Genomic DNA, 110,139 nt, shown 5'->3' with positions numbered 1-110,139 from the left:
CGCCCTCGCAGGCCCGCGCCGCCGCGTGATGCTCGCCGTGGGCCGCATGCATCTTATGGATTTCGCGGAGCAGCCGCAGCACCATTACCTGCTCCGGCTCGTCGATCCGCCAGAGGCGCTGCCGCTGCCTGATTGCACCGTCGTGGTGGACCGCGGCCCATTTGCCCTCGACGGCGACATCGCCCTCATGCAGCAGCACGGCATCGAGCTTGTCGTCTCGAAGAATTCCGGCGGCGCGGGGGCCTATGCCAAGATCGAGGCGGCGCGCCGTCTCGGCCTGCCGGTCCTGATGATCGACCGGCCGCAGATGCCGCCCCGGCACGAGACACACGAGATCGCGCAGGTGATGGAGTGGTTGGCTCATGCGGGGACCGACCTCGGGGTGTAGACGATGGGCGCGCCCGCGCGCTCGATGATCCGCGTGGCAGAGTTGCCGACGATCACCATTGTCCGCATGTCCGCCATCTCGGGCGTGCACTGCGGAAGCGGCACCACGCGGATCTGTTCCTCTGGGGTCGAGACGGCACGGGCAAAGATCACCGGGCGCGCGTCGCCGCATGCCTCCCTGAGAACCTCCAGCGTGCGGGCGAACCCCTCGGGGCGGGCCTTCGAGCGCGGGTTGTAGAACGCCATGGCGAAATCCGCCTGGGCGGCGAGCTTCAGCCGGCGCTCGATCAGCGACCAGGGCTTGAGGTTGTCCGAAAGGTTGATGGTGCAGAAATCATGCCCGAGCGGAGCACCGGCCCGCGCCGCCGCCGCCAGCATCGCGGTGATGCCGGGCAGCACGCGGATATCCAGGTCACGCCAGGCGGTCGGTCCCGCCTCCACCGCCTCGAACACCGCCGAGGCCATGGCGAAGACACCCGGATCCCCCGATGAGACGACCACGACGCGCCGCCCTTGTGTTGCCAGCTCCAGCGCATGGCGCGAGCGGTCGAGTTCGACGCGGTTGTCGGACGGGTGCAGCGTCAGGCCGGGGCGGGGCGCAACGCGGGCGACATAGGGGATGTAGCCGATCACGTCGGTGGCCGCGGCCACCGCGGCGGTGACCTCGGGGGTGACGAGCGCCTCGGCGCCGGGCCCGAGCCCCGCGATGGTGATGCTGCCGCTCATGGCCTGCGCCCCTGTCCGTGCACGATGACGATGGAGAAATACGGGGTCACGCGGCCCTCGGCCTCGGCGAGGCGCTGCACCGTCTGGTTCGGCATGGCGGCGTATTCCACCAGCCAGGCGTCCTCGTAGCGGCCCGCGCGGCGCAGGGCGCGGCGCACCTTCTCGATATTGCGCCCGATCTTCATGATCACCAGCGCATCGGCGTTCCGCATCTGCTGGGCCAGCATCTCTTCGGGCAGCGTGCCCATCAGGGTGCTGAGAATGTCGTCGCCCCAGGTGATCGGCGCGCCGGTCGCCGCCCAGGCGGCGGACATGCCGGTGATCGCGGGCACGATCTCGAGCGGGACCAGCCCGGTCAGCCGGGTGTGGAGATGCATGAACGAGCCGTAGAAGAAGGGATCGCCCTCGGCGAGCACCAGCACGTCATGACCCGCGTCCGACAGCGCCTTGAGCCGCGCGGTGCACTCTGCATAGAACGCCGACAGGATCCCGTTGTAGCGCGGATCGTCCAGCGGGATCTCGGTGGTGACCGGATATTCCATGGCGATCTCGACGACGCCCTCGGGAAGCATCCCCTCGACGATGCGGCGCGCCTGACCCGCGCGGCCGGCCTTGCGGAAATAGGCGACGTGGCGCGCGCTGCGCAGCAGCCGGTCCGCCCGGACCGACATCAACTCGGGATCGCCGGGGCCGAGCCCCACGCCGCGGATGGTGCCGCGGACGGAGTTCGCCCGGGTACTGGCCAGGTCCTCCTGCAAGCTCATTCCGCCCGGCTCGCGATGGCGTTGATCGCCGCGACGGTGATCGCGCTGCCGCCGAGGCGGCCCTCGACGATGCAGCAGGGCACCGGCTGGTCGGCCCAGAGGGCATCCTTGCTTTCCCGCGCGCCGACAAAGCCGACGGGGCAGCCGATGATCGCCGCCGGGCGCGGCCAGGCGGGATCCTCGAGCATGTTCAGCAGATGGAACAGCGCGGTCGGCGCGTTGCCGATGGCCACCAGCGCGCCGTCCAGATGCGGCCGCCAGAGTTCCAGCGCCGCCGCCGAGCGGGTGTTGCCCATCTCCTGCGCCAACGCGGGCACGGAGGGATCATGCAGGGTGCAGATGACATCATTGTCCGCCGGCAGGCGCTTGCGGGTGACGCCTTCCGAGACCATGCGCGCATCGCAAAGGATCGGCGCGCCATTGGCCAGCGCGGCGCGGGCGACGCGGGCAAAGCCGTCCGAAAAGCGCACATGACGTTCCAGCCCGACCATGCCCGCGGCATGGATCATGCGTACGGCGATCGGCTCTTCATCCGCGTTAAAATGGCCAAGATCGGCCTCGGCGCGGATTGTCGCGAAGCTCTCGGTGTAGATGGCGGCGCCATCCTTCTGGTAATCGTAGGGCATTCAGGCGCTCCGGATGGCGTCGGGAATGTGCGACGGGTCAAGGCCCGTCAGGCTCGGCGGGTCCCAGGGCGCGCCGCCCCGGACAAGATCGAAACGGCCGTCCCGCCCCACCAGCGTGAGGTCTGCACGGCGCGGATGGGCGCAGCCCTTGGCGCAGCCCGACACATGCAGGCTGCCCCCGGCATCGGTGTCGGCACTGGCGCGCCGCGCAAGCGTGCGGGCAAGCGACCGGGTCTCGACGCTGGCGGCTGGGCAGAAGGGGGCGCCGGGGCAGGCCGAGGCACGCATCTCGGGCGCGCCCGGGGCGCTGACAAAGCCGGGGTGCAACGCGGCCTCGGGCTGCGGGCAGAGAATGCGCAGCATCCGGCCCGGCAGGGGGCGCAGCGCCGAGGCACCGCTTTGCGCGACGAGGCCGCGCAGCGCCTCCGGCTCAAGTGCGCCGAAGGGCACGCCAAGCACCGCGCCAAGCTCGGGATCGATGCCCGGCTCCGGCCAGCCTTGCGCGCGCGGGGCGGCTCGCTGCCACATCTCGGGAAGCATGGCCTTTGCGACATGGCGCGCCATGCGCCCGTTGTCGCGACCTCCGGTGCCGACGAACCAGTCCGCAAGCTCGATGATCGCGGGGATCGCCCCGGCCTCGGAGACGGGCCGCCCGAGGGCCACACCGTCGGCGCGCAGCAGCAGCGCGCCGTTCTCGGCCAGTTCCAGCCGGAAGTCGCCGATCGCCTCGCCAAGCCAGGCCCGGGCACCGGTGTCGATCACGTAGCCCATCTTTTCGGGCAGGTTGGGAAGCCGCGGCAGCGCCTCGAGCAACCCGGTGCAAAGACGGTCCGTGAGATCGCCCGGGGACCGGTCCGGGGCGACAAGCATGTTGCGCCGCGCCTCGAACGATGGATCGAGGTCGAGCAGGCCCAGCCCTTCCAGCGCGGCAAGAAGCGCGAGGTGATCCTCCTGCGCGATGCCCCGCAGTTGCAGGTTGGCGCGCGATGTCAGCTCGATCAGCCCGTTGCCGAACCGCTCGGCAAGATCGCACAGCCCAAGAACCTGCGCCCGGTTCAGCTCGCCGCGAAAGGGGCGGACCCGGACGACGAGCCCGTCCCCGGACAGCATCGGGCGGTGGGCCCCCGGACACCATCCCTTGACCACGCTCATGCCATCACCCGCGCATTGCGCCGCGACATCCAGAGCCCCGCGGCCTGCAGCGCCGCAAAGCGGTCCAGCATCGCCGCATGGGCGCCGGGGTTCGTCTCGCGCAGGAAGGCGTCGGTTTCGGGATCGCCAAGCGTTTCTTCATGGAAGAGATCGAAGAGCTTCGGAGACACCACTCCGGCAAGCTGCGCAAAGGCGGCCATATGCTCGAGCGTCGCCGCGATCTCGGCGGCGCCCCGAAAGCCGTGGGCGCGCATCGAGGCGATCCATGCGGGGTTCGCGGCGCGGGCATGCACGGTGCGGGCGATTTCCTCGGGCAGCGCACGGGCGCGGGGCCGTGCCGGATCGGTCCCATCCAGATGCCACAGCCGCGCTTCGCCCCCCGTTACCGTCTGCGCGGCGGCAAATCCGGCTTCGTGCGCGGCGTAATCGGCCGCCATCAAGAGGTCGGTTTCGGGCAGGTCCTGAAGGTGCACGAAGGCATCCGCCGCTGCGACCTGCGCACGCAGCGCCTCGGGGTCGTGCCGAGCGGTCTCGCCGTCGAGCGCCCAGGACGACCCGGCAAGCCAGGCCTGTCCGGCGGCATGGCGGTCCTGCTCCGAAAGGTTCCCCATCCCGAGCCCGTAGCGCCCCGGCTCCGGCCCGAAGACCCGCGCGCCGGCATCGCTGCCGGCATAGGGGTTCCAGTCCGGGGCCTCGTCACGTTGCGACAGCGCGCGCACCGCTTGCGAGAACAGTGCCGTGAGCGGCGCGAACACGTCGCGAAAGAGGCCGGAGACCCGCAGCGTCACGTCGATGCGCGGACGGTCGAGCTCTGCCACGGGCAGGATCTCGAAGCCGCTCACCCGGCCCGAGCCTTCGTCCCAGCGCGGACGCACGCCGAGAAGATGCAGCGCCATGGCGAATTCCTCGCCTGCCGTGCGCATCGTGGCCGAGCCCCAGAGATCGACCACCAGCCCGTGCGGCCAGTCGCCCTCGTCCTGCAGGTGGCGGCGTACCAACTCTCCGGCCAGCGCCACGCCCTGCGCATGGGCGGCACGGGTCGGAACGGCGCGGGGGTCGGTGGTGAAGAGGTTGCGCCCGGTGGGCAGCACATCGCTGCGCCCACGGTAGGGCGAGCCTGACGGCCCCGCCGCGATCCGCCGCCCGTCGAGCGCGGCAAGCAGCGCATCGCGCTCCTGCTCCGCGCAGGCACCGCTGCGGCCCCACACATGCAATCCTTCGGGAAAGCGGCTGTCCTTGATATCACAGACGAAGCGGTCGATGCGGGTGATCGCCTCGGCGCCGCAGACCTCGCCCAGCCCCAGATCGGCCCCGAGACCCCGCGCCTGCGCCTCGGCCCGGATGTCCTGCATGAGCCTGTCGCGGCGGCGCGGGTCGAGGCCGTCGGCGGTGGAAAACTCGTCCAGCAGCGCCTCCAGCGGGCCGAGCCTGTCGGGCGTTCCGGTCTCGCGCAGGGGCGGCGGCAGATGCCCGAGGGTCAGCGCCCCGATGCGCCGCTTGGCCTGTGCCGCCTCGCCGGGATCGTTGACGATGAACGGGTAGAGCACCGGCAGCGCGCCGGTCAGTACCTCGGGCCAGCAGTCATCCGAAAGGGCGACCGACTTGCCCGGCAGCCATTCCAGCGTGCCATGGGCGCCGATGTGGACCAGCGCGTCTGCCTCTTCGCGCAGCCAGAGGTAAAGCGCGACATAGGCGTGGCAGGGCAGGCGCGAGAGATCGTGGTACTCCTCCGCACGCCGTGCCGGGGTGCCGCGCTCCGGTTGCAGCAGCACCAGCGCCTTGCCAAGGCGCAGTCCGGTGATGTGGAAGGCGCCGTCGCGGCAGAGAGCATCCTCTTCCGGCGCCCCCCAGGCCTCGGCCAGACCCGCGCGCAACTGCGGCGACAGGGCCTCCAGCGCAGCGCGGTAGCGCTCCAGCGGCAGGCGGATCTCCTCGGCCTGCAGGCCGGCCTCGAGCGCGGCAAAGGGCGGCACGTCATGGCCGGCGTCGCGCAGGTCCGACAGGATCGCCTCGGCGGAGGCGAGCGCGTCGAGCCCCACCGCATGGCCAAGGTTCCAGTCCTTGCCGGGATAGGTCGAGAGCATCAGCGCCACCCGGCGTTCCGCGGGCGCCTGTCCCGCGAGCGCCATCCAGCCGCCGACTCGCGCCACCAGCGCAGCAATGCGCGCGGGTTCGGGGCAATGCCGCGTCAGCGCATGTTGCAGCGCCGGGTCGCGCCGGCCCGCCTGCTTGAACGAGATCACCCCGCCCATCAGCCGCCCATCGACCTCGGGCAACACCACGTGCATCGCGAGGTCGGCAGGCGAAAGACCGCGCTCCGCCCCTGCCCACGCCTCGCGCGACGAGGTCGCCATCACCGCCTGGAACACCGGTACGCCCGCCGCGTCCAGCACCGGCGCGGACTCGCCCGAGGCGGCGGAAAATGCGGTGAGATTGACGATGACATCGGGCGCGGCCTCCCGGATCGCCTCCGCCAGCGGCCCGGCACTCGCCCCCTTCAGCGATGGGGCATAAAGCCCGGTCACCTCTGCCCCCTCTGCACGAAAGGCGCTGAACAGAGCTTCCACAGGGGCCACGTCGGCGGACACGATGTAGGAGCGGTAGAACACCACCAGCACCCGTCGCCCTTTCATCTTTCCAGAAATACGCCGGGGAGCGCGAGGGGCAGCGCCTCTCGCCGCCGAAGGCGACATCGCGCCACACTCCGGCGTCCAGAACCCGACCACCGGCAGCGCCTTCGATCCCGGCACCGGCGCGGCGTAAAGCCCCGAGGCCAGCGCCATCTGCGCCAGCGCCGCCTGCGCGGCCACGGCGCCGCCGGTGTCGCACAGCTCCGCCAGCCGGCGCAGGGTCGAGATCGGCAGGGTCGAGACCGAATCCAGCCGCGCATCTTCCCGCCCATCGGCGGGCAGCACCGCCAGCGCGATGCCGCGCGCCCGGGCCAGCGCCTGCACCTGCCGCAGCCCGTAGTCCCAGTAGGGCATCCCACCGATCAGCCGCACGAGGATGCCCTTCGCCCCCGCCAGCGTCCGCTCGACATAGGTGTCGACCGACAGCGGGTGCCGCAGCGCCGACAGGTTCGCAAGCCGCAGCGAGGGCAGGCCGCCGGCCGCCCGGTGCCAGCCTTCCGCAAAGGCCCCCAGATCGCTGTCCGAAAAGGACAGAACCACCAGATCCGCCGGATCCTGCGCGAGGTCGGTCGGAACCGCGCTGTCCTCGAGCCCGTGGCTTTCGCGGAAGACGACGTGCATCGGCTCAGCCCGCCGTCGCGGGGGCCAGTGCCGCGCGCAGCGCCGCGGCGTCGAGCCGGTCATGCTCGGCGATGATCACCAGCTGACCGTTGCGCGCCTCGTCCGTGCCCCACATGCGGTCGTACTGGTGACGCACCCGCGCGCCCACCGCCTGCACCAGCAGCCGCATCGGCTTGCCCGAGACGGCGGCGTAGCCCTTGATCCGCAGGATGTCGTGCTCACGCGCCAGACGTTCCAGCCGCGCGGCCAGACCCGCCGCGTCCGGCACCTCGGCCAGCGACAGCACGATGCTCTCGAAATCGTCGTGGTCATGCTCGGGGGCGCCATCGTGGTGGCTGGGACGCGCGTCGAGGTCAGCCTCGGCGGCGGCCCCGAGCCCGAGGATCACCCGTGCATCCACCACGCCCTCCGCGACCTCGACCACCGGCAGCGGGCGGGGGGCTTCCGCTGCGACGATCTCGCGCGCCCTGGCGACGCCTTCCGGCCCGGCGAGGTCGGGCTTGGTGAGCAGCACGATGTCGGCGCAGGAGAGCTGGTCCTCGAATACCTCGGACAGCGGCGTTTCGTGGTCGATGCTGTCATCGGCGGCGCGCTGCGCATCCACCGCCGCCACGTCGGGCGCAAACCGGCCCGCCGCCACCGCCTCGGCATCCGCAAGGGCGATCACGCCGTCGACCGTGATCTTCGCGCGGATGTCCGGCCAGTCGAAGGCCTTGAGCAGCGGTTTCGGCAGCGCCAGGCCCGAGGTCTCGATCAGGATGTGATCGGGGCGCGGATCAAGCGCCATCAGTGCCTCGATGGTGGGAATGAAATCATCGGCCACGGTGCAGCAGATGCAGCCGTTGGCCAGTTCGACGATGTTCTCGGCGGGGCAGTCGGGGATCGCGCAGCCGCGCAGGATCTCGCCGTCGACACCGACATCACCGAACTCGTTCACCACCACTGCAAGCCGCCGCCCCTCGGGCTTGCGCATCAGATGGGAAATCAGCGTGGTCTTTCCCGAGCCGAGAAAGCCGGTGATCACGGTGACGGGAAGCTTGGACAGATCGCTCATGGATCAGGACTCCTTGGGGCGGAGGGGAGGGATGCGCGCAAGGCAATTGCGCTTGAAATGCTCGGGGCGCTCGCGCCACGGGATCACCCCGTCGGGCGCGGCGTGATATTGCGCGGCGCCGGCGACGATCATCGCGGCATGCTCGGTCTCGTCGACGTTGGAAAAGACATAGGTCCATTTCGCATCGCCCCCGCGCAGCGCGACGGTGCAGGATTGCGAACAGTTCTGCAGGCATTCGACCGGGGTCACCCGCAGCCCCTCGGGCCTGTCCTGAGCCGCGATGGCATCGAACAGCACGCGGCCCGGACGCCGCGCGTCTTCTGGCGGCGCACCCTTGCGGCGGCAGGTCACGCAGACCAGCAGCTCGGTCTCGGTCGTAAGCAGGTCTTTCATTCTCGCGGCCCCATCGGCTTGGCAAACGGGGGCACAGGCGGAAACGCGCACGAGAACAGGCAGCCGGGCGCACTCCGACACCGGCACACCCCGTCCGGTCGGTCATCATTCGGGCTGGCAGGTCTCCCGGCTCACGGCATCCCGGGCACATGGCCCTGCGGTGCTCCACCTTCCCGGCCCTTGGGCCAGTGGCATCGAAGCACCTTCTCCGTTCACGGTCGCGGGGGCGGCTGTCTTGACCCGAAATGCCGACAGGCATCGCAGGCTGACCATTCCCTTTTCACCTGTTTACACAGGCACCAACACCGGGCCACATGGCGCGAAATTCAAAGACAGGTCAAGCCCGGAGATTGCAATGACAGACGAGACCGCCGCCCGCCACAACGAAAAGATGAAGAAGATCAAGGTGGTGCGCGATCGCATGATGGAAGGCAAGACCGGAGAGAAGGGGCTCATCCTCGTGCATACCGGCAACGGCAAGGGCAAGTCCTCGTCGGGTTTCGGGATGATCCTGCGCTGCATCGGGCACGGGATGCCCTGCGCCGTGGTGCAGTTCATCAAGGGCACCTGGATCACCGGCGAGGCCGAGATGATCCGTTCGCGGTTCTCTGAGGAATGCCGGTTCTTCGTCTCCGGCGAGGGCTTCACCTGGGAGACGCAGGACCGCGACCGCGACATCGCCGCCGCCCGCAGGGGCTGGGAGATTGCAAAGGAGCAGATCCTTGATCCCGAGATCCGCTTCGTGCTGCTCGACGAGATCAACATCGCGCTGCGCTACGATTATCTCGATATCGACGAGGTGGTCGATTTCCTTCTGACCTCGAAGCCCGAGATGACCCATGTCTGTCTCACCGGGCGCAATGCCAAACCCGAGCTGATCGAGGCGGCGGACCTCGTGACCGAGATGAGCCTGATCAAGCACCCGTTCCGCGACGGCATCAAGGCGCAGCAGGGTGTCGAGTTCTGAATGCCGGCCCTGATGATCAAGGGCACCCGATCCTACGTCGGTAAGTCGATGCAGGTGTCGGGGGATCGCCAACTCATTTTGCATTGACCTCGAAAGTGCCGCCTGGCTTCGGTCATGCGGTTATTTCGTGAGCGTAGCTCGGCTTTGTTGCGCAAAGAGGCTGAAGACTGCACTTCCCCTTTCCCCGGACGCACTTATCCCATGGGCTCGGTGACAGGTATTCCGAGCGCAGTGTAGCCATTCAACACGGCGGCGCGGACTTGGAGTTCTGCGACCTGGCGATCGAAGTCGCGCGCCATGAGGCTCTGCCCCAAGAGCTTCACGCAGTGCATCTTCGTCTCGGCGCGGCTTCGGCGGTGGTATCCGCTCCACTTTCGCCAAATGGCGCGGCCGAGGTATTTCGATGCGCGCAGTGCCTCGTTCCTGGCAATGGCGCCGGCGGTCGAAGGCTTCCACGGCTTGGCGTTTTTGCGCGGCGGAATGACGGCGTGTGCGCCTCGATCTGCGACCGCGTTGTGGCACTTGCGCGTGTCGTATGCTCCGTCCGCGGTGACTGACGCGACTTCCTCATCTGCCGGGATCTGATCCAGCAACTCGGGCAGCATCGGCGCATCCACTGCCCGGCAGGCGCATCCGCAGGATGCTGCCGAGAGGGGCCGACCCTACTCCCTGTGACCTCGATGGCCCGAATTTCCAGCGTCTGTTCATCGACGCCTATGTGAATCTTGCGCCACAGGCGGCGTTTCGCGCCACCATGCTTGCGGGCGTGCCATTCGCCTTCGCCTTCCGCCTTGATGCCGGTGCTGTCGATCAGCAGGTTCAGCGGCCCCTCGGAGCCGCGGTAGGGAACGGTCACCACCAAGGCCTTCTGGCGCCGGCTCAACGTGCTGAAATCCGGCACCGCCCAGTCGAGGCCGACCAGGCGCAGGAGGCTTTCAACGAAACCGGTCGTCTGCCGGAGCGCCATGCCGAAGAGGACCTTCATCGTCAGGCACGTCTGGATCGCGGCGTCGCTATATAGCCGCTGCCGGCCTTGCTTGCCTGTGGGCCGCGGCACCCAGACCATGTCCGGATCGAACCAGATCGTCAGGGAGCCACGCTGCTTCAGCGCTTCGTTGTAGGCCGGCCAGTTCTTGGTCTTGTAGTTCGGCGGGAGAGGTCTGCTCATGGCGCCCCAGCTACCACTCTGGATTCACGAGATGAATCCTACATCCGCCTTTGCGCAACAAAGCCGTATCACCGGACAAGTCTATGCCGTGCATGGCGGTCGGAGGGTGCGGCTGAGCCTGCCCTGACACGTCGGCCCGAGGCCGTTCTCCTCAGACCCTTGTCCGCTCGTGCAGAGCGCATCCCTGATCATGCGGTTGTCTGCACCGTCGATTGAGGCTACCAGCAAAATGTTATGTGATAACATAACGAATCGTAGGGATCGTCGATCCCCGGTAATGACAGGAGACACTCATGCAACAGGCATTCGCCAAGCACGTCAGCATCCTCGCCGCCGGCGCACTGTTCGCCCTTTCCGCGCAGGCCTTCGCGGCAAGCGGCAGCGACGGCGCGACGGGCCACGATCACGAGCATTCCGAAGAACACGCCCACGATCACGGCGACGACGACATCTACAACGGCTACTTCGACGACGATCAGATCAAGGCTCGCGACCTCTCTGACTGGGAGGGCGACTGGCAATCCGTCTACCCGCTGCTGCAGGACGGCACCCTTGAGGAGGTCATGGCCCACAAGGCCGAGCACGGCGACATGACCGCGGCCGAATATACGGGCTACTACCTGACCGGCTATGCGACCGACGTGGACCGCATCCTGATCAAGGGCGATAGCGTCATCTTCTTCCGTGACGGAGAGCCGGTGCAGGGCCGCTACGAGGATGACGGCCACGAGGTGCTGACCTACGAGGCCGGCAACCGCGGCGTCCGCTACATCTTCGAGAAGGCGGGCGGCGATGCCGAGGCGCCGGGCTTCATCCAGTTCAGCGACCACGCGATCGCGCCCACCGACGCCGGGCACTTCCACCTCTACTGGGGCGACGACCGGGCGGCGCTGCTCGAGGAAGTGACCAACTGGCCGACCTACTATCCCGCCGAGCTGAGCGGCGAAGAGGTCGCCCAGGAGATGACGGCCCACTGATCCGACATTCGCGGGCGGCTCTGCGGGGCCGTCCGTGATCCACACTACCGGCACGAAGAGACACGGCATGCAATCAACGGACACCCGCATCCCTGTCACAGTCCTCTCTGGCTTTCTGGGCGCCAGACAAACGACGCTTCTCAACTGGGTGTTCAACAACCGCGAGGGCCGTCACGTTGCGGTCATCGTCAACGACATGTCCGAGGTGAACATCGACACGGACCTCCTCCGCGACGGCGGCGCCGAGCTGAGCCAGACCGAGGAAAAGCTGGTCGAGATGACCATCGGCTGCATTTTCTGCACTCTGCGCGACGACCTGCTGCCTGAGGTCCACCGTTCGCCGCCTATCGCCCGACGCGGCAAAACATATCAACTGCTGTCATCGACGCAGTCGAGCCCGGCTAATGGCGCGGATCACACAGCGCGGAAACGCATGCAGCAGCCTTCGTGACCGCACCCGCATCGGCGATCCGATGGCGGCCCATGACAGGTTTCCTCCGGAACTCCGCGCCTGTTTGGCCGAGGCGGCGCACCTTGGTCTCCCCGCGCGGCACGGCGCGCTTGGCAGCGCGCGCTGAGAGACTACGACGGGGACACCAAAGCGGCCGGCGAGAGGCTCAGCAGGATCGAGCGGGCGATGTTGGAAAGGGATGCGTCTAAGGTCTGGATCTGCGCTCCACGCTTTGACACGAACCCGCCGAGCCGAGAGGTGCATTCGCGCCGACCACGCCTGTCGTCCGGCGCAGCTGCAACCGACGGCACAGCCTGGATGCGGGGCCGCATGCCCACGGCACGCTTGCGCACCTGCCAGCCCTTAATCTGGAATATCCGCTGCACGGTGTTCTTGTTGAAGCCCAGGAGCCAGGCCACGGTCCGATAGCCAAAGGACGGCTCCTCCTCGATCCACTGCCCGGCAACACATGCGCAGCATGTGTGAGAGGGATCTTCCTGATCGGTTCAGAGAAGCGGGGATCGACCTTGGGAGCGGCTTTGACCGGCTTGTAGCAGACCGTGCGCCGGGGAATGCCGAACCACGTGCAGAGCTTGGCGATCGACACCGCCACGCCCTCCGCTAGGAGGCCCTGCCGGATGCGACGGATCAATTCCCGTCCTGCGCATCCAGCAGGGCCTGACGCTTTTTTCGGGCCCGTAGCTCCAGCATGGCCTCGCCATAGGCTTCCTGCAGGTCCCGGAGCTGCTTCCCGTATTGCTCCCGGATGTCGAGCGGGTTGGCGCGCAGCGAGTTCTCCATCCCCCGCTTGGCGTCTTCGACCCAGCCCTCGATCTCGGAGGGCGTCAGGTCAAAGGACCGGCTCGCCTCCGACTCGGTCGTCTTGCCCTGGATGATCTCGATCACCAGGGCCGTCTTCCTTTTCGCCGTCCAACGCTTGATGCCGTCGTGCATCGTCATACTCATTGCTACATTCTGCCTTGTAGCATGAGGAGGGTTTCACTGGGGCGATATACATACTCGAAGCGCCCTTTTTATATGGTATCGGTCTGACATGTCCGTACACGTTTACACCCGGCCAGCGTTATTCGGGCAAGACTGTGATCTGGGCCACAGTGGCAGTGGCTTTGGGGCGAAATAGCGCAGAGATTCCAATCTTGGCTTGGCATCACACCTAACATACCATGATAACGTCACTTCTTCTCTTCGGGAAAGGATGCTCCGGATTGACGGCGCCGAGCACGTGCCCCTGGTTTTTGAGATACGATCCGGCACGGCCTTGATGGCCAAGGCAACTGCCTCTGGCCGTTTGAATGGCGTCCCTCCAACAGGTCATGAGCCCACCCCAGAGCCCCGAGTCCGCAACGCCCTGTCGGCTGGCCGGCCATGCGGTGGACGGGCGCTCGCGCGGGTTTCTTCTGGCCCGAAAATATCCCCGCCGGAGGCCTCCCGAAGACCGGACCAGTGAAAGTCGCTGGGGGAGCGCGCCACACCCGCCCAAAAGAAAAGGCGCGCCGATGCGGCACGCCTTGTGATTTGCGCAAGCTGGCGTGGCTCAGACCACCACGGCAGCTCCGTTCGACGCGAGGCCAACGTTCTGCCGGAACGCCTCGAAGAGCTCGCGGCCGACGCCGTGGCCGTTGCCGCTGAGATCGGCCGTGACCGGCTCGCGCGTCTCGAAGTCCTCGGCCAGGCAGGTCAGCGTGCCGGCGACCGCGTCGACGCGAACCACGTCGCCGTCGCGCAGGCGGGCGAGGGGGCCGCCCTTGGCGGCCTCGGGCGAGACGTGGATCGCCGAGGGCACCTTGCCCGACGCGCCGGACATGCGTCCGTCGGTCACCAGCGCCACCTTGAGGCCACGGTCCTGCAGCACCGCCAGCGTCGGCGTCAGCGAGTGCAGCTCGGGCATGCCGTTGGCCGAGGGGCCCTGGAACCGCACCACGACGATCGTGTCCTCGGTGAATTCGCCGGCCTTGAAGGCCTCCTTGACCTCGGCCTGGTCCTGGAAGACCCGTGCCTTGGCCTCGATCACGTGGCGCGAGGGATCGACCGCCGAGGTCTTCATCATGCCGTGGCCGAGGTTGCCCTCGAGCTGCTTGAGCCCGCCGGTCTTCTGGAATGGGTCCGAGGCCGGGCGCAGGATCTTGTCGTTCTGGCTGTCGCGCGCCGCCGGCTGGTAGGTGACGGCGCCGTCCTTGAGCTTCGGTTCCTGCCGGTAGAGCGACAGCCCGTCGCCGGCGACGGTGTGCACGTCCTCGTGCAGCAGGCCTGCGTCGAGCAGCTCGCCGATGAGATACTGCAACCCGCCCGCCGCGTGGAAGTGGTTCACGTCGGCAAGCCCGTTGGGGTAGACCTTGGCCATCAGCGGCGTGACCGAGGAGATCGCCTCGAAATCCTCGAGTTCCAGCTCGATCCCGGCGGCGCGGGCCATGGCGGGCAGGTGCAGCACTAGGTTGGTCGAGCCGCCGGTGGCCATCAGCCCGACGATGCCGTTCACGAAGGCCTTGGCGTCGAGGATGTCGCACACCGGGCGGTAGTCATTGCCCAGCCTGGTGATCTCGAGCGCGCGCTTGGCGCCGGTCTCGGTCAGCGCGTCGCGCAGCGGCGTGTTGGGGTTCACGAAACTCGCACCCGGAAGGTGCAGGCCCATGATCTCCATCAGCATCTGGTTCGAGTTCGCGGTGCCGTAGAAGGTGCAGGTGCCCGGGCCGTGGTAGCTTTGCATCTCGGCCTTCATCAGCTCGTCACGGCCGATCTCGCCGGCGGCGAAGCGCTGGCGCACCTTGGACTTCTCGTCGTTGGGCAGGCCGCTGGTCATCGGACCGGCGGGCAGGAAGATGCCCGGAATGTAGCCGAAGGTGGCCGCGCCGATGACGAGGCCCGGCACGATCTTGTCGCAGACCCCGAGATAGACGGCGGCGTCGAAGGTGTTGTGCGAGAGCGAGACGCCGGTGGCCAGCGCGATCACGTCGCGCGAGAACAGCGACAGCTCCATGCCGACCTGGCCCTGGGTGACGCCGTCGCACATGGCCGGCACGCCGCCTGCCACCTGCGCGGTGCCGCCGGCGCTGCGCGCGGCGTCGCGGATGAGCTGCGGGAAGCGCTCGAACGGCTGATGCGCCGAGAGCATGTCGTTGTAGGCGGTGACGATGCCGAGGTTGGGCGCGCGGCCCTCGGCCAGCGCCGACTGGTCCTGACCCATTGCGGCATAGGCGTGGGCCTGGTTGCCGCAGGTCAGATGGGCGCGGCGCGGGCCCTCGTCGGCGGCGCGGCGCATCCGGTCGAGATAGGTGGCGCGGCGGCCTTCCGAGCGGGCCTCGATGGCTTCGGTCACGCGGGCGATGGTGGCGTCGAGCGGCATGGGCGTCTCCCTTTCCCTGGCCGTTCCGCCGGATGGCGGAACCTCGCTACGTCTCCGCATTTAATCCAGTTAGCGCTACCAGTAAAGCGCCTCGCACCCTGTGTCTTGCCGAGTGCCACGGGGACGCGTCGCGGACGGGACGAATCTGACCGCATCTGCTGCAATTCCAATCAACGCCGGACGCTTGCGTCGGTGCCGTTCTCGGGAACGCCAGAGCAGGGCGCTGGCAACTGCCAAGGGACGTGGCGGGCCCGCACTGGGCGACAGGACCTCGACGGCCTTGTTGCTGCGGCCCCCGGGCGCAGTCCTCCGTGACCGGACCACCGGCACCCGCAAGGGGCGGTCCATCCGGATCCGATTTCGACGCTTTCCCTCGCACCGGGGGCCGCGCTATAGGGGCGCCATGTGTGCCGCATCCCTGCCTGTCGTCCGACTGACGCCCAAAGCCAACGCCCGCGCCATCCGCCGGGGGTTCCCATGGATCTATGCCAACGAGCTGGTGCTCGATCGCCGCACGAAGGGGCTCGCCCCCGGCACGGTCGCGCTGCTCGAGGACAACGCCCGCAAGCCGGTCGGGCTGGTGGGCGTGACGCCCGCCTCGAAGATCGCCGGCCGGATGCTCGACCGCGACCCCGAGGCCGAGATCGGCCGCGACTGGCTCGCTGCAAGGCTCGGCAAGGCGCTGTCGCTGCGCGAGCGCGTGTTCGACACGCCCTACTACCGGCTGGTGCATGCCGAGGCCGACGGCTTTCCGGGGGTCATCATCGACCGCTTCGGCGACACCTGCGTGGTGCAGCCCAACGCCGCCTGGGCGGAGGCGCTGCTTCCCGAGCTGGCCGAGGCGCTGGCCGAGGTGACCGGGGTGACGACGATCCTCAAGAACGCGGGTTCGCGCGGACGCGCGCTCGAAGGGCTCGACGACGTGGACGCCGTGCTGCTGGGGGAGGCGCCCGACGCGCCGGTGCCGGTCGAAATGAACGGCGCGACCTACATGGCCGACCTCACCGGGGGGCAGAAGACCGGGTTGTTCTACGACCAGCGCCCGAACCACGGCTTCGCCGCGCGGCTGGCGCGCGGAGAGGCGGTGCTCGACGTCTTCAGCCACGTCGGCGGCTTCGCGCTCGCGGCGCTGGCGGGCGGTGCCGCTTCGGCGCTGGCGGTCGACGGTTCGGCCCCGGCGCTGGCACTGGCCGAGGAGGGCGCGCGCCGGATGGGCGCGGCCGAGCGCTTTTCGACGCGCCAGGGCGATGCCTTCGACACGCTGACCGCGTTGGGCGAAGAAGGCGCGCGCTTCGGGCTGGTGATCTGCGATCCGCCGGCCTTTGCCCCCGCGAAGCCGGCGCTCGAGGCCGGTCTGCGGGCCTACGAGAAGGTGGCGCGCCTGTCGGCGCCCCTGGTCGAGGAAGGGGGCTATCTCGTGCTCTGCTCGTGCAGCCACGCCGCCGACCTGTCGAGCTTCACCGGCGCCTGCCTGCGCGGCATCGGCCGGGCCGGGCGCCGGGCGCAGCTCGTCCACACCGGGTTTGCCGGCCCCGATCATCCGCTGCTGCCGCAGCTGGCGGAATCGGGCTACCTGAAGGCGCTGGTGTTCCGCTTGTGAAGGTGCTGCTCGACACCTGCGTGATGTATCCCACGGTGATGCGCGAGGTGCTGCTCGGGGTCGCCACCAAGGGGCTCTACGAGCCGCTCTGGTCGGCACGCATCCTCGAGGAATGGGCGCTGGCGGCGCGCAAGCTCGGACCGATGGGCGAGGCGCAGGCGCGCGGCGAGATCGCGCAGCTGCGGGCCGCCTGGCCCCGGGCCGAGGTGACATGGCGGCCGTCGCTGGAAAGCCGGCTGTGGCTGCCGGACCCCGCCGACCTGCACGTTCTCGCCGCCGCCATCGACGGCAGCGCCGACGTGATCGTCACCGAGAACGCCAAGGATTTCCCGCGCGGCATCCTCGCCGAGGAAGGCCTGAGCCGGGTCGACGCGGACGGCTTCCTGCGCGGGCTCTTCGAGGCGCAGCCGGGACCGGTGGCCGACGCCTGCGCCGCCGTCCTTGAGGAGGCCCGCAGGCTCTCGGGCGAGGATTGGACCATGCGCCGCCTGCTGAAGAAGGCGCGGCTGCCGCGGCTCGGCAAGGCACTGGAGGCGGCGGGCCGCGCCGGCGATTGACGGCGGAGCCGGGGGCGCTGCCCCCGTCGCCTGCGGCGACTCCCCCGGGATATTTCCGGCCAGAAGAAGCTGGCTTGCGGGCGCGGGGCGGGGCTGGTAGTCCGAAGGGCAAATCCGAGACATTTCATCGGGAAAGAAGAGGCAGCGTTCCCCCGTGACCACACCCCGGCTGGAGATCCGCAACCTTTTGCGCCGTTTCGAGGGCCGGGCCGTGGTCGACGACGTGTCGCTGTCGATCCAGCCGGGCCACGTGACCTGCCTGCTCGGGCCCTCGGGCTGCGGCAAGTCGACGACTCTGCGGATGATCGCCGGTGTCGACATGCAGGATGCGGGCGAGATCCACGTCGATGGCCAGCTCATCTGCGACACGGTCTTCCGGGTGCCGCCGGAGCGCCGCCAGATCGGCCTGATGTTCCAGGATTTCGCGCTGTTCCCGCATCTCTCGGTGGGCGAGAACGTGGCCTTCGGTCTCAAGGGCGCGAAGTCGGAAAAGCGGGCCCGGGCGGTCGAGCTGCTCGACCGGGTCGGGCTCGGGCATTTCATCGACGAGTATCCGCACCAGCTGTCGGGCGGCGAGCAGCAGCGGGTGGCGCTTGCCCGGGCGCTGGCGCCACGGCCCAAGATCATGCTGATGGACGAGCCGTTTTCCGGGCTCGACAACCGGCTGCGCGACGGCATCCGCGACGAGACGCTGGCGCTGCTCAAGGAAGAGGGCGCCTCGGTGCTGCTGGTGACGCATGAGCCCGAGGAGGCGATGCGCATGGCCGACGAGATCGCGCTGATGCGCGACGGTCACATCGTGCAGCGCGGCGCGCCCTACAACATCTACAACGCCCCGGCCGACAAGGCGGCGGTCGCCTTCTTCAGCGACATCAACGTGCTGCGCGGCACCGTGCGGGGCGCGCTGACCGAGACGCCCTTCGGTGTCTTCCTCGCGCCCGGCGTGCCGGATGGCGAAGAGGTGGACATCGTGTTCCGTCCGCAGCACGTGGGGATCGACTTCGACCGGGGCGGGCGCGGTCCGAACCCGACCGAGATGGCCGGCACCCCGGCGCGCGGTGTCGTCGAGCGGGCGCGCTTCATGGGGTCGGAAAGCCTCGTGGAATTCCGCATGGATTTCGACGGCGGCGTGCTGAAGGCGACGGTGCCGAACGTCTTCCTGCCGCGGCCCGGCACGCCGATGTGGCTCACGGTCCGCCGCGACCGCTGCTTCGTCTTCCCCGCCAGCGACTGAGCGCCGCGCCGTGGCCCGCAGCGTCATGGCGCCTCCGGGTCCTGTCAGGGGTGGCACCCGCCGCGCCCGCGCTATGTCGGGGGCAGGGGTTGATCCGATCCGCGCGATATGTTCGCAGGGCGGGCCAGGACCGACAGACACTCCGAAAGGAAGCGCATGACCGAGCTGACGATACGCCGGAACGTCGAACGCGATCTCGCGCCGCTGGCGCGGCTGCTCCATGAGCCCGAGGCGCTCACGCTGGTGAACCCCAACGCCAAGCAGCCCTTCGATCCGGCCGAGTGGCAGGAAAAGTGGCTGGGCGAGATGGACGACGAGTCCTTCTACCTCGTGGACGACGACGGCACCGAGGTCGGCTTTTTCGCGCTGCGGGTCGGCATCGGCCCCGAGGTGCGGCATCTCACCTACGTCTTCGTGGCCGAGGAGATGCGCGGCGGCACCGGCCACCTGATGGCCAGCTGGATCGAACAGGCGGCCCGGGATCTCGGCGCGCTGACCATCACGCTGAAATGCGAGACCGACAACGCACCCGCGATGCGCATCTACGAGGCCGCGGGCTACGAGGTGCTGAGCGAAAAGGGCGGCATGGCGACCATGCGGCGCGATCTAGACTGAGAGTGGGACCGGGACGGGCACCAAGCCGGGGCCGCGGGCTCAGCGCCCGCGCCGCGCCATGAAGGCGAGCCGCTCGAAGAGGTGCACGTCCTGCTCGTTCTTGAGCAGCGCGCCGTGCAGCTTCGGCAGCGCGCTCGCGCCCTCGCGCTTGAGATCCTCGGGGTCCATGTCCTCGGCCAGCAGCAGCTTGAGCCAGTCGAGCACCTCGGAGGTCGAGGGCTTCTTCTTCAGCCCCGGCTGCTCGCGCAGTTCGTAGAACTGCGTCAGCGCGGTGGTGAGCAGCGCCGGCTTGATGCCGGGATGGTGCACCTCGACGATGCGGCGCAGTGTGTCGTGGTCGGGAAACTTGATGTAGTGGAAGAAACACCGCCGCAGGAAGGCGTCGGGCAGCTCCTTCTCGTTGTTCGACGTGATGATGACGATGGGCCGCTGGCGCGCCCGCACCGTCTCGCCGGTCTCGTAGACGTGGAACTCCATCCGGTCGAGTTCCTGCAGCAGGTCGTTGGGAAACTCGATGTCGGCCTTGTCGACCTCGTCGATCAGCAGAACCACCTTCTCATCGGCGTCGAAGGCCTGCCAGAGCTTGCCCTTGCGGATGTAGTTGGCGACGTCATGCACCCGCTCATCGCCAAGCTGGCTGTCGCGCAGGCGGCTGACCGCGTCGTATTCGTAAAGGCCCTGCTGGGCGCGGGTGGTGGACTTGATGTTCCACTCGATCATCGGCAGCCCGAGCGACTGCGCCACCTGCCGGGCCAGCTCGGTCTTGCCGGTGCCGGGCTCGCCCTTGACCAGCAGGGGCCGTTCGAGGGTGATGGCGGCGTTGACCGCCATGGTCAGGTCGTCCGTGGCGACGTAGCTGTCGGTGCCGTCGAAGTGCATGGTGCCCCCTGTTGCAGTCCGCTTTGAGGGGTAATGAGCGCAGCCGGGCTTTGCAAGCGCCTGAGCCCCTGTGACGTGTTGCCGCCTCTCGGTGCTCGATATGGAGCCGATTGTCATATTTCGGGCGGTGCCAGCGACCGCACCCGCAGGCCGTGGTCCGGGCGACGTTCGCCCGGGCCGCGAAGTGATGAATTCGCGGGCAGTGCACAACGCGCGGTGGAGTTTTTGAGAAATGTCGTGTGTGTGCCAATTTGCACGCCGAAAATTGCGCATTGTCTTGCAGTTTTTTCATTGTCTTTCGCGCCCCTGGCGCCATTTGGTCTGCTTTTGCCGCTTTCAAGGGTCGAGCCCCTGATTGTGTAGTGACAACCTCTCGAGCTTGGGATAATCCCGGCGTCGCAAGGGGTGCCGGTAGCGTTCAGGGCCAGACTGGGCGGGGATCGGCCATTTTATGGGAGCAGAAATGAAGCCCGAAACCTTCCTTCCCGACGATTATCGTCCCGCCGAGGACGAGCCGTTCATGAACGAGCGTCAGCTCGAGTATTTCCGCCGCAAGTTGCTTGCATGGAAGAACGACCTTCTTGCCGAAAGCCGCGACACGATCGAGGCGCTGCAGGAAGCCACCCGCAACATCCCGGACGTCACCGACCGCGCGAGCGAGGAAACCGACCGCGCGCTCGAGCTGCGGACCCGGGACCGCCAGCGCAAGCTCGTGGCCAAGATCGACGCGGCCCTGCGCCGCATCGACGAGGGCGAATACGGCTACTGTGAGGTGACCGGCGAACCGATCTCGCTCAAGCGGCTCGATGCGCGTCCGATCGCGACCATGAGCCTCGAGGCGCAGGAGCGTCACGAGCGCCGCGAGAAGGTGCATCGCGACGACTGATACCGGCCCGCCCCGGTGTTCGTGAAACGGGCGCCGGGCGGCTTTCGGCAGCATGGATCATCAGCGAAGCGCCGGGGCGGCAAGCTCCGGCGCTTCGGTTTTCGGACCGCGCGGGGCGCCGTGAGCGATCCGGGCGAAGACAGGCGAACGAGGAACGGACATGAGCCTGACAGGCAGGCGGATCGTCGTCGCAGGGGGCGGCATCGGCGGGCTGGCGGCGGCACTGGCGCTACGCCAGCGGGGCGCCGAGGTGCGGGTGCTGGAGCAGGCCGAGGCGATCACCGAGGTCGGTGCCGGCATTCAGGTCAGCCCGAACGGCCTGCGCGTGATCGAGGCTCTGGGTCTCGTGCAGCCACTGGTCTCGCGCGCGAGCCGCGGCCGCGCGGTCGTGCTGCGCGACGGGCCGAGCGGAGCGCAGGTGCTGCGGCTCGACCTGGCGCGGCTGCCGGAGGGGCAGGGCTATCACTTCGTTCATCGCGCCGATCTCGTCGAGCTTCTTGCAACGGCAGCACGCGCTGCCGGGGTCGAGATCCGGCTCCTCCAGAAGGTAAGGGCGGTCACCCCCGGCCCCCGCCCCGAGATCACGCTCTGCAACGGCGACAGGCTCTGCGGAGAACTGATCGTCGGAGCGGACGGACTCCACTCCGCGCTTCGCCCTGCGCTGAACGCGACGACTGCGCCGGTCTTCACCGGTCAGGTGGCGTGGCGCGCCGTCGTGCCCAACGATTTCGGCCATCCCGCCGAGGCGCATGTGCACATGGGCCCCGGCCGCCACATGGTGAGCTACCCGCTGCGCGGGGGCGACTGTGTCAACATCGTCGCCGCCGAGGAACGGCGCTACTGGGTCGAGGAAAGCTGGTCGCACGAGGATGACCCGGACAATCTCCGCGCAGCCTTCGCCGGCTTCGGCGGCAAGGTGCCGGACATGTTGGCACGGGTGCGGCGCACGGGACTCTGGGGCCTCTTCCGGCATCCCGTCGCGCGCCAATGGCATGGCGAAGGTGTTGCGCTGCTCGGGGACGCGGCGCATCCCACTCTTCCGTTCATGGCACAGGGCGCCAACATGGCGCTCGAGGACGCGTGGACGCTTGCGCGCTGCCTCGACGAGCAGGCCGACCAGTCGGCGGCCCTCGAAGCCTACCAGCTGCGGCGACGCGACCGATGCGCCCGGATCGTGGCGGCCGCCAACGGCAACGCGTGGAAGTACCACCTGCGCAACCCGCTGATCCGCGGCGTCGCGCATTCCGGTCTGAAAATCGCAGGGCGTCTCGCACCGGACAGGATGCTGCACCAGTTCGACTGGATTTACGGCCACGACGTGACCGCGACTGCCTGACCAACGTCACGCGTCGCGCAAGCGCGCACCGACCTCGGTCAGGCGCGACGCCCCAGCTTCTTCTCTTTGAAAATACCCTCGGGGGTGAATGCGGCGCAGCCGCAGAGGGGGCAGAGCCCCCAACTGCCGCCAGAAATCACTCGACCGCATTCGTCCCGTAAAGCGGGACCGTCGAGATCGCGAGTTTCGCCGACCCGTCCGCAAGCTCGCGCGCGTGCACGAGGTAGATCAGCGTCTGGTTCGCCTCGTCGTAGATCCGCTTCACGCGCAGGCTCTTGAGAACGATCGAGCGCGAGGTGCGGAACACGTCCTCACCTTCCTCGCTGCGGTCGATGTCGCCCAAGGTAATGGGCCCGGTCTGGCGGCAGGCGATGGAGGCGTTCGAGGGGTCCTCGAACCAGTTGCCCTTGGACAGCCGGTCGATCAGCCCGCGGTCGAAATAGGCGAGGTGACAGGTCACGCCTTCGACCTCGGGGTCGGCAACGGCCTCGATGACGATGTCGTTGCCGGTCCAGTCCACGCCCACCTCGCCGACCTGTTCCGCGGTGGACATGAGGGGAGCCAAGCAGAGCAGGGCGGCGAGGTGGCGCGGTTTCATCGTGATAATCCTTGTCGGCCGGCTTTAGAAGACCACCCGACCATGATCGCCTGTGTCCGGCGTGTCACCCTTCAAATTGGCCTTGGCGATCTCGTAGAGGAAGCTTGCGCCGCCGTCACCGGACCAGACCTCGGCCTCATGGGGGGTGAACTTCACCAGCTGCACGGCGCTGTCGTCACGGCCGTCCTCGAACCAGGCGGAGGCGACGGCGCTCCAGATCTCGTCGAGCTTCTTGCTGTCGTTCACCTCGGTCAGCTTGCCGAAGACGTTGGCGTAAAGATGCGCCTTCGAATCGGCGACGTAGAAGGCCGCTTCGCCGCCGCTCTTCGAGGCCCGGTCGGCCGCCGAGCCGCGTGCGGTGATGAACCAGATCGCCTTTTCGTCCTTGTCGGCATAGGGCGACATCGGGACGGGCCGCTCGCTGTCCGCCGACAGCAGACCTGCGCGCACCGACTTGAGCTGGCTCCAGAATTCGTCCTTGAGATCCTTGGACATGACGTCCTCCTTTCCTTGCTTCACCGGTCCAACGCGGACCCGACGTCTGCGTTCCTTTTGCTTGACGCAGCCGTGATCCGGGGCATAGATATGAACAAGCGTTCAATAACCGCCGGAGGAGGGCGAGGGATGTTCAACGCGGTCATGACGTACGACCTTGGGGAGGATGTGAACGCGCTGCGCGAGATGGTGCATCGCTGGGCACAGGAGCGCGTGAAGCCGATCGCGGCCGAGGTGGACAGCTCCAACAGCTTCCCCAACGACCTCTGGACCGAGATGGGCGAACTGGGCCTGCTGGGCATCACGGTGCCCGAGGACTTCGGCGGCGCCGGCATGGGCTATCTCGCCCACGTCGTCGCGGTGGAAGAGATCGCGCGGGCCTCGGCCTCGGTGTCGCTGTCCTACGGCGCGCATTCGAACCTCTGCGTGAACCAGATCAAGCTGAACGGCTCCGAGGAGCAGAAGCGGAAATACCTGCCCGGTCTGGTGTCCGGAGAGCACGTCGGCGCGCTCGCGATGTCCGAGGCAGGCGCCGGGTCGGACGTGGTCGGCATGAAGCTCCGGGCCGAGAAGAAGAACGACCGCTTCGTTCTCAACGGCAACAAGTACTGGATCACCAACGGCCCCGACGCCGACACGCTGGTGGTCTATGCCAAGACCGACCCGGATGCGGGATCGAAGGGGATCACCGCCTTCCTGATCGAGAAGTCGATGACGGGCTTCTCGACCAGCCCGCATTTCGACAAGCTCGGGATGCGCGGTTCGAACACTGCCGAGCTGATCTTCGAGGATGTCGAGGTGCCCTTCGAGAACATCCTCGGCGAAGAGGGCAAGGGCGTGCGGGTGCTGATGTCGGGCCTCGACTACGAGCGCGTGGTGCTCGCGGGGATCGGCACCGGCATCATGGCCGCCTGCCTCGACGAGGTGATGCCCTATCTCGCCGAGCGTCAGCAGTTCGGCAAGCCGATTGGCAGCTTCCAGCTCATGCAGGGCAAGATCGCCGACATGTACACGGCGATGAACTCGGCCCGCGCCTATGTCTACGAGGTGGCCAAGGCCTGCGACCGCGGCGATGTCACGCGCCAGGACGCGGCGGCCTGCTGTCTCTACGCGTCGGAGCAGGCGATGGTGCAGGCGCATCAGGCGGTGCAGGCGATGGGCGGCGCGGGATTTCTTGCCGATGCACCGGTCGCGCGGCTCTTCCGCGATGCCAAGCTCATGGAGATCGGGGCCGGCACCTCGGAGATCCGCCGGATGCTCGTCGGGCGCGAGCTCATGGCGGCGATGGACTGAGCGATGCAGCTCGTCGGGCCATGCGCGCAGCCGGTTGTTGCTGCGCCAGACGCAAAAAGGGGGCACGCGACGGTGCCCCCCGACACGATCCGCTTTGCGGGCGGTTCAGAACTTCAGGATGTAGGACACGCCGAACACCCAGGGGTCGACCTCGACCGTGCCGATGTCCGAGCCGTTGAGGTCGACGTCGAGGTCGATGTCCATGTAGCGCGCATCGACCCGCAGGGCGCTGCGCTCGTTCAGGGCGTAGTCGACGCCGAGATGGCCGGCGAGCCCCCAGCTGTCCTTGACGTCGAGACCCGAGATCTGCTGGTCTTCGAGGTCGAGAACGGTGGTATAGTTCACCCCGATGCCGGCAAAGGGCGTCCAGGCGGTGCCGGTGGGCACGTGGTAGTTCAGCGTCACGGTGGGCGGCAGGTGCTTCACCTTGACCACGTCGCCGCCGTTCAGCGCGACCTGGTGGGTGAAGGGGGTCGCGGCCAGCACCTCGATACCGAAGTTGTCGGCGAAGAAATACTCGAAGGTCAGCGACAGCTGGGTATCGTTGTCGACATCGACATCGAACGCGCCGCTCGCGAGCGAGCCGTTGTCATCGGCGGGATTGACCGTCGCAATGCCGAAACCGAGGGTCATGTCTCCCTTCGACTGGGCCATGGCGCCGGTCGCGGTGAGGGCCACGAGGGCCACTGCGGAGAGGAGTGTCGTCTTGTTCATCTTGTTCCCTTTCCAGGTCGCGCGTGCCGCCATTTGGCGCGTCTGCCCCGGGTGCGGGTTGATCTGAATCAAGCCGTGGTTTCAGGCGGTTGTGGTGTTGCAGATGGATCATATGCGTAGTCCTGTGCGCATCTTTGAGCGACCCCGGGCCGGGGCGTGACCGGGCGTGTCGCGATGGTTCTGCCGCTCGTGGCGCTTGCGGCCCTGCTGGCGGTTCTGGCCCTGCGTAACGGCCGGGAGGCAGCGGAGCTGACGGAGACGGACGTGATCGCGCTCTATGCCGAGCGCTACGCCGACGAGGGCGGTGCGCGCGGCGATTGCGTCGGGCGGCCGGGCGAGGGGGCGGTCTGGGTCGTGGTGACCTGCGACGGTGCGCCCGGGCGCATACGCTACGAGGCAGACCGGCTCGGAGGGCTGGTCGCCCGCAAGGAGGAGAGAGGGCCCGAGACATGATGCTCGACATGACACCAACGGCGGCGCGGCGGATGCTGCGCGATGGCCGCGATCACGCGGCGCTGCGGGACGGGTTCCGCTGGCCGGTGCCCGCGCGGCTGAACATGGCGGAGCAGGCCTGCGACGCCTGGGCGGCTGAGTACCCCGACCGGCCCGCCATCCTGGACATGCGCAGCGGCACGCTCGAGGTGGTGACCTACGGCGCGCTGCAGGCGCTGTCGCGGCGGGTCGAGGCATGGCTGCGCGCGCAGGGCGTGACCCGGGGCGACAGGGTGGGCGTGCTGCTGTCGCAGTCGCCGCTCTGCGCGGCGTCGCATGTGGCGGCGTGGCGGATGGGCGCGATTTCGGTGCCGCTGTTCAAGCTCTTCAAGCACGACGCGCTGGCCTCGCGGCTCGGCGACAGCGGCGCGCGGGTGGTGGTGACCGACGCGGAGGGCGTCGAGATGCTTGCGCCCTTCGGGCTCGAGACCGTGACCGAGGCGGGGCTGCCCGCCGATGGGGCGGTCGAGGCCGCCGCCGACACCGGCCCCGAGGACCCTGCGGTGATCATCTACACCAGCGGAACGACCGGCACCCCCAAGGGCGCGCTGCACGGACACCGGGTGCTGACCGGCCACCTCCCGGGGGTCGAGATGAGCCACGACCTGCTCGGGCAGGAGGGCGACGTGCTCTGGACTCCGGCGGACTGGGCCTGGATCGGCGGCCTTTTCGACGTGCTGATGCCGGGGCTTGCGCTCGGCGTGCCGGTGGTGGCGGCGCGGATGCCGCGTTTCGATGTCGACAACTGCCTGAAGATCTGCCGGGATGCCTCTGTCCGAAATGTCTTTTTCCCGCCTACGGCGCTGCGGATGCTGAAGGCCGAGGGCGCCGGGCTGCCGGGGCTGCGCTCGGTCGCCTCGGGCGGCGAGCCGCTGGGCGCCGAGATGCTCGCCTGGGGCCGAGAAGCCTTTGGCGTCGAGATCAACGAGTTCTACGGCCAGACCGAGTGCAACATGGTCGCGAGCTCCTGCGCGGCGCTTTTCCCGGCGCGTCCTGGCTGTATCGGGAAACCCGCGCCGGGTTTCGAGGTCGCGGTGATCGACGCCGAGGGCCGCGAGACCGACGGAGAGGGCGACGTGGCGGTGCGCCGGGGCGCGGGCTCGATGCTGCTGGAATACTGGCAGCGCCCGGATGAGACCGCGGCGAAGTTCCGGGGCGACTGGCTGGTCACCGGCGACCGCGGCACCTGGGAGGACGGCTACCTGCGCTTCGTGGGTCGCGAGGATGACGTCATCACCTCGGCCGGCTACCGCATCGGCCCCGCCGAGATCGAGGACTGTCTGCTCACCCACCCGGGTGTCGCGACGGTGGGCGTGGTCGGCAAGCCCGACCCGCTGCGCACCGAGATCGTCAAGGCCTACGTGGTCCGCAAGACGGGCAGCGCAGCCTCTGCCGAGGAGCTTCAGAAATGGGTCAAGGAAAGGCTCGCAGGATATTCGTATCCAAGGGAAATCGCCTTCGTGGAGGCGCTGCCGATGACGGTGACCGGCAAGGTGATCCGCAAGGAGCTGAAGGCCCGCGCGGCGGCGGAATGCGAGGTCGCGACATGAGGGCCACCCCGACGGGCGCGGCGCCGCTGCCGCGCCCCCACAAGCAATCGAATACGACCGGGCGACCGGTGCGACCGGAGGTCATGCGATGAAGCTGCAGTCCCAGATCATTCCCGGCTCGGAGGATTTCGAGGCCAACCGCAGGGCGCACCAGGACGCGCTGAAGGTGGTGCGCGAAGCCGCCGAGGCCGCCGCCGCCGGTGGCGGTGCCAAGTCCCGCGACCGGCACCTGTCGCGGGGCAAGATGCTCCCGCGCGAACGGGTGGCGAACCTGCTCGATCCGGGCTCGCCGTTTCTCGAGATCGGCGCCACGGCAGCGCACGGCATGTATGACGGCGCCGCCCCCGCGGCGGGGGTCATCGCCGGCATCGGCCGGGTGCAGGGGCGCGAGGTCATGGTGGTGTGCAACGATGCCACCGTGAAGGGCGGCACCTACTACCCGATGAGCGTCAAGAAGCACCTGCGCGCGCAGGAGATCGCCGAGGAGAACGGCCTGCCCTGCGTCTACCTCGTGGACAGTGGCGGCGCCAACCTGCCCAACCAGGACGAGGTCTTTCCCGACCGCGACCACTTCGGCCGGATCTTCTACAACCAGGCGCGCATGAGCGCCAAGGGGATCGCCCAGATCGCCGTGGTGATGGGGTCGTGCACGGCGGGCGGCGCCTACGTGCCGGCGATGTCGGACGTGACCATCATCGTGAAGGAGCAGGGCACGATCTTCCTTGCCGGACCGCCGCTGGTGAAGGCGGCCACGGGCGAGGTGGTGAGCGCCGAGGATCTCGGCGGCGGCGACGTGCACACGCGGCTGTCTGGGGTGGCCGATTACCTTGCCGAGGACGACGCGCACGCGCTGGCGCTGGCGCGCCGCGCGGTGGGCTCGCTTGGACCGCTGGGCGGCAAGGCCTCGGGGCGCGAGACGCCCGAGGCGCCGGCCTACGACCCTGACGAGCTCTTCGGCGTGGTGCCTGCCGACCTGCGCACGCCCTATGACATTCGCGAGGTGATCGCGCGCGTGGTCGACGGCTCGCGTTTCGACGAGTTCAAGCCGCGCTACGGCGAGACGCTGGTCACCGGCTTTGCCCATGTCGACGGCTGGCCCGTGGGGATCGTCGCCAACAACGGCGTGCTGTTCTCGGAGGCCGCGCAGAAGGGCGCGCATTTCGTCGAGCTGTGCTCGCAGCGCAAGATCCCGCTGGTGTTCCTGCAGAATATCACCGGCTTCATGGTCGGCCGCAAGTACGAGAACGAGGGCATTGCCCGGCACGGCGCCAAGATGGTGACGGCGGTGGCGACGACCTCGGTGCCGAAGATCACCATGCTGGTCGGCGGCTCCTTCGGGGCCGGCAACTACGGCATGGCGGGGCGGGCCTACCAGCCGCGCTTCCTCTGGACCTGGCCGAACAGCCGGATCTCGGTCATGGGCGGCGAGCAGGCGGCGGGTGTGCTCGCGACCGTGAAGCGCGACGCCATCGAGCGGGGGGGCGACAGCTGGACCGAGGAAGAGGAGGCGGCCTTCAAGCGGCCGACCATCGAGATGTTCGAACGCCAGTCGCATCCGCTCTACGCCTCGGCGCGCCTCTGGGACGATGGCATCGTCGATCCGCGCAAGACCCGCGAGGTGCTGGCGCTGTCGCTGTCGGCGGCGCTGAACGCGCCTATCGAGGAGACCCGCTTTGGCGTGTTCCGGATGTGATCATGGCGTCGAGGCGGGGCGATGACCGCGGCGCTGCAGGCGGCGCTGGCCCGCTGGCCGGGGGCGCAGAGCTACCGGCCCGGGGATTCGGCCGAGCTCAACGCGGAGATCCTTGCGCTGATGCGGTCGGGGCGGAAGCGGGCGAGCTGCGAGGCCTGGGCGGTGTTCGACGAGGGCCAAGAGGCGCTGCCCGTGGTGGGGTGCGTGGACATCGTGCTCGACTGGGGCGGTGCGCCTGCGCTGGCGACGCGGACGCTCGAGGTGCTGCGGGTGCCGTTTGCGGAGATGACCAAGGAGATGGCGGCGGAGCAGGGCGAGTTCACCGATCTCGCCCACTGGCGGCGCGGCTACGAGGCGTATCTCACCCGCTCGGGGCGGTTCGCGCCGGACGTGGCGATGATGCTGGAGCGCTTCGAGGTGGTGGAGGATCTGGCGCGATGACGGATGTTGCATGGGGGCTGCTGCCCCCCGCGCGCCAGGGCGCGCTCGCCCCGGAGTTTTCCGGGCAAGATGAAGAGACTGGGACCGAGGAGGTCGGAGATGTTTGACACGGTGCTGATTGCCAACCGGGGCGAGATCGCCTGCCGGGTGACGGAGACGGCGCGGGCCATGGGACTGCGCTGCATCGCGGTCCATTCCGAGGCCGACGCGGGGGCGAAACATGTGGCGATGGCTGACGAGGCGGTCTGCATCGGGGGCGCGGCGCCCTCCGAGAGCTACCTGCGCGGCGACCGCATCATCGAGGCCGCGCTTGAGACCGGCGCAGGGGCGATCCACCCGGGCTACGGCTTCCTGTCGGAGAACCCCGATTTCGTCGAGGCGGTTGAGGCGGCGGGGCTGGTCTTCGTCGGTCCGCCGGCCTCCGCGATCCGGGCGATGGGGCTGAAGGACGCGGCCAAGCGGCTGATGGCGGAGGCCGGCGTTCCCGTGGTGCCGGGCTACCACGGCGACCGGCAGGAACCGGCGTTCCTTGCCGGCGAGGCCGAGGCCATCGGCTACCCGGTGCTGATCAAGGCGGTCGCCGGCGGCGGCGGCAAGGGGATGCGGCTGGTCGAGCGGCCGGAGGATTTCGCCGAGGCGCTGAAGAGCGCGCAGTCGGAGGCGCGCGGCGCCTTCGGCAACCCCGCAGTGCTCATCGAGAAATTCGTGCAGAAGCCGCGCCACATCGAGGTGCAGGTCTTTGGCGACGGCACCCGGGCGGTGCATCTCTTCGAGCGGGATTGCTCGTTGCAGCGGCGCCACCAGAAGGTGATCGAGGAGGCGCCCGCGCCGGGCATGACCGACGAGATGCGGCAGGCGATGGGGGCGGCGGCGGTGCGCGCGGCCGAGGCCATCGGCTACAGCGGCGCCGGCACGGTGGAGTTCATCGTCGACGGCAGCCGGGGACTGCGGCCGGACGGCTTCTGGTTCATGGAGATGAACACGCGGCTGCAGGTGGAGCATCCGGTGACCGAGGCGATCACCGGTGTCGACCTGGTGGAATGGCAGCTGCGGGTGGCGGCGGGCGAGCCGCTACCGGCGGCGCAGGCGGACCTGACGATCACCGGCCATGCCTTCGAGGCACGGCTCTATGCCGAGGACGTGCCGGCGGGTTTCCTGCCGGCGACGGGGCGGCTGGGGCATCTGGCCTTTCCGCCGGGGCTGCGCTCGGACAGCGGGGTGCGCGCCGGCGACGTGATCTCGCCGCATTACGACCCGATGATCGCGAAGCTGATCGTGCACGGGGCCACGCGCGAGATCGCGCTGCGCCGGCTTGCGCGCGGGCTCGAGGAGACGCAGGTGGCCGGCACGGTCACAAACCTCGCGTTTCTCGGCGCGCTGGCCCGGCACGACGGGTTCGCGGCCGGCGAGGTCGACACGGGGCTCATCGCCCGGGATCTCGACGCGCTGACCGAGGTGCCGGAGCTGCCCCCGCGCGCGGTGGCGCAGGCGGCGCTGGTGGCGGCGGGGCTCGTCGGGGAAGCCGGGGCGCAGACCGGCTTCGCCCTGTGGGCGCCGCTGTCCCGGACGTTGCTGCTCACCGAGGGCGACGACATCCATTCGGTGGTGTTGCGGGCAGACGGCCCGGATCGCGCGACGCTGGTCGTGGCCGGGACCGAAGTCGCGGCCGAGCGCATCGACGGCGCCTGGCGTTTCGACGGCCATCCGGCGGTGCCGATGGTGCAACAGGGGCGCGAGATCACGCTCTTCGGTCGGGTCGGGCGCAGCTTCCGCGTGACCGACCCGCTGGAGGGGGCCGCGGCCGCCGGCGCGGGCAGCGACGTGATCGAGGCGCCGATGCCGGGCAAGGTCGTCTCGGTGATGGCCGAGGCGGGGCAGGCCGTGAGCGCCGGCGACCGGCTCGCGGTGCTCGAGGCGATGAAGATGGAGCACACGCTCACCGCCGCTCGTGACGGCGTGGTCGCCGAGGTGCTGGTGCAGGCCGGGGCCCAGGTCGAGGCGGGGGCGCCGCTCATCCGGCTGGAAGAGGATGCAGGGGAGACGGCGGCATGATCCGGCTGCACCATGTGCCGGAGTCGCGCTCGATGCGGGTGCTCTGGCTGCTCCACGAACTGGACGTGCCATTCGAGCTGGTGCTGCGGCCTTTCGACAAGTCGCTGCGGTCACCGGACTACCTGAGCCTGTCACCGGCGGGTCGGGTGCCGGCGCTGGAGATCGAGGGCGAGCGGATGTTCGAGAGCCTCGCGATGATGGAGTATCTCTGCGAGTGCTACCCCGACGCCGGGTTGGGGCGCGCACCCGGGGCGCCGGACCGCATGGGCTGGCTGAGCTGGCTGCATTTCGCCGAGACCATCAGCCAGCATGCGGCGGCGCTGACGCAACAGCACATCATGCTGCGCGAGGATCACATGCGGTCGCCGATCATCATGCAACTCGAGGCGAAGCGGCTGGAGAAATGCTACGCGGCGCTCGAGGCGCGGCTTTCGGCCCCCGTGGAGCGGCGGGATTACGTGCTGACCTCGGGTTTCACGGCCTGTGACATCGCGCTGGGGCAGGCGGTCTACATGGCGCGGCATTTCGCCCGGATCGAGGCGTTCCCGGAGGTGTCCGCCTGGTACGATCGGATCACCGAACGCCCGGGGTTCCGGCGGAGCCTGCCGGACGCGGACGAGCGGCTCTACGCCCGCGACTTCTACGCCCCGTGGGAGGCGTGATCCGGCGGCGCGCGCCTGTGGCGGACGGCTCGGGTGGGCGCCGGTGGTAAGGGCGGTGTGCCGGGGGCGGCGTGGCGCGGGTGTGCGGCAGAGCGGAAAGGAGCGGTTAGGATATGAGCGAACGGGTCGAGATCTTCGAGGTGGGTCCGCGCGACGGCCTGCAGAACGAAGCACGGCAGATCCCGGTGGCGGAGAAGATCGCGTTGGTCGATTGCCTTGGCCGCGCGGGCTTCCGGCGCATCGAGTGCGCGAGCTTCGTGAGCCCGAAGTGGGTTCCGCAGATGGCAGACTCGGGCGACGTGCTGGCCGGGATCACCCGGGTGCCCGGCGTCTCGTATGCGGCGCTCACGCCCAACATGAAGGGCTTCGAGGCGGCAATGGCGGCGGGCGCCGACGAGGTGGCGATCTTCGGCTCGGCCTCGGAGGGCTTCAGCCGCGCCAACATCAACGCCAGCATCGCCGAGAGCCTCGAGCGCTTCCGCCCCGTGGCCGAGGCCGCGACGGCGCGCGGGGTGCCGGTCAGGGGGTATGTTTCCTGCGTGGTCGAATGCCCCTACGACGGCGCGGTTGCGCCGGAGGAGGTGGCACGGGTCGTGGGGGCCCTGCGAGAGATGGGCTGCTACGAGATCTCGCTTGGCGACACCATCGGGCGGGGCACACCGGAGGCGGTGGACGCGATGCTTGCGGCGGTGCTGGGCGCCGTGCCGGCTGCGCGGCTCGCGGGCCATTTCCACGACACCGCCGGGCGGGCGCTCGAGAACATCGAGGTGGCGCTTGAGCGCGGGCTTCGGGTCTTCGACGCGGCGGTGGGCGGCCTGGGCGGATGCCCCTATGCCCCCGGCGCGGCCGGCAACGTGGCGACCGAGGCGGTGGCGGCGCGGCTCGAGGTGCTCGGATACGAAACCGGGCTCGACATGGCGGTTCTCGAGGAGGCCGCCGCGTTGGCCCGGGCGATGCGCGGGTGAGCGTGCGGCCGGTGCCGGGGCGGGACGCGGACTGCGCAGGGGAATGCGTGCCTGCGGCCGGGGATATGTTGCGGCCTCAGAAGGTTGTGCCGTCCCGCCATGCGGCGGAGCGGATCGAGGAATGAACGGAGGGATGAGCATGGAGCTGATCGAGGTGGCGCGCGACGCGCGCGGGGTGGCGACGCTGCGGCTGGCGCGGGCGGAGAAGCACAACGCGCTGTCGGCGCAGATGATGACCGAGCTCGAGGCAGCGGCCAGGGCGCTGGCCGAAGACGATGACGTCCGGGTCGTGGTGCTGGCCGCCGACGGGCCGACCTTCTGCGCGGGCGGAGATCTTGCCTGGATGCGCGAGCAGTTCGGCATGGACGCGGAGACGCGCAAGCGCGAGTCGCGGCGCATCGCCACCGCGCTCGATGCGCTGGCCGCGCTGCCGCAGCCGCTCATCGGGCGGGTGCAGGGCAACGCCTTCGGCGGCGGTCTGGGGCTGATCGCGGTCTGCGACGTGGTAATCGGCGTGACCGGTCTGAAGCTCGGCTTTACCGAGACCCGGCTGGGGCTAATCCCGGCGAACATCGGGCCCTACGTCATCGCCCGCATGGGGGCGGCGCGGGCGCGGCGGGTCTTCATGTCGGCGCGGATCTTCGACGCCGAGGAGGCGGTGAGGCTCGACCTTCTGGCGCGCGCCGTGGCGCCGGAAGAGCTTGACGACGCGGTCGAGGCGGAGGTGCGGCCCTATCTCTCCTGTGCGCCCCTCGCCGTGCGCGAGGCCAAGGCACTGCTGAACACGCTGGCCGGGACGGTCACGCCGGCGCAGGTGGACCTCTCGATCGACGCGCTCGCAGACCGCTGGGAAAGCGACGAGGCGCGCGATGGGATCGCGGCCTTCTTCGAGAAGCGCAAGGCGCCCTGGGTCTGAGTGAGCCGGCCCGGACATGGGGGACAGCCCGGGCCGGACCGCCGGGCGATCTGCCGGTGAACAGGGACTGCCGGCAGGCGGGACGACCACGGCTGCGCCCAGCCGGTCGAGGCCTGCTGGCACAGATGCCGCGTCACCGTGGCGCGATTGTTCCGCGCGCGGCAGGGCAGTAGGCTCGACGTGGCGCAACGAGGGCCGGCATGACCATCCAGATCGCACATCTCCATGCGACGCTCTGCCTTGGCATCGTCTTCTTCCATCTGGCGCTGATCTTCGGGGCGCCTTGGGGGAACTGGGCTCTGGTCGGCCACTCGGACGGCGCGCTGTCCGCCGGCGCGCGCATGGCGGCGGCGCTTTCGGTGCCGGTGCTGCTTTTAATGGCACTTGCCATCGTTTCGGCCGCGGGCTTTCCGCTGGGCTGGCCCCGGTGGACCGGATGGGCCGCGCTCGCGGGGCAGGGCGCCTCGGCCGGGGTGAGTCTGTTCGCGCGCTCAACCGCCGAACGCCGTCTCTGGGGGCCGCTGGGCCTCGTGATGACGGCGATGGCGCTCGTGGTGATGACGGGCTGAGCAGCGGGCTTTCGTGCGACGGTATGCAAACGTCGACGAAAAAAATGCCGAATTGTCAGGCAGTCACCGTTCATTTCCCGACAAGCTGTTCAAAATTCACCAGTTTTGCCGCTGCTGAATATCCCGTGAGCTTGTTGACCCCGTCCCGTGCTGGCGATAAGTCACGGAGAGCAAGGCAACATCGCCAAGGTCTCCGCGCCGGTCGGACGGCGCGCCTCGCTAAAGGAGCCAGCAAGTGGAAGAGATGCTGCGGGAGTACCTCCCGATCCTCGTATTCCTTGCCGTAGCCATCGCGCTCGGTGCCATTCTCATCCTCGCTGCCGTCGTCCTCGCCGTGCGCCATCCCGACCCCGAAAAGGTCTCGGCCTACGAATGCGGTTTCAACGCCTTCGATGACGCAAGGATGAAATTCGACGTCCGGTTCTACCTGGTGTCGATCCTCTTCATCATCTTCGATCTCGAGATCGCCTTCCTGTTCCCCTGGGCCACCGCCTTCAAGGACGTGAGCATGGTCGGGTTCTGGTCGATGATGGTGTTCCTGGCGGTGCTGACCATCGGCTTTGCCTACGAATGGAAGAAAGGGGCGCTGGAATGGGAGTGATGACCGGGGCGAACACCGCCGGAGGTGACCGCGAGGTCGCGACCCAGGCGCTGAACCGCGAACTCAGCGACAAGGGGTTCCTGCTGACCTCGGTCGACGATGTCATCAACTGGGCGCGCACCGGCTCGCTGCACTGGATGACCTTCGGTCTGGCCTGTTGCGCGATCGAGATGATGCAGTCCTCGATGCCGCGTTACGACCTCGAGCGCTTCGGCACCGCGCCGCGCGCTTCGCCGCGCCAGTCGGACCTGATGATCGTCGCGGGCACGCTGACCAACAAGATGGCTCCGGCCCTGCGCAAGGTCTACGACCAGATGCCCGAGCCGCGTTACGTGATCTCGATGGGCTCCTGCGCAAATGGCGGTGGCTATTACCACTACAGCTATTCCGTGGTGCGCGGCTGCGACCGCGTCGTGCCGGTCGACATCTACGTTCCGGGGTGCCCGCCGACGGCAGAGGCGCTGCTTTACGGCCTGATGGCCCTGCAGAAAAAGATCCGCCGCACCGGCACGATCGTGCGCTGAGGCGGGGAGGAAACAGATGACGCAAGCACTCGACGAACTCGGCGGTCACCTCGAGCTCAAGCGGCCGGACTGCGTGCTCGGCTGGACCGTGACCTTCGGCGAACTGACCATCGACGTGGCGCCCGCGAACCTTCCCGGATTCGTGGAATTCCTCAAGACCGACCCGTCCTGCCGGTTCTCGACCCTCGTGGACATCACGGCGGTCGACTACCCGGAGCGGCCCAAGCGCTTCGACATGGTCTACCACTTCCTGTCGATGTATCAGAACCACCGCATCCGGCTGCGCCTCGCGGTGCGCGAGGACGAGGTCGTGCCGTCGATCACCTCGATCCATCCCTCGGCCAACTGGTTCGAGCGCGAGGTCTTCGACATGTTCGGCATCGTCTTCTCGGGCCACCCGGACCTGCGGCGCATCCTGACCGACTACGGCTTCCGCGGCCATCCGCTGCGCAAGGACTTCCCGACCACGGGCTATGTCGAGGTGCGCTACGACGAAGAGCTCAAGCGCGTCGTCTACGAGCCGGTGAACCTCGTGCAGGAATATCGGCAGTTCGATTTCATGTCGCCCTGGGAAGGCGCAGACTACATTCTTCCCGGCGACGAGAAGGCGGAGACGAAATGAGCCGCCAGCCCACAGATGCCGTGATTTTCCGCGTGGAGAATTTCGGCCCCGCGAGACAGGAGGTCTGAGATGATGGACGGCTCCAAATTCGACGACGGTAGCGTGGACGCGCTCTCCGGCGAGCAGAAGATCCGCAACTTCAACATCAACTTCGGCCCGCAGCACCCTGCGGCGCACGGCGTGCTGCGCCTCGTGCTGGAGCTCGACGGCGAGATCGTCGAGCGTTGCGACCCGCACATCGGCCTGCTGCACCGCGGCACCGAGAAGCTGATGGAAAGCCGCACCTACCTGCAGAACCTGCCGTATTTCGACCGGCTCGACTACGTCGGCACGATGAACCAGGAACACGCCTGGTGTCTTGCGATCGAGAAGCTTACCGGCACCGAGGTGCCGCGCCGCGCGCAGCTGATCCGCGTGCTCTATTGCGAGATCGGCCGCATCCTGAACCACCTGCTGAACGTGACCACGCAGGCCATGGACGTCGGCGCCCTGACGCCGCCGCTCTGGGGGTTCGAGGAGCGCGAGAAGCTGATGACCTTCTACGAGCGCGCCTGCGGGGCGCGCCTGCACGCGGCCTACTTCCGCCCCGGTGGCGTTCACCAGGACCTGCCGCCGGCGCTGATCGACGATCTCCTCACCTGGTGCGAAGAGTTCCCCGCGCGGCTCAAGGACATCGACGACCTGCTGACCGAGAACCGGATCTTCAAGCAGCGGAACGCCGACATCGGCATCGTGTCCGAGGAAGAGATCCAGATGCACGGTTACTCCGGCATCATGGTGCGCGGCTCGGGCTTCGCATGGGACCTGCGCCGCGCGCAGCCCTACGAATGCTACGACGAGTTCGAATTCCAGATCCCCGTCGGCAAGAACGGCGACTGCTATGACCGCTACCTCGTCCGCATGGCCGAGATGCGCGAGAGCGTAAAGATCATGGTGCAGGCGCTCGAGAAGCTGAAGATGCCCGAGAACCAGGGCGACGTGCTGGCACGCGGGAAGCTGACGGCGCCGAAGCGGTCCGAGATGAAGACCTCGATGGAGGCGCTCATCCACCACTTCAAGCTCTACACCGAGGGTTTCCACGTTCCGGCGGGCGAGGTCTACGCCGCCGTCGAGGCGCCCAAGGGCGAGTTCGGCGTCTACCTCGTGTCCGACGGCACCAACAAGCCCTACCGGGCAAAGCTGCGGGCGCCGGGCTTCCTGCACCTGCAGTCGATGGACCATGTCTGCAAGAACCACCAGCTTGCCGACGTGGCGGCCATCCTCGGCTCGCTCGACATCGTGTTCGGCGAGGTCGACCGCTGAGGCGGCTCTGAAACATGCGGCGTGTGGCGCAGGGGCGCCGCGTGCCGACCGGCGCCCGCGCCGCAACAAGGAAAAGCATTTGGGGACCGTGATGCTCAAGAAAAGCCTGGCGCTTCTGCCGTTCATCGCAACCGCCGGCTGCCTGGCGATTCCGCCGCAGGGCACCGACGACGCCGATCTCGCGGCATTCGACGAGGCCGTGACCTCGGTCGGGTGTTCGCTCGAGCGCGAGTCCGATTACCTGCCGGTCGAGCTGCAGACCGGTCTGGATCGCCCGACGATCCAGAAGATCGCGCAGTATCGCATCAACGCCGGGGACGGCATCAGCACCGAGACGGGCGGCTTCCGGCTGACCTCCGGCGCCTGCGATCCCGCGGCGACCACGCCCGCCGCGGCGCCCGAGACCGACATCGTCGCCGAGACCGACACTGCCGACAGCGCGGGCTGACCGGCCCGCCGGGGCGGAGCCGTCCCTATGACACGGGCCGAGAGGCCCCCGCGCCCGGCGCGGACCCGACAACATAAACAGAGGCCATCCGACTGATGCTTCGCCGTCTTCATCCCGAACAGCCCGAGAGCTTCGCTTTCACCCCTGCCAATCTGGAATGGGCCGAAGCGCAGCTGACCAAATATCCCGAAGGCCGCCAGGCAAGCGCGGTGATCCCGCTGCTGTGGCGCGCCCAGGAGCAGGAAGGCTGGCTGTCGCGGCCGGCGATCGAGACGGTCGCCGAGATGCTCGATCTCGCCTATATCCGCGTGCTCGAGGTCGCGACCTTCTACTTCATGTTCCAGCTCAAGCCGGTGGGTTCGGTCGCGCATATCCAGATCTGTGGCACCACCACCTGCATGATCTGCGGTGCCGAGGACCTGATGGCGGTCTGCAAGGAAAAGATCGCGCCCAAGGCCCACATGGTCTCGGACGACGGCAAGTTCTCCTGGGAAGAGGTCGAGTGCCTCGGCGCCTGCGCCAACGCGCCGATGGCCCAGATCGGCAAGGATTACTACGAGGATCTGACCGCCGATCGTCTCGGCGAGATCATCGACGAACTGGCCGCCGGCAAGGTGCCGCAGCCCGGCTCGCAGACCGGCCGTTATTCCTCGGAACCGGCGGGTGGCCCGGTGGTGCTGACCGCGCATGTCGAGGGCCGGCCCGAGCACAACGCCTCGGTCGCGCTCGCGGTCGAGCTTCAGGACACGATCAAGCGGATCGACGGCTCCGAGGTGCCACTGCGCACGCCGTGGCATGACCGGTCGGATGAAAAGGGTGATGTGACCCCCGACACCCACGCTCCGAAGCTCTCGGAAGGGGCGACGGCAGGCGAGACCGGCGTCGACAAGCGCGAAGCCCCGGTGGAACCCTCGGGCAAGGTCGAGTCTCCGGTCGAAGACGCCACGACCGAGGCACGGGCCGCAGAAGACGCAACCGTCGGCACGAAGCCCGCGCTGCTCGACGCTCCGCGCGAGGGCGGGGCGGACGATCTCAAGATGCTCAAGGGCGTGGGGCCGAAGCTCGAGGAAACCTGCCACGAGCTCGGGATCTTCCACTACGATCAGATTGCCAACTGGAGCGCAGAGGAGGTCGCCTGGGTCGATGACAACCTGCAAGGGTTCAAGGGCCGGGTGACGCGCGACAACTGGGTGGAGCAGGCCAGGAAGCTGGCCGCCGGGGGCGAGCCGGATGACTCGTCGGAGAACGCGGGAGGCGCCGAATGACGAGGACGGATCCCTCCTGCACCTGTTGCTGAGGGGGGACTAAGGGGATGACGGACACGGTGATGGACGGAGCCTGCAAGCGCAACTGCTGGATCGGGGCCGGTGTGGTCGGGCTGGTCGTGGCATTGTTCGCGCTTGGAGCACACAAGGGGATCGTCGCGGCGATCCTGCTGGGTGTCCTGACGGCGGCGCTGCTTGGCGCGCTGCTGGTCTGGATGGTCTGCGCCCCGGTTCCGAAACTTGCGCCGCGCAAGCCGTCCGCCCCGGAGGCCGCACCGTCCTCGAACGCCGCTGCCGCTGCACCCCTGGCACAAGCCGCGCCCGAGCCCGCCGCCGAAGCCTCCGCGCCGAAGACGGCAGATGAGGTCGCGCCGGACAGCGCACCGGCGCCCGAAACCGGCGAAAGCGCATCGGTGGTGAAGCCGTCGAAGCCGCTGCCGGGCGAGGCCGATCTCGACAGCCGCAAGGGCAGCTGGCGATACGAGCCCGACGCGACGACGGGCGATGACACGGTCGAGGCCGAGGGCAGCAAGCCCGAGGCCCTCTCGGCCCCCCGCGAGGGCGGCGCCGACGACCTGAAGGAAATCAAGGGCGTGGGCCCGAAGCTGGAGACGCTGCTGCACGAGCATGGCATCTTCCACTTCGAGCAGATCGCCGGCTGGGGCGCCGAGGAGGTGGCCTGGATGGATGCCAACCTGCAGGGCTTCCGGGGCCGCGTGTCCCGCGACGACTGGGTCGGGCAGGCAAAGATTCTGGCGGCGGGTAGCGAGACCGAGTTCTCGCAGCGCGTCGACGACGGCGAGGTCTACTGAGACCTCGACAGCACAAGCGCTCCGGGCGGCTGGCCCGTGTGGGGCAGGACGATGACAGGCAAACGGGCAGGGGCCCGACCGGTGCCGTGACAGGCGCCGTTTCTACGCCCCGGGACCCACGGAGGCCGAAGGCATGAACGACCGAGACCGCCACGACCGGCAAGGGCGCATCATCGCGCTCGTGATCGCCGGGACCGGGCTGGCCTGGGTCGCCGCCATGGCGGCGGGCAACGCGCTGGACTGGAGCCAGCGCACACGGGCTTTCTTCGACCTGGCGGCACTCGCCGGGTTCGGGACGGCGATTTGGATGATCTACGGGCTCTGGCGCGCGCGCCAGAAGGACAAGGACTGATGCGATGCTGAAGGACGAGGACCGCATTTTCACCAATCTCTACGGCATGCACGACCGCACGCTGCAGGGAGCGAAGAAGCGTGGACACTGGGACGGGACCGCCGGGCTCATCGACAAGGGCCGTGACTGGATCATCGAGGAGATGAAGGCCAGCGGGCTGCGTGGCCGTGGCGGCGCGGGCTTCCCGACGGGCCTCAAGTGGTCCTTCATGCCCAAGGAGAACGACGGCCGGCCGCACTACCTGGTCATCAACGCCGACGAATCCGAGCCCGCGACCTGCAAGGACCGCGAGATCATGCGGCACGATCCGCATACGCTGATCGAGGGTGCGCTGATCGCGTCGTTCGCGATGGGCGCGCATGCCTCCTACATCTACATCCGCGGCGAATACATCCGCGAGAAGGAAGCGCTGCAGGCCGCCATCGACGAGGCCTACGACGCCGGCATGATCGGCAAGAACGCCTGTGGCACCGGCTGGGACTTCGACCTCTACCTGCACCACGGCGCCGGCGCCTACATCTGCGGCGAGGAAACCGCGCTGATCGAGAGCCTCGAGGGCAAGAAGGGCATGCCGCGCATGAAGCCGCCGTTCCCGGCGGGCGCGGGTCTCTACGGCTGCCCGACCACGGTGAACAACGTCGAATCCATCGCGGTGGTACCGACGATCCTGCGCCGTGGCGCCAGCTGGTTCTCGGGCTTCGGGCGCAAGAACAACTCGGGCACCAAGCTCATGGGCCTCACCGGCCACGTGAACACGCCCTGCGTCTTCGAAGAGGAAATGTCGCTCTCGGTGCGCGAGATCATCGAGAAGCACGGTGGCGGCATCCGCGGCGGCTGGGACAATCTCAAGGCGATCATCCCCGGCGGTGCGTCCTGCCCGATCCTGCCGAAGGCCAGCCTCGAGGACGCGATCTTCGACTTCGACTGGATGCGCGAGAACAAGTCGAGCTTCGGCACCGGCTGCATGATCGTGATGGACAACTCCACCGACGTGATCAAGGCGGTCTGGCGCCTGTCGAGCTTCTTCAAGCACGAGAGCTGCGGCCAGTGCACTCCGTGCCGCGAGGGCACCGGCTGGATGATGCGCGTGCTGCAGCGTCTCGCCACCGGCGAGGCCGAGGTCGAGGAAATCGACATGCTGCTCGACGTGACCAAGCAGGTCGAGGGCCACACCATCTGCGCGCTTGGCGACGCGGCGGCCTGGCCGATCCAGGGTCTCATCCGGCACTTCCGCGAAGAGATCGAGGACCGCATCAAGGCCAAGAAGACTGGCCGCATGGGCGCGATGGCGGCCGAGTGATCGTGGCGCGGGCGGCAACATATCCCCTGATGCGCGGCGGCGCGCTGGTGGCCTGCGTTCTGCTGGCGGCCTGCGGCGCGCCGGCGTCGAACGGCAACGGCAGCGCCCCGCAGGCTGGCCGCGCGCCGGGCGCCTCGGCGCCGCTGGCCGAGCGGTGGGAATATCGCGTTGTGACCATCGGCGTTGCCGAACGCATCGCCGATGCCTGCTACGGGCAGGGCATCTCGATGGCGCCGTCGCCCTGGACCGGCGCGGTCAACCGCGCCACCGAAGAGCTGGCGGCAGGCGGCGCCGACCGCGCCGCGCTGAACGCGGTCTATACCGCGCATGACTTCAACAACTCCAGCGCGCAGGCCGAGGCCTATCTCGCCGCACGCGGGGCGGTTCCGGGCCAGCCGGAAACCCTTTGCCCGGTGGGCGAGGCGGAAATTGCGCAGGGCTCCGACGTGGGGCAACTCCTGCAGAAACTGTGACGGAAGCGGTGGGTGACGTGAAAACAGGGATCGGCATCAGGACCATGGCGCTGCTGGCCTTCGCGGGCGCCGGCCTTGCGGGCTGCGGCATCTTTGGCGGCGACGACAACAGCTACGTCTACCAGGGCGTGACCTTCGCCGGCGACGCGAAGGCCCTGAGCGGGGACAGGGCCAGCTTCGTGTCCACCGCGGGCCCGGCCAGCGCGTCGCTCGAGGGGGCCATCGGCGGCGCCCGTTTCGAGGGCACCAAATACTGCATCGACTATCTCGGCACGTCCGACATCGCGTGGACGGTGGGGCCCGACACCCCGGCCGCGCAGATCCCGGTGCAGGACGACGAGGTGCGGCTTTCGGGGACCTGCCTCGAATGAGCGAGCGAACCGTCATATCCGGCGGTCACGATCGCGGTTATTGCATGACCGTGCATGGTCTTCCCATGTCTTCGGGAGTAGGGAGGCGCAGAACCGCGCCTCGTAACACCGCGAACGGGAGACACGCGATGCAAGGGATCAAACCGCTTCTGCTGGCCGCCATGATCGGCACCACGGCCCTGCCGGCCGCTGCAACCGCGAAGCCGCCACTGGGCGAGGTCAAGGCGGTGCACGACGGGCTGCTCGCCGTGGGAATCGCCGACGAGATCCGCAAGACCTGCGGCAACATCGGTGCGCGCATGATCGCCGCCTACAGCTTCCTCGGGGATCTGAAGGGCAAGGCGCGCGCGCTCGGCTACAGCGACGACGAGATCGAGGACTACGTGACCTCGAAGGACGAGAAGAAGAAATACCGTGCCGAGGGCGAGGCCTGGCTTCAGGCGCGCGGCGTGACGCTGGGCGAGGAAGCCGGTTACTGCCGCGTCGGGCGCGAGGAAATCGAGAGGGGCTCGCAGATCGGCGCGCTCCTGAGGGCGTGGTGATGCGGCGCGCCGCTTCGGAAATTGCCCGCACCATGTCCGGGCCGGCGCGTGAGCCGGCCGCGAGGAAATTCTGTCTGGGAAGATGCCAATGACTGACCTGCGCAAGATCATCATCGACGGAAAAGAGCTGGAGGTCGATCCGGCCATGACGCTTCTGCAGGCCTGCGAGGAGGCCGGGATCGAGGTGCCGCGGTTCTGCTACCATGAGCGCCTGTCGATCGCCGGCAACTGCCGCATGTGCCTTGTCGAAGTGGTGGGCGGTCCGCCGAAGCCCGCCGCCTCCTGCGCGATGCAGGTCAAGGACATGCGCCCGGGACCGGACGGCCAGCCGCCGGTGGTCAAGACGAACTCGCCCATGGTCAAGAAGGCCCGCGAGGGGGTGATGGAGTTCCTGCTCATCAACCACCCGCTCGACTGCCCGATCTGCGACCAGGGCGGCGAATGCGACCTGCAGGACCAGGCGATGGCCTACGGTGTCGACTTCTCGCGCTATCGCGAGCCGAAGCGTGCCGTGGACGACCTGGACCTCGGCCCGCTCGTCGGCACGCACATGACGCGCTGCATTTCCTGCACCCGCTGCGTGCGCTTCACCACCGAGGTCGCCGGCATCAGCCAGATGGGCCAGACCGGACGGGGCGAGGATGCCGAGATCACCTCGTATCTCAACGAGACGCTCGACTCGAACCTGCAGGGCAACATCATCGACCTGTGCCCGGTGGGCGCGCTGGTCTCGAAGCCCTACGCCTTCACCGCGCGTCCGTGGGAACTGACCAAGACCGAATCCATCGACGTGATGGATGCGCTCGGCTCGAACATCCGCGTCGACACCAAGGGCCGCGAAGTGATGCGCTTCCTGCCGCGCAACAACGATGGCGTGAACGAGGAATGGCTTTCCGACAAGTCGCGCTTCGTCTGGGACGGCCTGCGCCGCCAGCGTCTCGACAAGCCCTACATCCGCGAGAACGGCAAGCTGCGCCCGGCCACCTGGCCCGAGGCGCTGACCAAGGCCGCCGAGGCGATGAAGGGGGCCAAGAAGGTCGCAGGCCTCGTGGGCGATCTCGCCCCGGTGGAAGCGGCGTTCTCGCTCAAGCGCATGATCGAGGGCCTGGGCGGCGCGGTCGAGTGCCGCACGGACGGTGCCAAGCTGCCCGCCGGCAACCGGTCGGGCTATGTCGGCAACGCCTCCATCGAGGATCTCGACACCGCGAAGTTCGTGCAGCTCATCGGCACCAACCCGCGCGACGAGGCGCCGGTGCTGAACGCGCGCATCCGCAAGGCATGGCTGAACGGCGCGCATGTGGGCGTCGTCGGTGAAGCGGTCGACCTGACCTATGACTACGCCCATGTCGGCAACGACCGCGCGGCACTGCAATCTCTGCTCGACAAGGATTACGGCGACGTGCTCGATCAGCCGTCGGTGGTGATCGTGGGGCAGGGCGCGCTGCAGGAGGCCGACGGCACCGCCGTTCTGGCCGCCGCGATGAAGCTTGCCGAGGACACCCGCTCGAAGCTCATGGTGCTGCACACCGCCGCCGGCCGTGTCGGCGCGATGGACGTGAACGCGGTGACCGACGGCGGCCTCGATGCTGCCATCGACGGTGCCGACGTGGTCTACAGCCTCGGTGCGGACGAGGTCGAGATCGCCGATGGTCCCTTCGTGATCTACCAGGGCAGCCACGGCGACCGCGGCGCACATCGCGCCGACGTGATCCTGCCGGGCGCGGCCTACACCGAGGAAAACGGACTCTTCGTGAACACCGAGGGGCGGCCGCAGCTGGCGCTGCGGGCCTGCTTCCCGCCGGGCGAGGCCAAGGAGAATTGGGCGATCATGCGCGCGCTCTCGTCCGAGCTGAACGAGACGCTGCCGTGGGACAGCCTGCCGCAGCTGCGCCAGGCGCTCGTGGCCGACGTGCCGCATCTCGCGCAGGTCGACCAGGTGCCGGGCAACACGTGGTCGGCGGAGACGACCTCGAGCCTCGGCGACGCGAGCTTCCGCTACGCGATCCGCGATCACTACCTGACCAACCCGATCGCGCGCGCATCGGTGCTGATGGCCGAGCTCTCGGCCAACGCCAAGGCGCGCCGCGAACAGCCGATCGCCGCCGAGTGATCCATGTGGCTGCGTCTCGCGATACCACTTCTGGCGACGGCCGCCCTGGGCGGCTGCGCCGAATCGGCGGCACCGGAGGATGTGCCCTTCGAGCCGCGATACGAGGGGATCGAGACGGCGCTGCTCGACGGAGACCTGGTGAATTTCTTCGTCGAGATGCGCGGCGCCCGGGATGCGGGCGACGTGGAAGATTATGCGCGGTGCGCCGCGGCGCAGTATGCGCTGATCCGTGGCTACGGATTTGCGCGTCATCTGCGCACGAATGTCGCGCAGGAGGGTGGCCTCTGGCGCGGAGATGCTGTTTACACGATCTCGGCGGCGCTGCCCCGAGGGCTCAAGACCATCGACGCGGAAGTCGTCGCCATGGCCTGTGCCGAGAACGGAATACCGATGGTGTGAGGGACACTTGATGGCAGACTTCTTCTCAACCCCGATCGGAACCTTCGTGATCATCCTCGCGCAGTGCCTAGCGGTACTGGGCTTCGTGATGATCTCGCTGCTGTTCCTCGTCTACGGCGACCGAAAGATCTGGGCCGCCGTCCAGATGCGCCGCGGGCCGAACGTGGTGGGGGTCTTCGGTATCCTCCAGTCGGTCGCGGACGCGCTGAAATACATCCTCAAGGAAGTGGTGATTCCCGCCGGCTCCGACAAGGCGGTGTTCATCCTCGCACCCATGATCTCCTTCGTGACGGCCGTGGTGGCCTGGTCGGTGATTCCCTTCTCCGAGGGTTGGGTGCTGTCGGACATCAACGTCGCCATCCTCTACGTCTTCGCGATCTCCTCGCTCGAGGTCTACGGCGTGATCATGGGCGGCTGGGCGTCGAACTCGAAATACCCGTTCCTCGGCTCGCTGCGCTCTGCCGCGCAGATGATTTCCTACGAGGTGTCGATCGGCCTCATCATCATCGGCGTGATCATCTCGACGGGCTCGATGAACTTCGGCCACATCGTGCATGCGCAGGACACCGGCTGGGGCTTCTTCGGCTGGTACTGGCTGCCGCACTTCCCGATGGTCTTCCTGTTCTTCATCTCGGCGCTGGCCGAGACCAACCGCCCGCCGTTCGACCTTCCGGAAGCGGAATCCGAACTGGTCGCCGGCTACCAGGTGGAATACTCGGCCACGCCGTTCCTGCTGTTCATGGCCGGTGAATACATCGCCATCTTCCTGATGTGTGCGCTGACCTCGCTGCTGTTCTTCGGCGGCTGGCTGTCGCCGATCCCGGGCCTGCCCGACGGTGCCCTGTGGATGGTCGGCAAGATGGCCTTCTTCTTCTTCATCTTCGCCATGGTGAAGGCGATCACCCCGCGCTACCGCTACGACCAGCTGATGCGCCTTGGCTGGAAGGTCTTCCTTCCGTTCAGCCTCGTCTGGGTGGTCTTCACCGCCTTCGCCGCGAAATTCGGCTGGTTCTGGGGCCTCTTCGCCCGCTGGACCACGGGAGTGTAACCAATGACTCAGATCGACTACGGCCGCGCCGCGAAATATTTCCTGCTGTTCGACTTCATCAAGGGGTTCCAGCTGGGGCTGCGCTACTTCTTCGCGCCGAAACCCACGCTGAACTACCCGCATGAAAAGGGCTACCTGTCGCCCCGCTTCCGCGGCGAGCATGCGCTGCGCCGCTACCCCAACGGGGAAGAGCGCTGCATCGCCTGCAAGCTCTGCGAGGCGATCTGTCCGGCGCAGGCCATCACCATCGATGCGGAACCCCGCGACGACGGCTCGCGCCGCACCACGCGCTACGACATCGACATGACCAAGTGCATCTACTGCGGCTTCTGCCAGGAAGCCTGCCCGGTGGACGCCATCGTCGAGGGACCGAACTTCGAGTTTTCGACCGAGACCCGTGAAGAGCTCTTCTACGACAAGGAGAAGCTGCTCGAGAACGGCGAGCGCTGGGAAGCGGAGATCGCCCGCAACCTGGAACTCGATGCACCCTACCGCTGAGCCTGCAAGGATCGCCATGACAGCCACCCGCCACACAGCCCCCCTTGCAGAGCGCCGCGCCGCCGCGCGGGCGCCGGGGCTGTCGTGGCAGCAGGGAGACCGCGCATGAGCGACACCGGCAAGAACCCGTTCGAGCTGATGATGCAGCAGGCCCAGGAGATGGCGCGGGCGTTCAACCCCGCGCTCGAGAGCTTCTCGCCCCGCGAGTTCGAAAAGCTCTGGCCCACCATGCCGAAGGACGCCATGGAGTTCTGGTTCGGCAAGGGGCTGTCGAAGGAAGGGCTCGACTCCAAGACCCGTCTGCTGCTGACGCTCGCGGGCTTGACGATGCAGGGCGCGCAGGCCGATACGGCGGTGCGCATGACCGTGCGCCACGCCCTCGAGGCCGGCGCATCGAAAGACGAGATCGCCGAGACGATCGCACAGATGTCGGTCTTCGCCGGCATACCCGCCATGACCCGCGCCATGGAGCTTGCGCGCGACGTCATGGAAGACAACAAGGATGACGAAGAATGACCGTGTTCGCCTTCTACCTCTTCGCTCTTTGCGCCATCATCGGCGGGCTTTTCACGGTGATCAGCCGCAACCCGGTGCACTCGGTGCTCTGGCTGATCCTCGCCTTCCTCAGTTCCGCGGGGCTCTTCGTGCTGCTCGGCGCCGAGTTCGTCGCGATGCTGCTGGTGATCGTCTACGTCGGTGCCGTCGCGGTGCTCTTCCTCTTCGTGGTGATGATGCTCGACGTCGACTTCGCCGCGCTGAAGTCGGGCATGGCGAAATACATGCCGCTGGCGCTGCTGATCGGGATCGTGCTGCTGATGCAGCTCGGCATGGCCTTTGGCGCGTGGGAAACGTCGGAGATGGCGCCCGAGCTGATGACCGCACCGACGCCGTCGGACCTGCAGAACACCGCCGCGCTCGGGGTGCTGCTCTACGACCGTTACTTCCTTCTGTTCCAGCTTGCCGGCCTGATCCTGCTGGTCGCGATGATCGGGGCGATCGTCCTGACGCTGCGCCACCGCTCGGACGTCAAGCGCCAGAACGTGCTGGCACAGATGTATCGCGATCCGGCCAAGGCGCTGGAGCTGCGCGACGTGAAACCGGGGCAGGGGCTCTGAGCCTCTCCTCCCGGGGGCGCCACGGCGCTCCCGACGGCCCGCCGGCTGCGCGCGGGTGACAAGACAGAGGGCGTGCTACGCGCGCCCGAACCAAGAACGAGGCCCCGCAGGGGCAGTAAGAGGGACAGCGATGAGCATAGCCAGCTGGATAGCCATCTTTTTCGCGGGCGTCTTCGTGCCCGTGGTCCTCGGGATGCGGCAACACGGGTGCCGGAAAGGAGACCGCGAATGATCGGGCTTGAACATTACCTTACCGTGGCGGCGGTGCTGTTCGTCATCGGCATCTTCGGGCTCTTCCTGAACCGGAAGAACGTGATCATCCTGCTCATGAGCCTCGAGCTCATCCTGCTGTCGGTGAACATCAACATGGTCGCCTTCTCGTCCTACCTGGGCGATCTGGCGGGCCAGGTCTTCACACTCTTCATCCTCACCGTCGCGGCGGCCGAGGCCGCCATCGGCCTCGCGATCCTCGTCTGCTTCTTCCGCAACCGCGGCACCATCGCCGTGGAAGACATCAACGTGATGAAAGGCTGAACCCGATGGTGACGATCATTCTTTTCGCGCCGCTGGTGGGCGCCATCCTCGCGGGCTTCGGATGGAAGCTCATGGGCGAGAAGGGCGCGCAATGGACCACCACGGGTCTGCTTTTCCTTGCCGCGCTGCTGTCGTGGATCGTGTTCCTGACGCTGGGCGACGCGCACACCGTGTCGCTGTTCCGCTTCATCGAAAGCGGCACGCTTTCGACCGAATGGGCAATCCGGGTCGACCGGCTGACCTCGATCATGCTGATCGTGGTCACCACGGTGTCGGCGCTCGTGCACCTCTACAGCTTCGGCTACATGGCGCATGATCCGCAGTTCGAGCACACGCCCTACCGCGCGCGCTTCTTCGCCTACCTGTCGCTCTTCACCTTCGCGATGCTCGCGCTGGTGACCTCGGACAACCTCGTGCAGATGTTCTTCGGCTGGGAGGGCGTGGGCCTCGCGTCCTACCTGCTGATCGGTTTCTACTACAAGAAGCCCTCGGCCAACGCCGCCGCGATCAAGGCCTTCGTGGTCAACCGGGTCGGCGACTTCGGCTTCGCACTCGGGATCTTCGCGCTGTTCTACCTGACCGACAGCATCCAGTTCGACCAGATCTTCAACGAGATCCCGCGCCTGGCCGAGACCCAGCTTACCTTCCTGTGGACCGAGTGGAATGCCGCGAACCTGATTGCCTTCCTGCTGTTCATCGGCGCGATGGGCAAATCGGCGCAGCTTTTCCTGCACACCTGGCTGCCGGACGCGATGGAAGGCCCGACGCCTGTCTCCGCGCTGATCCACGCCGCGACCATGGTCACCGCCGGGGTCTTCCTCGTGTGCCGCATGTCGCCGCTGATGGAATTCGCGCCGCAGGCGACCGCCTTCATCACCTTCCTCGGCGCCACCACGGCGTTCTTCGCCGCCACCGTCGGTCTCGTGCAGAACGACATCAAGCGCGTCATCGCCTACTCGACCTGTTCGCAGCTCGGCTACATGTTCGTGGCCGCGGGTGTCGGCGTCTATCCGGTGGCGATGTTCCACCTGCTGACGCACGCCTTCTTCAAGGCCATGCTGTTCCTCGGCGCGGGCTCGGTCATCCACGCGATGCACCACGAGCAGGACATGCGGAACTACGGCGGCCTGCGGAAAAAGGTGCCCTACACCTTCTGGGCGATGATGATCGGCACGCTTGCCATCACCGGCGTCGGCATTCCGCTCACCGGCTGGTTCGGCTTCGCGGGCTTCGTGTCCAAGGACGCGATCATCGAGAGCGCCTGGGCAGGCACACAAGGGGGCTACGCCTTCTGGATGCTGGTCATCGCGGCGCTGTTCACCAGCTTCTACAGCTGGCGCCTGATGTTCCTCACTTTCTACGGCAAGCCGCGCGGCGACAAGCACACTCACGAACACGCGCATGAGAGCCCCAAGGTCATGACCATTCCGCTCGGCGTGCTTGCCATCGGCGCGGTGTTCTCGGGGATGGTCTTCTACAGCGTCTTCTTCGGGAACCACGACAAGGTCCTGAGCTTCTTCGGAATGCCCGCGCATCACGCCGAGGCCAGCGAAGAGGGGCACGGCACCGAAACCGCGGCGGCCGAAGACCATGGCGACGCGGCTGCGACCGAAGAAAGCCAAGGCGAAGAAACCGCTGCTGCCGACACCGCAACGGAAGAGGTCCCCGCGGCCGACACCGCCACGGAGGACGCCGGCGAGGCGTCGGCTATGGGCGGCGAGCACGGCGAGACCGCCGCAGCGCAGCACGCCGGTGCAGACGCCGCCACCGGGCTCGAGTACGGCGCGATCTACATGGCGCCCGACAACACCGTCATGGACGACGCGCACCATGCACCGATCTGGGTGAAGCTCTCGCCCTTCGTCGCGATGGTTCTCGGTTTCGCGGTCGCCTACTGGTTCTACATCGTGAACCCGGTTCTGCCGCGCAAGCTGGCCGAGCAGCAGCGTCCGCTGTACCTGTTCCTGCTCAACAAGTGGTACTTCGACGAGGCCTACGACTTCCTGTTCGTGCGTCCCGCCAAGGCGGTGGGCCGTTTCTTCTGGAAGCGCGGTGACGGCAACGTCATCGACGGCAGCATCAACGGTGTCGCCATGGGGATCATCCCCTTCTTCACCAAGCTCGCGGGACGTGCGCAGTCCGGCTACATCTTCACCTACGCCTTCGCCATGGTGATCGGGATCGCGATCCTGGTGACCTGGATGTCGATCCTCGGAGGGGCCCACTAATGGACAACCTGCTCTCCATCGTCACCTTCCTGCCCGCGCTCGCGGCGCTGATCCTCGCGGTGTTCCTGCGCGGCGGCGACGCGGCGGCGGACCGGAACGCCAAGTGGCTGGCGATGATCGCCACCTCGGCGACCTTCCTCATCTCGCTGTTCATCCTCTTCCAGTTCGACAGCTCGAACACCGGCTTCCAGATGGTGGAAGAGGGCAGCTGGATCATGGGGCTGAACTACAAGATGGGCGTCGACGGCATCTCGGTGCTGTTCGTCATGCTCACCACCTTCATGATGCCGCTCACGATCCTTGCCAGCTGGCAGGTCAAGACGCGCGTGAAGGAATACATGATCGCCTTTCTGCTGCTTGAAACGCTGATGCTCGGCGTGTTCATGGCGCTCGACCTCGTGCTGTTCTACCTGTTCTTCGAGGGCGGCCTGATCCCGATGTTCCTGATCATCGGCATCTGGGGCGGCAAGAACCGGATCTACGCGAGCTTCAAGTTCTTCCTCTACACCTTCCTCGGCTCGGTGCTGATGCTGGTCGCGATGGTCGCGATGTACACCGACGCGGGCACCACCGACATCCCGACGCTGCTGACCCACGAGTTCGCCACCGACGGCTTCTCGGTGCTTGGCGTGCACATCGTCGGCGGCCTGCAGACCATGCTCTGGCTCGCCTTCTTCGCGAGCTTCGCGGTCAAGATGCCGATGTGGCCGGTGCACACCTGGCTGCCCGACGCCCACGTTCAGGCACCGACCGCAGGCTCGGTCGTGCTGGCGGCGATCCTGCTGAAGATGGGCGGCTACGGCTTCCTGCGCTTCTCGCTGCCGATGTTCCCGGTGGGCTCCGAGATCATGGCGCCGCTGGTGTTCTGGCTGTCGGCCATCGCCATCGTCTACACCAGCCTCGTCGCGCTGGTGCAGGAGGACATGAAGAAGCTCATCGCCTACTCGTCGGTCGCGCACATGGGCTATGTCACCATGGGCATCTTCGCCGCCAACCAGCAGGGCGTCGACGGCGCGATCTTCCAGATGCTGAGCCACGGCTTCATCTCGGGCGCGCTGTTCCTCTGCGTCGGCGTGATCTACGACCGGATGCACACCCGCGAGATCGACGCCTACGGCGGCCTCGTGAACCGGATGCCGGCCTACGCGCTGATCTTCATGCTGTTCACCATGGCGAACGTCGGCCTGCCGGGCACCTCCGGGTTCATCGGCGAATTCCTGACGCTCATGGGCATCTTCCAGGTCAACACCTGGGTGGCCTTCGTGGCTGCCTCGGGCGTGATCTTCTCGGCGGCCTACGCGCTGTGGCTCTACCGCCGCGTGGTGCTGGGCGACCTCATCAAGGAAAGCCTGCGCACGATCCAGGACATGACCGCGCGCGAAAAGTGGATCTTTGCACCGCTCGTGGTGATGACGCTCTGGCTCGGGGTCTACCCGGCGGCGGCGCTGGACATCATCGGGCCCTCGGTCGAGGCGCTCGTGGAAAACTATGACACGGCCGTCGCGGCCGCCGACCTCGGCGGACCCACCGTGGCCGAAGCGAACCATTAAGGGGGCGGGACATGATCTCGGCTGATCTGAACACCATCCTTCCGGAGATCGTGCTGGCGGTCTACGCCATGCTGGCGCTGGTCGGCGCGGTCTACACCGGCAAGGACAAGCTGGCGTCGCTCCTCGTGTGGGTCACCGCCGGCCTGTTCTTCGCCGTCGCGATCTGGATCGGGGCCTCGGGCGGGGGCGACCGCGTCGCCTTCCACGGCATGTTCATCGACGACGCCTTCTCGCGGTTCGCCAAGGTGGCGATCCTGCTGTCGGCGGCGGCGGTGCTGCTGATGTCCGAAGGCTACATGAGCCGCCACAACATGCTGCGCTTCGAGTACCCGGTCCTTGTGACGCTGGGCACCGTCGGCATGATGATGATGGTGTCGGCAGGCGACCTGATCGCGCTCTACATGGGGCTCGAGCTGCAGTCGCTGGCGCTCTACGTCGTGGCGTCGCTGCGCCGGGACCACGAGCGCTCGACCGAGGCGGGCCTGAAGTATTTCGTGCTCGGCGCGCTGTCGTCCGGCCTGCTGCTCTACGGCGCCTCGCTGACCTACGGCTTCTCGGGGACCACGCTGTTCTCGGGGATCATCACCGCGGCCACCGAAGAGCACCTCTCGGTGGGGCTGCTGATCGGTCTCGTGATGATGATGTCGGGCCTTGCCTTCAAGGTGTCGGCCGTACCGTTCCACATGTGGACGCCGGACGTCTACGAGGGCTCGCCGACGCCGGTCACCGCCTTCTTCGCCACCGCGCCCAAGGTCGCGGCCATGGGCCTGCTCGCGCGGCTGCTGTTCGACGCCTTCGGCGGCGCCGTCGCCGACTGGAGCCAGGTCGTGGCGCTGCTGTCGCTGCTGTCCATGTTCCTCGGCTCGATCGCCGCGATCGGCCAGCGCGACATCAAGCGCCTGATGGCATACTCCTCGATCACCCACATGGGCTACGCGCTCATGGGGCTCGCGGCGGGCACCCAGTTCGGCGTGCAGGCGATGCTGGTCTACATGGCGATCTACGTGACGATGAACGTCGGCACCTTCGCCTTCATCCTTTCGATGAGCCGCGACGGCGAGCCGGTGACCGACATCGCGTCGCTTGGCATGTACTCCAGGAAGGAACCGGGCCGGGCGCTGGCGATGCTGGTGCTGCTGTTCTCGCTCGCGGGCGTGCCGCCGCTGGTCGGCTTCTTCGGCAAGTTCTACGTGCTTCAGGCGGCCTACGGGGCCGGGCTGGTCTGGCTCGCGGTGGGCGGCGTGATCGCTTCTGTCATCAGCGCCTACTACTACCTGCGGATCGTCTACTTCATGTATTTCGGCGAGGACCGCGAGGATGCGCTGGACGCCGGCGGCTCGCCGGTGCTCTGGGGCTTCCTGATGGTCTCGGCGATCATCATGGTGGCCGGGGTGGTGAACCTCTTCGGGGTCGAGGGCGCCGCGTCGGCGGCGGCCGCGACGCTGGTCAACTGATCCTTTCCGCAGGACAACATCTGATGGTGACGCGCCGCCGGCGCGTCGCCTTTTTTCGTGTCGGCGCCTGCGGCGCCGGGGCCTCCGGCGGGGATATTTTTGGCCAGAAGATGCCAGGGCGCGTGATCGAATGAGATGGCCGGCAGGATACGGGCGGCGGGTGCTGCCGGAGGTGGACAGCACCAACGCCGAGGCCGCGCGGCTCGCGGGGACGCTTGCGGGGCCCGAGTGGATCTGCGCGCTGCGGCAGATCGCGGGGCGGGGCCGGCGGGGGCGGCCCTGGGCGGATCCGCAGGGGAATTTCGCGGCGACATTGCTGCTGATGCCGCGCGAGGCGCCGCAGGTGGTGGCGCTGCGCAGCTTCGTGGCGTCGCTCGCGCTTTACGATGCCTTTGCAGCGGCCACCGGCCGGGTGGACGGGCTGTCTCTCAAGTGGCCGAACGACGTGCTGCTGAACGGCGGCAAGGTGGCGGGTATCCTGCTCGAGAGCCTCGGCCAGCGGCGAGGGGTGGCGCATCTGGCAATCGGCATCGGGGTGAACCTCGCGTCGGCGCCCGCTGCGGAGACGGTGGAGCCCGGCGCGTTGCGGCCGGTGTCGCTGCTCTCGGAGACCGGGGTGCATGTCGATCCCGAGAGTTTTCTGGGCCTGCTGGCCGAGGCCTACGCGGGGCATGAGGCGCGGTTCGTCACCTACGGCTTCGCGCCGCTGCGCGAGGCCTGGCTGGCGCGCGCGGCGCGGCTAGGCGAGGTGATCACCGCCCGGACGGGCAACGCCGAGATCACCGGCACCTTCGAAACCGTGGACGAGGCGGGGAACCTCGTGCTGCAGACCCGGGCGGGCCGGCAGGCCGTCGCCGCGGCGGACGTATTTTTCTGAGGGGAGGGCGGCGATGCTTCTGGCGATCGACTGCGGCAACACCAATACCGTCTTTTCGATCTGGGACGGAGAGAAGTTCCTTGCGACCTGGCGGACCTCGACCGAGCACCAGCGCACGGCGGACCAGTATTACGTCTGGCTTTCGACGCTGATGGAGTTCCGCAAGATCGAGGCCGACATCACCGACATGATCATCTCGTCGACGGTGCCACGAGTGGTCTTCAACCTGAGGGTGCTGGCGGACCGTTATTTTGGCACGCGGCCCTACGTGGTGGGCAAGCCCGATTGCGTGCTGCCGGTCGACGTGCGCGTCGATGCGGGCACGCAGGTCGGGCCCGACCGGCTGGTCAACACGGTTGCCGGATATGACCTGTATGGCGGCGACCTGATCGTCGTCGACTTCGGCACCGCCACGACCTTCGACGTGGTCGCGAGCGACGGCGCCTACGTCGGTGGCGTGATCGCGCCGGGGGTGAACCTGAGCCTCGAGGCTTTGCACCTCGCCGCCGCTGCACTGCCGCATGTGGACATCACCAAACCGCAGAAGGTGGTGGGCACCAACACCGTCGCCTGCATGCAGTCGGGGGTGTTCTGGGGCTATGTCGGGCTCGTCCGCGAGATCTGCGCGCGGATCAAGGCTGAACGGGACGTCCCGATGCGCGTTATTTCCACCGGGGGGCTTGCGCCGCTCTTCCAGCAGGCAGAGGACCTGTTCGACGAATGGGTGGATGAGCTGACCATGCACGGCCTCACGGTCATCCACGAACATAACAAGCGGCAGGAGGCTGCATGAGCAACGAACGCATCATCTATCTCCCCCTCGGGGGGGCCGGCGAGATCGGCATGAACTGCTATGTCTACGGCTACGGCGCCCCGGGCGAGGAGCGGCTGATCGTCGTCGACCTCGGCGTGGCCTTTCCGGACATGGACACGTCGCCGGGCGTCGACATCATCTTCGCGGACATCTCCTGGCTGGAGAAGAACCGCGACCGGATCGAGGCGGTGTTCATCACCCACGCCCACGAGGACCACGTCGGCGCGGTTGGCCACTGCTTCGAGCGGCTCGGGGTCAAGGTCTACGCCCGCGCCTTCACGGCGAACCTCGCGCGGCAGAAGCTCGCGGAATACGGCTATTCCGAGGACACGGTGCAGACCTGTTCGAAGTGGCCCGAGACGGTGACCGCGGGGCCGTTCACGGTCGGGTTCCTGCCGATCTCGCATTCGATCCCGGAAAGCTCGGCACTGGTCATCGACACGCCCGCCGGGCGGCTCGTGCACACCGGCGATTTCAAGCTCGACCACGAGCCGCTGGTGGGCGAGGCCTTCGACCCCGAACTCTGGGCCGAGGTCTCGGCTTCGGGCGTCAAGGCGATGATCTGCGACTCCACCAACGTCTTCAACGAGCACGAGGGCCGCTCGGAATCCGAGCTGGGCCCGAACATCGAGGAACTGATTTCGGCAGCGCCGCAGATGGTGGTGGCCACGACCTTTGCCTCGAACGTGGCACGGGTGAAGACGCTGGCCGACGCGGGCGTCAAGGCCGGGCGGTCGATCTGCCTGCTGGGCCGCGCCATGCGGCGGATGATCGAGGCCGCGATCGAGACCGGCGTGCTCGTCGATTTCCCGCGCGTCGTGAGCCCGGAAGAGGCCGTCGAGATCCCGCGCGAGAACCTCATGCTGATCGTCACCGGCAGCCAGGGCGAACGCCGTGCCGCGAGCGCGCAGCTGTCGCGCGGCAAGTACAACGGCATCGAGCTGAAGGAGGGCGATCTCTTCCTGTTCTCGTCCAAGACCATTCCCGGCAACGAGAAGGAGGTCATCCGGATCATGAACAACTTCTCCGAGCGCGGGGTCGACGTGGTCGATGACGCGGGCGGCAAGTATCACGTCTCGGGGCACGCCAACGGACCGGATCTCGCGCGGCTGCAGGACATCGTTCAGCCGCAGATCGTCGTGCCGATGCACGGCGAGCACCGCCACCTGCGCCAGCACGTGAAGCTTGCCGAGCAGAAGGGCCGCACCGGTGTCCTTGCGGTCAACGGCATGATGATCGACCTCAGCGGCAACGTTCCCACGGTGGCCGAGTGGATCGAGGCGGGGCGCACCTACCTCGACGGCAGCGTGCAGATCGGCGCGCTGGATGGCATCGTGCGCGACCGCATCCGGATGGCGCTGAACGGCCACGTGCTGGTGACGGTCATTCTCGACGAGGACGACGAGCCGCTGGGCGAGCCCTGGTGCGAGCTGCGGGGCCTGCCCGAGACCGGGCGCAGCAACGCGGCGCTGGTCGAGGTGCTCGAGGAGGATCTCAACCAGTTCATGGGCCGGGCCGGCGACAAGACCCTGACCGACGACGACAAGCTCGAGGAGGGGCTGCGCCGGATCGTGCGCAACACCTCGCAGAACGAGATCGGCAAGAAGCCCGAGGTGACCGTTGTCATCAGCCGACTGAGCTGACCCCTGATGCGCAACGCGGCGCGCCGTACGGCGCGCGCCGCGTTGCAGAAAGGGCCGGTGCCTTCTGCCTTTTCCCTTTTGCCAAGCCGCTCTAGATTGCTCGGCATGAGCATCGAGTCACCTCACGGCCTGCCGGACCTCGAAACATTGATCGCCTGTCCCTCATGCGACGCACTGCACGTCGAGCGTGATGTGCCGGTCGGCGAAACGGCCCGCTGCGTGCGCTGCGACACAGTGCTCGAGGCACCGCGGGCGACTGCCATGACCCGCATCATCATGCTGGCCCTTGCCGCGCTTATCCTGATGGTGGCGGCGATCTTCTTCCCGTTTCTCGAACTCGAAGCAGCCGGGCGGGTGCAGCGGGCGTCGCTGCTCGACACGGTGACCGCCTTTTCGAGGGGGCTGACCGCGCCGCTGACCTTTGCGATGGCGGCGCTCATCGTCGTCCTGCCGAGCGTTCGGTTCATCGCACTGATCTACGTGCTGGGGCCTATGGCCTTCGGTCACCGTCCCGCACCGCACGCCGAGCGGGTGTTCCGCATCGCCGACCACCTCCGCCCATGGGCCATGGCCGAGGTCTTCATCGTCGGGGTCGCCGTGGCGCTGGTCAAGGTGGCGGGGCTCGCGCATATCTTCATCGGCCCGGCCTTCTGGGCCTTCGTGGCGCTGGTCATCGTGACCGTGCTGAAAGACAACTTCATGAGCAGGCTCACGCTATGGAAGACGCTGGAACGGCGCCGCGCATCCTGACCGCGCGGGCGGCCGGCCTGATCGGCTGCACCGAATGCGGGAGGGTCAACGCGGCCGACGCCCGCCGCTGCGCGCGCTGCGGCACACATATCTCCGCCCGTGACGGCAGCAGCCTGCAGACCGTCTGGGCGTGGCTGCTGGCCGGCCTCGTCGTCTACATCCCGGCGAACGTCTACCCGATGCTGCGCACTTCCATGCTGGGCAAGACCACCGAGAGCACGATCTTCGGCGGGGTGGTGGATCTTGCCCATCACGGCAGCTACGGTATCGCGGCGATCGTCTTCATCGCCTCGATCGTCATTCCGGTTTCGAAGTTCTTCGTGATCGGCTATCTGGCACTGAGCATCCACCGGAGGGTGCATCTCTCGGCCCACGCGCGACACCGGCTCTACGAGATCGTGGAGTTCATCGGTCGCTGGTCGATGATCGACGTTTTCGTGGTGGCGATCCTGTCATCACTGGTTCAATTGAATTTCGCGGCATCCATCAATCCGGGGATCGCGGCGGTGAGCTTCGCGCTTTCTGTCGCCTTCACGATGATCTCGGCCGAGAGCTTCGACTCGCGGCTGATCTGGGACGCAGACGGGGAAGAGTACAGGCATGAGTGACCCGCAACCGGCGGACATGAAGATCGAGGGGCAGAAGCGCTCGATCTGGCGCAATCTTTCGCTGACCTGGATCGTGCCCATCGCGGCGCTTCTCGTCACCCTGTTCATCGCCTGGCAGACATGGGCCGAGCGCGGCACCCGCATCGAGATCAGCTTCGAGAACGCCGCCGGCGTGGTACCGGGGGAAACCTCTGTGCGCTACCGCGATGTCGAGATCGGCATTGTCGAGGAGGTGCGCTTTACCGAGGACCTGTCCAGGGTCATGGTCACCGCCGGTATCGACCGCAACGTCGCCGCATCGCTCCCCGAGGACGCGCAGTTCTGGGTCGTCCGTCCGGAGGTCAGCACCTCCGGGATCACCGGGCTGTCGACGGTTCTGTCGGGTGTCTACGTCGAGGCCGCCTTCGAGCCGGGGACTGCAACCGAGCGCACCGAGTTCGAGGGGCTGGAAAAGGCACCGCTGGTCAAGCCGGGGATGGAGGGCACGCGGATCGTCCTGCGCGCCTCCGACGGCAGCATGCTCTCCGCCGGCGCGCCGATCTTCCACCAGGGGATCGAGGTCGGTCGGATCGAGACGCCGCGCCTGCTGGACTCCGGCAAGGGCGTGATCGTCGATGCCTTCATCGAGTCGCCGCATGACCGGCGCATCACCACCGCGACGCGCTTCTGGGACACCTCCGGTTTCAACTTCAACTTCGGCCCGAACGGTCTGAACCTGAACGTGGGCTCGCTCGCGGCGCTGATCCGCGGCGGCGTCGCCTTCGACACGGTGTTCTCGGGCGGCAGCCCGGTTCAGTCGCGCTACGTCTTCGACCTGTTCGACGACGAGGAAGCCGCGCGCGAGAGCGTGTTCAGCGAGTCCATCGACAACGCGGTCGACCTCGTGGTCGAGTTCGACGAGTCCGTGCGCGGTCTCGAGGCCGGATCGCCGGTGACCTATCGCGGGCTCAAGGTCGGCTCGGTGAAGTCCATCGGCGCGTTCATCGACGACAGCAGCGGCCAGCAGAACGTGAAGCTGCGAGCCTCGATCTCGATCGACCCCCGGTCGCTCGGCCTCGATGCCGAGGCGCCGCAGTCCGAAACCATCGCCTTCCTTTCGGAAGCCGTTCAGGACGGTCTGCGGGCCCGGCTCGCGTCGCAGGGCCTGTTCAGCCAGTCCCTGATGATCGAACTGGTCGAGGTGCCGGAGGCGGCCGATGCCACGCTCGGCATCTTCGACACCGAGGCGCCGGTGCTGCCGTCGGTGGAATCCGAGATCCCGGATGTCGCCGCGACCGCCGAAGGGTTGTTCCAGCGGGTCGACAACCTGCCGGTCGAAGAGCTGATGGACCAGGCCATCGCGACGCTGCGGTCGATCGAGAGCTTTGCCTCCGACGACAACCTGCGCAGCGTGCCGCAGTCGGTCACAGGCCTTCTGGACGAGGCGCGCGGCCTGATCGGCAGCGACGAGACGCAGGCGCTGCCGGGCGAGTTGCGCGCGACGGTCTCGGAGCTGCGTGGCATCGTCGAGGAACTGCGGGCCGCCGGCACCGCCGAGAAGCTTGCGGCGGCGCTCGAAGGTGCGACCGAGGCCACCGATACCGTCAGCAGCGTCGCCGGCGAGCTGACCGAGGCCACCGCCGATGTGCCCGCCCTGATCGAGGACATGCGTGCACTTGTCGCCAAGGCGAACGCGCTTCAGCTCGAGGCCTTCGTCGACCGCGCCACCGCGCTTGCCGACAGCGCCGATCAGCTGATCTCGAGCGACGAGACACAGGCGCTGCCGGGCGAGCTGAACGCGACCGTCGCGGAACTGCGTGGCATCGCCGAAGACCTGCGCGCCGCCGACATGGTGGGCAACCTCATGACGGCGCTCGAGAATGCCTCGGACGCGGCCGACTCGGTCACCGGCGTGGCCAACGATCTGTCCGGCGCGACCTCGGAAGTGCCGGCGCTGGTCGAGGATCTGCGCAACCTCGTGGCCACGGCCAATGCTCTGCCGCTCGAAACGGTGGTGGAGCGCGCCAGCGCGCTGCTCGACAGCGCCGATCGGCTGATCGACACCGAGCAGGCGCGGATGCTGCCGACGGCGATCTCGAACACGCTCGAGGAAGTGCGGAGTGCGCTCGCGCAGCTGCGCGAGGGCGGCGTGGTCGAGAACACCAACGCCACGCTCGCCTCGGCGCGGGATGCCGCTGCCGCCATCGAGGAAGCCGCGCAGAGCCTGCCCGACCTCTCGGCGCGCATTCAGGCGCTTGTCGGCGAGGCCGAGCTCACGCTTCAGGGCTACGGCGACAATTCGACCTTCAACCGCGAGACGGTTTCGGCGCTGCGCGAGGTCCGCGAGGCCGCCGAGGCGCTGACCAAGCTTGCCCGCGCCATCGAGCGCAATCCCAATTCCCTTCTGTTCGGACGGTGATCCCCATGCTTCGCTTCCTGCCTCTTGTCCTGATCCTCGCGGCCTGTGGCCCCGAGCCCCGCTACCTGATCGACACCCCGGTCGAGGCGGGCAGCGCGCGACTGCGGGTCGCCACGCTGGAGGTGCGCGAGGTGTCGCTGCCGGCCTACGCCGAGGCGTCCGAGATCCTTCAGGAAGACGCGGACGGCGCGCTTACGCAGGTCGACAACGCGCTCTGGGCCGACGATCCGACCCGGGCCGTGACGCTGGCCATCGCCGAACAGATCAACCGCGGCTCGACGGCGACCGTGGCGCCCGAGCCCTGGCCGCTCGAGGAAGACGCGCAGGCGGCGGTGCATGTCAGCGTGTCGCGCATGGTGGCGCTGAACAACGGCACGTTGAAGCTGGCTGGGCAGTACGGGATTTCGTCCTATGACCGTGTCGTGCGCGAACGGATCGAGAGTTTCGACATCGTGGTGCCGATGACGGGCGAGGGGCCCACGGCCATCGCGCGGGCCGCCGGGGCCGCGGTCTCGCAACTGGCCGAGCGGATCATGGCAAGCCTGTCCTGAGCCACGGCGCGCGAACGTAGGTAGGGTGGGTTTCTCAACCCACCGCGCGCCCGGCAGGGCTTAGGCGCGGCTGTCGGGAAGCGAGATGTTGGCAACCTGTTCGGCGATGGGATCGGTCGAGAGCGGGTGCCGTTCCTCGTCGTAGTCATGCACGTCGAGCATCCGCTCCCAGCGGCCGCGACGGTAGACTTCAAGCGAGTCGAACTGCGCCTTGTAGCCCATCTTGGGGCTGCCCGGCACCCAGTAGCCAAGGTAGACGTAGGGAAGACCCGCTTCGCGCGCGATCTCGACGTGATCGAGGATCATCCAGGTCCCAAGGCTCCGGCGCTGCAGCTCGGGCTCGTAGAACGAGTAGACCATAGACACACCGTCATCGAGCACATCCGTCAGGCACACGGCCTTGAGCGCGCCGCTCTCCCGGTCGCTATATTCGACGACGCGGCTGCGGATCGGCGTTTCCTCGATCATCGCGGCGAACTCGAAGATGTCCATGTCCGCCATGCCGCCGTCGGCGTGGCGCGCGTCGAGGTAGCGCCGGAACAGGCTGAACTGTTCCTCGGTGGCCCAGGGGCTCGAGGCGCGGCGCGCGAGGTTGTCGTTGCGCTTCAGCGTGCGGCGCTGGCTTTTCGACGGCCGGAAACGGCGCACGTCGATCCGGGCCGACAGGCAGGCGGCGCAATCCGAACAGGAGGGACGGTAGAGCACGTTCTGGGACCGTCGGAAGCCCTGCTTGGACAGGCTGTCGTTCAGCTTCTCGGCGGACTCGCCCTGCAGTGCGGTGAAGAGTTTGCGCTCCATCCGTCCCGGAAGATAGGGGCAGGGTTGCGGAGCCGTCACGTAGAACTGCGGCGCGAGTGGCAGCGAATGGCGCATGTCGATCCTGTCAACTGGTCCCGGAGGGAAACGTAGCAACGAATCCGGGACCCGCCAACCCCCTCGAAATGATGAGAATGGCGGGTAACCGGGTGCCGTGCTACCGGGCCCTGTGTCGCACCCCGCATGAGCGAGGTGCGAGGAGCCTATCAGGCCCGCTTGTTGAGCGCGACCGTGCCAAGCACCATGTCCGTAAGGCTCTGACCGCGTTCGGTCGCGAACATGCACACGATCGAGATCAGCTGCAGCGGCATCACCGAAACCGAGACGGTGTAGCCGAGTGTGTGCAGGATGGCCTGCGCCAGATCGAGCCGCTGGCCGCGCCAGTCGCGGAACTCGATCGCCATGAGGCGCATGCCCCAGGTGGCCGAGCCGTTGGCGATGGTGATGACACGGTAGGCGAAGCTGATGACCATCCAGAGTGCGAAGAAGACGAAGGCGCCAAGGAAGGCCGTGAGGACGAGGGCGACCATCACCAGGAACGCGACGATGATCGAGTCCACGACCCAGGCCAGGCCGCGCTTGATCGCCACGCTCTCGTAGAAGGCGCTCTGGCGGTCCGGATCGGGAAGATGGGCATAGGGCCCGGTGCTATGGAATTCGACAGACATCAACTCTCGCTGACTGGTGTGGGTGGGAAAAGGCTACACCATGGCCCCGGATCGGGGCCATGGGGCGAACGCCTCAGGCGTCCTGTTTCTCGTCGTCGTCCATGGCGCGTGCGGGCTTCGAGCGCTCGTCCATGAACTGGTCGAACTCGGCCTTGTCGCGGGCTTCGCGCAGCCGCTGGAGGAAGTCCTCGAAGCTCTTCTGCTCGTCCTCGAGGCGGCGCAGCGTATCGGCCTTGTAGGCGTCAAACGCCGCGTTGCCCGAAGAGCGCATCGCGTTGAAGCCACGTGCGTAGGTGTTGGCCTTGCGGGATGAACTGCAGGATTTTCCAAACATGCGCTTGCTCCAGATCATGTAGGCGAGAAGGAAAAGGCCGATCGGCCAGAAGAAGATGAAGCCCAGAACCATGGCCACGATCCAGGCGGGTCTTCCGCGATCGTCGAGCCAGGCCTCGGCGCGTTTCAGCCACCCGAGCGGTGTGGGGCGGGCATAGTCGTGCGCGGCGGCGGTCATTGGCGGTGTTCCTTTTTCTCTGTGTTCAATGTGAATGCCTTTCACATCACAAGAGATGAGAACGACACCCCGATCTTGCAAGGGGTAATGTGAATGTTTTTTACATTTTCGGGAATGGTGTTTTAAGACAATGGCTTGCGCACGGGGAGGGCGCCGCCGATGCTCGCATGTCTGGCGCGAAAGATCTTGGAGCGACAGTCCGACCACGAAAAAAGCGGACCGAATGGCCCGCTTTCCCCGTATCTCGTGTGTGGCAGCCGGTCAGCTTGCCCGGCGTTCCTCGAAGCTCAGGGCGATGAACTCGGGAAGGTGATCGCCCAGGCCGACGACGTTGTTGTCGTTCCGGTCCGAACGGCGCGAGGACTTGGAGCCGCCCTTGCCACCCTTGCCGCCAGAGGTCTCGGACTTCTCCGACTTGGCGGGGGCCGCGGCCTTTTCGCTGGTCTCGGGCGCTTCGGCCTTGGCGGGTGCCTCGGTCTTCTCGGCGCTTGCGGTTTCGGTCTTGTCCGACTTGCGCGAGCGCGTCCGTGTCCGGGTCGGCTTCTTCTCTGCCTTCTCGCCGTCGTCGGTGCGGTCGGCCGCAGCGGTCGGCTTCGGCATGTTCGGCAGTTCGACGCGCGGGATCTCTTTCTGGAGAAGCTTCTCGACGTCCTCGAAGTTCTTCTCGTCGCGCGGCACCACGATCGTGAACGCCTTGCCCTCGCGACCGGCGCGGCCGGTGCGGCCGATGCGGTGCACATAGTCCTCGGCATGGCCGGGCACGTCGAAGTTGAACACGTGGCTCACGCTCGGCACGTCGAGACCACGCGCGGCCACGTCCGAGGCGATCAGCAGGCGGATGTTTCCTTCGCGGAAGCCCTCGAGCGTCTTGGTGCGCTGGCTCTGGTCGAGATCACCGTGGATCGGCGCCGCGTCATAGCCGTATTTCTTCAGCGACTTGGCGACGATGTCGACGTCGACCTTGCGGTTGCAGAAGATGATCGCGTTGGTGCAAGCGTCGCCCTCGCGGTCGATCAGGTCCCGCAGCACCCGGCGCTTCTCGCTGCCTTCGCGGTCCTTGCGGGATGCCTTGAAGAACACCGCCCCCTGTTCGATCGTCTCCGAGGCCGTGGCCTGGCGGGCGACCTCGATCCGCTCGGGGCTGGACAGGAAGGTGTTGGTGATGCGCTCGATCTCGGGGGCCATGGTGGCCGAGAAGAACAGCGTCTGGCGCGTGAAGGGCGTGAGCGAGAAGATCCGCTCGATGTCCGGGATGAAGCCCATGTCGAGCATCCGGTCGGCCTCGTCGACCACCATCACCTTCACGTCGGTGAGGATCAGCTTGCCGCGCTCGAAATGGTCGAGCAGGCGGCCCGGGGTGGCGATCAGCACGTCGACGCCCTTGTCGATCAGCTGCTCCTGCTCCTTGAAGCTGACGCCGCCGATCAGCAGCGCCTTGGTGAGCTTCACGTGCTTGGCATAGGTGTCGAAGTTCTCGGCGACCTGTGCGGCAAGCTCGCGGGTGGGGCAGAGCACGAGGCTGCGCGGCATCCGGGCACGGGCGCGACCGCGCGCCAGCGTGGTGATCATCGGCAGCGTGAAGCTTGCCGTCTTGCCGGTGCCGGTCTGGGCGATGCCCAGCACGTCCTTGCCCTCGAGGGCCGGGGGAATCGCGCCTGCCTGGATCGGCGTGGGCGACTCGTAGCCTGCTTCTTCGATGGCCTTGAGAACCTTGGGGTTCAGGTTGAGATCAGAAAACTTGGTCATGTGTGTCCGATTTGGGGTGCGGACACTCGACTTGGCCCGCTCATCTGGTTGGGGATCGGGCCCGTGCGGCCCTGCGTTTCATGGCATCTGCGATCCCGATGTGGCGGCTTTTACCGGAATCACCGGGGAAAGGTCAATCAACACGGCATTTTGAACGCGAATTCGTGGGTTCTCGGGGACACGGAGGGCCCCAAAGGTGCCCTGATACCTCGGATTCCATGATCTGCTGAGCTGTCATGCCCGTGGAAAGTGTTTCGCGCGTAGGACCGGCAGGTCCATGTGGCGCCGCCGCAGCAGCCCGTGGTCTTCGAGGCGTCCGGTCAGTTCGGGCGTCGCGGTGCAGACCTGGTCAAAGAAGGCGCGCAGTGCGGGCTCGCCGCCGCTCTGCTCGATCAGTCCGAAAAGAGCGTGCAGGTTCACCGCGCCCTCGCGCCGGGCCTGCGGTTTCAGTTCGGCCCGGTAGGAGCCCCGCGCCAGCCGGAACCGGTAGAGCTTCAGGAAACGGTCCCAGTCCGCGGCGTGGAAGTGGCCAAGCTCGATACCGTCGAGCGCCACCTCGCCGGGGTTCTGCAGACCGTCGCGCGTCACGTTGTGGATGCGGATCTGCAGCCCCTTCGTGCCGGCCCGGAAGAAGAGCTTGCCCGCGACGTGGCTCAGGAAGCCGCCCGAGAGATGCTGCGCCCAGTCGGGAAAGCAGGCTTCGGCGGCGCGCTGGCGCCTGTCCTGATCGACGTGGAACGCCTTGAAGAGCGTCTCGGGGCCGCTGCCCGCCAGCGCCTCGACCGGGCGGACCCGCGCGCAGAGACACTCCGAGGGCAGGGCGGCGAGCGTCTCGGCCACCGGCTGCGCGGGCAGCAGGAATTCGTCGGTGTCGATATGGGCGAGCCAGTCGACCTCGGGCCGGTCCTTGTTCGCATGTCGGTTGTTGGCGTGGCGCGCGTTGGAACCCTGCCGGGCCTGGTGCTTGGCCGGGCGGCCGTTGCGCCGCGCCCACCATGCATCATCCGTGCGAATGACCCGCAGCTTGGGGTGGGCCGAGAGCACCGCCTGCGCCTCGGGCATGTCCTCGTCGAGATAGAGATGGACCCGGTGCGCGCCCAGTTCGAGGTGCCAGGCCGCGAAGTCGAGGATCTCGGGCAGCGGCGCATTGGTGGTGGTGACGGTGCCCCAGCGGATCATGGCAGCGTCCCGAAGACGCGGGCCACGGCGGCATCGGGATCGAAGGGCCGTGTCAGCAGCATGTCATGAGCGGCGAGCCGTGCGCGCAACTCGGGCGTGTCGGCGCAGACCTCGTCGAAGAGCATCCGCAGACCGGCCTCGCCCTCTTCCTCGGCGAGGAAGGCGATCAGGTTGGCCTGTCCCATCTCGATCCGCTCCGAGCGGGGTCGATACGAACCCTTGTCCCGGCGAAAGGCGAGATGATCGCGGAATTGCGCCCAGCTTGGCGCGTGCAGATGTGCCAGGTGCACGTCCGAGAGCCGGGACCGGTTGGTCGCATCCTCGCCGCGATATTTCAGCGTGTGGATGCCGAAGCGGGTCTCGGGGATGCCGGTGCGGGCGAACACCTTGCCGGAGGTGTGGCTGAGAAAGCCGCCGTAGAGATGCAGGCCGAAGGTCGGGTAGATCTCCTGCAGCACCGATTTCGGCTGCTCCGCATGGTGATGCGTGAGCTTGAAATGCGCGGGAAGGCCATGGTCGCGGGCCAGCGCCTCGGCCGGGGCGACGCGGGCGAGCGCGTGGCGGGGGGAGACCTCGGCGAGGATCTCGGCGAGGGGGCGGTCGGGCAGCAGGAACTCGTCGGCGTCGATATGGCCGAGCCAGTCGAGTGCGCCCGCCACGTCGCGCAGGCAGCGGGTGGCGTTATGTGTCTGCCGCAGCTGGTGCGCTTCGGGGCGGGTCTTGCCGGTGTCCTGCCACCACGCCGCATCGCAGCATGTGACGTGGATGCGCGGGTGGCGGGCGAGGAACTGCGCCGTCTCGGCTTCGGGAGCGTCGAGGTAGACGTGCAGCGCCGTCGCGCCCAGCTCGAGGTGATGCGCGGCGAAGCGCGCGATCTGCGGCAGCGGCGCGCGGATGGTCGAGACGAGCCCCCAGCGCAGCGTGTCGGGGCCGAGCGCGCGGTGCCCCGCTGGCACCGGCGCGGGGTTCGCGGCGCGGGTGGGTCGCTCGCGCTTGCCGGCGTCGACGCGCGCCTTGCGCTTGCGCATGGTCCTCAGGCGGCGAAACAGCGTCCGGTCGTCATGGATCAGCAGGTCGAGCAGGTGGTGGGCAAGGGGCCGGATCACCCCATCGCCCTCGGCCTCGGTCCAGAGCCTGCCGATCATGTTCACGTCGAGCCCGCCGCTGGCGATGGCATAGGCGTCCATCTCCATCGGCAACGGCCCGGGGGACTTCCGGTCGAGCGGAAAGGCACGGTCGGCGGGGCTGCCGGAATAGAGCCGCTCGGTCTCGTAGAGCTTCATGGTGCCGAAGAGCACGTTGAGCGCCAGTCCGACCGAACGTTGCACCGGCGTCTGCCCATGATCGCCGAAGGTGGTGACCGCCGAGACCAGCCAGCGCTGGTCGAGCCGCTCGATCAGATGCGCGCCCTGTTCCGCCCACAGCCGGTGGAACAGCGCGGGCAGGTGGGACGGAAAGCTCCGCTTGCGCAGATGCGCGATCAGCAGCCCGTTGAGGAACACCAGCTCGCTCTGCCCGACCAGTTCCTTGCGCAGCGCGTGCCGCTTGCGGTGGTAGGACGACCGGAAGGGCGGCGCCTCGGCCGGGTCTTGGTCGGGGTCGGTGACGGTCTGCGCGGCAAGCAGGGCAAGGTCGAGATCCGCCGGGGGCGGAGCCTCTCCCTCCGCACAGGTCAGCGCATCGCGCCGCCCCTCCATCTGGGTCAGCACGGCCGAAATGCCGCCGGGCCATGTCGGCCGCCTGTCGCGGGGGGTGTCGCCGTCGTCGCTCATGCCGCGCGGGTCTTTCCGTCGTCCATGAGCGCCAGATTGGCGCGTGTCCCGGCGTTGCGCAATCGGGCCGCTGCGGTTTCGCGACAAGTGGTGCAGCGCCGCCGCCCGCGCTCAGAGGCGCTGGTAGTCCCCGAGCATGCTCGGGCAGCGCCGGTGCGCATCGGTGAGTCCCGCCGCGGCGCCGTTGAGGATGAGATGCCAGGTCGGGCGGTAACCGGTTGCTTGCGCCCGCGAGTAGGTACAGCCGTCGGGCGTGACGTAGACCTGCCCGCTGTAGCCCGGCGCGGGGCTTGCATGGTGGCCGTCGCCGCGCGGGGCGCCGCTGCCGAAAAGCGGACCCGCGTCGGCGGCGGGACCGGCGAAGGTCTGGATCGCGGCGAGCGCGACGACAAGGAGGCGGATCATTCTGCGTGTCTCCGATGCTGGTTGAAGGCTGACCGGGCCAGCATCGCGGAGAGAGGTGAACGGCCCCTCAAAAATTACAATGCGCGGCATTTCGTGGCGATGCCCCCGCGTCGGCTGCGGCCCGGGCTTGGCAAAGATCGCGCTTTGGGGCAGAGGAACCACATGAGCACCACCTCCTTCACTCTCAACGCCACCGACGGCGCAGCGCGCACCGGCGTCATCCGCACCCCGCGCGGCGAGATACGCACGCCGGCCTTCATGCCGGTGGGCACCGCCGGCACCGTCAAGGCGATGCTGCCCGAGAACGTGCGCGCCACCGGCGCCGACATCCTGCTCGGCAACACCTATCACCTGATGCTGCGGCCCACGGCGGAGCGCATCGCGCGGCTGGGCGGGCTGCACGCGTTCATGAACTGGGACAGGCCGATCCTCACGGACTCGGGCGGTTTCCAGGTCATGAGCCTCGCCGACCTGCGCAAGCTCACTGAGAAGGGGGTGACCTTCCGCAGCCACGTCGACGGCTCGAAGCACGAGCTGAGCCCCGAGCGGTCGATGGAGATCCAGCGGCTGCTGGGTTCGGACATCGTGATGTGCTTCGACGAATGCCCTGCGCTGCCCGCCGACCGCAAGCGGCTGGAAGAGAGCATGCGGCTGTCGATGCGCTGGGCGCAGCGCTCGCGCGACGCCTTCGGCGACCGGCCCGGGCACATGCTCTTCGGCATCCAGCAGGGCGGGCTCGAGCGCGACCTGCGCGAGGAAAGCGCCGAGGCGCTGAGGTCGATCGGTTTCGACGGCTACGCGGTGGGCGGCCTCGCGGTGGGCGAGGGGCAGAAGGCGATGTTCGACTGCCTCGACTTCGCGCCGGGGATGCTGCCCGAGGACAAGCCGCGCTACCTGATGGGCGTCGGCAAGCCCGACGACATCGTCGGTGCGGTCAAGCGGGGCATCGACATGATGGACTGCGTGCTGCCGACCCGCTCGGGGCGCACGGGGCAGGCGTTTACCCGCCGCGGCGTGGTCAACATCAAGAATGCCCGTCACGCCGACGATCCGCGCCCGCTCGACGAGCACTGTTCCTGCCCGGCCTGCACGGGCTATTCTCGCGCTTACCTGCACCACGTCTACCGCTCGCACGAGATGATCTCGGGGATGCTGCTGACCTGGCACAACCTGCATTACTTCCAGGAGATCATGCAGGGGATGCGCGACGCCATCGCCGAGGGCCGCTTTGCCGCATGGGAGGCCGCTTTCCACGCGGGCCGTGCCGAGGGCGATATCGAGCCGCTCTGAAGCTGCCCGAAAGGGTTCCGTGCGACAACGCAAGTCCGAGTGTGCGGCATTGCAGGGCGCGCACCCTTTGCGGCGCTGCGGCGAGAGCTTACCTCTAGCCTCGACGCTCCGGCCCTCAGGGGACGGAGCCAAGGAAAGGATCTCTCATGACCGAAGAACTCTTCACACCCTATACCGCCGGCACGCTGTCGCTTGCGAACCGCGTCGTCATGGCCCCGCTCACCCGCAACCGCGCCGATGACGAGACCGGCGTGGTGAACGACCTGCACGTCGAATACTACCGCCAGCGCGCTGGCGCGGGCCTCATCATCACCGAGGCCACGCAGATCTCGCCCGTGGGCAAGGGCTACATCCAGACCCCCGGCATTCACAGCGATGCGCAGGTCGCGGCATGGAAGCGCGTGACCGACGTCGTGCACGAGGCCGGCGGCAAGATCGTCGTGCAGCTCTGGCACGTCGGCCGCATCTCGCACACGTCGCTGCAGCCCGGCGGGCAGGCCCCGGTCGCGCCCTCGGCCATCCCGGCCGGCGTGAAGACCTTCACGCAGAACGGCTTCGAGGACACCTCCGAGCCGCGCGCGCTGACCCTCGAGGAGATCGCCGCCACGGTCGAGGACTTCCGCAAGGCCGCGCGTCGCGCCATCGAGGCGGGCTTCGACGGCGTCGAGGTCCACGGCGCGAATGGCTACCTGATCGACCAGTTCCTCAAGACCGGTGCCAACCAGCGCGAGGACGACTACGGCGGGTCGGTCGAGAACCGGGCCCGGTTCCTCTTCGAGGTGCTCGACGCCGTGACCGAGGAAGTCGGTGGCGGACGCACCGGCCTGCGCCTGTCGCCCTTCTCGCCGGCGAACGGCATCGACGATGCCGACCCGCAGGCCGATTTCGAGTACATCGTGCCGCGCCTGAACGCCTACGGTCTGTCCTATCTCCACATGATCGAGGGCGCGACGGGCGGCTCGCGCGAGCTTGAGGAAGGCCAGAGCATCGACCAGCTGCGCGGTCTCTTCACCGGCCCCTACATGGCCAACAACGGCTATGATCGCGACATGGCGATCACCGCGGTCAAGAGCGGCTCGGCCGATCTGGTGGCCTTCGGGCGTCCGTTCATCTCGAACCCGGACCTCGTCGATCGCCTCCAGCGCGAGGCGCCGCTCAACGAGGGCGACCAGGACACCTTCTACGGTGGCGGGGCCGAGGGCTATACCGACTACCCGACCCTCGAAGACGAAGCCGCCTGAGCAATCACCGGCGCTTGCGCGGGCCCCGCGGTTGCGGCAAAAGCGGGGCCCGCATACTCGGCAAGGAGCCGGATCATGGATTACTCGAAATCGGGCGGCGCGCGGCCCGGAAGCAACGCGCCGCGCTACGACCGCCACAAGGATGCGCCCAAGGGCAAGACCGCCAAGGGTGGAAAGACCGACAAGGCGGCGCTTCTCGCCCGCATGAAGGCCGCGCAGAAGCCGCAGGACGACGGCTGAGCCGTCACCGGCCCGCTGCCGGTGCGTGGGGCCGGGCCGCTTGTGCCGTCCGGCCCACCGACGGGTGCTTGCGCGGGTTGCACGACTTCTCCATGTTGTGTCGACCGAAGGTCAGCGCGGTTGATTTCGTTGTCGAACGACCCCACCTTAACTTCCGAGACAGGGGATGGCGGGCGCTGCCGGAGAACCGGGGCCGGGCCATCCTGCCAAGACGAAGGAATGCTTATGCAACAGGCTCTCAATTCCTCCTACCCGGTGCTGCCGCTGCGCGACATCGTCGTTTTCCCGCACATGATCGTGCCGCTCTTCGTGGGGCGCGAGAAGTCGGTGAAGGCGCTGGAGGAGGTCATGCAGGACGACAAGCAGATCCTGCTTGCCGCCCAGATCGACCCATCGGTCGATGATCCAGACAATTCCGGCATCTACCGTGCCGGCGTGCTGGCGAACGTTCTGCAACTGCTCAAGCTGCCCGACGGCACCGTCAAGGTGCTGGTCGAGGGCCAGAGCCGTGTGAAGATCACCGAGTATCTCGAGAACGAGTCCTTCTTCGAGGCCCGTGCCGAGTACGTCGAGGAGATGCCCGGCGATCCGGCCGCGATCGAGGCGCTGGTGCGCACCGTCGGCGAAGAGTTCGAGCGTTACGCCAAGGTCAAGAAGAACATCCCCGAAGAGGCGCTTTCGGCGGTCTCCGAGACCACCGAGCCGGCAAAGCTTGCCGACCTCGTCGCGGGGCATCTCGGCATCGAGGTTGAGCAGAAGCAGGAGCTTCTGGAAACGCTGGCGACGTCCGAGCGGCTCGAGAAGGTCTACGGCCTGATGCAGGGCGAGCTTTCGGTGCTGCAGGTCGAGAAGAAGATCAAGACCCGCGTCAAGAGCCAGATGGAGAAGACCCAGCGCGAGTACTACCTGAATGAGCAGATGAAGGCCATTCAGAAGGAGCTGGGCGACGGCGAGGACGGCCAGAACGAGGTCAACGAGCTGGCCGAGAAGATCGAGGCCACCAAGCTCTCGAAAGAGGCCCGCGAAAAGGCCGATGCCGAGCTCAAGAAGCTGCGGAACATGAGCCCCATGTCCGCCGAGGCGACCGTCGTGCGCAACTACCTCGACTGGATGCTCAGCATTCCGTGGGGCACGAAGAGCCGCGTCAAGAAGGACCTCGGCCGGGCGCAGGACGTGCTCGACAAGGACCACTACAGCCTCGAGAAGGTCAAGGAGCGCATCGTCGAGTATCTCGCGGTGCAGGCGCGCAGCCAGAAGCTCAAGGGCCCGATCCTCTGCCTCGTCGGCCCTCCGGGCGTCGGCAAGACGTCGCTGGGCAAGTCGATGGCCAAGGCCACGGGCCGCGAGTTCATCCGCATCTCGCTGGGTGGTGTGCGTGACGAGTCCGAGATCCGCGGCCACCGCCGGACCTACATCGGCTCGATGCCGGGCAAGATCATCCAGGCGCTGAAGAAGGCCAAGACCACGAACCCGCTCATCCTGCTCGACGAGATCGACAAGATGGGTCAGGACTTCCGTGGCGACCCGGCCTCGGCGATGCTGGAAGTGCTCGACCCCGAGCAGAACGGCACCTTCGTGGACCACTACCTCGAGGTCGAATACGACCTGTCGAACGTGATGTTCGTGACCACGGCCAACAGCTACAACATGCCGGGGCCGCTGCTCGACCGGATGGAGATCATCCCGCTCTCGGGCTACACCGAGGACGAGAAGGCCGAGATCGCCAAGCGTCACCTGCTCGACAAGCAGATCAAGGCGCATGGTCTCAAGAAGGGCGAGTTCACCCTGACCGACGAGGCGCTGATCGACGTCATCCGCTACTACACCCGCGAGGCGGGCGTGCGGAACCTCGAACGCGAGATCGCGCGCATCGCCCGCAAGGCGGTGACGAAGATCGTCAAGAAGGAGGCAACCGAGGTCACGGTGACCCGCGACAACCTCGACGACTTCCTCGGCGTGCGGAAATACCGCTACGGTCTTGCCGAAGAGGAAAGCCAGGTCGGCGTGGTCACAGGGCTTGCCTACACCTCGGTTGGTGGCGACCTGCTGCAGATCGAGGCGCTGCGTCTGCCGGGCAAGGGTCGGATGAAGACCACCGGCAAGCTGGGCGACGTGATGAAGGAGTCCATCGAGGCGGCACAGAGCTACGTGCGCTCGATCTCTCCGCAGATCGGCGTCAAGCCGCCGCGCTTCGACAAGTGGGACATCCACGTCCACGTGCCCGACGGCGCGACGCCCAAGGACGGCCCCTCGGCGGGTCTGGCCATGGTGACGGCGATCGTCTCGGTGCTGACCGGGCTGCCGGTGCGCAAGGACATCGCCATGACCGGCGAGGTCACGCTGCGCGGCAACGCCTCGGCCATCGGTGGCCTCAAGGAGAAGCTGCTCGCGGCGCTGCGGGGCGGGATCAAGACCGTTCTCATTCCCGAGGAGAACGAGAAGGACCTTGCCGAGCTGCCCGACAACGTGAAGGAGGGGCTGGAAATCATCCCCGTCAAGCACGTCTCCGAGGTGCTCGACATCGCGCTGATCGGCAAGCCCGAAGCGGTGGAATGGGACGAGGAGGCCGAAGAGGCCGCCGCGGCCCTGCGCAAGGGCGACGACACGGCCTCGGGTGCGGTTGCGCACTGAGGTCCGGCCGGATCGAAACGAAAGGCGTCGCGGGAAACCGCGGCGCCTTTTTCGTTTTGCGGTCGGCGGGGAGGGCCGGCCTCGCGCTGCGCCCTGATCGAGCGGCTCTCGGCAACGAAAAAGCTCGGCGAAAGCTCGCCGCGCTGTTGTGGTTCACCGGACGCAACCACTGGCCCGAAGTGCCGGCGCCGCAGGGTGGGGTTTTAAGCCACCCTCCGCGCGGATCAGAAGCCGAGCGCCATGCCGTCCTTGCGAGTGTCGCTGCCGCCGGTCAGCACGCCGGTCTCCGGGTTGATGCGGATCGCCTGGCTGCCGCCGAGCGGGCTATGCATCACGTGCAGCTTGTGACCGCGCGCTGCCAGATCGACACGGGCGGCCTCGGAGACTGCCGGTTCGATCTGCAGTTCGCCGCCGAAGGCGAAGCTGCGCGGCGCGTCCATCGCCGCCTGCAGGTCCATCCCGAGATCCAGCACACCCGACAGGAACGCCGCCTGGCCCGCCGCCTGGTACTGGCCGCCCATCACGCCGAAGGGCATGACCGCGGCACCGTCCTTGCAAAGCATCCCCGGAATGATCGTGTGCATCGGCCGCTTGCCGGGCGCGATGGCATTGGGGTGGCCGTCGATCAGCCGGAACGAAGAGCCACGCGAGTGGAACAGCACGCCGGTTTGCGGGTCGAGCCGGGTAGAACCGAAGCCGTGGAAGATCGAGTTGATAAAGGAGATCGCGTTGCCGTCGCGGTCGACGACGCTGAGATAGATCGTGTCCTTGTGCTCGGGCTCGTCCCAGAGCGCCGGCGTGCCCGCGCGGGACATGTCGATGCGCGCTGCGAGCGTGTCGACCACCGCGTCGGACAGCAGCGTCTCGGCCACGCCGGGGCAGGCGGCGGGATCGCCGATCAGCGCGTCGCGGTGGTGATAGGCGATCTTCGTCGCCTCGGCGTGCAGGTGGATGCGGTCGGCCTCGGACAGCCCGCCCTTCAGGTCGAATTTCGACAGGATCCGCAGGATCAGCAGCGCCGCGAGCCCCTGGCCGTTGGGGGGGCATTCCAGCACGTCGTGACCGCCGTAGGAGGTCGAGATCGGATCGACCCAATGCGCCTGGTCGAGGCCCTCGTGGAAATCTTCCTCGGTCTGGAGCCCGCCGAGCGATTGCAGGTGCGCGGCCATCTTCGCGGCGGTGTCGCCCTCGTAGAACCCGGCGGCGCCTTTCGCGGCGATCTCGCGCAGGCGCGCGGCGAGCAGCGGCTGGCTGCGGGTCTCGCCGACCGAGGGGGCGCGGCCACCGGGCAGGAAGAGCTTGGCGGCATGTTCGTCACGGCCCACCAGTTCGGCGGTCTCGGCCCAGTCCATGGCGACACGCGGTGTCACCGGAAAACCGTTCTCGGCGTAGCCGATGGCGCGGGCGAAGAGCCGGTCGAGCGGCATCGACCCGTGGTCGGCGTGCAGCCGGCACCAGGCCGAGATGGCGCCGGGGATGGTCACGGCGTGCGGGCTGGTCTGCGGGATCTCGTCGGAAAGCCCGGCGCCCCGCAGCGCCTCGATCGTGGCGCCGGCGGGGGCACGGCCCGAGCCGTTGAGCGCCTTCACCTTGCCGCCCTTCGGGGCGTAGAGCGCGAAACAGTCGCCGCCGATGCCGGTCATGAGCGGATCGACCACGCATTGCACCGAGACGGCACAGATCGCCGCGTCGACGGCGTTGCCGCCGGCGGAAAGGATCTCGAGCCCGGCGGCGGTGGACAGCGGGTGCGAAGTGGCGATCATGGCCTCGGACGCAAGCGTGCTGGGGCGCCGGGCTGAGAAGAAGTCGAACATGAGAAACGGTCCTGATAAATTCGGAGGGCAGGGCGGGTCCGTGAGTGGTGGCGATTGACTAGGCAATCCCGAGAGCCCCGCCCTCCGTCTGCTACGTGTAGCGGTGAATTCAACTTGCATAGATATGTATACATATGCAAGAACAAAGTCGACACAGTTGATGAGTGAGCAAGGTGAGCACCCGAACCGCCGAGACGATCTACACGACGCTTGTCGATGACATCATCGCCGGGCGGATGGCGCCGGGGGCACCGCTTGTCGAGACCACGCTGGCCGAACAGTTCGGCGTGTCCCGCACCCCCGTCCGCGAAGCACTGCAGCGGCTCGAGCAGGCGAACCTCGCCGAGCGCGGGGCGCGTCGTGCCGTCGTCGTGCGGCGCATGGCCCCCGAGGACCTTGCCGAGCTCTTCGAGGCGGCGGGCGAGATCGAGAGCGGCCTTGCCGCGCTCGCGGCGCAGCGGATGTCCGAGATCGAGCGCCGCCGGCTTGTCGCCGTGCTCGACGAGGGCGAAGGCTGCGATGATCCCGTGGTCTACGCCGAGGTGAACGCGCGGTTTCACGATATCATCAAGACCGGTGCGCGCAACGCGATGCTCGCGGCGACGCTCGAGGACATGAACCTGCGCACGCTGTCCTGGCGCGCGGCGAACTTCCACGAGGACAGCGGCCGGCTTGCCGCGTCCAAGGCCGAGCATCGTGCGATCGCCGAGGCCATTCTCGCGCATGACGCCGAGACCACGCGGCGGCAGATGCGCAGCCACGTGGCGGCGGCCTTCATGGCGCTGTCCGACACCCTTTCCCGGCGCGGCTGACCGCGCGCCCAACGACCGGAGATCCCGATGCCCGACATCGACATGACCCTTCTGCTGGAACTGCTCGCCTTCCTGATCGTGATCGGGGGCGCCGCGGGCGTGCTGGCGGGGCTTCTGGGCGTGGGGGGCGGCATCGTGCTGGTGCCGTCGTTCTTCTACACCTTCCAGCTTCTGGGGCTGTCGGGGCCGCAGCTCATGCAGGTCTGCCTTGCGACATCGCTCGCGACGATCATCGTGACCTCGATCCGGTCGGTGCTGAGCCACAACCGCAAGGGCGCCGTCGACTGGGACATCCTCAAGGGCTGGGCGCCGGGCATCGTGATCGGTGCGCTGGTGGGCGTGCTCGCGGCCTCGGCGCTGCGCTCGGCCACGCTGCAGGCGATCTTCGGCGGTCTGGGGCTGGTGATCGGCATCTACATGATCTTCGGGCGCAACACCTGGCGCATCGCCGACGAGATGCCGTCGGGCGGCAAGCAATACGTCTTCTCACCGCTGGTCGGCTTCCTGTCGGTGCTGATGGGGATCGGCGGCGGCAGCTTCGGCGTGCCGCTGATGAGCCTGCACAATGTGCCGATTCACCGTGCGGTGGCCACCGCGGCGGGCTTCGGACTGCTGATCGCGGTGCCCTCGGCGGTGGGCTTCCTGTTCCTCGACGTGGCGCCGGACTCGCGCCCGCCGCTGACGCTGGGCGCGGTGAACATCCCGGCCTTTCTCGTGGTCATCGCGATGACCACGCTGACGGCGCCGCTGGGCGTGAAGCTGGCCCACGCGATGAACCCGGCGCCGCTCAAGCGGCTGTTCGGTGTCTTCCTGATCCTCGTCGCGCTGAACATGCTGCGCAAGGCGCTGTTCGGCTGAGCCAGGGCAGGGGTGCTGCCGGTCCAGGTGCTGCACGGCAGCCTGACCAACCCGCCAGGAGGGGGCAAGCGCTTCTCCATGGCTGAACAAGCGAATGTCCCTCGGCGCGGCAGTCGGGCCGCTGGGGTTTGGCTCCCTCTGTCGAGGTTCGCAATTCGGCGGCCTTGAGCGGTCCGCATCCCCCATCGGCGGCCACGGGAAGCGCTACGCCTCAACGACGCAAACAAAAACGCCGGGCACGAGGCCCGGCGTTTGCCGATAATACTGTGACCGTGTCCCGTGAAGGAGGTCAGCCGTTGGACTGGCCACCCGAGGCCTGCGCCGGTTTCGGCTGCTGCGGCGCGGGCTGGGCCTGCTGTTGCGGCTGCTGCTGGCCGCCCTTGCCACGGGTCGACAGCGGGTCGTCCTGGCGCTGCACGGAGCCTTCGAAATGGGCGCCGCTCTCTATAGCGATGGTCTTGTGGATGATGTCGCCCTCGACGCGCGCGGTGGCGGTCAGGCGGACCTTGAGGCCACGCACGCGGCCGACGATGCGACCGTTGATCACCACGTCATCGGCGATGACTTCGCCCTTGATCGTGGCACTTTCGCCGATGGTCAGCAGGTGGGCGCGGATGTCGCCCTCGACCGTGCCTTCGACTTGGATGTCGCCGGTGGTGCGCAGGTTGCCGGTGATGTGCAGATCGCTCGAAAGCACCGAGGCCGGCGGCTTCGCCTTGGGCGGGGTCGACGGCTTGTATTCCTGGTTCGACTGGCGCGGCGCCTCGGCGGCGGGCTTCGGTGCGGAATCGTCGGCCTTGGGACCGGGCTCGTTGATCTTGCTCTTAGAAAACATCGTTTGCAGCCTTGATGTAGGTCATGGGATTCACGGGCTCTCCTCCGACGCGAACCTCGTAGTGGAGGTGCGTCCCGGTCGACCGTCCGGTATTTCCCATATCACCAACACGATCCCCGCGCGATACCTTTTGACCGACCTTGACGCGGATTTTGGACATATGCGCGTAGCGGGTCTCGATGCCGAATTCATGCTTGATCTTTACCAGTCGCCCGTATCCCGACATCCACCCCGCGTGGATCACGGTGCCGTCGGCGGTGGAATAGATCGGCGTGCCGTGCGGCGCGGCGAAATCCGTGCCGGCGTGCAGCCGCCCCCAGCGCCGGCCGAAGCCGCTGGTGAAGCGGAAGGCGTCCTTGAGCGGCGTGGCAAAGGGCAGCTTCTCGGCGGCGATGCGATACATGTTGAGCCGGTCGAGATCGCCGAGGATGCGGTTGGCGCGCTCCAACTCGGCCGAGGGCTCTTCGCCGCGGGTCGAGAAGGTCAGCGGGGTCAGCGGGCCGCCCTGGCCGGAATAGCCCTTGCGCACCTGGTTGATGATGCGGTCGGGGTCCATGCCGGCTGCGGTGAACATCTTGTCGAGCGGCTTGACCGAGACGGTCATCGCCTCTTCGAGCTGGCGGAAGATGCGGTCGTTCTTCTCTTCCATCAGGCGCAGCTCGGTGGCCATGTCGTCGGCGCGGACCAGCGCGTCCTGCGCGTCGGCGACCACCTGGTCGCGCTCCTCGGCGGTGCGGGCGAGCGCCTCGGCCAGCAGGTCGAGCGTGCCGTCGCCGTCGCCGCCACCGGCGACCTGCGTGCCGCCGCTCTCGATCTGGCTCTGCAGCGTGGCAAGCCGGGCGCTGACGGTCTCGCGCTCCTTCATGGTGTCGCGCAGCGTCGTCTGGATGACGTCGATGCCGGTCTCGAGCTCGCGGCGCCGGGTCTCGGAGTCGAGCAGCTTCGACTGCATTGCCGAGACCTGTGCGAGCGCCGTGTTGAAGCGTTCCTGCGCGGCGAGCGCATCGGCGGCGCGGGCGTCGCGTTCCTGCGACAGCTCGTTGAGGCGGCGCTGATAGGTGATCTGGTCACGGCGGGCCTGATCGCGGAAGTTGCCGGCGCTGATGCTGTCCATCAGCAGGATGGCGGTGGCGATGATCGCCCAGGCCACCAGCAAGGCGCTCCCGGCGAACGCGAGCGCCTGCGTCTCCGAGCGAAGCCGGATGAAGCGCGTGTCGGTATCCGATTTCAGAAAAAGCCGACGTTCCGGAAAAAAGCGCTCCAAAAGCGCATGGGTTCTGATCGCGAGACGCGTTCTCACCTGACGTTCCTTTGTTCCCGTCCCAAATTCGGTGCTCGTATCCCCTACATCCGGCACCATGCCGAGGGACTTACCCCAGAGATTGACATTTTCGCAACGATTTTGGGCGAAGTTGCTGCCCGATGCGGCGAAAACACGCTCTATTGGCGAAAATTCGCCGACCCCAATGGGTTCAGGGCCGGCGATCGTGTCAGGCCTTGCCGCTTTCTTCGGCAAGCGGCCAGTAGAAATCCAGCGGCAGGCCGGCCTCGGCGCGTTTCTCGTCGTTGAAGGGCGGCTTCAGGGCGCCGTGGAAATATTTGCGCACAAGCGAATGAAAGACGTCGCGCGGGTCGAGTTCGTGGCGGCCGCACAGGAAGTGGAACCACTTCGAGCCATAGGCGACATGGCCGACCTCTTCGGCGTAGATCGTCTCGAGCGCGGCGACGGCGCTGTCGACGCCGGCCTTGCGAAAGAGATCGATCATACCCGGCGTCACGTCGAGCCCGCGCGCCTCGAGCACCATCGGCACCACGGCGAGCCGCCCCATCAGGTCGTCGGCGGTATCCTCGGCGGCGCGCCACATGCCGGCGTGGGCGGGCAGGGCGCCGTAGTGGCTGCCCAGTTCCTCGAGACAGTCGCACATCAGGTTGAAATGCTTCGATTCCTCGTCGGCGGCGCGCACCCAGTCGTCGTAGAAGCCGGGAGGAAAGGGCACCTCGGTGAAGCGCGCGATGATGTCCCAGTGAAGGTCGACGGCGTTCAGCTCGATATGCGCCACCGCGTGCAGCAGCGCGATGCGCCCCTGCGGCGAGCCGGGCTTGCGCTTGGGCACCTCGCGCGGGTCCAGAAGCTCCGGCCGGTCGGGGCGCGAGGGCCGCAGCGGCGGGCTCGCGCTGCCGATTTCGATCGGCGTGCCGGCCTCGCGCGCTGCGCGCCACGCCGCGGCGTGGGCGTGCGACTTCGCGGTCTTTTCCCGGCCGTCAGCGGTGGTCAGGACGTCCACCGCCATCTCGCTCAGCGTCATCATGGCGCTGCACTCCCTCTCGTCATGCGGCCCCGGGGCCGCCGCTGCGTTCCGGGGGCCGTAGATCAGAGCGCGCGGGCGGCTTCCAGCACTTCGGCGGCGTGACCGGGCACCTTCACCTTGCGCCACTCCTTCGCGATGGCGCCACTGCCGTCGATGAGGAAGGTGCTGCGCTCGATCCCCATGAACTTTTTCCCGTACATGCTCTTTTCCTTCCAGACGTCGAAGGACTCGCAGACCTCCGAGCCCTCGTCGGACAGCAGCGGCACGGTCAGGTCCTTCTTCTTCATGAACTTCTCATGGCTCGCGAGGCTGTCCTTGGAGATGCCGAAGACCTTGATGCCAGCGGCCTCGAACTCTGGCAGTAGGGCCGAGAATTCCTCGTTCTCCTTGGTGCAGCCCGAGGTGTCGTCACGCGGGTAGAAGAACAGCACGACCGGCGCGGGCTTCAGCGCCGAGAGGGTCACGTCCTCGCCGGTGGTGGCGGGCAGGGTGAAGTCGGGGGCGGTGTCGGTCATGATGTGCTCCATCGTCGGGTTTCTCAAAACTCACCCAAGGGTGTAGAACGCCGGGACGACAAAGCAAAGAACGCAAGGATGGGCACGCGCGGGCCGTGAGCGACGAGGCGAAAACCGAAGACGGCTCTGCAGAGCCCGGCACCCCGTCTGCGCCGCGCGGACGCAAGCGGCGCTGGCTGGGCGGCATTCTCGCCGTGCTGGCGGTTGTGCTCCTGCTGCTGGCGGGGGGCGCGTGGTCGATGCTCGGGCGGCCGATCTCGGCGCCCGACTGGGTGCGGGTGCGAATCGAGCAGCGGCTCGCCGAGGCGGTGCCGGCGCTCGACATCAGCTTCGGCGACATGCGCCTGCTGGTCGATCCCGACGGGCTGGCCCATGTTGCGCTCACCGACGTCGACATCCGCTCGGACACCGGCGCGCAGGTTGCAACGCTCTCGGACATCGAGGCGGGCTTCTCGCCCTCGGCACTGCTGCGCGGCGAGGTGGTGCTGCGCCGGGCGCGGCTCACCGGCGCGATGCTGGCGCTGCGACGCGATGCCCACGGCAAGCTCGGGCTGGCGCTCGGCGACGTTTTCGACTCGGACGCGCCGATGCCGGACCTGCCGACGCTGATCGGCCTGATCGACGGTGCCTTTGCGCGGCCACAGCTGGCCGGCCTGCGCTCGGTCGAGGCCGAGGCGCTGACCATCCGCTACGAGGACGTGCGCGCCGGGCGCGGCTGGACCGCCGACGGCGGCCGGCTGTCGCTCACCCGCGAGGACGGCGCGCTGCGGCTGGCCGGCGACGTGGCGCTGCTCGGGCGGGGCGACACCGCGGCGACGCTCGAGCTGAACGCCGAGAGCCGCATCGGTGAGACCAGCGCCGATTTCGGCATGGCGCTCGAAGGGCTCGATGCGCAGGACATCGCCACGCAGAGCCCGGCGCTTGCCTGGCTGCACGGGCTGCGGGCGCCGATCTCGGGGGCGCTGCGCGGTTCGATGACCGAAGACGGCCAGCTTGGCGCGCTCAATGCCACGCTGCGCATCGGCGCGGGCGTGCTTCAGCCCAACACCCGCACCCAGCCGATCCCCTTTGACCTGGCGCGGACGTATTTCTCCTACAGTCCCGGCAGCGCGACGCTCACCTTCGACGAGATCTCGGTGCGAAGCGCCGTCGGCACGATCCTCGCGGACGGGCGGGCGATCCTGCGCGAGGCCTCGGACGGCTGGCCGCGCAGCATGACCGGGCAGTTCCGGGTCTCGCGCTTCGAGGCCGACCCCGAGGGCTTTCTTGACCGTCCGCTCGCGCTCGACGGGGCCGAGGTGGACTGGCAGCTCGACTTCGAGCCGTTCCGCTTCGAGCTCGGGCGGCTGCGGGTCTCGGACCCGTCGCTGCCGCTGCGGCTGTCTGGGATGCTTGCCGCCGATCCCGAGGGCTGGCGGCTGGCGGTCGACGGCCAGCTCGCAAGGATCGACAAGGACGGGCTGCTGGCCTATTGGCCCGAGCGCATCGCGCCGAAGCAGCGCAAGTGGGTGGTCGACAACATCCACGCCGGGGAAATTCGCGACGGCATCCTTTCACTTCGGCTGGCACCCGGGGGTACGCTCGAGCCCTATATCGATGCGCGGGTGCAGGACGTGTCGCTGACCTACGCGCGGCACCTGCCGCGCCTCGTCGATGCCGACGGGCAGATGACGATCTACGACCATCGCTTCGCCGTGGCGGTCGACCGGGGCCGTGCGGTGCCGCCCGAGGGCGGGTCGCTCGACGCGACGGGCACCACCTTCGTCATCCCCGACATGCGTGAGCGCCCGGCGCGCGGCGAGGTCTCGCTCAGGGCAAGCGGCCCGCTGGTCGCGGCGCTCTCCTATCTCGACAGCCCCAAGCTCGAGGTCATGCAGAAAGCGAACAAGCCGGTGGCGCTCGGCGAGGGGGCGGTCTCGGTCGAGGGGCGCATCGAGCTGCCGCTGAAGAAGGGCGTCCAGCGCGAGGAAATGACGGTCACGGCAACCGGCACCGTGCAGGGCTTTTCCAGCACGGAGGTGGTGCCCGGCCGGACGCTTTCGGCCGACCGGCTGGCGCTTGATCTCGACGACGACCGGCTCGTCATCAGCGGCACGGCCGACATGTCCGGCATCCCCTTCGACGGCCGGTGGGAGCAGTCGCTCATCCCCGGCGAGGGCAGCCGGGTCGAGGGGCAGGTCGCCCTGTCGCAGCCCGTGGTCGAGGCGCTCGGCGTGACGCTCGCAGACGGCACGATTTCCGGGCGCGGCACCGGCGCGCTCAGCATTGCGCTCGACAAGGGCGCACCGCCGCGCTTCTCGCTCACATCGTCGCTCGCCGGGGTGGGGCTGTCGCTGCCGCAGATCGGCTGGCGGCTGTCGCAGAGGCAGACCGGGCGTTTCGAGATCTCCGGGAGCCTCGGAAAGCCGGTGACCGTGGACCGGCTGGCGCTGTCGGGCAACGGGCTCGACACCAGTGGCACGGTGACACTCGACGCGAACGGCAAGTTCTCGCGGCTCGAGCTGCCCCGGCTTAAGGTCGGCGGCTGGCTCGACGGGGCGGCGGTGCTCAGCGCGCGCGGGCAGGGCCGGGCGCCTGCAGTGGCGCTTTCGGGGGCGCTGCTCGACATGCGCCGCGCGCCGTTCGGCACCGGCGGAGGCGGCGCGGGCGGCGGCGGGCCGATCTCGGTGCGGATGGACCGGCTGCAGGTGAGCGACACGATCTGGGTCTCGGACTTCGCCGGCGACTTCTCGACCGCGGGCGGGATCAACGGCGATTTCACCGGCGACGTTGGCGGCACCGCGCCGGTGGGCGGCACCCTCGTGCCGCAGAACGGCAGCACCGCCGTACGCATCCGCAGCCGCGACGCGGGTGACGTGCTCGAAGGGGCGGGCATCTTCCGCAACGTGCAGGACGGCACCTTCGACCTGACCCTGATCCCGGTGCGGGGCGCGCCGGGCAGCTACGACGGGGCGCTCGCCATCAACGGCGCCCGCCTGCAGGACGCGCCGGCGATCACCGGGCTGCTCGACGCGGTTTCGATCGTTGGGCTGATCGACGAGCTGAACGGCCCCGGCATCTTCTTCTCGGAAGTCGAGGCCCGCTTCCGCCTGACCCCGACGCAGGTGATCCTGCGCCGCTCGAGCGCCGTCGGGCCGTCGATGGGCATCTCGCTCGACGGCTACTTCAACCTGCGCGACAAGACGATGGACATGCAGGGCGTGCTGTCTCCGGTCTACATCCTGAACGGCATCGGGCGGCTGTTCTCGCGCAAGGGCGAGGGGCTCATCGGGTTCAACTTCAACCTCGCCGGGCCGGTCGCGGATCCCGGGGTCTCGGTGAACCCGCTTTCGGTCTTCACTCCCGGCATGTTCCGTGACATCTTCCGCCGTCCGCCCCCCACCGTCAGCCAGTAACGCCCCCGAAGAGGCGAAGGACCGCATGAAACTCAGCGATTTCGATTTCGACCTGCCCGAGGATCTCATCGCGACCCGGCCCGCCAGCCCGCGGTCCTCGGCGCGCCTGCTGGTGGCCGACGGCGACCGCATCCAAGACGCCATCGTGCGCGACCTGACCGACTGGCTACGCCCCGGCGACCGGCTGGTGCTGAACGACACGCGGGTGATCCCGGCGCGGCTTTCGGGCACCCGGACCCGCGATGGTGCGCAGGGCACCACGCAGGCCCAGATCGAGCTGACGCTGCTCGAGCCGCGCGCAGACGGCTGCTGGGCGGCGCTGGTGAAGCCGCTAAAGAAGCTGCGCGAGGGCGAGACGGTGGTGTTCTCCGACCGGCTCTCGGCGGTGCTCGAGGCGCGCGAGGAGGGGCAGGGCCTGTTCCGCTTCAACCTTGCCGGCGAGGATTTCGACGCCGCGCTGGCCGAGGCCGGTGCCATGCCGCTGCCGCCCTACATCGCCGCCAAGCGCGCTGCCGACGCGCGCGACAAGGAAGACTACCAGACCGTCTGGGCCGAGCGCTCGGGTGCGGTGGCCGCCCCGACGGCGAGCCTGCACTTCGACGCGCCGCTGCTCGCCGCGCTCGAGGCCCAAGGCGTGACCTTTTCCAAGGTGACGCTGCACGTGGGCGCCGGCACCTTCCTTCCGGTCAAGGTCGATGACGTGACCGCCCACAAGATGCACGGCGAATGGGGCGAGGTCACCGACACCGCCGCCGCCGAGATCGCCGCGACCAAGGCCGCCGGCGGGCGGGTCATCCCGGTCGGCACCACCGCGCTGCGCCTGATCGAGACGGCGGCGCGCGAGACCGGCACCATCGCGCCGTGGCAGGGGGTGACCGACATCTTCATCTATCCCGGCTTCGCCTTCCGCGTCACCGATGCGCTGATGACCAACTTCCACCTGCCGAAGTCGACGCTGATGATGCTGGTCTCGGCCCTGATGGGGCGCGAGCGGATGATGCGGGTCTATGCCCATGCCATCGCCGAGCGCTACCGCTTCTTCTCCTACGGCGACGCATCGCTGCTGATCCCGTGACCTGCGCCTAGCGCAACACCACCGTGTCGGAGTTCAGCATCGTCCGCGCGTTGAGACAGATCGGCAGCATCTGCAGATCGGTCGTGATGTCCGAGACCTCCTCGACCAGCGGGTTGACGAGACCGCCGAGCATGTCGAGCGTGTCGGACACAACGCCGCCGGTGCCCTCGATGGTCTCGTCGATGTATTGCCCCAACGGCGAGTCGGCCGACACCAGCGCCGGAATGCCCGCCACCGCGTCGAGATCGGCGAAGAGCAGCACCTGCACCCCGTCGCCCGGCGCGCAGTCCGGGGAGCCGGTGAGGATCGCATCCGGGGTCACGTCGACCGTGTGAAGGTCTTCCAGCAGCGATGTCAGGTTGCCAACGACAAGGCTCGCGTTCAGCGACACCTCGCCCTCGAAGCGCACGGGGCACTCGGAATAGAGCGCGGCGTTCTCGACCACGAAGCCATCGCCGAGGCGCAGCACCTCGTTCTCGTCGCAGCGCACGTAGAGGCTGCCGTTGCTCACGACCGAGATGTCGTCGAGGTCGTTCAGGCTGACGTTGGAGCTCGCGGCCTTGGCGATCCTTTCGACGTCGTCGGCCTGAAGGGGGCGCGTGACGCCGAAGAGGTCGAGATCCGGAAGGCCGAGCCCGCCGGCCACCAGCTTGTTGAGCACGAAGTCGGTGTCGGCGCTCTTCCACGCTGGCTCGGTGCCGTAGTCAACCGTCGCGTTGGCGTAGAGGCAGACGCCAAGGAAGACATTGCGGGTCGAGACATCGACCCGGGTCTGCAGCGACAGCAGCGGCTCTGGGCAATCGAGCGCCGCGCGGGTGCGGATCTGCGCCACGGCGCGGCCGCTGATGTTCCAGGGCGCGTGACCCAGCAGGTGCGAAAACAGCAGCGGCTCCGGGTTGCCGCGGCGGTCCGTGCGGTTCAGCGTCACGCGCACCGCGTCCGCGAGCTGGTCATCGACGAGATCGGGCAGGGGCACGAAGCTTCGGGTCACCGGATCGACCGTGCCCAGCTCGAAGCTTTCGTGATGCCACGCGTCGGTCAGGCCGGCCGGGGCAAGCCCGGCCGTCGCGATGCGCCGGGCGACCTGCGCGGGGCTGTCGCCCTCGACCGGCTCGGAGGCGCGCACCGCGGCGCTGAGCGCGGCGCTCTCGGCATTGGCCTGCAGAACCTCGCGAACCCTCAGGCCGTTCCCGATGTCGACGGCAGCGCCGCCGAGGGCAAGGCAGGCGGTAAGGATGAAGAGGCTCGCGAGCGTCCCGCTGCCATCTTCGGTGCGCAGCAACCGCGTTGCCCTTGTAAGCAGGATCGGCATCACTCCGGCTCCCGCAGCATGGCGACCTGCGCGCCGATGTCGCCCATGACGTACTGTCCGATGATCGGTGTGAGCGCGGCGCTCGCGGCGTCGAGGCTCACCCGTGCCACGACGTCGGCCGACGTGGTCCGCACCTCGATGTCGTAATCGTCGCGCTGGAAGACGAGCTGGTCGCGCAGGTAGGCCTCGGCCTCGTCGGGGGTGATGCGGTGGATCGAGACCGCGCGGGCGGTGTCGCGGCTGGCGTGCCACATCTCGGCATTGATCATCATCAGGTAGCTGAAATCGATGATCAGCAGGAGGCAGCCGATCAGCAGGGGCGACCAGATGACCACCTCGATGGTAAAGGTGCCGGACTCGTCGTCGCGGAAACGCGCCAGGCCGGTCTTTGCGTGTGTCTTGCTCCTCATTCTCGGACCTTCCTTTTCAGGAGGGGCGGTCCCGCGCCCCGGGTGGATCTTGTCCGTGCCGAGATTTCATGAGGCTTGCGAAACAGGGCGAATTTGCGGCCAATTTGCCGTAATTGCTCCGGAGGGGATCACGGAATGAGTTAATCTCCCGCAAAAACATGAATATTTTATCTTTATTTTTTTGTGCCGCATTGCTGCGTTCACGCAATTTTCGTTCGTAAACGTCTGATTTCCATTTCCTAGGTAAAACAACGGGATTCGCGATGTCCGGGGAAAATGCCACCCCGCTCAGGTCGTCGTTCCGCCCTGAGCCATTCTCTTCAGATGGGTGCAGGATTGCCCCTGCTCGAAAGAGAGCCATGTGGACCCCGGCAACCTGGGGGTGAGCGGGCGGTCTGCCCGGCGGCGCTCGAAACTCTGTAAGTTGCCACATTTCGAACGAGGGGCTTGCCATGACCGAAGGGTGCAGGCAGGGCTGTCCGCGACGACTCTGCGCGGTAAGGGCGCGGAAACGAAGAGGGAGCGAGAGATGATCGACGTCCTGAGACAATCCTGGGCCCTGCTTCTGGGCATGATGCTTCTGATGCTGGGCAACGGCCTGCAGGGCTCGCTTCTCGGCGTGCGTGGCGGCATCGCCGGCTTCTCGGCGTTCGAGATGTCTGTGGTGATGTCGGGCTACTTCGCCGGCTTCCTTGTCGCGTCGCGGGTGACGCCCGGCATGATCCGCCGGGTCGGCCACGTCCGGGTCTTCGCGGCGCTGGGCTCCTTCGTCTCGGCGGTGCTGATCCTCTATCCCGCCTTTCCGCACCCGGTGGCATGGACGGTCGAGCGCATGGTCATCGGCTTTTGCTACTGCGGCGTCTACGTGACCGCCGAAAGCTGGTTGAACAACGCCTCGTCCAACGAATCGCGCGGCCAGGCGCTGTCGCTCTACATGATCGTGCAGATGCTGGGCATCATCTCGGCGCAGGCGATGCTGCTGATCCCCGACCCGTCGGGCTACCTGCTCTTCGTGATCCCGTCGGTGCTGGTCTCGGTGGCCTTCGCGCCGATCCTGTTGTCGATCTCTCCGACGCCCGCCTTCGGCACGACCAAGCGGATGAGCCTGCGCGAACTCTACGCCGCCTCGCCGCTGGGCGTGGTGGGCATGTTCCTGCTGGGCGGTGTGTTCGCGGCGCAGTTCGGCATGGCGCCGGTCTTTGCGACCGAAGCGGGGCTCAAGCTGCAACAGATCTCGATGTTCGTGGCGGCCTTCTTCGTCGGGGCGCTGGTCACGCAGTATCCGCTGGGGTGGCTGTCGGACCGGATGGACCGGCGCCAGCTTGCCGCAGGCGTGTCGCTGGTTGGCGGCCTCGCGGCCGTGCTCGGCGTGATGATGACCGACAGCTTCCCGGTCCTGCTCGTCGCGGCCTTCCTGATCGGCGGCGCGGCCAACCCGCTTTATTCGCTGCTGATTGCCTATACGAACGACTTCCTCGACCTCGACAACATGGCGGCGGCCTCGGCCGGGCTGCTCTTCGTGAACGGCGTTGGCGCCATCGCCGGCCCGATCATCACCGGCTTCGCCATCGAGCGGGTGGGGCCGGGCGGCTTCTTCATGCTGATCGCGGTGCTGATGCTCAGCCTTTCGGCCTACGCAGTCTACCGGATGACCCGTCGCCCGGCGCCGACCGTGGACGAAACCAGCGCCTACACCGCCATGTCGCCGACCGCGACGCCGGTCGCGCTGGAGGCCGCGCAGGAGATCGCCATCGAGGCGATCGAGGCCGCCGAAGCCGAGGCCGAGGCGGAAGCCGAGCGTCGTCAGACCGGAAACTATGACTGATCGGCGGAAAAGGGTCGCTGGAGGAATGTCGTAATTGACAGAATTCGTGACTTTTGTTCGTCTCCAAGGTCTAGGTAACATTTTCCTGACGTTTGCCGTTGGGCGCAGCTGAAAGGAGCGGGAGGCCATGAAGGGGCCCGAGGAAATTCTGGCGTTCTGGCTCGACGAGGTCGCGCCGGAAAAGTGGTACGCTCAGGACGACGCGCTCGATGCGCGCATCCGGAGCGAATTTGAAGAGACGTGGGACGCGGCGATGGAGGGGAACTTCGGCCTCTGGCTGACCTACCCGAGCGGTGCGCTGGCCTACATCATCCTGGTGGACCAGTTCCCGCGCAACATGTTCCGCGGGTCGGGCAAGGCGTTCTCGTCCGACGAGGTGGCGATGGCAGCGGCGAAGCAGGCGATCTGGCGGGGCTGGGATCTCAAGATCGACGAGCCGGCGCGCCAGTTCTTCTACCTGCCGCTCATGCATTCCGAGAACCTCTCGGACCAGGACCGCTGCATCCGCCTGATCAAGGAGCGCATGCCCGAGACCGGTGCATCGAACCTGCTGCACGCACGCGCCCACCGCGAGGTCATCCGCGACTTCGGTCGCTTCCCGACCCGCAACGCGGCGCTCGATCGCGCGAGCACATCGGCCGAGCAGGCCTTCGTCGAGGGCGGCGGCTACGGCGCGACGCTGCGCAAGCTTCAGACCGAGGCGGCGTAATCCTTCGCAAGACGTTGACCCCGAACGCGGAAGACCCGGCGGGCATGGCTCGTTCGGGTCTTTTTTGCATGCACGGGCCGAGCCCAGCCCGGGCCCTGAACGAAGAAAGCCAACCGCTGCGCGCGCTTGTCGTTGAAGCGTTGCGGAAAATGGTTTAATGCCAAACTAATTCGACACGGACGGAGAGAGCCATGGCTTCGCAAAGCTTCGACATGATCGTCATCGGTGCCGGACCCGGGGGCTACGTCGCCGCCATCCGCGGCGCGCAGCTCGGGCTCAAGGTGGCCTGCGTCGAGCGTGAGCACATGGGCGGCATCTGCCTCAACTGGGGCTGCATTCCGACCAAGGCGCTGCTGCGCACTTCCGAGATCTTCCACTACATGCACCGGGCCAAGGAATACGGCCTGTCGGCGGAAAAGATCGACTTCGACCTCGACGCGGTGGTCAAGCGCTCGCGCGGCGTGGCCAAGCAGCTCAACTCGGGCGTCACCCATCTTCTGAAGAAGAACAAGGTGACCTCGATGATGGGCGACGCCACGATCACCGGGAAGGGCAAGGTCTCGGTGAAGACCGAGAAGGGCACCGAAGAGCTGACGGCGAAGAACATCGTCGTGGCGACCGGCGCCCGCGCCCGCGAGCTGCCCGGCCTCGAGGCCGACGGCGACCTCGTGTGGACCTACAAGGCGGCGCTGGAGCCCAAGCGGATGCCGAAGAAACTGCTGGTGATCGGCTCGGGCGCCATCGGCATCGAGTTCGCCAGCTTCTACCACACGCTCGGTGCCGACACGACGGTGGTCGAGGTCATGGACCGCATCCTGCCGGTGGAAGACGAGGAAATCTCGAAATTCGCCAAGAAGCAGTTCGAGAAACAGGGTCTCAAGATCCGCGAGAAGACGATGGTCAAGCAGCTCGACCGGGGCAAGGGCAAGGTGACGGCCCACATCGAGCAGAACGGCAAGACCACCACCGAAGAGTTCGACACGGTGATCTCGGCGGTGGGCATCGTCGGCAACGTCGAGGGGCTTGGCCTCGAGGAGGTCGGCGTGAAGGTCGAGAAGACCCATGTCGTCACCGACCCGATGTGCCGCACCGGCGTCGAGGGCATCTACGCCATCGGCGACGTGGCCGGCGCGCCGTGGCTCGCCCACAAGGCCAGCCACGAGGGTGTCATGGTTGCGGAGCTGATTGCCGGCGGTCACCCGCATGCGGTCGATCCCGATAGCATCGCGGGCTGCACCTACTGCCACCCGCAGGTGGCCAGCGTCGGCATGACCGAGGCGCAGGCGAAGGAGGCCGGCTACAAGATCAAGGTGGGCCGCTTCCCCTTCATCGGCAACGGCAAGGCCATCGCGCTCGGCGAGCCCGAGGGCATGGTCAAGACCGTCTTCGACGAGAAGACCGGCGCGCTGCTCGGCGCCCACATGGTCGGCGCGGAAGTCACCGAGCTGATCCAGGGTTACGTGGTGGGCCGTCAGCTCGAGACCACCGAGGAAGACCTGATGAACACCGTCTTCCCGCACCCGACCCTGTCGGAGATGATGCACGAGAGCGTGCTCGACGCCTGGGGCCGCGCGATCCACTACTGACAAGGGGGGGCAGGGGCGCCGCGTCGCCCTCTCTGCGCCGGACACCAATGCGAAAGGCCGGGGGCGATGCGCGTCCCCGGCCTTCTTCTCTTTCAAAATACCTCCGCCGGAGGCGTCCGGGCATCGCGGTCAGGCGCTGGCGAAGAAGGCTTTCACCCGGGGGTGCAGCCAGTCCCAGAGACCGGGGGCACCGCGGCGGATCTTCGGGGCGAGCTTGGCCTCGAAGGTCTCCAGCGAAACATCGTAGTCGACCCAGCTGCCGCCACCCGACGCGAGGTTGAGGTTGGGCGGCTGGAAGCGGTCGAGGGATTTCGCGAAGCGGGCGTCGGGCGTCTCGTTCGCCTCGAATTCTTCCCAGAGTGCCAGCAGTTCCGTCCCCTGGTCTTCCGGCAGCAGCCCGAAGAGCCGCCGCGCGGCGGCGCGCTCCTCAGCTTCCTTGGCGGTCTCGTCGACCTCGCCGAAGATCGGCGCGTCGCCGGCGTCGATCTCCACGAGGTCGTGGATGAGCAGCATCCGGATCACGCGCAGTCGGTCGACGCCCTCGGGGGCATGCTCGCCAAGCACCATCGCGAAGAGCGCGAGATGCCAGCTGTGCTCGGCCGAGTTCTCGAAACGGCCGTCGTGGTTGCGGGTGGCGCGGGTGATGGCCTTGAGGCGGTCGGCCTCCATGAGAAAGGCCATCTGCGCGTCGAGCCGGGGGCTCATGTCTCGTCGCCGGTGGCCGATCCCTCGAGCCGCTCGAGGATGAACTGGCGTGCCCGGCGTTCCGCCATGCGCACCCGTACCGAGGTGAGATAGGCCTCCTCGAGCGTGGTCGAGGAGGCGCCGATGACCTTGGCGACCTCCATGAAGAAGCGGTCGTCGCCGGTGGCCTTCATTACCTTGAAGGTGTCTTCCGCCAGCCTGTCGGCCAGTTCCTGCGTCAACGACATGGCGCGCGGTCCTTTCTCAGCGGGTGGTCTCCGTCAGGCGGCGCTTCACGTAGCCGGTCACGCTGCCGATCATGGTTTCCATGTGCGGCTCTTCGAAGAAGTGGCCGGAGCCCTCGACTTCCTCGTGCGTGATGGTGATGCCCTTCTGCTCCTTGAGCTTGTTCACCAGCGCCGTGGTCTCCGACGGCGGCGCGACCCGGTCGGCGCTGCCGTTGATGATCAGCCCGGACGAGGGGCAGGGGGCGAGGAACGAGAAGTCGTACATGTTGGCCGGCGGCGAGACCGAGACGAATCCGGTGATCTCGGGGCGGCGCATCAGCAGCTGCATGCCGATCCATGCACCGAAGGAGAACCCCGCGACCCAGCAGTGCTTGGAGTTGGAGTTCATCGACTGCAGGTAGTCGAGCGCCGAGGCGGCATCCGACAGCTCGCCGATGCCCTGATCGTATTCGCCCTGGCTGCGCCCGACGCCGCGGAAATTGAACCGCAGCACGGTGAAGCCCATGTTGTAGAAGGCATAATGCAGGTTGTAGACGACCTTGTTGTTCATCGTGCCGCCGAACTGCGGGTGCGGATGCAGGACGATCGCGATCGGCGCGTCGGTGTCTTTCTGGGGGTGGTAGCGGCCTTCGAGGCGGCCTTCGGGTCCGGGAAAAATGACCTCGGGCATAGGTGCAGTCAGCTCCTGTACGGGTCAACGTGAATTCTTGACGAAAATTCTCGGAGACCTTAGAACGTTTCTAAACCCGGCATCGGGCCGGGTCTGTCGCATTGCAGATAGGCAATCGCTCCGGCAAGGTCAATCGCCGGGGGCACGTGGTATGGGAGATGTGGCATGAAGCTCAGCACGAAGGGGCGCTACGCGATGGTGGCGCTGACGGACATCGCGTTGCAGCCCGAGGGCGACCTCGTGACGCTGGGCGACATCTCGAAGCGGCAGGACGTGAGCCTGCCCTATCTCGAGCAGCTGTTCGTCAAGCTGCGCCGCGCCGGGCTCGTCGAGTCGGTGCGCGGCCCGGGCGGCGGCTACCGGCTTGCGAAGCCCGCCTCGGAGATTCGCGTGGTCGACATCCTTGCCGCCGTCGACGAAACGGTGGACGCGATGCACAAGGGGGCGGGCGCGAGCGGCGGCACCTCGGGCAGCCGCGCGCAATCGCTCACCAACCGGCTGTGGCAGAGCCTGTCCGCGCATGTCTACGTCTTCCTGCACCAGACCCGGCTGTCGGACGTGGTCGACAACACGCTGGCGCCCTGTCCGGCGGTGCCGAACCTGTTCGCCGTGGTCGATGTCGTCGACGAGGCATGAGGGGGCGCTGCCCCCTCTTGGCCTGCGGCCAATTCACCCCCGAGGGTATTTGTGAACCAGAGAAGATGCTTGCGAAGGAGCCGGTTTGAAACGCGCCTATCTTGACTGGAACGCCACGGCGCCGCTGCGCCCGGAGGCGCGCGAGGCGATGATCGCGGCGATGGACGTGGTGGGTAACCCGTCCTCGGTCCACGCCGAGGGGCGCGCGGCCAAGGGGCTGATGGAACGGGCGCGGGCGCAGGTCGCGAGCGCGCTCGGGGCCGACGGGGCCGACGTGATCTTCGTGTCGGGGGCCACCGAGGCCGCGGCGCTGGCCTGTGCCGGGCGCGGGCTGCGCGCGGGGCCGGTGGAGCATGACGCGGTGGCCGCCTGGGTGGATCCGGTGCTGGGCGTCGATGCGGCGGGGCAGGTTTCGGTAGAGGTGCCGGGCGAGACCGCGCTGCAGGCGGCGAACTCGGAGACCGGGGTGATCCAGGATCTGCCGCAGGGGCTGGCGGTGGTCGATGCGACGCAGGCCTTCGGCAAGATCCCCTTTGCCTTCAGCTGGGCGGGCTGCACCGCGGCGCTTGTCTCGGCGCACAAGCTGGGCGGGCCCAAGGGAATCGGGGCGCTGGTGGTGAAGCGCGGCACCGACCTGCAGGCGCAGCTGAAGGGGGGCGGGCAGGAAATGGGGCGCCGTGCAGGCACCGAGAACATCATCGGCATCGCGGGCTTCGGCGCTGCCGCGGAGGCGGCGCAGCGCGATCTCGAGCAGGGTGTCTGGGACGAGGTCGAAAAACTTAGAAACGTTCTAGAGAATATCGTTGCAGATGGCGCCAGAGAGACTATTTTTGTCGGAAATGCGGCACGTCGTCTGCCGAACACCTCCTGCTTCGCGATGACGGGGTGGAAGGGCGAGACGCAGGTGATGCAGATGGATCTTGCCGGCTTCGCGGTCAGCGCCGGGTCGGCCTGCTCCAGCGGAAAACTGCGGCCGAGCGGGGTTCTGCAGGCCATGGGGCACGACGAGGAGACGGCGCGCAGCGCGATCCGCGTGAGCCTCGGCCCGACGGTGACGCGCGATGACGTGGAGCGGTTCGCCGCCGCCTGGTTGAAGCGCTGCGAGAAGCACCGCGGCCGGAGTGCGTGATCGGGCGTGCAGTGCCGCAAAAGGAACAACGCGCCGCGCAAGGCGTGAGGTTGCAAGCGCCGGCGCCCTGAACGGGAATGCGCCTCTGGCGCCGAGACTTTACCGCGCCGCTGGCGCAGGGATTTTGCCGCGCCTCAGGCGCTGGGACACTACCGCGCCCGTGGCGCTTGGACTTTGCCGCGCCTCTGGCGCGAGGACGGAACAAGGCACCTACCGGGTGCATCGATCGAGACGCACCCAAGGGTGCGATGACAGGAGAAAACGCATGGCAGCCTTCGACAACGTGACCGTCAAGGAAGGGGTCGAGAAAGAGACCGTGGATGCGGTCGAGGCCGTCTCGACCTACAAGTACGGCTGGGAAACCGATATCGAGATGGAATATGCCCCCAAGGGCATCGGCCCCGATATCGTCCGGCTCATCTCGGAGAAGAACGAAGAGCCGGAGTGGATGACCGAGTGGCGGCTCAAGGCCTACGAGCGCTGGACCAACATGGTCGAGCCGGACTGGGCGATGGTCGAGTACCCGGAGATCAACTTCCAGGAGCAGTACTACTACGCACGTCCCAAGAGCATGGAGACCAAGCCCAAGTCGCTGGACGAGGTCGACCCCAAGCTGCTCGCCACCTACGAGAAGCTCGGCATCCCGCTCAAGGAGCAGATGGTGCTGGCCGGCGTCGAGGGCGCCGAGGATGCCGCGCCCGCCGAGGCGCGCGAGGGCGAGCGCAAGGTTGCCGTGGACGCGGTCTTCGACTCCGTCTCCGTGGGCACGACCTTCCAGAAGGAACTGGAAAAGGCCGGCGTGATCTTCTGTTCGATCTCCGAGGCGATCCGCAACCACCCCGAGCTGGTGAAGAAATACCTCGGGTCGGTGGTGCCGATCTCGGACAACTTCTACGCCACGCTCAACAGCGCCGTGTTCTCGGACGGCTCGTTCGTCTACGTGCCGCCGGGCGTGCGCTGCCCGATGGAGCTGTCGACCTACTTCCGCATCAACGCCGAGAACACCGGCCAGTTCGAGCGGACGCTGATCATCGCCGACAAGGGCTCCTACGTGAGCTACCTCGAGGGCTGCACCGCGCCCAAGCGCGACACCGCGCAGCTGCACGCGGCCGTGGTCGAGATCATCGTCGAGGAAGACGCCGAGGTGAAATACTCCACGGTGCAGAACTGGTTCCCCGGCGACGAAGAGGGCAAGGGCGGCATCTACAACTTCGTCACCAAGCGCGCGGACTGCCGCGGCGACCGGGCGAAGGTGATGTGGACGCAGGTCGAGACCGGCTCGGCAGTGACGTGGAAATACCCGTCCTGCATCCTGCGCGGCAACGAGAGCCAGGGCGAGTTCTACTCGATCGCCATCGCCAACAACCACCAGCAGGCGGACACCGGCACCAAGATGATCCACCTCGGCAAGGACACCCGTTCGCGGATCGTGTCCAAGGGCATCTCGGCGGGGGTGGCGCAGAACACCTATCGCGGGCTCGTGTCGATGCACCCGAAGGCGAAGAACTCGCGCAACTACACCCAGTGCGACAGCTTGCTGATCGGCGACAAGTGCGGGGCGCACACGGTCCCGTATATCGAGGTGAAGAACAACTCGAGCCGCGTCGAGCACGAGGCGACGACCTCGAAGGTGGACGACGACCAGCTGTTCTACTGCCGTCAGCGCGGCATGGACGAGGAAGAGGCGGTTGCCCTCGTGGTCAACGGCTTCTGCAAGGAAGTGCTGCAGGCGCTGCCGATGGAGTTCGCCATGGAAGCGCAGGCGCTGGTCGCCATCTCGCTCGAAGGGTCCGTCGGCTGATGGACGTCACGGGTGGGCGGAGCGCCCATCCTACGGGAGACGTGGCATGATCCAGCAACTCGCGCTTCAGTCCGCCGGCGCCGGGGTTGGCGTGTTCCTCGGGCTGCTCATCGGTCTCACCCTGCGCAAGCGCAAGGGGCGGACCGAGGGCCTGCTCGGCAACTCGGTGATCCTGACGGCAAGCGCCGCGGGCGGGCTCGCACTCGTGGTGATGATGGCGATCAACTATTTCGCCAACGCGTGAGGACCTCATGGCAAACCCTTGGGAGAAGACGATGATCGTGACGACGACCAACACCATCGAAGGGCACAGGATCACCGCCTACAAGGGCGTGGTCGTGGGCGAGGCCATCATGGGCGCCAACGTGGTGCGCGATCTCTTCGCGCAGGTCACCGATATCGTCGGCGGTCGCTCGGGGGCCTACGAGCGCAAGCTGCAGGATGCGCGCGAGGTGGCCTTTCGCGAGCTTGAACAGCGCGCGCAGAACCTCGGCGGCAACGCCGTCGTGGGCGTCGACATCGACTACGAAGTCGTCGGGCAGTCGATGCTCATGGTTTCCGCCTCCGGCACGGCGGTGGTCATCGAGTGAGCCTTGCCGCGCCCATAACGCGCCCCGAGCTGACCCTGCCCGAGGCGGAGGCCGCGCTGCTGCGCGAGACCTACGACCGCGCCGGGGTCATCCTCGAGTACGGCTCGGGTGGCTCGACGGTGCTTGCCGCCGAGCAGCCGGGCAAGACCGTGCTCTCTGTCGAGAGCAGCCGGGACTGGGCGCGGATGATGCGCGACTGGTTTGCCGCGAACCCGCCCGCCAAGGGCAGCGCGGCGCATGTGATCTGGTCCGACATCGGGCCGACGAAAGAGTGGGGCCACCCTGTCGACGAGAGCGAATGGCGCCGCTGGCCGCGCTACCCGCTGGAGGTCTGGGAGCTCCCCGAGTTCCGCCAGCCCGACGTGGTGCTGGTCGACGGGCGGTTCCGGGTCGGCTGCGCCCTGGCCGCGGCCTTCCTGTCGGAGCAGCCGCTGACGCTGCTCTTCGACGACTACGGGCCGCGCGAGCACTATCACAAGGTCGAGCAGTTTCTCGGCCGACCGCAGATGACCGGGCGCATGGCCCGGTTCGAGATCACCCCGCAGCCGATCCCGCCGGGCCGGCTCCTGCGGATCATTCAATGGATGACGCGGCCCTGACCGCGGATGGAAAAGACCGGCCCCAGCGGCCGACAGGAGATGAAAAAGATGCTTGAGATCAAGAACCTGAAAGTGAAGCTCGAGGAAGAGGACAAGCAGATCCTCAAGGGTGTGGACCTGACCGTCGAGGCGGGCAAGGTGCATGCGATCATGGGGCCGAACGGCTCGGGCAAGTCGACCCTGTCCTACGTGCTTTCGGGCAAGGACGGCTACGAGGTCACTGACGGTTCCGCCGAGCTGCTGGGCGAGGACCTGCTCGACATGGATCCCGAAGAGCGCGCTGCAGCCGGCCTCTTTCTGGCGTTCCAGTACCCGATCGAGATCCCGGGCGTCGGCAACATGACCTTCCTCCGCACCGCGGTGAACAGCCAGCGCAAGGCGCGCGGCGAGGAAGAGATGTCCTCGACCGACTTCCTCAAGGAGATCCGCGCCAAGGCGAAGGAGCTCAAGATCGACGCCGAGATGCTCAAGCGCCCGGTGAACGTCGGCTTCTCCGGCGGTGAGAAGAAGCGCAACGAGATCCTGCAGATGGCGATGCTCGAGCCCAAGCTCTGCATCCTCGACGAGACCGACTCGGGTCTCGACGTGGACGCGATGAAGCTGGTCGCGGACGGGGTGAACGCGCTGCGCACCGAGGGCCGCGGCTTCCTCGTCATCACGCACTACCAGCGGCTTCTCGACCACATCAAGCCGGACGTGGTGCACATCATGCACGATGGCCGCATCATCAAGACCGGTGGCCCCGAGCTGGCGCTCGAAGTCGAGAACGAAGGCTACTCCCACCTGATCGAGGAGGAAGCGTAAATGGCACTTCCCCAACCGAAATACGACGCGACCGAGGCGCGGCTCGCGGCGCTCGACCTGCCCGAAGGCGGCTGGTCGGCGGCGTCGCGCAAGGCGGCCGTGGCGCGGGTGCGCGCCATGGGCCTGCCCGGTGCGCGCGATGAGTACTGGAAATACACGAGGCCCCAGACGCTGGTTTCGGCCGAGGCGCCCAAGGCCGCGGTCTTCGACTCCGGCGAGACGCCGGTGTTCGACGAGGTCGACCGGCTCAAGGTGGTCTTCGTCGACGGTGTCTTCGACGCCGAGGCCTCGGACGACCTGTCGCTCGAGGGGGTCGAGATCGCGCGTCTTGCCGACAGCGCCGACATCCACTGGGCGCAGGATCTCTACGGCAAGCTGGAAGAGGCGGGCCAGACCCCGGTCGAGCGTCCGCTCGCCGCGCTCAACACCGCCTTTGCCACCGACGGCCTGCTGCTGCGGGTGACCGGCAAGGTCTCGAAGCCGATCAACCTGATCTACCTGCACCGCTCCGAGACCTCGGACGTGATGCTGCACCACGTGGTGAAGGTCGAAGAGGGCGGTGACGTCACCATCCTCGAGAACGGCCCCGCCGCCGCGCGGTTCAACAAGGTGATGGAGGTCGAGGTCGCCGACCGTGCGGGCTTCCACCACGTCCGCGCGCAGGGCCGCGATCACGAGCGCCGCGCCGCGACGCATATCTTCGCGCGCCTTGGCGAAGAAAGCACCTTCAAGACCTTCACGCTCACCGTGAACGGCGTGATGACCCGCAACGAATGCGTGGTCGAGCTGACCGGCGACAACGCCGTGGCCCACGTTGCCGGCGCCTGCATGGGCGATGGCGACTTCCACCACGACGACACGGTGTTCATCACCCATGACGCGGTGAACTGCGAAAGCCGCCAGGTGTTCAAGAAGGTGCTGCGCAACGGCGCGACCGGCGTGTTCCAGGGCAAGATCCTGGTGAAGCCCGACGCCCAGCAGACCGACGGCTACCAGATCTCGCAGTCGCTGCTGCTCGACGACGACAGCCAGTTCCTCGCCAAGCCGGAGCTCGAGATCTACGCCGACGACGTGGCCTGCTCGCACGGTTCCACCTCGGGTGCGATCGACGAGGACGGGCTGTTCTACCTGCGCGCCCGCGGCCTGCCGCGCGGCATCGCCGAGGACCTGCTGACCATCGCCTTCATCGCGGAAGCGGTGCAGGAGGTCGAGGACGAGGCCCTGCAGGAGCTCATCGTCGCCCGCGTCGAGGCCTGGCTGCTGCGGCGTCGCGGCTGATGTCGCTCTCGCGCGAGATCCTGGCCACCTACCGGGGGCCGGGCGCCGTTGTTGCGCGCCTGCTGTCGCAGGGGCAGCGCGAGGACCGGGCGCTGATGCTCGTCATGGCAGCCTGCGCGTTGTTCTTCATCGCGCAGATGCCGGCGCTCGCGCGGGATGCCTACATCGGTGGCGTCGATCTGAACCCGATGCTCGGCGGCGCGCTGCTGGCATGGCTGGTGATCGCGCCGCTGATGTTCTACCTCATCGCCTTCGTCACCTTCCTGGTGGCGAAGGTCTTCCGTTCCCGGATCACCGCCTACGGCGCGCGATTCGCGCTGTTCTGGGCGCTGCTTGCCGCGTCTCCGCTGGTGCTGCTGAACGGGCTCGTCGCGGGCTTCCTCGGGGCGGGTCTTCAGCTGACGCTGGTCGGGTTGCTGTGGTTCGCGGTGTTCCTGTGGTTCTGGATCGCCGGGTTCGACGCCGCGCGCAGGCAGGTGGCGGAGGTGCCGGCATGAGCCCCGCGGGTTTCCTGCGCCTGGCCTGGCAGACCGTCGTGGCCCCGAGGCAGGTGGCGCAGCTGCTGCTGTCGCTACGCCTGGGCCACGAGGCGATCCTGACCGCACTCGCGCTTGTCGTGACGTTGAACGCCCTGGCGATCGGCGCGATGCAGGCGGCGATGCCCGGCAGCGCGTCGCTGCCCTTCGTGATGAGCCCGATGGTCACCGTCGCGCTGGTGGCGGCAATGCTGACTGCCTCGATCTTCCTGATGACATGGGCAGGGCGGCTCTTCGGCGGCCATGCCCGCACCGAGGACATCGCGCTGCTGCTGACCTGGCTGCAGGCGCTGAGGCTCCTGGGGCAGGTGATCGTGGCCTTCGCCACGGTCGTCTCGGGGGCGCTGGCGTCGCTCGTGGTGATCGCGGCGCTGCTGATCGGGATCTGGATCCTGATCAACTTTCTCGATGTCGCGCATGGCTTCGGTAACCCTTTCAAGGCACTGATGGTGCTGATCCTCGGCTCCGTGGCCCTTGTCCTTGGGCTGAGCTTCCTCTTTACCCTTGTGGGCATTGGCCCCAACGCGATGGCGATCTGATGTATGACGTTTCCGAAATCCGCCGCGACTTTCCCATCCTCTCGCGCGAGGTGAACGGCAAGCCGCTGGTCTATCTCGACAACGGCGCCTCGGCGCAGAAGCCGCAATGCGTGATCGACGCGGTGACGCGCGGTTACGCCGAGGAATACGCCAACGTCCACCGTGGCCTGCACTACCTGTCGAACCTCGCCACCGAGAAATACGAGGGCGTGCGCGGCACCGTCGCACGGTTCCTCGGCGCGAGCGACGAGGAAGAGATCGTCTTCACCAGCGGCACCACCGAGGGCATCAACCTTGTCGCCTACGGCTGGGCGATGCCGCGCTTCGAGCCCGGCGACGAGATCGTGCTGTCGGTGATGGAGCATCACGCCAACATCGTGCCGTGGCATTTCCTGCGCGAACGGCAGGGCGTGGTCATCAAGTGGGTCGACGTCGACGCAACCGGCGCGCTCGATCCGCAGAAGGTCATCGACGCGATCGGCCCCCGGACCAAGCTCGTCGCCATCACGCATCTGTCGAACGTGCTGGGCACGGCGGTGGACGTGAAGACGATCTGCGCCGCCGCCCGGGCCCGCGACGTGGCCGTTCTGGTCGACGGCAGCCAGGGCGCAGTGCACATGCCGGTCGACGTCGAGGACATCGGCTGCGATTTCTACGCCATCACCGGCCACAAGCTCTACGGCCCCTCGGGGTCGGGCGCGATCTACATCCGCCGAGAGCGGATGGACGAGATGCGGCCCTTCCTCGGGGGTGGCGACATGATCCGCGAGGTCCACAAGGACAGCGTCACCTACGCCGACCCGCCGATGAAGTTCGAGGCCGGCACCCCCGGCATCGTCCAGCAGATCGGTCTCGGAGTCGCGCTCGAGTACCTGATGGACCTCGGGATGGAGAACGTGGCCGCGCATGAGGCGGGGCTCGCCTCCTACGCCAAGGCGCGGCTGAACGGGCTGAACTGGTTGCAGGTGCAGGGCCACGCGCCCGGCAAGGCGGCGATCTTCTCCTTCACGCTCGAAGGCGCGGCCCATGCGCATGACATCTCGACCATCCTCGACAAGAAGGGCGTGGCGGTGCGCGCAGGCCACCACTGCGCCGGTCCGCTGATGGATCACCTGGGCGTTTCGGCGACCTGCCGCGCCTCCTTCGGTCTCTACAACACCGAGGACGAGGTCGACGCGCTGGTCGACGCGCTGGAACTGGCACACGAGCTTTTTGCCTGAGCTTTTGGCCGGCGGAGCCTGAAACCGACATTTCCCTGTCGGTTTCGGCCTGCCGGCTGGACTCTCTCCGACCCCCTGTTAGCCTCTCCGCAACCGTTCACGACTTGGAGAGAATGCATGGGTCCGCTCACGGAAGCCGACGAAATCTCGAAAATCGCCTTCGGGTTCATGGGGTCGCAGGCGCTGTTCACGGCGCTCGATCAGCAGGTCTTCACGCATCTTGCCGACGGTGCGCTCAGCGCCGAGGAGATGGCGGAACGGACCGACCTCCACCGCGACCGTGCGGAAACGCTGCTCACCGCGCTGGCGGGCATGGGGCTCGTCACCGTCGACGACGGCCGCTTCTCGAACTCTCCCGCAGCCGAGGCCTTCCTGGTGAAGGGCGCGAAATACGATTTCGGCGACTACATCCGGCTGCAGGTGGGCAAGCAGATGTACGGCCTCATGGGCCAGCTCGGCGGCGCGGTGTCGGGCACGCTGAGCGAGGAAGAGACCGGCTCCTACGAGCAGTGGTTCTCGGACCCGGAAGAGGCGCGGCTCTACTCGGAAAGCCAGCATGCCGGCTCGCACGGTCCCGCAAGGCAGATGACCCGGCGGGTGGACCTGTCAGGCGCCAAGACGCTGCTTGACGTGGGCGGCGGCACCGGCGCCTATGCGATCACCTTCTGCAACGCCTTTCCGGACCTGACGGCGACCATCGTCGATTTCCCCAACGTCGCGGCACTGGGGCGCAGCTACGTCGATGAGGCGAAGCTCTCGGACCGGATTTCCTACGTCGAGGGCAACGCGCTCGAGACCGAATGGCCGGGCGGGCAGGACGTGATCCTGATGTCCTACCTGTTCTCGGGCGTGCCGGGCGAGACCCACGAAGGGCTGATGAAACATGGCTTCGACTGCCTCGCGCCGGGGGGCACGCTGCTGATCCACGATTTCATGGTTCACGCCGACCGGAGCGGCCCGGCGCTGGCTGCGCTCTGGCAGCTCCAGCACACTGCTTTCACCCCCGAGGCCCGATCCGTCGACGCCGAGGGACTGGCCACGGAACTCGCCGACGCCGGTTTCACCGACGTGACCGTGGATCCGATGATCCCCGAGATGACCATGCTCGCGGTGGCCAAGCGCCCAGCCTGAGAAAAGCGTCGCAAGGAAAGCGCCGGCAAGGGAGAATTCCTGATTGCGGGCGCTTTCGCTTTGCCGTATGACCCCGCCCACAGGCACCCGTAGCTCAGCTGGATAGAGCGCTGCCCTCCGAAGGCGGTAGTCAAGTCCGGCGAAAGTTGAGGGTGCTCGGAAAAGGTAATGATTTAACAATGGCTTGAGCGAATATCGGGTTCGTTCTTCAAGAAGCCAAAAAACTCGCGTAAGCATGACGTAAGCACATCGCGAACGGTATGCACCCGTAGCTCAGCTGGATAGAGCGCCGCCCTCCGAAGGCGGAGGCCACAGGTTCGAATCCTGTCGGGTGCACCATTTTTCCCATGAAAGTCAAAATGTTATAAATTCCCTCTTTTTGAGAGATGTTGCTTACGCGGCGAATCCACGTAAGCAAAGAGGCTCATTTATCTTTCTATAACAATATCTTGGATCTGATCCTGCTTCGCCTCGACCTCCGACGAATCCCTTGGCCACCAGCGCGTTCGCGATGCCGGGCTGCACGCCTCAGCGCATCGTGTGATCTTCGACTGAAAGCTGCAGGAAGACGTCAGCCATAGGCCGCCCTTGTGAGGCTCCGCGCACGTAACGAGGTCAGATATGGGGGAAGCCTTCCCCCTGGTCGGCACTGGCGTTGCCGACAAACCCCCTTCTGCGGGGAGGCCCCGCAACGCCCCCTGAGAGTGAGAGTGCGGGCGGGTTTTCCGTGACGGGTTGAGGGCTGGAGGAGAGGCCTCCGGCGCCCGTCGCGGAGATCATCCCGATGACCAGAGAGCATCGCGCAGCCGGCAAGAGCGGTCCGCGCACGAACCTTTATGACGACATTACCGACAAGATCATCGCCGAGCTGGAGGACGGCCGGCTGCCCTGGGTCCAGCCCTGGGGGACAGCGGCGGTGCAGGCGCCGCTCGCCATGCCGCGCAACGCCAGCACGGGTCGGCAGTATTCCGGGATCAATGTCCTGATCCTCTGGGGCGCCGTGATCCAGCAGGGCTATCCAACCCAGCACTGGCTGACTTTCCGCCAGGCGTTGTCGCTCGGCGGCAATGTCCGCAAGGGCGAGCGGGGCACGACCGTCGTCTATGCCGACCGCTTCACGCCTGACGACGAGAAGCGCCGTGCTCGGGAGACCGGGGAGGACGCAAACAGCATCCCGTTCCTGAAGCGCTTCACCGTGTTCAACGCGGCGCAATGCGAGGGTCTGCCCGACGACATTGCCGTCGAGGCGCCGCCACCGCCGCCCGGGCTGATCGAGCCGCGGGTCGAGGCATTGATCGCGGCGTCCGGTATCGACTTCCGGATCGGTGGCAACCGCGCCTTCTATGTTCCCGCGCTCGATTACGTGCAGGTGCCGCCTCCGCAGGCCTATTTCGAGCCGATCAACTGGCACCGGACCGCCCTGCACGAGATGGGACATGCCACGGGGCACAGCTCGCGTCTGGCTCGGGATTTCTCAGGTAGTTTCGGCACGAAAAAATACGCCTTTGAGGAGCTGATCGCCGAGATTTCGAGCGCGTTCTGTTGCGCCTCGCTCGGGATCGTCCCGACTGTGCGCCACGCCGATTACATCGGCTCCTGGCTGGAGGTGATGCGCGAGGATTCCCGCGCGATCGTCCGCGCCGCCTCGCAGGCCAGCAAGGCGGCCGACTGGCTGCTGGCCCATCTGCCCGACGACAGCACCGATGTTGAGCGGCAGACCCCGACGGAAGGGAGGGCCGCGGCATGATCCTCCTGACCGACACACAGCGTGACCGTTTGCTGGCGAATGGCCGCGATCGCGATCAGGATCACATTCCGGTCGTGAAGTTCTTCAATCCCTTCGGCGCCGGTGTCTGGCTCGCGACCGAGCTCGACGAGGACGGCGACATCATGTTTGGCCTGGCCGATATTGGCTACCCCGAACTTGGCTCATGGAGCCTCAACGAACTGCGCTCCATTCGGCTGCCCTTCGGCATGGGTATCGAGCGGGATCTGCTGTTCACGGGGGATTTCCCGATCTCGGTCTGGGCCGAGGCCGCCCGCGAGGCCAGCAGCATTCGCGATGCTGAGCGGCTGCTTTATCGCTCGGGCCGTCTGCCAGGCGGGACACGTGTCGACACGGAGTCCCCGCGTTCCTGAGGGGTTCTGCAGGTTCCGCGCCGTGCTCTTCGCTGGAAGAGGGCGGCGCTTCTCCTCGTGACGCGGTGAAAGTTCGGCGCCCGGCCGGCTGCCCGTCGGAGAACAGCGCCATGACACGAAACACGAGAACATCCGCCATCGAAGCACAGCCGCTCCGGTTCTCCGCCCAGGAGCAGGCCGTGGTCTACGAGGCCCGGCAGATCCTGCTGCGCCACCTCAACCAGAACCCTGTCCTGTCGTCATGGCAGGCGGTGCTCGACTACTGCGCCCTCACCATCAGGGGCGATGTGGAGCGCTTCCATGTCCTCTATCTCGACCGGAGGAACCGGCTGATCTCAGACGAATGCCTGGCCATCGGCACGGTCGATCATGTCCCGGTCTAGCCCCGGGAGGTGCTGCGGCGATGCCTGGCGCTCAATGCCTCGGCGCTGATCATCGTCCATAATCATCCGGCCGGCGATCCCGAGCCCTCGTCCGCCGACCTCGCAATGACAAAAGAAATCCGGAACGCCTGNATGTCCCGGTCTATCCCCGGGAGGTGCTGCGGCGATGCCTGGCGCTCAATGCCTCGGCGCTGATCATCGTCCATAATCATCCGGCCGGCGATCCCGAGCCCTCGTCCGCCGACCTCGCAATGACAAAAGAAATCCGGAACGCCTGTGCGTCCCTGGGGGTGATACTGCACGACCACATCATCACCGGGGCTGGCCGGGAGACCAGCCTGCGCGCCCGCGGCGAGCTCTGATGGGTCTGCGCGTTCATCTGCGGCTCGGCCATGAGAGGGAAAGGAGGGTGGGGGTTTCGTGACGGGCTGGTTGCCGGAGAGAGAGGCTCCCCGGCGTCCGTCATGGAGACCCTGACATGGCCACTGCCACGCAGAAGATCACCCTGTCGTCCTCGCGCGACATCCCCTTCAACAAGCTGGTGCTCAGCCAGTCCAACGTCCGGCGCGTGAAAGCCGGTATCTCGGTCGAGGAACTGGCCGAGTCCATCGCCCGCCGGGGGTTGATCCAGTCCCTGCATGTCCGGCCCGAGCTCGACGCGGAGGGCAAGGAGACCGGCCTCTTCGAGGTGCCGGCTGGTGGCCGCCGTTACCGGGCGCTGGAGCTGCTGGTGAAGCAGAAGCGCCTTAACAAGACCGCGCCGGTGCCCTGTGTCGTCTCGGACGCCGGAGACGACATCCTGATCGACGAGGTGTCTCTGGCGGAGAACATCGAGCGCGCGCCGCTGCATCCGCTCGACCAGTTCCGCGCCTTCCAGGTCCTTCGCGAGAAGGGAATGAGCGAGGAGGAAATCGCCGCCGCCTTTTTCGTCGACGCCAGGGTGGTGAAGCAACGTCTGCGCCTGGTTTCGGTCTCGCCGGCACTGCTCGAGACCTATGCGGAGGACGGCATGACGCTGGAACAGCTCATGGCCTTCACAATCTCCGACGACCATGCCCGGCAGGAACAGGTCTGGGCGGCGATCAAGGACAGCTGGCAGAAGGAGCCTTACACGATCCGGCGTATGCTGACCGAGACCACGGTGCGGGCCTCCGACAAGCGGGCTATCTTCGTCGGCATTGAGGCCTATGAGGCGGCGGGCGGCTATGTGCTGCGCGATCTCTTCCAGCAGGACGATGGCGGCTGGCTCCAGGACCCGGTGCTGCTCGACCGGCTGGCCGGCGAGAAGCTGAAGGCCGAGGCAGAAACCATCGCCGCCGAGGGCTGGAAGTGGATCGAGGTCGCCGTGGACTTCCCCTATGGCCATACCAGCGGCATGCGCCGTCTGGTCGGCACCACCATCGACCTGACCGACCAGGAGCGTGCCGAGCGCGAAAAGCTCCGCGACGAGTTCGACGCGTTGGAGGCGCAATATGCCGAGGCCGACGAACTGCCCGACGAGGTGGACTCGCGGCTCCGCGAGATCGAAGAGGCGCTGGAGGCCTTCGAGGCCCGGCCGATGCGCTATGACGCCGACCAGATGGCCCGTGCAGGTGTCTTCGTCAGCATCCGCCACGACGGCCAGCTCTCCGTCGAGCGCGGCTATGTCCGTGCCGACGACGAGGCGATGGAAGGTCAGGAAGGGCAGGGTGCTGATGGGTGTTCTCCCGAGGGAGGCGAGTCCGGTGGTGTGCAGCGCGCGGTCATCATGGTGGGTGGCACGGCGACCGAACCCGAGGAGGACGATGAGGTCGAATCGATCCGGCCGCTGCCCGACCGCCTGGTCAGCGAGCTGACCGCGCATCGCACGCTGGCGCTCCGCGATGCCGTGGCGGCGAACCCGCATGTCGCCATGACGGCGCTGCTGCATCGGCTGGTCACCGATTTCTTCCTGCCGCATTCCACCAGGGGGTGTCTGGAGGCCCATGTCCGGGAGGTTCATTTCCCGGCGCAAGCCGACGACATCGGCGAAAGCGTCTCGGCGCGCGCCATCGCCGAGCGGCACGAACACTGGGGCGATCACATCCCTGCCGACGATGCTGCGCTTTGGGACTGGCTCTCCGGTCAGGACGACGACACCCGGATGGAGTTGCTCGCCCATTGCGTCAGTTTCGGCGTCAACGCCTTGCACGAGAAGCCCAACCCCTATGGCGGCATGGGCGTCAGCCAGCACGGGCTCGATGTGCGCCTGTCCCAGGCCGACCGGCTGGCGCGGGCAACGGGCCTCGACATGGTGGCGGTGGGCTGGCGGCCGACCGTCGGCAACTATCTCGGCCGCGTGACCAAGCCGCGGATCATCGAGGCGGTGCGCGAAGGCGCCGGCGAACGGGCGGCGCAGCTCATCGACCATCTGAAGAAGGGCGACATGGCCATGGAGGCCGAGCGCCTGCTGGCTGAAACCGGCTGGTTGCCGGAGCCGCTGCGCATGGTAGATCGCGATGCCGATATCGCGATGGATGCCGGGGGCGACACGGAGGCGGATAATCTGCCTGAATTCCTTACCGGCGATGGCGAGGATGAAGAAGGCGCGGAGGACGAGGAGCAGTCGATGGTCGCTGCCGAATGATCCTCAGGTGGGGCGGCGTTCGCTGCCCCGCCACATCCCTTCCTTTCCCACTTCGCCCGGTCCTCGTGACCGGGCTTTTTCTTTGGAGAACCCTGATGTCTGCAACGATCGATATCGACCGAATATTCCATGAAAACCGCGCCAGTCCGCCATCCGAGCGCACGCTGCCCTGGGAGGAAACCTGCGACGGCATCGCCGTAGTGGTGGAGCCGAAGCCGCATTGGGCGGACGACATGCGCGCCTTCCGTCTCGAAGCCCGCGAATATTGCCGCTATGCCGATTGGACCGCGAATGGCGGTCATGCCCGGTTCTACGGTCATATCGACACCAGCGGTGACTACGTGATGATGAAAGCGCGCGCCATGATCGCCCGCGAGATCGCCGATGGGCTCTGGGACTTCAGGCCCGTCCACGTCTGAAGATAGCCACCGCGGTCGTCGTGTCGTCGGCCTGTATGGCACCAATTCCAGCTTCACCACGGTGCCGCTCATCATGTTCGGCATCGGTTTCCGCCCCGTCCTCGAACACACTCCTGATGCCAGCGTGGCGGCAAGGGCTGGCAGGGCGAAACATCTGCAGTGGGGGGCTCCGGCACCTGTCGGATGCAAGACACCACCCCCGCTTCCATTCGCTAACCTTGGTCTGATCCGTCTCTTTGACATTCAACCCCGGAGGGGTCGGCTTACGCAGACGTGCCGCCCTCGGGGATTCGGAAAAAGTCCGAACGCCCGAGGGTGAGTGCAGATCCGGTCAGACACGTCGGGCGCCTGTCGCGCGGGGGATGGTCCCCCGCCTCCAGAGACAGGAGCCAATCCCGATGTCCTATGCAGATGCCACCGCTTTCGCCGCCAGCCTCGCCACCACTCTGATGGTCGTGATCGTCGTGTTCCAGGCCGGGGATGGAACCCACGGCGCCATGCCGGCCGACGAATTCGATGGCGATGAGGACATGGTGAAGCTGGAACTGGATCCATGGGAGTAAGGCGCGAAAGCGCCTCATCCCCGACGGCCCGAGCGCGGTAGCCCGCGCTTCGGGCCTTCAGCCTTGCGATGATCCCCATCGTCGGTAGCGGAACCGGGAACAAGCCCGGTCAGAGAGGAAGAGTGCGGGCTTTTCGGCCGTGACGGGTTGAGGGCTGGAGAGGGAGGCTCACCGGCGCCCGTCATGGAGTGATCCCGA

At 67.4% G+C, this 110,139-nt stretch carries 109 protein-coding genes, 1 tRNA gene, 3 pseudogenes and 1 riboswitch (1 of these 114 only partly in view); of the genes and pseudogenes, 82 read left to right on the top strand and 31 right to left on the bottom strand.

Going from position 1 to position 110,139, the window contains the following annotated elements:
• A protein-coding gene (locus D6860_RS11280) for a cobalt-precorrin-6A reductase (protein WP_076625120.1) crosses the window boundary here: on the top strand, nucleotides 1–388 show its 3' portion. Its footprint begins 362 nt before the window's first position; the window shows 388 of its 750 coding nt (coding positions 363–750); its start codon lies beyond the left edge, outside the window; the stop codon is at nucleotides 386–388.
• On the opposite strand, the gene cobJ is transcribed toward D6860_RS11280, so the two are convergent.
• From cobJ to D6860_RS11245, 7 genes are read right to left on the bottom strand one after another with little or no spacing between them, the layout of a single operon-like run.
• On the bottom strand, nucleotides 361–1,113 hold the full coding sequence (gene cobJ / locus D6860_RS11275) for a precorrin-3B C(17)-methyltransferase (protein ID WP_076625119.1): 753 nt from the start codon (nucleotides 1,111–1,113) through the stop codon (nucleotides 361–363). The two genes, D6860_RS11280 and cobJ, sit on opposite strands and share 28 nt — an antisense overlap.
• Nucleotides 1,110–1,877, bottom strand: coding sequence for a precorrin-2 C(20)-methyltransferase (locus D6860_RS11270; RefSeq protein ID WP_017468632.1), 768 nt, complete (start codon nucleotides 1,875–1,877; stop codon nucleotides 1,110–1,112). Before D6860_RS11270 ends, cobJ begins: the two co-directional genes overlap by 4 nt.
• Entirely contained in the window at nucleotides 1,874–2,503 is a 630-nt protein-coding gene (locus D6860_RS11265; protein WP_017468631.1) for a precorrin-8X methylmutase, read from the bottom strand. The genes D6860_RS11270 and D6860_RS11265 overlap by 4 nt, the downstream gene beginning before the upstream one ends.
• Nucleotides 2,504–3,655: a hypothetical protein gene (locus D6860_RS11260; protein ID WP_076625118.1), complete on the bottom strand. Its 1,152-nt coding sequence runs from the start codon at nucleotides 3,653–3,655 to the stop codon at nucleotides 2,504–2,506. It abuts the gene before it with no gap.
• On the bottom strand, nucleotides 3,652–6,906 hold the full coding sequence (gene cobN / locus D6860_RS11255; RefSeq protein ID WP_076625482.1) for a cobaltochelatase subunit CobN: 3,255 nt from the start codon (nucleotides 6,904–6,906) through the stop codon (nucleotides 3,652–3,654). The genes D6860_RS11260 and cobN overlap by 4 nt, the downstream gene beginning before the upstream one ends.
• A gap of 4 nt (nucleotides 6,907–6,910) precedes the next feature.
• Nucleotides 6,911–7,960, bottom strand: a complete 1,050-nt coding sequence (gene cobW / locus D6860_RS11250; protein ID WP_076625117.1) for a cobalamin biosynthesis protein CobW — start codon at nucleotides 7,958–7,960, stop codon at nucleotides 6,911–6,913.
• A 3-nt stretch (nucleotides 7,961–7,963) separates the two neighbouring features.
• Nucleotides 7,964–8,353, bottom strand: coding sequence for a DUF1636 family protein (locus D6860_RS11245; RefSeq protein WP_076625116.1), 390 nt, complete (start codon nucleotides 8,351–8,353; stop codon nucleotides 7,964–7,966).
• 98 nt (nucleotides 8,354–8,451) lie between these two features.
• Nucleotides 8,452–8,672, bottom strand: a riboswitch (cobalamin riboswitch).
• Between the two features lie 36 nt (nucleotides 8,673–8,708).
• On the opposite strand from D6860_RS11245, the gene cobO reads away from it, so the two are divergent.
• Nucleotides 8,709–9,320 carry a cob(I)yrinic acid a,c-diamide adenosyltransferase gene (gene cobO / locus D6860_RS11240; protein ID WP_076625115.1) on the top strand — a complete coding sequence of 204 codons (612 nt, stop codon included), beginning with the start codon at nucleotides 8,709–8,711 and terminating at the stop codon, nucleotides 9,318–9,320.
• A gap of 194 nt (nucleotides 9,321–9,514) precedes the next feature.
• Here cobO and D6860_RS11235 read toward each other — a convergent pair.
• Nucleotides 9,515–10,488, bottom strand: a pseudogene (locus D6860_RS11235) (IS5 family transposase).
• Nucleotides 10,489–10,781: 293 nt separating this feature from the next.
• On the opposite strand from D6860_RS11235, the gene D6860_RS11230 reads away from it, so the two are divergent.
• From D6860_RS11230 to D6860_RS25980, 4 genes and pseudogenes are all read left to right on the top strand, one after another.
• Nucleotides 10,782–11,465 (top strand): ZinT family metal-binding protein, encoded by a 684-nt coding sequence (locus D6860_RS11230; protein ID WP_017468423.1) that lies wholly within the window; start codon nucleotides 10,782–10,784, stop codon nucleotides 11,463–11,465.
• 67 nt (nucleotides 11,466–11,532) lie between these two features.
• Nucleotides 11,533–11,853: pseudogene (locus D6860_RS11225) on the top strand (GTP-binding protein); the annotation flags it as partial.
• 16 nt (nucleotides 11,854–11,869) lie between these two features.
• Nucleotides 11,870–12,043 carry a DUF6525 family protein gene (locus tag D6860_RS25985; RefSeq protein WP_311136992.1) on the top strand — a complete coding sequence of 58 codons (174 nt, stop codon included), beginning with the start codon at nucleotides 11,870–11,872 and terminating at the stop codon, nucleotides 12,041–12,043.
• Nucleotides 11,977–12,345 carry a DUF6525 family protein gene (locus tag D6860_RS25980; protein WP_341350316.1) on the top strand — a complete coding sequence of 123 codons (369 nt, stop codon included), beginning with the start codon at nucleotides 11,977–11,979 and terminating at the stop codon, nucleotides 12,343–12,345. Before D6860_RS25985 ends, D6860_RS25980 begins: the two co-directional genes overlap by 67 nt.
• 219 nt (nucleotides 12,346–12,564) lie before the next feature.
• On the opposite strand, the gene D6860_RS11210 is transcribed toward D6860_RS25980, so the two are convergent.
• A complete protein-coding gene (locus D6860_RS11210; protein WP_076625113.1) occupies nucleotides 12,565–12,882 on the bottom strand; it encodes a DUF1153 domain-containing protein in 318 nt (105 codons plus the stop codon).
• Nucleotides 12,883–13,471: 589 nt separating this feature from the next.
• Nucleotides 13,472–15,277 (bottom strand): phosphogluconate dehydratase, encoded by a 1,806-nt coding sequence (gene edd / locus D6860_RS11205; RefSeq protein WP_076625112.1) that lies wholly within the window; start codon nucleotides 15,275–15,277, stop codon nucleotides 13,472–13,474.
• Nucleotides 15,278–15,680: 403 nt separating this feature from the next.
• Between edd and D6860_RS11200 the strand changes: the two genes are divergently transcribed.
• From D6860_RS11200 to D6860_RS11185, 4 genes are all read left to right on the top strand, one after another.
• Entirely contained in the window at nucleotides 15,681–16,877 is a 1,197-nt protein-coding gene (locus D6860_RS11200) for an RSP_2647 family RNA methyltransferase (protein ID WP_076625111.1), read from the top strand.
• A complete protein-coding gene (locus D6860_RS11195) occupies nucleotides 16,874–17,434 on the top strand; it encodes an RSP_2648 family PIN domain-containing protein (protein WP_076625110.1) in 561 nt (186 codons plus the stop codon). Before D6860_RS11200 ends, D6860_RS11195 begins: the two co-directional genes overlap by 4 nt.
• Nucleotides 17,435–17,588: 154 nt before the next feature.
• A complete protein-coding gene (locus tag D6860_RS11190) occupies nucleotides 17,589–18,668 on the top strand; it encodes an ABC transporter ATP-binding protein (RefSeq protein WP_093412226.1) in 1,080 nt (359 codons plus the stop codon).
• Between the two features lie 156 nt (nucleotides 18,669–18,824).
• Entirely contained in the window at nucleotides 18,825–19,283 is a 459-nt protein-coding gene (locus tag D6860_RS11185) for a GNAT family N-acetyltransferase (protein WP_076625108.1), read from the top strand.
• Between the two features lie 39 nt (nucleotides 19,284–19,322).
• Here D6860_RS11185 and D6860_RS11180 read toward each other — a convergent pair whose 3' ends face one another.
• Nucleotides 19,323–20,162 carry an AAA family ATPase gene (locus D6860_RS11180; protein ID WP_076625107.1) on the bottom strand — a complete coding sequence of 280 codons (840 nt, stop codon included), beginning with the start codon at nucleotides 20,160–20,162 and terminating at the stop codon, nucleotides 19,323–19,325.
• A 463-nt stretch (nucleotides 20,163–20,625) separates the two neighbouring features.
• Between D6860_RS11180 and dksA the strand changes: the two genes are divergently transcribed.
• A complete protein-coding gene (dksA, locus tag D6860_RS11175) occupies nucleotides 20,626–21,048 on the top strand; it encodes an RNA polymerase-binding protein DksA (RefSeq protein WP_017468356.1) in 423 nt (140 codons plus the stop codon).
• A gap of 160 nt (nucleotides 21,049–21,208) precedes the next feature.
• Nucleotides 21,209–22,384: an FAD-dependent monooxygenase gene (locus tag D6860_RS11170; RefSeq protein ID WP_093412225.1), complete on the top strand. Its 1,176-nt coding sequence runs from the start codon at nucleotides 21,209–21,211 to the stop codon at nucleotides 22,382–22,384.
• 136 nt (nucleotides 22,385–22,520) lie between these two features.
• Here the strand turns inward: D6860_RS11170 and D6860_RS11165 are convergent, their stop codons facing one another.
• Nucleotides 22,521–22,982, bottom strand: a complete 462-nt coding sequence (locus D6860_RS11165; RefSeq protein ID WP_076625106.1) for a CreA family protein — start codon at nucleotides 22,980–22,982, stop codon at nucleotides 22,521–22,523.
• Nucleotides 22,983–23,006: 24 nt separating this feature from the next.
• Nucleotides 23,007–23,477, bottom strand: a complete 471-nt coding sequence (locus D6860_RS11160; RefSeq protein ID WP_076625105.1) for a pyridoxamine 5'-phosphate oxidase family protein — start codon at nucleotides 23,475–23,477, stop codon at nucleotides 23,007–23,009.
• Between the two features lie 129 nt (nucleotides 23,478–23,606).
• On the opposite strand from D6860_RS11160, the gene D6860_RS11155 reads away from it, so the two are divergent.
• Entirely contained in the window at nucleotides 23,607–24,770 is a 1,164-nt protein-coding gene (locus tag D6860_RS11155) for an isovaleryl-CoA dehydrogenase (RefSeq protein ID WP_076625104.1), read from the top strand.
• 105 nt (nucleotides 24,771–24,875) lie between these two features.
• On the opposite strand, the gene D6860_RS11150 is transcribed toward D6860_RS11155, so the two are convergent.
• On the bottom strand, nucleotides 24,876–25,484 hold the full coding sequence (locus D6860_RS11150; RefSeq protein ID WP_076625481.1) for an OmpW/AlkL family protein: 609 nt from the start codon (nucleotides 25,482–25,484) through the stop codon (nucleotides 24,876–24,878).
• A gap of 156 nt (nucleotides 25,485–25,640) precedes the next feature.
• Here D6860_RS11150 and D6860_RS11145 point away from each other — a divergent pair, with 156 nt between their 5' ends.
• The 38 genes from D6860_RS11145 to D6860_RS10960 all read left to right on the top strand — a co-directional run bounded on the left by D6860_RS11145 (nucleotide 25,641) and on the right by D6860_RS10960 (nucleotide 62,013).
• Nucleotides 25,641–25,937 carry a hypothetical protein gene (locus D6860_RS11145; protein ID WP_128549239.1) on the top strand — a complete coding sequence of 99 codons (297 nt, stop codon included), beginning with the start codon at nucleotides 25,641–25,643 and terminating at the stop codon, nucleotides 25,935–25,937.
• Nucleotides 25,934–27,526 (top strand): AMP-binding protein, encoded by a 1,593-nt coding sequence (locus D6860_RS11140; protein WP_229743244.1) that lies wholly within the window; start codon nucleotides 25,934–25,936, stop codon nucleotides 27,524–27,526. Before D6860_RS11145 ends, D6860_RS11140 begins: the two co-directional genes overlap by 4 nt.
• Nucleotides 27,527–27,614: 88 nt before the next feature.
• Entirely contained in the window at nucleotides 27,615–29,219 is a 1,605-nt protein-coding gene (locus tag D6860_RS11135) for a carboxyl transferase domain-containing protein (RefSeq protein ID WP_076625102.1), read from the top strand.
• A gap of 21 nt (nucleotides 29,220–29,240) precedes the next feature.
• Nucleotides 29,241–29,660, top strand: a complete 420-nt coding sequence (locus D6860_RS11130; protein ID WP_076625101.1) for an ASCH domain-containing protein — start codon at nucleotides 29,241–29,243, stop codon at nucleotides 29,658–29,660.
• Nucleotides 29,661–29,759: 99 nt separating this feature from the next.
• On the top strand, nucleotides 29,760–31,712 hold the full coding sequence (locus D6860_RS11125) for an acetyl/propionyl/methylcrotonyl-CoA carboxylase subunit alpha (protein WP_076625100.1): 1,953 nt from the start codon (nucleotides 29,760–29,762) through the stop codon (nucleotides 31,710–31,712).
• Nucleotides 31,709–32,374, top strand: a complete 666-nt coding sequence (locus D6860_RS11120; protein ID WP_076625099.1) for a glutathione S-transferase family protein — start codon at nucleotides 31,709–31,711, stop codon at nucleotides 32,372–32,374. Before D6860_RS11125 ends, D6860_RS11120 begins: the two co-directional genes overlap by 4 nt.
• Before the next feature lie 113 nt (nucleotides 32,375–32,487).
• Nucleotides 32,488–33,339 carry a hydroxymethylglutaryl-CoA lyase gene (locus D6860_RS11115; protein WP_076625098.1) on the top strand — a complete coding sequence of 284 codons (852 nt, stop codon included), beginning with the start codon at nucleotides 32,488–32,490 and terminating at the stop codon, nucleotides 33,337–33,339.
• A 139-nt stretch (nucleotides 33,340–33,478) separates the two neighbouring features.
• A complete protein-coding gene (locus tag D6860_RS11110) occupies nucleotides 33,479–34,255 on the top strand; it encodes a crotonase/enoyl-CoA hydratase family protein (RefSeq protein WP_076625097.1) in 777 nt (258 codons plus the stop codon).
• 200 nt (nucleotides 34,256–34,455) lie between these two features.
• Nucleotides 34,456–34,824, top strand: coding sequence for an NADH dehydrogenase (locus tag D6860_RS11105; protein ID WP_076625096.1), 369 nt, complete (start codon nucleotides 34,456–34,458; stop codon nucleotides 34,822–34,824).
• Nucleotides 34,825–35,059: 235 nt separating this feature from the next.
• The gene (locus D6860_RS11100) at nucleotides 35,060–35,425 is read left to right on the top strand and encodes an NADH-quinone oxidoreductase subunit A (protein ID WP_076625095.1); all 366 of its coding nucleotides are present in this window, start codon (nucleotides 35,060–35,062) and stop codon (nucleotides 35,423–35,425) included.
• Nucleotides 35,416–35,949: a NuoB/complex I 20 kDa subunit family protein gene (locus D6860_RS11095; protein WP_179949476.1), complete on the top strand. Its 534-nt coding sequence runs from the start codon at nucleotides 35,416–35,418 to the stop codon at nucleotides 35,947–35,949. Before D6860_RS11100 ends, D6860_RS11095 begins: the two co-directional genes overlap by 10 nt.
• A gap of 16 nt (nucleotides 35,950–35,965) precedes the next feature.
• Complete coding sequence (locus D6860_RS11090; RefSeq protein WP_017468979.1) at nucleotides 35,966–36,571, top strand: NADH-quinone oxidoreductase subunit C; 606 nt, start codon at nucleotides 35,966–35,968, stop codon at nucleotides 36,569–36,571.
• Between the two features lie 72 nt (nucleotides 36,572–36,643).
• Nucleotides 36,644–37,873 (top strand): NADH-quinone oxidoreductase subunit D, encoded by a 1,230-nt coding sequence (locus tag D6860_RS11085; protein ID WP_179949496.1) that lies wholly within the window; start codon nucleotides 36,644–36,646, stop codon nucleotides 37,871–37,873.
• 91 nt (nucleotides 37,874–37,964) lie between these two features.
• Nucleotides 37,965–38,321 (top strand): hypothetical protein, encoded by a 357-nt coding sequence (locus D6860_RS11080; RefSeq protein ID WP_076625479.1) that lies wholly within the window; start codon nucleotides 37,965–37,967, stop codon nucleotides 38,319–38,321.
• Between the two features lie 95 nt (nucleotides 38,322–38,416).
• Nucleotides 38,417–39,586: an NADH-quinone oxidoreductase subunit E gene (locus D6860_RS11075; RefSeq protein ID WP_076625092.1), complete on the top strand. Its 1,170-nt coding sequence runs from the start codon at nucleotides 38,417–38,419 to the stop codon at nucleotides 39,584–39,586.
• A 47-nt stretch (nucleotides 39,587–39,633) separates the two neighbouring features.
• Nucleotides 39,634–40,398: an endonuclease gene (locus D6860_RS11070; RefSeq protein WP_076625091.1), complete on the top strand. Its 765-nt coding sequence runs from the start codon at nucleotides 39,634–39,636 to the stop codon at nucleotides 40,396–40,398.
• Nucleotides 40,399–40,531: 133 nt separating this feature from the next.
• Complete coding sequence (locus D6860_RS11065) at nucleotides 40,532–40,750, top strand: DUF5337 domain-containing protein (protein WP_017468887.1); 219 nt, start codon at nucleotides 40,532–40,534, stop codon at nucleotides 40,748–40,750.
• 4 nt (nucleotides 40,751–40,754) lie between these two features.
• Nucleotides 40,755–42,050: an NADH-quinone oxidoreductase subunit NuoF gene (nuoF, locus tag D6860_RS11060; RefSeq protein ID WP_076625090.1), complete on the top strand. Its 1,296-nt coding sequence runs from the start codon at nucleotides 40,755–40,757 to the stop codon at nucleotides 42,048–42,050.
• Nucleotides 42,047–42,523, top strand: coding sequence for a DUF5333 family protein (locus D6860_RS11055; RefSeq protein ID WP_229743245.1), 477 nt, complete (start codon nucleotides 42,047–42,049; stop codon nucleotides 42,521–42,523). Before nuoF ends, D6860_RS11055 begins: the two co-directional genes overlap by 4 nt.
• A gap of 17 nt (nucleotides 42,524–42,540) precedes the next feature.
• Nucleotides 42,541–42,894 (top strand): hypothetical protein, encoded by a 354-nt coding sequence (locus D6860_RS11050; RefSeq protein WP_076625477.1) that lies wholly within the window; start codon nucleotides 42,541–42,543, stop codon nucleotides 42,892–42,894.
• A 128-nt stretch (nucleotides 42,895–43,022) separates the two neighbouring features.
• Nucleotides 43,023–43,436, top strand: coding sequence for a DUF5333 domain-containing protein (locus tag D6860_RS11045; protein ID WP_083697909.1), 414 nt, complete (start codon nucleotides 43,023–43,025; stop codon nucleotides 43,434–43,436).
• Nucleotides 43,437–43,524: 88 nt separating this feature from the next.
• Nucleotides 43,525–45,546: an NADH-quinone oxidoreductase subunit NuoG gene (gene nuoG / locus D6860_RS11040; protein ID WP_076625089.1), complete on the top strand. Its 2,022-nt coding sequence runs from the start codon at nucleotides 43,525–43,527 to the stop codon at nucleotides 45,544–45,546.
• 3 nt (nucleotides 45,547–45,549) lie between these two features.
• Nucleotides 45,550–45,945 carry a hypothetical protein gene (locus D6860_RS11035; RefSeq protein WP_076625088.1) on the top strand — a complete coding sequence of 132 codons (396 nt, stop codon included), beginning with the start codon at nucleotides 45,550–45,552 and terminating at the stop codon, nucleotides 45,943–45,945.
• Nucleotides 45,946–45,955: 10 nt separating this feature from the next.
• Nucleotides 45,956–46,993, top strand: a complete 1,038-nt coding sequence (gene nuoH, locus D6860_RS11030; RefSeq protein ID WP_076625087.1) for an NADH-quinone oxidoreductase subunit NuoH — start codon at nucleotides 45,956–45,958, stop codon at nucleotides 46,991–46,993.
• Nucleotides 46,994–46,996: 3 nt separating this feature from the next.
• On the top strand, nucleotides 46,997–47,491 hold the full coding sequence (gene nuoI, locus D6860_RS11025) for an NADH-quinone oxidoreductase subunit NuoI (protein ID WP_076625086.1): 495 nt from the start codon (nucleotides 46,997–46,999) through the stop codon (nucleotides 47,489–47,491).
• 105 nt (nucleotides 47,492–47,596) lie between these two features.
• Nucleotides 47,597–48,007 (top strand): carboxymuconolactone decarboxylase family protein, encoded by a 411-nt coding sequence (locus D6860_RS11020; RefSeq protein ID WP_076625085.1) that lies wholly within the window; start codon nucleotides 47,597–47,599, stop codon nucleotides 48,005–48,007.
• Nucleotides 48,004–48,606, top strand: a complete 603-nt coding sequence (locus D6860_RS11015; RefSeq protein ID WP_076625084.1) for an NADH-quinone oxidoreductase subunit J — start codon at nucleotides 48,004–48,006, stop codon at nucleotides 48,604–48,606. The genes D6860_RS11020 and D6860_RS11015 overlap by 4 nt, the downstream gene beginning before the upstream one ends.
• A gap of 228 nt (nucleotides 48,607–48,834) precedes the next feature.
• Complete coding sequence (gene nuoK / locus D6860_RS11010; protein WP_017467842.1) at nucleotides 48,835–49,140, top strand: NADH-quinone oxidoreductase subunit NuoK; 306 nt, start codon at nucleotides 48,835–48,837, stop codon at nucleotides 49,138–49,140.
• 5 nt (nucleotides 49,141–49,145) lie between these two features.
• On the top strand, nucleotides 49,146–51,368 hold the full coding sequence (gene nuoL, locus D6860_RS11005; RefSeq protein ID WP_076625083.1) for an NADH-quinone oxidoreductase subunit L: 2,223 nt from the start codon (nucleotides 49,146–49,148) through the stop codon (nucleotides 51,366–51,368).
• A complete protein-coding gene (locus D6860_RS11000) occupies nucleotides 51,368–52,918 on the top strand; it encodes an NADH-quinone oxidoreductase subunit M (RefSeq protein WP_076625082.1) in 1,551 nt (516 codons plus the stop codon). The genes nuoL and D6860_RS11000 overlap by 1 nt, the downstream gene beginning before the upstream one ends.
• Nucleotides 52,919–52,929: 11 nt before the next feature.
• Nucleotides 52,930–54,372 (top strand): NADH-quinone oxidoreductase subunit NuoN, encoded by a 1,443-nt coding sequence (gene nuoN, locus D6860_RS10995; protein ID WP_076625081.1) that lies wholly within the window; start codon nucleotides 52,930–52,932, stop codon nucleotides 54,370–54,372.
• Nucleotides 54,373–54,502: 130 nt separating this feature from the next.
• Entirely contained in the window at nucleotides 54,503–55,249 is a 747-nt protein-coding gene (locus tag D6860_RS10990; RefSeq protein WP_076625080.1) for a biotin--[acetyl-CoA-carboxylase] ligase, read from the top strand.
• A gap of 13 nt (nucleotides 55,250–55,262) precedes the next feature.
• A complete protein-coding gene (locus D6860_RS10985) occupies nucleotides 55,263–56,042 on the top strand; it encodes a type III pantothenate kinase (RefSeq protein WP_017467918.1) in 780 nt (259 codons plus the stop codon).
• Complete coding sequence (locus tag D6860_RS10980; RefSeq protein ID WP_076625079.1) at nucleotides 56,039–57,706, top strand: ribonuclease J; 1,668 nt, start codon at nucleotides 56,039–56,041, stop codon at nucleotides 57,704–57,706. The genes D6860_RS10985 and D6860_RS10980 overlap by 4 nt, the downstream gene beginning before the upstream one ends.
• 105 nt (nucleotides 57,707–57,811) lie before the next feature.
• On the top strand, nucleotides 57,812–58,456 hold the full coding sequence (locus D6860_RS10975) for a paraquat-inducible protein A (protein ID WP_076625475.1): 645 nt from the start codon (nucleotides 57,812–57,814) through the stop codon (nucleotides 58,454–58,456).
• Nucleotides 58,423–59,064 (top strand): paraquat-inducible protein A, encoded by a 642-nt coding sequence (locus D6860_RS10970; protein WP_076625078.1) that lies wholly within the window; start codon nucleotides 58,423–58,425, stop codon nucleotides 59,062–59,064. Before D6860_RS10975 ends, D6860_RS10970 begins: the two co-directional genes overlap by 34 nt.
• Nucleotides 59,057–61,462, top strand: coding sequence for an MlaD family protein (locus tag D6860_RS10965; RefSeq protein WP_076625077.1), 2,406 nt, complete (start codon nucleotides 59,057–59,059; stop codon nucleotides 61,460–61,462). The genes D6860_RS10970 and D6860_RS10965 overlap by 8 nt, the downstream gene beginning before the upstream one ends.
• A gap of 5 nt (nucleotides 61,463–61,467) precedes the next feature.
• Complete coding sequence (locus D6860_RS10960) at nucleotides 61,468–62,013, top strand: PqiC family protein (protein ID WP_017468230.1); 546 nt, start codon at nucleotides 61,468–61,470, stop codon at nucleotides 62,011–62,013.
• 60 nt (nucleotides 62,014–62,073) lie between these two features.
• Here D6860_RS10960 and D6860_RS10955 read toward each other — a convergent pair whose 3' ends face one another.
• From D6860_RS10955 to D6860_RS25475, 7 genes are all read right to left on the bottom strand, one after another.
• Nucleotides 62,074–62,886 carry an arginyltransferase gene (locus tag D6860_RS10955; RefSeq protein ID WP_017468231.1) on the bottom strand — a complete coding sequence of 271 codons (813 nt, stop codon included), beginning with the start codon at nucleotides 62,884–62,886 and terminating at the stop codon, nucleotides 62,074–62,076.
• A gap of 149 nt (nucleotides 62,887–63,035) precedes the next feature.
• Nucleotides 63,036–63,497: an RDD family protein gene (locus D6860_RS10950; RefSeq protein ID WP_076625076.1), complete on the bottom strand. Its 462-nt coding sequence runs from the start codon at nucleotides 63,495–63,497 to the stop codon at nucleotides 63,036–63,038.
• 73 nt (nucleotides 63,498–63,570) lie between these two features.
• Nucleotides 63,571–64,008, bottom strand: a complete 438-nt coding sequence (locus D6860_RS10945) for a DUF2852 domain-containing protein (RefSeq protein ID WP_017467771.1) — start codon at nucleotides 64,006–64,008, stop codon at nucleotides 63,571–63,573.
• 261 nt (nucleotides 64,009–64,269) lie between these two features.
• A complete protein-coding gene (locus D6860_RS10940) occupies nucleotides 64,270–65,754 on the bottom strand; it encodes a DEAD/DEAH box helicase (protein WP_076625075.1) in 1,485 nt (494 codons plus the stop codon).
• A gap of 234 nt (nucleotides 65,755–65,988) precedes the next feature.
• Complete coding sequence (locus D6860_RS10935) at nucleotides 65,989–66,933, bottom strand: glycosyltransferase family 2 protein (RefSeq protein ID WP_076625074.1); 945 nt, start codon at nucleotides 66,931–66,933, stop codon at nucleotides 65,989–65,991.
• The gene (locus D6860_RS10930) at nucleotides 66,930–68,705 is read right to left on the bottom strand and encodes a glycosyltransferase family 2 protein (protein WP_076625073.1); all 1,776 of its coding nucleotides are present in this window, start codon (nucleotides 68,703–68,705) and stop codon (nucleotides 66,930–66,932) included. Before D6860_RS10930 ends, D6860_RS10935 begins: the two co-directional genes overlap by 4 nt.
• Nucleotides 68,706–68,816: 111 nt before the next feature.
• On the bottom strand, nucleotides 68,817–69,110 hold the full coding sequence (locus D6860_RS25475) for a hypothetical protein (RefSeq protein WP_076625072.1): 294 nt from the start codon (nucleotides 69,108–69,110) through the stop codon (nucleotides 68,817–68,819).
• 162 nt (nucleotides 69,111–69,272) lie between these two features.
• Between D6860_RS25475 and tgt the strand changes: the two genes are divergently transcribed.
• From tgt to lon, 4 genes are all read left to right on the top strand, one after another.
• A complete protein-coding gene (gene tgt / locus D6860_RS10920; protein WP_076625071.1) occupies nucleotides 69,273–70,400 on the top strand; it encodes a tRNA guanosine(34) transglycosylase Tgt in 1,128 nt (375 codons plus the stop codon).
• Between the two features lie 146 nt (nucleotides 70,401–70,546).
• A complete protein-coding gene (locus tag D6860_RS10915) occupies nucleotides 70,547–71,641 on the top strand; it encodes an alkene reductase (RefSeq protein ID WP_076625070.1) in 1,095 nt (364 codons plus the stop codon).
• A 75-nt stretch (nucleotides 71,642–71,716) separates the two neighbouring features.
• Nucleotides 71,717–71,881: a hypothetical protein gene (locus D6860_RS25250; protein WP_017469019.1), complete on the top strand. Its 165-nt coding sequence runs from the start codon at nucleotides 71,717–71,719 to the stop codon at nucleotides 71,879–71,881.
• 225 nt (nucleotides 71,882–72,106) lie between these two features.
• Complete coding sequence (gene lon / locus D6860_RS10910) at nucleotides 72,107–74,512, top strand: endopeptidase La (protein ID WP_076625069.1); 2,406 nt, start codon at nucleotides 72,107–72,109, stop codon at nucleotides 74,510–74,512.
• Nucleotides 74,513–74,736: 224 nt separating this feature from the next.
• Here the strand turns inward: lon and D6860_RS10905 are convergent, their stop codons facing one another.
• Nucleotides 74,737–76,326 (bottom strand): gamma-glutamyltransferase family protein, encoded by a 1,590-nt coding sequence (locus D6860_RS10905; protein WP_076625068.1) that lies wholly within the window; start codon nucleotides 76,324–76,326, stop codon nucleotides 74,737–74,739.
• 173 nt (nucleotides 76,327–76,499) lie between these two features.
• Between D6860_RS10905 and D6860_RS10900 the strand changes: the two genes are divergently transcribed.
• Both D6860_RS10900 and D6860_RS10895 read left to right on the top strand, forming a co-directional pair.
• Nucleotides 76,500–77,138, top strand: coding sequence for a GntR family transcriptional regulator (locus D6860_RS10900; RefSeq protein ID WP_083697958.1), 639 nt, complete (start codon nucleotides 76,500–76,502; stop codon nucleotides 77,136–77,138).
• 27 nt (nucleotides 77,139–77,165) lie between these two features.
• Nucleotides 77,166–77,996: a sulfite exporter TauE/SafE family protein gene (locus tag D6860_RS10895; RefSeq protein WP_076625066.1), complete on the top strand. Its 831-nt coding sequence runs from the start codon at nucleotides 77,166–77,168 to the stop codon at nucleotides 77,994–77,996.
• A gap of 289 nt (nucleotides 77,997–78,285) precedes the next feature.
• On the opposite strand, the gene D6860_RS10890 is transcribed toward D6860_RS10895, so the two are convergent.
• The 4 genes from D6860_RS10890 to D6860_RS10875 all read right to left on the bottom strand — a co-directional run bounded on the left by D6860_RS10890 (nucleotide 78,286) and on the right by D6860_RS10875 (nucleotide 81,655).
• Nucleotides 78,286–78,831: a bactofilin family protein gene (locus tag D6860_RS10890; RefSeq protein WP_017468045.1), complete on the bottom strand. Its 546-nt coding sequence runs from the start codon at nucleotides 78,829–78,831 to the stop codon at nucleotides 78,286–78,288.
• Nucleotides 78,821–80,131: a M23 family metallopeptidase gene (locus D6860_RS10885; protein WP_076625065.1), complete on the bottom strand. Its 1,311-nt coding sequence runs from the start codon at nucleotides 80,129–80,131 to the stop codon at nucleotides 78,821–78,823. Before D6860_RS10885 ends, D6860_RS10890 begins: the two co-directional genes overlap by 11 nt.
• Nucleotides 80,132–80,321: 190 nt before the next feature.
• Complete coding sequence (locus D6860_RS10880) at nucleotides 80,322–81,140, bottom strand: ferritin-like domain-containing protein (RefSeq protein ID WP_076625064.1); 819 nt, start codon at nucleotides 81,138–81,140, stop codon at nucleotides 80,322–80,324.
• Between the two features lie 62 nt (nucleotides 81,141–81,202).
• Nucleotides 81,203–81,655, bottom strand: coding sequence for a peroxiredoxin (locus D6860_RS10875; protein WP_179949475.1), 453 nt, complete (start codon nucleotides 81,653–81,655; stop codon nucleotides 81,203–81,205).
• 95 nt (nucleotides 81,656–81,750) lie between these two features.
• Between D6860_RS10875 and D6860_RS10870 the strand changes: the two genes are divergently transcribed.
• Both D6860_RS10870 and queA read left to right on the top strand, forming a co-directional pair.
• Complete coding sequence (locus D6860_RS10870) at nucleotides 81,751–85,050, top strand: YhdP family protein (protein WP_076625062.1); 3,300 nt, start codon at nucleotides 81,751–81,753, stop codon at nucleotides 85,048–85,050.
• 25 nt (nucleotides 85,051–85,075) lie between these two features.
• Nucleotides 85,076–86,125, top strand: coding sequence for a tRNA preQ1(34) S-adenosylmethionine ribosyltransferase-isomerase QueA (queA, locus tag D6860_RS10865; RefSeq protein WP_076625061.1), 1,050 nt, complete (start codon nucleotides 85,076–85,078; stop codon nucleotides 86,123–86,125).
• Between the two features lie 7 nt (nucleotides 86,126–86,132).
• Here queA and D6860_RS10860 read toward each other — a convergent pair whose 3' ends face one another.
• Together D6860_RS10860 and D6860_RS10855 are read right to left on the bottom strand one after the other, a co-directional pair.
• Nucleotides 86,133–87,437, bottom strand: a complete 1,305-nt coding sequence (locus tag D6860_RS10860; protein WP_076625060.1) for a Tad domain-containing protein — start codon at nucleotides 87,435–87,437, stop codon at nucleotides 86,133–86,135.
• Nucleotides 87,437–87,847, bottom strand: a complete 411-nt coding sequence (locus D6860_RS10855; protein ID WP_076625059.1) for a TadE/TadG family type IV pilus assembly protein — start codon at nucleotides 87,845–87,847, stop codon at nucleotides 87,437–87,439. The genes D6860_RS10860 and D6860_RS10855 overlap by 1 nt, the downstream gene beginning before the upstream one ends.
• Nucleotides 87,848–88,376: 529 nt before the next feature.
• Here D6860_RS10855 and D6860_RS10850 point away from each other — a divergent pair.
• The 3 genes from D6860_RS10850 to lpdA all read left to right on the top strand — a co-directional run bounded on the left by D6860_RS10850 (nucleotide 88,377) and on the right by lpdA (nucleotide 91,967).
• The gene (locus tag D6860_RS10850) at nucleotides 88,377–89,672 is read left to right on the top strand and encodes an MFS transporter (protein WP_017467826.1); all 1,296 of its coding nucleotides are present in this window, start codon (nucleotides 88,377–88,379) and stop codon (nucleotides 89,670–89,672) included.
• Nucleotides 89,673–89,799: 127 nt separating this feature from the next.
• Complete coding sequence (locus tag D6860_RS10845) at nucleotides 89,800–90,381, top strand: DUF924 family protein (RefSeq protein WP_017467825.1); 582 nt, start codon at nucleotides 89,800–89,802, stop codon at nucleotides 90,379–90,381.
• 191 nt (nucleotides 90,382–90,572) lie between these two features.
• On the top strand, nucleotides 90,573–91,967 hold the full coding sequence (lpdA, locus tag D6860_RS10840) for a dihydrolipoyl dehydrogenase (protein ID WP_076625058.1): 1,395 nt from the start codon (nucleotides 90,573–90,575) through the stop codon (nucleotides 91,965–91,967).
• 129 nt (nucleotides 91,968–92,096) lie between these two features.
• Here lpdA and D6860_RS10835 read toward each other — a convergent pair whose 3' ends face one another.
• From D6860_RS10835 to D6860_RS10825, 3 genes are read right to left on the bottom strand one after another with little or no spacing between them, the layout of a single operon-like run.
• Entirely contained in the window at nucleotides 92,097–92,672 is a 576-nt protein-coding gene (locus D6860_RS10835) for an HD domain-containing protein (protein WP_017467419.1), read from the bottom strand.
• Nucleotides 92,669–92,899, bottom strand: coding sequence for a hypothetical protein (locus D6860_RS10830; RefSeq protein WP_017467418.1), 231 nt, complete (start codon nucleotides 92,897–92,899; stop codon nucleotides 92,669–92,671). Before D6860_RS10830 ends, D6860_RS10835 begins: the two co-directional genes overlap by 4 nt.
• Before the next feature lie 16 nt (nucleotides 92,900–92,915).
• Nucleotides 92,916–93,569 (bottom strand): alpha/beta hydrolase, encoded by a 654-nt coding sequence (locus tag D6860_RS10825; RefSeq protein ID WP_017467417.1) that lies wholly within the window; start codon nucleotides 93,567–93,569, stop codon nucleotides 92,916–92,918.
• A 165-nt stretch (nucleotides 93,570–93,734) separates the two neighbouring features.
• Here D6860_RS10825 and D6860_RS10820 point away from each other — a divergent pair, with 165 nt between their 5' ends.
• From D6860_RS10820 to D6860_RS10720, 20 genes and pseudogenes are all read left to right on the top strand, one after another.
• Nucleotides 93,735–94,205, top strand: a complete 471-nt coding sequence (locus tag D6860_RS10820; RefSeq protein WP_017467416.1) for a Fe-S cluster assembly transcriptional regulator IscR — start codon at nucleotides 93,735–93,737, stop codon at nucleotides 94,203–94,205.
• Between the two features lie 85 nt (nucleotides 94,206–94,290).
• Nucleotides 94,291–95,334 (top strand): cysteine desulfurase family protein, encoded by a 1,044-nt coding sequence (locus D6860_RS10815; RefSeq protein ID WP_076625057.1) that lies wholly within the window; start codon nucleotides 94,291–94,293, stop codon nucleotides 95,332–95,334.
• A gap of 265 nt (nucleotides 95,335–95,599) precedes the next feature.
• Complete coding sequence (gene sufB / locus D6860_RS10810; RefSeq protein ID WP_076625056.1) at nucleotides 95,600–97,135, top strand: Fe-S cluster assembly protein SufB; 1,536 nt, start codon at nucleotides 95,600–95,602, stop codon at nucleotides 97,133–97,135.
• 46 nt (nucleotides 97,136–97,181) lie between these two features.
• A complete protein-coding gene (locus D6860_RS10805) occupies nucleotides 97,182–97,379 on the top strand; it encodes a hypothetical protein (protein ID WP_076625055.1) in 198 nt (65 codons plus the stop codon).
• Between the two features lie 31 nt (nucleotides 97,380–97,410).
• The gene (locus D6860_RS10800) at nucleotides 97,411–97,725 is read left to right on the top strand and encodes a heavy metal-binding domain-containing protein (protein WP_076625474.1); all 315 of its coding nucleotides are present in this window, start codon (nucleotides 97,411–97,413) and stop codon (nucleotides 97,723–97,725) included.
• Nucleotides 97,722–98,324, top strand: coding sequence for a class I SAM-dependent methyltransferase (locus D6860_RS10795; protein ID WP_076625054.1), 603 nt, complete (start codon nucleotides 97,722–97,724; stop codon nucleotides 98,322–98,324). Before D6860_RS10800 ends, D6860_RS10795 begins: the two co-directional genes overlap by 4 nt.
• Nucleotides 98,325–98,372: 48 nt before the next feature.
• Nucleotides 98,373–99,128: a Fe-S cluster assembly ATPase SufC gene (gene sufC, locus D6860_RS10790; protein ID WP_076625473.1), complete on the top strand. Its 756-nt coding sequence runs from the start codon at nucleotides 98,373–98,375 to the stop codon at nucleotides 99,126–99,128.
• Nucleotides 99,129–100,406, top strand: a complete 1,278-nt coding sequence (gene sufD, locus D6860_RS10785; protein WP_076625053.1) for a Fe-S cluster assembly protein SufD — start codon at nucleotides 99,129–99,131, stop codon at nucleotides 100,404–100,406.
• Nucleotides 100,406–100,903 carry a YIP1 family protein gene (locus tag D6860_RS10780; RefSeq protein ID WP_076625052.1) on the top strand — a complete coding sequence of 166 codons (498 nt, stop codon included), beginning with the start codon at nucleotides 100,406–100,408 and terminating at the stop codon, nucleotides 100,901–100,903. The genes sufD and D6860_RS10780 overlap by 1 nt, the downstream gene beginning before the upstream one ends.
• Nucleotides 100,900–101,481: a YIP1 family protein gene (locus tag D6860_RS10775; RefSeq protein ID WP_076625051.1), complete on the top strand. Its 582-nt coding sequence runs from the start codon at nucleotides 100,900–100,902 to the stop codon at nucleotides 101,479–101,481. The genes D6860_RS10780 and D6860_RS10775 overlap by 4 nt, the downstream gene beginning before the upstream one ends.
• Nucleotides 101,481–102,701, top strand: a complete 1,221-nt coding sequence (locus tag D6860_RS10770; RefSeq protein WP_076625050.1) for a cysteine desulfurase — start codon at nucleotides 101,481–101,483, stop codon at nucleotides 102,699–102,701. Before D6860_RS10775 ends, D6860_RS10770 begins: the two co-directional genes overlap by 1 nt.
• Before the next feature lie 117 nt (nucleotides 102,702–102,818).
• Nucleotides 102,819–103,832, top strand: coding sequence for a methyltransferase (locus D6860_RS10765; protein WP_076625049.1), 1,014 nt, complete (start codon nucleotides 102,819–102,821; stop codon nucleotides 103,830–103,832).
• Nucleotides 103,833–104,094: 262 nt separating this feature from the next.
• Nucleotides 104,095–104,171 (top strand) — tRNA-Arg (locus tag D6860_RS10755).
• Between the two features lie 445 nt (nucleotides 104,172–104,616).
• Nucleotides 104,617–105,579 (top strand): ArdC family protein, encoded by a 963-nt coding sequence (locus D6860_RS10750; protein WP_076625048.1) that lies wholly within the window; start codon nucleotides 104,617–104,619, stop codon nucleotides 105,577–105,579.
• A complete protein-coding gene (locus tag D6860_RS10745; RefSeq protein ID WP_076625047.1) occupies nucleotides 105,576–105,971 on the top strand; it encodes a DUF2958 domain-containing protein in 396 nt (131 codons plus the stop codon). The genes D6860_RS10750 and D6860_RS10745 overlap by 4 nt, the downstream gene beginning before the upstream one ends.
• A 110-nt stretch (nucleotides 105,972–106,081) precedes the next feature.
• Nucleotides 106,082–106,485 (top strand): annotated as a pseudogene (locus D6860_RS10740) (RadC family protein); the annotation flags it as partial.
• Nucleotides 106,486–106,605: 120 nt separating this feature from the next.
• Nucleotides 106,606–106,716, top strand: coding sequence for a JAB domain-containing protein (locus D6860_RS25975; RefSeq protein WP_371683194.1), 111 nt, complete (start codon nucleotides 106,606–106,608; stop codon nucleotides 106,714–106,716).
• A gap of 116 nt (nucleotides 106,717–106,832) precedes the next feature.
• Entirely contained in the window at nucleotides 106,833–108,959 is a 2,127-nt protein-coding gene (locus tag D6860_RS10730) for a ParB/RepB/Spo0J family partition protein (protein WP_076625045.1), read from the top strand.
• A 95-nt stretch (nucleotides 108,960–109,054) separates the two neighbouring features.
• On the top strand, nucleotides 109,055–109,378 hold the full coding sequence (locus tag D6860_RS10725) for a hypothetical protein (RefSeq protein ID WP_128549238.1): 324 nt from the start codon (nucleotides 109,055–109,057) through the stop codon (nucleotides 109,376–109,378).
• Nucleotides 109,379–109,776: 398 nt separating this feature from the next.
• Nucleotides 109,777–109,941, top strand: a complete 165-nt coding sequence (locus D6860_RS10720; RefSeq protein WP_009573755.1) for a hypothetical protein — start codon at nucleotides 109,777–109,779, stop codon at nucleotides 109,939–109,941.
• Nucleotides 109,942–110,139: the final 198 nt, after the last annotated feature.

Source organism: Salipiger sp. D13, assembly GCF_003703915.1.
Taxonomy (GTDB): Bacteria; Pseudomonadota; Alphaproteobacteria; order Rhodobacterales; family Rhodobacteraceae; genus Salipiger; species Salipiger profundus.
This window is presented reverse-complemented; position numbering and strand designations above follow the sequence as displayed.

What these genes read in the sequence shown, in the direction of transcription:
- cobJ (WP_076625119.1), bottom strand. Translation starts at nt 1,113, where the DNA reads ATGAGCGGCAGCATCACCATCGCGGGGCTCGGGCCCGGCGCCGAGGCG.
- D6860_RS11270 (WP_017468632.1), bottom strand. Translation starts at nt 1,877, where the DNA reads ATGAGCTTGCAGGAGGACCTGGCCAGTACCCGGGCGAACTCCGTCCGC.
- D6860_RS11265 (WP_017468631.1), bottom strand. Translation starts at nt 2,503, where the DNA reads ATGCCCTACGATTACCAGAAGGATGGCGCCGCCATCTACACCGAGAGC.
- D6860_RS11260 (WP_076625118.1), bottom strand. Translation starts at nt 3,655, where the DNA reads ATGAGCGTGGTCAAGGGATGGTGTCCGGGGGCCCACCGCCCGATGCTG.
- cobN (WP_076625482.1), bottom strand. Translation starts at nt 6,906, where the DNA reads ATGCACGTCGTCTTCCGCGAAAGCCACGGGCTCGAGGACAGCGCGGTT.
- cobW (WP_076625117.1), bottom strand. Translation starts at nt 7,960, where the DNA reads ATGAGCGATCTGTCCAAGCTTCCCGTCACCGTGATCACCGGCTTTCTC.
- D6860_RS11245 (WP_076625116.1), bottom strand. Translation starts at nt 8,353, where the DNA reads ATGAAAGACCTGCTTACGACCGAGACCGAGCTGCTGGTCTGCGTGACC.
- cobO (WP_076625115.1), top strand. Translation starts at nt 8,709, where the DNA reads ATGACAGACGAGACCGCCGCCCGCCACAACGAAAAGATGAAGAAGATC.
- D6860_RS11230 (WP_017468423.1), top strand. Translation starts at nt 10,782, where the DNA reads ATGCAACAGGCATTCGCCAAGCACGTCAGCATCCTCGCCGCCGGCGCA.
- D6860_RS25985 (WP_311136992.1), top strand. Translation starts at nt 11,870, where the DNA reads ATGGCGCGGATCACACAGCGCGGAAACGCATGCAGCAGCCTTCGTGAC.
- D6860_RS11210 (WP_076625113.1), bottom strand. Translation starts at nt 12,882, where the DNA reads ATGAGTATGACGATGCACGACGGCATCAAGCGTTGGACGGCGAAAAGG.
- edd (WP_076625112.1), bottom strand. Translation starts at nt 15,277, where the DNA reads ATGCCGCTCGACGCCACCATCGCCCGCGTGACCGAAGCCATCGAGGCC.
- D6860_RS11200 (WP_076625111.1), top strand. Translation starts at nt 15,681, where the DNA reads ATGTGTGCCGCATCCCTGCCTGTCGTCCGACTGACGCCCAAAGCCAAC.
- D6860_RS11185 (WP_076625108.1), top strand. Translation starts at nt 18,825, where the DNA reads ATGACCGAGCTGACGATACGCCGGAACGTCGAACGCGATCTCGCGCCG.
- D6860_RS11180 (WP_076625107.1), bottom strand. Translation starts at nt 20,162, where the DNA reads ATGCACTTCGACGGCACCGACAGCTACGTCGCCACGGACGACCTGACC.
- dksA (WP_017468356.1), top strand. Translation starts at nt 20,626, where the DNA reads ATGAAGCCCGAAACCTTCCTTCCCGACGATTATCGTCCCGCCGAGGAC.
- D6860_RS11170 (WP_093412225.1), top strand. Translation starts at nt 21,209, where the DNA reads ATGAGCCTGACAGGCAGGCGGATCGTCGTCGCAGGGGGCGGCATCGGC.
- D6860_RS11165 (WP_076625106.1), bottom strand. Translation starts at nt 22,982, where the DNA reads ATGAAACCGCGCCACCTCGCCGCCCTGCTCTGCTTGGCTCCCCTCATG.
- D6860_RS11160 (WP_076625105.1), bottom strand. Translation starts at nt 23,477, where the DNA reads ATGTCCAAGGATCTCAAGGACGAATTCTGGAGCCAGCTCAAGTCGGTG.
- D6860_RS11155 (WP_076625104.1), top strand. Translation starts at nt 23,607, where the DNA reads ATGTTCAACGCGGTCATGACGTACGACCTTGGGGAGGATGTGAACGCG.
- D6860_RS11150 (WP_076625481.1), bottom strand. Translation starts at nt 25,484, where the DNA reads ATGAACAAGACGACACTCCTCTCCGCAGTGGCCCTCGTGGCCCTCACC.
- D6860_RS11140 (WP_229743244.1), top strand. Translation starts at nt 25,934, where the DNA reads ATGATGCTCGACATGACACCAACGGCGGCGCGGCGGATGCTGCGCGAT.
- D6860_RS11135 (WP_076625102.1), top strand. Translation starts at nt 27,615, where the DNA reads ATGAAGCTGCAGTCCCAGATCATTCCCGGCTCGGAGGATTTCGAGGCC.
- D6860_RS11130 (WP_076625101.1), top strand. Translation starts at nt 29,241, where the DNA reads ATGACCGCGGCGCTGCAGGCGGCGCTGGCCCGCTGGCCGGGGGCGCAG.
- D6860_RS11125 (WP_076625100.1), top strand. Translation starts at nt 29,760, where the DNA reads ATGTTTGACACGGTGCTGATTGCCAACCGGGGCGAGATCGCCTGCCGG.
- D6860_RS11120 (WP_076625099.1), top strand. Translation starts at nt 31,709, where the DNA reads ATGATCCGGCTGCACCATGTGCCGGAGTCGCGCTCGATGCGGGTGCTC.
- D6860_RS11115 (WP_076625098.1), top strand. Translation starts at nt 32,488, where the DNA reads ATGAGCGAACGGGTCGAGATCTTCGAGGTGGGTCCGCGCGACGGCCTG.
- D6860_RS11110 (WP_076625097.1), top strand. Translation starts at nt 33,479, where the DNA reads ATGGAGCTGATCGAGGTGGCGCGCGACGCGCGCGGGGTGGCGACGCTG.
- D6860_RS11105 (WP_076625096.1), top strand. Translation starts at nt 34,456, where the DNA reads ATGACCATCCAGATCGCACATCTCCATGCGACGCTCTGCCTTGGCATC.
- D6860_RS11095 (WP_179949476.1), top strand. Translation starts at nt 35,416, where the DNA reads ATGGGAGTGATGACCGGGGCGAACACCGCCGGAGGTGACCGCGAGGTC.
- D6860_RS11090 (WP_017468979.1), top strand. Translation starts at nt 35,966, where the DNA reads ATGACGCAAGCACTCGACGAACTCGGCGGTCACCTCGAGCTCAAGCGG.
- D6860_RS11085 (WP_179949496.1), top strand. Translation starts at nt 36,644, where the DNA reads ATGGACGGCTCCAAATTCGACGACGGTAGCGTGGACGCGCTCTCCGGC.
- D6860_RS11080 (WP_076625479.1), top strand. Translation starts at nt 37,965, where the DNA reads ATGCTCAAGAAAAGCCTGGCGCTTCTGCCGTTCATCGCAACCGCCGGC.
- D6860_RS11075 (WP_076625092.1), top strand. Translation starts at nt 38,417, where the DNA reads ATGCTTCGCCGTCTTCATCCCGAACAGCCCGAGAGCTTCGCTTTCACC.
- D6860_RS11070 (WP_076625091.1), top strand. Translation starts at nt 39,634, where the DNA reads ATGACGGACACGGTGATGGACGGAGCCTGCAAGCGCAACTGCTGGATC.
- D6860_RS11065 (WP_017468887.1), top strand. Translation starts at nt 40,532, where the DNA reads ATGAACGACCGAGACCGCCACGACCGGCAAGGGCGCATCATCGCGCTC.
- nuoF (WP_076625090.1), top strand. Translation starts at nt 40,755, where the DNA reads ATGCTGAAGGACGAGGACCGCATTTTCACCAATCTCTACGGCATGCAC.
- D6860_RS11045 (WP_083697909.1), top strand. Translation starts at nt 43,023, where the DNA reads ATGCAAGGGATCAAACCGCTTCTGCTGGCCGCCATGATCGGCACCACG.
- nuoG (WP_076625089.1), top strand. Translation starts at nt 43,525, where the DNA reads ATGACTGACCTGCGCAAGATCATCATCGACGGAAAAGAGCTGGAGGTC.
- D6860_RS11035 (WP_076625088.1), top strand. Translation starts at nt 45,550, where the DNA reads ATGTGGCTGCGTCTCGCGATACCACTTCTGGCGACGGCCGCCCTGGGC.
- nuoH (WP_076625087.1), top strand. Translation starts at nt 45,956, where the DNA reads ATGGCAGACTTCTTCTCAACCCCGATCGGAACCTTCGTGATCATCCTC.
- nuoI (WP_076625086.1), top strand. Translation starts at nt 46,997, where the DNA reads ATGACTCAGATCGACTACGGCCGCGCCGCGAAATATTTCCTGCTGTTC.
- D6860_RS11020 (WP_076625085.1), top strand. Translation starts at nt 47,597, where the DNA reads ATGAGCGACACCGGCAAGAACCCGTTCGAGCTGATGATGCAGCAGGCC.
- D6860_RS11015 (WP_076625084.1), top strand. Translation starts at nt 48,004, where the DNA reads ATGACCGTGTTCGCCTTCTACCTCTTCGCTCTTTGCGCCATCATCGGC.
- nuoK (WP_017467842.1), top strand. Translation starts at nt 48,835, where the DNA reads ATGATCGGGCTTGAACATTACCTTACCGTGGCGGCGGTGCTGTTCGTC.
- nuoL (WP_076625083.1), top strand. Translation starts at nt 49,146, where the DNA reads ATGGTGACGATCATTCTTTTCGCGCCGCTGGTGGGCGCCATCCTCGCG.
- D6860_RS11000 (WP_076625082.1), top strand. Translation starts at nt 51,368, where the DNA reads ATGGACAACCTGCTCTCCATCGTCACCTTCCTGCCCGCGCTCGCGGCG.
- nuoN (WP_076625081.1), top strand. Translation starts at nt 52,930, where the DNA reads ATGATCTCGGCTGATCTGAACACCATCCTTCCGGAGATCGTGCTGGCG.
- D6860_RS10990 (WP_076625080.1), top strand. Translation starts at nt 54,503, where the DNA reads ATGAGATGGCCGGCAGGATACGGGCGGCGGGTGCTGCCGGAGGTGGAC.
- D6860_RS10985 (WP_017467918.1), top strand. Translation starts at nt 55,263, where the DNA reads ATGCTTCTGGCGATCGACTGCGGCAACACCAATACCGTCTTTTCGATC.
- D6860_RS10980 (WP_076625079.1), top strand. Translation starts at nt 56,039, where the DNA reads ATGAGCAACGAACGCATCATCTATCTCCCCCTCGGGGGGGCCGGCGAG.
- D6860_RS10975 (WP_076625475.1), top strand. Translation starts at nt 57,812, where the DNA reads ATGAGCATCGAGTCACCTCACGGCCTGCCGGACCTCGAAACATTGATC.
- D6860_RS10970 (WP_076625078.1), top strand. Translation starts at nt 58,423, where the DNA reads ATGGAAGACGCTGGAACGGCGCCGCGCATCCTGACCGCGCGGGCGGCC.
- D6860_RS10965 (WP_076625077.1), top strand. Translation starts at nt 59,057, where the DNA reads ATGAGTGACCCGCAACCGGCGGACATGAAGATCGAGGGGCAGAAGCGC.
- D6860_RS10960 (WP_017468230.1), top strand. Translation starts at nt 61,468, where the DNA reads ATGCTTCGCTTCCTGCCTCTTGTCCTGATCCTCGCGGCCTGTGGCCCC.
- D6860_RS10955 (WP_017468231.1), bottom strand. Translation starts at nt 62,886, where the DNA reads ATGCGCCATTCGCTGCCACTCGCGCCGCAGTTCTACGTGACGGCTCCG.
- D6860_RS10950 (WP_076625076.1), bottom strand. Translation starts at nt 63,497, where the DNA reads ATGTCTGTCGAATTCCATAGCACCGGGCCCTATGCCCATCTTCCCGAT.
- D6860_RS10945 (WP_017467771.1), bottom strand. Translation starts at nt 64,008, where the DNA reads ATGACCGCCGCCGCGCACGACTATGCCCGCCCCACACCGCTCGGGTGG.
- D6860_RS10940 (WP_076625075.1), bottom strand. Translation starts at nt 65,754, where the DNA reads ATGACCAAGTTTTCTGATCTCAACCTGAACCCCAAGGTTCTCAAGGCC.
- D6860_RS10935 (WP_076625074.1), bottom strand. Translation starts at nt 66,933, where the DNA reads ATGATCCGCTGGGGCACCGTCACCACCACCAATGCGCCGCTGCCCGAG.
- D6860_RS10930 (WP_076625073.1), bottom strand. Translation starts at nt 68,705, where the DNA reads ATGAGCGACGACGGCGACACCCCCCGCGACAGGCGGCCGACATGGCCC.
- D6860_RS25475 (WP_076625072.1), bottom strand. Translation starts at nt 69,110, where the DNA reads ATGATCCGCCTCCTTGTCGTCGCGCTCGCCGCGATCCAGACCTTCGCC.
- tgt (WP_076625071.1), top strand. Translation starts at nt 69,273, where the DNA reads ATGAGCACCACCTCCTTCACTCTCAACGCCACCGACGGCGCAGCGCGC.
- D6860_RS10915 (WP_076625070.1), top strand. Translation starts at nt 70,547, where the DNA reads ATGACCGAAGAACTCTTCACACCCTATACCGCCGGCACGCTGTCGCTT.
- D6860_RS25250 (WP_017469019.1), top strand. Translation starts at nt 71,717, where the DNA reads ATGGATTACTCGAAATCGGGCGGCGCGCGGCCCGGAAGCAACGCGCCG.
- lon (WP_076625069.1), top strand. Translation starts at nt 72,107, where the DNA reads ATGCAACAGGCTCTCAATTCCTCCTACCCGGTGCTGCCGCTGCGCGAC.
- D6860_RS10905 (WP_076625068.1), bottom strand. Translation starts at nt 76,326, where the DNA reads ATGTTCGACTTCTTCTCAGCCCGGCGCCCCAGCACGCTTGCGTCCGAG.
- D6860_RS10895 (WP_076625066.1), top strand. Translation starts at nt 77,166, where the DNA reads ATGCCCGACATCGACATGACCCTTCTGCTGGAACTGCTCGCCTTCCTG.
- D6860_RS10890 (WP_017468045.1), bottom strand. Translation starts at nt 78,831, where the DNA reads ATGTTTTCTAAGAGCAAGATCAACGAGCCCGGTCCCAAGGCCGACGAT.
- D6860_RS10880 (WP_076625064.1), bottom strand. Translation starts at nt 81,140, where the DNA reads ATGATGACGCTGAGCGAGATGGCGGTGGACGTCCTGACCACCGCTGAC.
- D6860_RS10875 (WP_179949475.1), bottom strand. Translation starts at nt 81,655, where the DNA reads ATGACCGACACCGCCCCCGACTTCACCCTGCCCGCCACCACCGGCGAG.
- queA (WP_076625061.1), top strand. Translation starts at nt 85,076, where the DNA reads ATGAAACTCAGCGATTTCGATTTCGACCTGCCCGAGGATCTCATCGCG.
- D6860_RS10860 (WP_076625060.1), bottom strand. Translation starts at nt 87,437, where the DNA reads ATGCCGATCCTGCTTACAAGGGCAACGCGGTTGCTGCGCACCGAAGAT.
- D6860_RS10855 (WP_076625059.1), bottom strand. Translation starts at nt 87,847, where the DNA reads ATGAGGAGCAAGACACACGCAAAGACCGGCCTGGCGCGTTTCCGCGAC.
- D6860_RS10850 (WP_017467826.1), top strand. Translation starts at nt 88,377, where the DNA reads ATGATCGACGTCCTGAGACAATCCTGGGCCCTGCTTCTGGGCATGATG.
- D6860_RS10845 (WP_017467825.1), top strand. Translation starts at nt 89,800, where the DNA reads ATGAAGGGGCCCGAGGAAATTCTGGCGTTCTGGCTCGACGAGGTCGCG.
- lpdA (WP_076625058.1), top strand. Translation starts at nt 90,573, where the DNA reads ATGGCTTCGCAAAGCTTCGACATGATCGTCATCGGTGCCGGACCCGGG.
- D6860_RS10835 (WP_017467419.1), bottom strand. Translation starts at nt 92,672, where the DNA reads ATGAGCCCCCGGCTCGACGCGCAGATGGCCTTTCTCATGGAGGCCGAC.
- D6860_RS10830 (WP_017467418.1), bottom strand. Translation starts at nt 92,899, where the DNA reads ATGTCGTTGACGCAGGAACTGGCCGACAGGCTGGCGGAAGACACCTTC.
- D6860_RS10825 (WP_017467417.1), bottom strand. Translation starts at nt 93,569, where the DNA reads ATGCCCGAGGTCATTTTTCCCGGACCCGAAGGCCGCCTCGAAGGCCGC.
- D6860_RS10820 (WP_017467416.1), top strand. Translation starts at nt 93,735, where the DNA reads ATGAAGCTCAGCACGAAGGGGCGCTACGCGATGGTGGCGCTGACGGAC.
- sufB (WP_076625056.1), top strand. Translation starts at nt 95,600, where the DNA reads ATGGCAGCCTTCGACAACGTGACCGTCAAGGAAGGGGTCGAGAAAGAG.
- D6860_RS10805 (WP_076625055.1), top strand. Translation starts at nt 97,182, where the DNA reads ATGATCCAGCAACTCGCGCTTCAGTCCGCCGGCGCCGGGGTTGGCGTG.
- D6860_RS10800 (WP_076625474.1), top strand. Translation starts at nt 97,411, where the DNA reads ATGATCGTGACGACGACCAACACCATCGAAGGGCACAGGATCACCGCC.
- sufC (WP_076625473.1), top strand. Translation starts at nt 98,373, where the DNA reads ATGCTTGAGATCAAGAACCTGAAAGTGAAGCTCGAGGAAGAGGACAAG.
- sufD (WP_076625053.1), top strand. Translation starts at nt 99,129, where the DNA reads ATGGCACTTCCCCAACCGAAATACGACGCGACCGAGGCGCGGCTCGCG.
- D6860_RS10780 (WP_076625052.1), top strand. Translation starts at nt 100,406, where the DNA reads ATGTCGCTCTCGCGCGAGATCCTGGCCACCTACCGGGGGCCGGGCGCC.
- D6860_RS10775 (WP_076625051.1), top strand. Translation starts at nt 100,900, where the DNA reads ATGAGCCCCGCGGGTTTCCTGCGCCTGGCCTGGCAGACCGTCGTGGCC.
- D6860_RS10770 (WP_076625050.1), top strand. Translation starts at nt 101,481, where the DNA reads ATGTATGACGTTTCCGAAATCCGCCGCGACTTTCCCATCCTCTCGCGC.
- D6860_RS10765 (WP_076625049.1), top strand. Translation starts at nt 102,819, where the DNA reads ATGGGTCCGCTCACGGAAGCCGACGAAATCTCGAAAATCGCCTTCGGG.
- D6860_RS10750 (WP_076625048.1), top strand. Translation starts at nt 104,617, where the DNA reads ATGACCAGAGAGCATCGCGCAGCCGGCAAGAGCGGTCCGCGCACGAAC.
- D6860_RS10745 (WP_076625047.1), top strand. Translation starts at nt 105,576, where the DNA reads ATGATCCTCCTGACCGACACACAGCGTGACCGTTTGCTGGCGAATGGC.
- D6860_RS25975 (WP_371683194.1), top strand. Translation starts at nt 106,606, where the DNA reads ATGACAAAAGAAATCCGGAACGCCTGTGCGTCCCTGGGGGTGATACTG.
- D6860_RS10730 (WP_076625045.1), top strand. Translation starts at nt 106,833, where the DNA reads ATGGCCACTGCCACGCAGAAGATCACCCTGTCGTCCTCGCGCGACATC.
- D6860_RS10725 (WP_128549238.1), top strand. Translation starts at nt 109,055, where the DNA reads ATGTCTGCAACGATCGATATCGACCGAATATTCCATGAAAACCGCGCC.
- D6860_RS10720 (WP_009573755.1), top strand. Translation starts at nt 109,777, where the DNA reads ATGTCCTATGCAGATGCCACCGCTTTCGCCGCCAGCCTCGCCACCACT.